Annotated in this window: 106 protein-coding genes, 4 pseudogenes and 1 riboswitch (1 of these 111 running past the window's edge); of the genes and pseudogenes, 71 read left to right on the forward strand and 39 right to left on the reverse strand. The window is 61.9% G+C overall.

All coding sequences use genetic code 11. The features are described 5' to 3' along the window. The 13 genes and pseudogenes from EGJ09_RS13140 to EGJ09_RS13200 all read left to right on the forward strand — a co-directional run. On the forward strand, positions 1-295 hold a 295-nt coding region (locus tag EGJ09_RS13140), incomplete at its 5' end, for an ABC transporter permease (protein ID WP_125924087.1). A 266-nt stretch (positions 296-561) separates the two neighbouring features. Next, positions 562-1,653, forward strand: coding sequence for an iron-containing alcohol dehydrogenase PsrA (gene psrA / locus EGJ09_RS13145; RefSeq protein WP_115274721.1), 1,092 nt, complete (start codon positions 562-564; stop codon positions 1,651-1,653). 113 nt (positions 1,654-1,766) lie between these two features. Beyond that, positions 1,767-3,062, forward strand: coding sequence for an MFS transporter (locus EGJ09_RS13150; RefSeq protein ID WP_125924088.1), 1,296 nt, complete (start codon positions 1,767-1,769; stop codon positions 3,060-3,062). A gap of 43 nt (positions 3,063-3,105) precedes the next feature. Then, positions 3,106-3,626 (forward strand): annotated as a pseudogene (locus EGJ09_RS13155) (LysR family transcriptional regulator). Positions 3,627-3,653: 27 nt separating this feature from the next. After that, positions 3,654-4,481 (forward strand): phosphonoacetaldehyde hydrolase, encoded by an 828-nt coding sequence (phnX, locus tag EGJ09_RS13160; RefSeq protein WP_125924089.1) that lies wholly within the window; start codon positions 3,654-3,656, stop codon positions 4,479-4,481. A 77-nt stretch (positions 4,482-4,558) separates the two neighbouring features. After that, positions 4,559-5,113 (forward strand): alkaline phosphatase family protein, encoded by a 555-nt coding sequence (locus tag EGJ09_RS13165; protein WP_125924090.1) that lies wholly within the window; start codon positions 4,559-4,561, stop codon positions 5,111-5,113. 308 nt (positions 5,114-5,421) lie between these two features. After that, positions 5,422-6,705 carry an OprD family porin gene (locus EGJ09_RS13170; RefSeq protein WP_125924201.1) on the forward strand — a complete coding sequence of 428 codons (1,284 nt, stop codon included), beginning with the start codon at positions 5,422-5,424 and terminating at the stop codon, positions 6,703-6,705. Between the two features lie 242 nt (positions 6,706-6,947). Further along, positions 6,948-7,823: a LysR substrate-binding domain-containing protein gene (locus EGJ09_RS13175; RefSeq protein WP_125924091.1), complete on the forward strand. Its 876-nt coding sequence runs from the start codon at positions 6,948-6,950 to the stop codon at positions 7,821-7,823. Positions 7,824-8,021: 198 nt separating this feature from the next. Beyond that, positions 8,022-9,542, forward strand: coding sequence for an aldehyde dehydrogenase family protein (locus EGJ09_RS13180; protein WP_125924092.1), 1,521 nt, complete (start codon positions 8,022-8,024; stop codon positions 9,540-9,542). An 84-nt stretch (positions 9,543-9,626) separates the two neighbouring features. Further along, positions 9,627-11,498, forward strand: coding sequence for a methyl-accepting chemotaxis protein (locus EGJ09_RS13185; protein WP_125924093.1), 1,872 nt, complete (start codon positions 9,627-9,629; stop codon positions 11,496-11,498). A 71-nt stretch (positions 11,499-11,569) separates the two neighbouring features. Beyond that, positions 11,570-13,525 carry an acetate--CoA ligase gene (gene acs / locus EGJ09_RS13190; RefSeq protein ID WP_125924094.1) on the forward strand — a complete coding sequence of 652 codons (1,956 nt, stop codon included), beginning with the start codon at positions 11,570-11,572 and terminating at the stop codon, positions 13,523-13,525. A gap of 185 nt (positions 13,526-13,710) precedes the next feature. Next, positions 13,711-14,334: pseudogene (locus tag EGJ09_RS13195) on the forward strand (hypothetical protein); the annotation flags it as partial. Next, a pseudogene (locus EGJ09_RS13200) lies at positions 14,331-14,599 on the forward strand (PAAR domain-containing protein). The pseudogenes EGJ09_RS13195 and EGJ09_RS13200, both read left to right, overlap by 4 nt. 36 nt (positions 14,600-14,635) lie before the next feature. Here EGJ09_RS13200 and EGJ09_RS13205 read toward each other — a convergent pair. After that, a complete protein-coding gene (locus EGJ09_RS13205) occupies positions 14,636-15,547 on the reverse strand; it encodes a LysR family transcriptional regulator (RefSeq protein ID WP_115274730.1) in 912 nt (303 codons plus the stop codon). Between the two features lie 184 nt (positions 15,548-15,731). Here EGJ09_RS13205 and EGJ09_RS13210 point away from each other — a divergent pair, with 184 nt between their 5' ends. From EGJ09_RS13210 to EGJ09_RS13250, 8 genes are all read left to right on the forward strand, one after another. Further along, entirely contained in the window at positions 15,732-16,787 is a 1,056-nt protein-coding gene (locus tag EGJ09_RS13210) for a tartrate dehydrogenase (protein WP_125924095.1), read from the forward strand. Positions 16,788-16,885: 98 nt separating this feature from the next. Next, positions 16,886-18,232 carry a dicarboxylate/amino acid:cation symporter gene (locus EGJ09_RS13215; protein WP_125924096.1) on the forward strand — a complete coding sequence of 449 codons (1,347 nt, stop codon included), beginning with the start codon at positions 16,886-16,888 and terminating at the stop codon, positions 18,230-18,232. 26 nt (positions 18,233-18,258) lie between these two features. Beyond that, positions 18,259-19,158, forward strand: a complete 900-nt coding sequence (ttdA, locus tag EGJ09_RS13220) for a L(+)-tartrate dehydratase subunit alpha (protein WP_115274733.1) — start codon at positions 18,259-18,261, stop codon at positions 19,156-19,158. Then, positions 19,155-19,763, forward strand: coding sequence for a L(+)-tartrate dehydratase subunit beta (gene ttdB, locus EGJ09_RS13225; protein WP_115274734.1), 609 nt, complete (start codon positions 19,155-19,157; stop codon positions 19,761-19,763). The genes ttdA and ttdB overlap by 4 nt, the downstream gene beginning before the upstream one ends. A gap of 262 nt (positions 19,764-20,025) precedes the next feature. Next, complete coding sequence (locus tag EGJ09_RS26760) at positions 20,026-20,328, forward strand: hypothetical protein (protein WP_046786133.1); 303 nt, start codon at positions 20,026-20,028, stop codon at positions 20,326-20,328. A 499-nt stretch (positions 20,329-20,827) separates the two neighbouring features. After that, positions 20,828-21,124 carry a hypothetical protein gene (locus EGJ09_RS13240; RefSeq protein ID WP_115274735.1) on the forward strand — a complete coding sequence of 99 codons (297 nt, stop codon included), beginning with the start codon at positions 20,828-20,830 and terminating at the stop codon, positions 21,122-21,124. A 237-nt stretch (positions 21,125-21,361) separates the two neighbouring features. Continuing rightward, entirely contained in the window at positions 21,362-21,694 is a 333-nt protein-coding gene (locus tag EGJ09_RS13245) for a hypothetical protein (protein ID WP_080952109.1), read from the forward strand. 108 nt (positions 21,695-21,802) lie between these two features. Then, on the forward strand, positions 21,803-22,132 hold the full coding sequence (locus EGJ09_RS13250) for a hypothetical protein (RefSeq protein WP_371316878.1): 330 nt from the start codon (positions 21,803-21,805) through the stop codon (positions 22,130-22,132). 33 nt (positions 22,133-22,165) lie between these two features. On the opposite strand, the gene EGJ09_RS13255 is transcribed toward EGJ09_RS13250, so the two are convergent. After that, positions 22,166-22,363, reverse strand: a complete 198-nt coding sequence (locus tag EGJ09_RS13255) for a hypothetical protein (RefSeq protein ID WP_046786136.1) — start codon at positions 22,361-22,363, stop codon at positions 22,166-22,168. A gap of 198 nt (positions 22,364-22,561) precedes the next feature. On the opposite strand from EGJ09_RS13255, the gene EGJ09_RS13260 reads away from it, so the two are divergent. Together EGJ09_RS13260 and EGJ09_RS13265 are read left to right on the forward strand one after the other, a co-directional pair. Further along, positions 22,562-23,350, forward strand: a complete 789-nt coding sequence (locus tag EGJ09_RS13260; protein WP_125924097.1) for a lipopolysaccharide biosynthesis protein — start codon at positions 22,562-22,564, stop codon at positions 23,348-23,350. A gap of 85 nt (positions 23,351-23,435) precedes the next feature. Then, positions 23,436-23,936, forward strand: a complete 501-nt coding sequence (locus tag EGJ09_RS13265) for a methylated-DNA--[protein]-cysteine S-methyltransferase (RefSeq protein WP_046786138.1) — start codon at positions 23,436-23,438, stop codon at positions 23,934-23,936. 41 nt (positions 23,937-23,977) lie between these two features. Here the strand turns inward: EGJ09_RS13265 and EGJ09_RS13270 are convergent, their stop codons facing one another. Together EGJ09_RS13270 and EGJ09_RS13275 are read right to left on the reverse strand one after the other, a co-directional pair. After that, positions 23,978-24,220, reverse strand: a complete 243-nt coding sequence (locus EGJ09_RS13270; protein WP_125924098.1) for a hypothetical protein — start codon at positions 24,218-24,220, stop codon at positions 23,978-23,980. After that, positions 24,217-24,960, reverse strand: a complete 744-nt coding sequence (locus EGJ09_RS13275) for a carbon-nitrogen hydrolase family protein (protein WP_125924099.1) — start codon at positions 24,958-24,960, stop codon at positions 24,217-24,219. The genes EGJ09_RS13270 and EGJ09_RS13275 overlap by 4 nt, the downstream gene beginning before the upstream one ends. Positions 24,961-25,201: 241 nt before the next feature. On the opposite strand from EGJ09_RS13275, the gene EGJ09_RS13280 reads away from it, so the two are divergent. Further along, positions 25,202-25,894, forward strand: coding sequence for a metallophosphoesterase (locus EGJ09_RS13280; RefSeq protein WP_125924100.1), 693 nt, complete (start codon positions 25,202-25,204; stop codon positions 25,892-25,894). Here the strand turns inward: EGJ09_RS13280 and EGJ09_RS13285 are convergent. Both EGJ09_RS13285 and EGJ09_RS13290 read right to left on the reverse strand, forming a co-directional pair. Further along, positions 25,875-26,489 (reverse strand): LysE family translocator, encoded by a 615-nt coding sequence (locus EGJ09_RS13285; protein ID WP_125924101.1) that lies wholly within the window; start codon positions 26,487-26,489, stop codon positions 25,875-25,877. The two genes, EGJ09_RS13280 and EGJ09_RS13285, sit on opposite strands and share 20 nt — an antisense overlap. 78 nt (positions 26,490-26,567) lie before the next feature. Continuing rightward, positions 26,568-27,398, reverse strand: a complete 831-nt coding sequence (locus tag EGJ09_RS13290) for an AraC family transcriptional regulator (protein ID WP_125924102.1) — start codon at positions 27,396-27,398, stop codon at positions 26,568-26,570. Between the two features lie 130 nt (positions 27,399-27,528). Here EGJ09_RS13290 and EGJ09_RS13295 point away from each other — a divergent pair, with 130 nt between their 5' ends. Then, positions 27,529-28,152 carry a LysE family translocator gene (locus EGJ09_RS13295; RefSeq protein ID WP_046786144.1) on the forward strand — a complete coding sequence of 208 codons (624 nt, stop codon included), beginning with the start codon at positions 27,529-27,531 and terminating at the stop codon, positions 28,150-28,152. A gap of 9 nt (positions 28,153-28,161) precedes the next feature. On the opposite strand, the gene EGJ09_RS13300 is transcribed toward EGJ09_RS13295, so the two are convergent. The 11 genes from EGJ09_RS13300 to EGJ09_RS13350 form a co-directional block, all read right to left on the reverse strand. After that, positions 28,162-28,437 (reverse strand): peptidylprolyl isomerase, encoded by a 276-nt coding sequence (locus EGJ09_RS13300; RefSeq protein WP_046786145.1) that lies wholly within the window; start codon positions 28,435-28,437, stop codon positions 28,162-28,164. A 36-nt stretch (positions 28,438-28,473) separates the two neighbouring features. After that, entirely contained in the window at positions 28,474-30,435 is a 1,962-nt protein-coding gene (locus EGJ09_RS13305) for an acetoacetate--CoA ligase (RefSeq protein WP_125924103.1), read from the reverse strand. Positions 30,436-30,506: 71 nt separating this feature from the next. Further along, positions 30,507-30,986 (reverse strand): serine protease inhibitor ecotin, encoded by a 480-nt coding sequence (eco, locus tag EGJ09_RS13310; protein ID WP_115274741.1) that lies wholly within the window; start codon positions 30,984-30,986, stop codon positions 30,507-30,509. A 55-nt stretch (positions 30,987-31,041) separates the two neighbouring features. Next, positions 31,042-31,812: a 3-hydroxybutyrate dehydrogenase gene (hbdH, locus tag EGJ09_RS13315; RefSeq protein ID WP_115274742.1), complete on the reverse strand. Its 771-nt coding sequence runs from the start codon at positions 31,810-31,812 to the stop codon at positions 31,042-31,044. An 11-nt stretch (positions 31,813-31,823) separates the two neighbouring features. Next, positions 31,824-33,215 carry a GntP family permease gene (locus EGJ09_RS13320; protein ID WP_125924104.1) on the reverse strand — a complete coding sequence of 464 codons (1,392 nt, stop codon included), beginning with the start codon at positions 33,213-33,215 and terminating at the stop codon, positions 31,824-31,826. A 222-nt stretch (positions 33,216-33,437) separates the two neighbouring features. After that, entirely contained in the window at positions 33,438-34,820 is a 1,383-nt protein-coding gene (locus EGJ09_RS13325) for a sigma-54-dependent Fis family transcriptional regulator (RefSeq protein WP_125924105.1), read from the reverse strand. Between the two features lie 35 nt (positions 34,821-34,855). Continuing rightward, positions 34,856-35,872 carry an ABC transporter permease gene (locus tag EGJ09_RS13330; protein WP_046786151.1) on the reverse strand — a complete coding sequence of 339 codons (1,017 nt, stop codon included), beginning with the start codon at positions 35,870-35,872 and terminating at the stop codon, positions 34,856-34,858. Further along, entirely contained in the window at positions 35,872-36,930 is a 1,059-nt protein-coding gene (locus tag EGJ09_RS13335) for a microcin C ABC transporter permease YejB (RefSeq protein ID WP_039602125.1), read from the reverse strand. The genes EGJ09_RS13330 and EGJ09_RS13335 overlap by 1 nt, the downstream gene beginning before the upstream one ends. After that, entirely contained in the window at positions 36,927-38,852 is a 1,926-nt protein-coding gene (locus EGJ09_RS13340; protein ID WP_080952110.1) for an extracellular solute-binding protein, read from the reverse strand. Before EGJ09_RS13340 ends, EGJ09_RS13335 begins: the two co-directional genes overlap by 4 nt. Positions 38,853-38,865: 13 nt before the next feature. Next, the gene (locus EGJ09_RS13345) at positions 38,866-39,147 is read right to left on the reverse strand and encodes a peptidylprolyl isomerase (protein WP_039602126.1); all 282 of its coding nucleotides are present in this window, start codon (positions 39,145-39,147) and stop codon (positions 38,866-38,868) included. Between the two features lie 79 nt (positions 39,148-39,226). Beyond that, entirely contained in the window at positions 39,227-40,288 is a 1,062-nt protein-coding gene (locus tag EGJ09_RS13350) for a 3-deoxy-7-phosphoheptulonate synthase (protein WP_046786152.1), read from the reverse strand. 651 nt (positions 40,289-40,939) lie between these two features. Between EGJ09_RS13350 and benA the strand changes: the two genes are divergently transcribed. The 13 genes from benA to EGJ09_RS13415 all read left to right on the forward strand — a co-directional run bounded on the left by benA (position 40,940) and on the right by EGJ09_RS13415 (position 54,081). Next, the gene (benA, locus tag EGJ09_RS13355) at positions 40,940-42,298 is read left to right on the forward strand and encodes a benzoate 1,2-dioxygenase large subunit (RefSeq protein WP_046786153.1); all 1,359 of its coding nucleotides are present in this window, start codon (positions 40,940-40,942) and stop codon (positions 42,296-42,298) included. Further along, positions 42,295-42,780, forward strand: a complete 486-nt coding sequence (gene benB, locus EGJ09_RS13360; RefSeq protein WP_125924106.1) for a benzoate 1,2-dioxygenase small subunit — start codon at positions 42,295-42,297, stop codon at positions 42,778-42,780. The genes benA and benB overlap by 4 nt, the downstream gene beginning before the upstream one ends. Positions 42,781-42,850: 70 nt before the next feature. Continuing rightward, positions 42,851-43,864, forward strand: a complete 1,014-nt coding sequence (benC, locus tag EGJ09_RS13365) for a benzoate 1,2-dioxygenase electron transfer component BenC (protein ID WP_046786154.1) — start codon at positions 42,851-42,853, stop codon at positions 43,862-43,864. 168 nt (positions 43,865-44,032) lie between these two features. Beyond that, entirely contained in the window at positions 44,033-44,794 is a 762-nt protein-coding gene (locus EGJ09_RS13370; RefSeq protein ID WP_125924107.1) for a 1,6-dihydroxycyclohexa-2,4-diene-1-carboxylate dehydrogenase, read from the forward strand. Positions 44,795-44,848: 54 nt separating this feature from the next. Then, entirely contained in the window at positions 44,849-46,171 is a 1,323-nt protein-coding gene (locus EGJ09_RS13375) for an aromatic acid/H+ symport family MFS transporter (RefSeq protein WP_115274749.1), read from the forward strand. Positions 46,172-46,200: 29 nt separating this feature from the next. Continuing rightward, positions 46,201-47,322: a muconate cycloisomerase family protein gene (locus tag EGJ09_RS13380; protein WP_046786157.1), complete on the forward strand. Its 1,122-nt coding sequence runs from the start codon at positions 46,201-46,203 to the stop codon at positions 47,320-47,322. 18 nt (positions 47,323-47,340) lie between these two features. Continuing rightward, on the forward strand, positions 47,341-47,631 hold the full coding sequence (gene catC, locus EGJ09_RS13385; protein WP_046786158.1) for a muconolactone Delta-isomerase: 291 nt from the start codon (positions 47,341-47,343) through the stop codon (positions 47,629-47,631). 39 nt (positions 47,632-47,670) lie between these two features. Beyond that, positions 47,671-48,585, forward strand: coding sequence for a catechol 1,2-dioxygenase (catA, locus tag EGJ09_RS13390; RefSeq protein WP_046786159.1), 915 nt, complete (start codon positions 47,671-47,673; stop codon positions 48,583-48,585). A 127-nt stretch (positions 48,586-48,712) separates the two neighbouring features. Further along, on the forward strand, positions 48,713-49,912 hold the full coding sequence (locus tag EGJ09_RS13395; RefSeq protein WP_046786160.1) for a benzoate/H(+) symporter BenE family transporter: 1,200 nt from the start codon (positions 48,713-48,715) through the stop codon (positions 49,910-49,912). A gap of 53 nt (positions 49,913-49,965) precedes the next feature. After that, positions 49,966-51,216, forward strand: coding sequence for an OprD family porin (locus tag EGJ09_RS13400; RefSeq protein ID WP_125924108.1), 1,251 nt, complete (start codon positions 49,966-49,968; stop codon positions 51,214-51,216). 95 nt (positions 51,217-51,311) lie between these two features. Then, positions 51,312-52,397, forward strand: coding sequence for a metal-dependent hydrolase (locus EGJ09_RS13405; protein ID WP_125924109.1), 1,086 nt, complete (start codon positions 51,312-51,314; stop codon positions 52,395-52,397). 3 nt (positions 52,398-52,400) lie between these two features. Further along, a complete protein-coding gene (locus tag EGJ09_RS13410) occupies positions 52,401-53,102 on the forward strand; it encodes a TraX family protein (protein WP_125924110.1) in 702 nt (233 codons plus the stop codon). Between the two features lie 67 nt (positions 53,103-53,169). After that, a complete protein-coding gene (locus EGJ09_RS13415; protein WP_125924111.1) occupies positions 53,170-54,081 on the forward strand; it encodes a LysR family transcriptional regulator in 912 nt (303 codons plus the stop codon). Between the two features lie 84 nt (positions 54,082-54,165). On the opposite strand, the gene EGJ09_RS13420 is transcribed toward EGJ09_RS13415, so the two are convergent. Then, a complete protein-coding gene (locus EGJ09_RS13420; RefSeq protein WP_125924112.1) occupies positions 54,166-55,263 on the reverse strand; it encodes an alkene reductase in 1,098 nt (365 codons plus the stop codon). Positions 55,264-55,600: 337 nt separating this feature from the next. On the opposite strand from EGJ09_RS13420, the gene EGJ09_RS13425 reads away from it, so the two are divergent. Then, positions 55,601-57,781, forward strand: a complete 2,181-nt coding sequence (locus EGJ09_RS13425; protein ID WP_125924113.1) for a PQQ-dependent dehydrogenase, methanol/ethanol family — start codon at positions 55,601-55,603, stop codon at positions 57,779-57,781. Between the two features lie 7 nt (positions 57,782-57,788). Beyond that, positions 57,789-59,222: an aldehyde dehydrogenase gene (gene aldA, locus EGJ09_RS13430; protein ID WP_125924114.1), complete on the forward strand. Its 1,434-nt coding sequence runs from the start codon at positions 57,789-57,791 to the stop codon at positions 59,220-59,222. Positions 59,223-59,308: 86 nt separating this feature from the next. On the opposite strand, the gene EGJ09_RS13435 is transcribed toward aldA, so the two are convergent. Next, positions 59,309-61,222: a sigma-54-dependent Fis family transcriptional regulator gene (locus EGJ09_RS13435; RefSeq protein WP_125924115.1), complete on the reverse strand. Its 1,914-nt coding sequence runs from the start codon at positions 61,220-61,222 to the stop codon at positions 59,309-59,311. 93 nt (positions 61,223-61,315) lie between these two features. After that, complete coding sequence (locus tag EGJ09_RS13440) at positions 61,316-62,836, reverse strand: apoptosis inducing factor family protein (RefSeq protein WP_125924116.1); 1,521 nt, start codon at positions 62,834-62,836, stop codon at positions 61,316-61,318. Positions 62,837-63,051: 215 nt separating this feature from the next. On the opposite strand from EGJ09_RS13440, the gene EGJ09_RS13445 reads away from it, so the two are divergent. From EGJ09_RS13445 to asnB, 9 genes are all read left to right on the forward strand, one after another. Further along, positions 63,052-64,149, forward strand: a complete 1,098-nt coding sequence (locus tag EGJ09_RS13445; protein ID WP_115274760.1) for a sugar diacid recognition domain-containing protein — start codon at positions 63,052-63,054, stop codon at positions 64,147-64,149. Positions 64,150-64,261: 112 nt separating this feature from the next. Further along, entirely contained in the window at positions 64,262-65,401 is a 1,140-nt protein-coding gene (locus EGJ09_RS13450) for a glycerate kinase (RefSeq protein WP_125924117.1), read from the forward strand. A gap of 297 nt (positions 65,402-65,698) precedes the next feature. After that, positions 65,699-67,015 (forward strand): phenylacetate--CoA ligase family protein, encoded by a 1,317-nt coding sequence (locus EGJ09_RS13455; RefSeq protein ID WP_125924118.1) that lies wholly within the window; start codon positions 65,699-65,701, stop codon positions 67,013-67,015. Beyond that, the gene (locus EGJ09_RS13460; protein WP_125924119.1) at positions 67,012-68,727 is read left to right on the forward strand and encodes a prenyltransferase/squalene oxidase repeat-containing protein; all 1,716 of its coding nucleotides are present in this window, start codon (positions 67,012-67,014) and stop codon (positions 68,725-68,727) included. The genes EGJ09_RS13455 and EGJ09_RS13460 overlap by 4 nt, the downstream gene beginning before the upstream one ends. 9 nt (positions 68,728-68,736) lie before the next feature. Continuing rightward, a complete protein-coding gene (locus EGJ09_RS13465; RefSeq protein WP_125924120.1) occupies positions 68,737-69,144 on the forward strand; it encodes a hypothetical protein in 408 nt (135 codons plus the stop codon). Beyond that, the gene (locus tag EGJ09_RS13470) at positions 69,141-69,425 is read left to right on the forward strand and encodes an acyl carrier protein (protein ID WP_125924121.1); all 285 of its coding nucleotides are present in this window, start codon (positions 69,141-69,143) and stop codon (positions 69,423-69,425) included. Before EGJ09_RS13465 ends, EGJ09_RS13470 begins: the two co-directional genes overlap by 4 nt. After that, positions 69,422-70,417 (forward strand): AMP-binding protein, encoded by a 996-nt coding sequence (locus EGJ09_RS13475; RefSeq protein WP_125924122.1) that lies wholly within the window; start codon positions 69,422-69,424, stop codon positions 70,415-70,417. The genes EGJ09_RS13470 and EGJ09_RS13475 overlap by 4 nt, the downstream gene beginning before the upstream one ends. Next, positions 70,404-71,789, forward strand: a complete 1,386-nt coding sequence (locus tag EGJ09_RS13480; RefSeq protein WP_125924123.1) for an amidase — start codon at positions 70,404-70,406, stop codon at positions 71,787-71,789. Before EGJ09_RS13475 ends, EGJ09_RS13480 begins: the two co-directional genes overlap by 14 nt. A 10-nt stretch (positions 71,790-71,799) precedes the next feature. Beyond that, on the forward strand, positions 71,800-73,635 hold the full coding sequence (asnB, locus tag EGJ09_RS13485; protein ID WP_125924124.1) for an asparagine synthase (glutamine-hydrolyzing): 1,836 nt from the start codon (positions 71,800-71,802) through the stop codon (positions 73,633-73,635). Here the strand turns inward: asnB and EGJ09_RS13490 are convergent. Then, entirely contained in the window at positions 73,624-74,595 is a 972-nt protein-coding gene (locus EGJ09_RS13490) for a LysR family transcriptional regulator (protein WP_046786177.1), read from the reverse strand. The two genes, asnB and EGJ09_RS13490, sit on opposite strands and share 12 nt — an antisense overlap. Before the next feature lie 269 nt (positions 74,596-74,864). Between EGJ09_RS13490 and EGJ09_RS26765 the strand changes: the two are divergent. Together EGJ09_RS26765 and EGJ09_RS26770 are read left to right on the forward strand one after the other, a co-directional pair. Continuing rightward, positions 74,865-75,485 (forward strand): annotated as a pseudogene (locus tag EGJ09_RS26765) (SDR family NAD(P)-dependent oxidoreductase); the annotation flags it as partial. Then, positions 75,480-76,589: an SMP-30/gluconolactonase/LRE family protein gene (locus tag EGJ09_RS26770; RefSeq protein WP_371316877.1), complete on the forward strand. Its 1,110-nt coding sequence runs from the start codon at positions 75,480-75,482 to the stop codon at positions 76,587-76,589. The pseudogene EGJ09_RS26765 and the gene EGJ09_RS26770, both read left to right, overlap by 6 nt. Here EGJ09_RS26770 and EGJ09_RS13500 read toward each other — a convergent pair. From EGJ09_RS13500 to EGJ09_RS13510, 3 genes are all read right to left on the reverse strand, one after another. Next, positions 76,579-77,529: a site-specific integrase gene (locus EGJ09_RS13500; RefSeq protein ID WP_125924126.1), complete on the reverse strand. Its 951-nt coding sequence runs from the start codon at positions 77,527-77,529 to the stop codon at positions 76,579-76,581. The two genes, EGJ09_RS26770 and EGJ09_RS13500, sit on opposite strands and share 11 nt — an antisense overlap. A gap of 63 nt (positions 77,530-77,592) precedes the next feature. Next, positions 77,593-78,465 carry a phosphate/phosphite/phosphonate ABC transporter substrate-binding protein gene (locus EGJ09_RS13505; RefSeq protein ID WP_046786179.1) on the reverse strand — a complete coding sequence of 291 codons (873 nt, stop codon included), beginning with the start codon at positions 78,463-78,465 and terminating at the stop codon, positions 77,593-77,595. Continuing rightward, positions 78,453-80,780, reverse strand: coding sequence for an EAL domain-containing protein (locus EGJ09_RS13510; protein WP_119687042.1), 2,328 nt, complete (start codon positions 80,778-80,780; stop codon positions 78,453-78,455). Before EGJ09_RS13510 ends, EGJ09_RS13505 begins: the two co-directional genes overlap by 13 nt. 205 nt (positions 80,781-80,985) lie before the next feature. After that, a riboswitch (TPP riboswitch) is annotated at positions 80,986-81,099 on the forward strand. A gap of 78 nt (positions 81,100-81,177) precedes the next feature. On the opposite strand from EGJ09_RS13510, the gene EGJ09_RS13515 reads away from it, so the two are divergent. The 3 genes from EGJ09_RS13515 (at position 81,178) to EGJ09_RS13525 (ending at position 84,451) form a co-directional block, all read left to right on the forward strand. Further along, positions 81,178-81,825, forward strand: coding sequence for a TenA family protein (locus EGJ09_RS13515; RefSeq protein ID WP_125924127.1), 648 nt, complete (start codon positions 81,178-81,180; stop codon positions 81,823-81,825). A 2-nt stretch (positions 81,826-81,827) separates the two neighbouring features. Continuing rightward, entirely contained in the window at positions 81,828-82,487 is a 660-nt protein-coding gene (tenA, locus tag EGJ09_RS13520; RefSeq protein ID WP_046786182.1) for a thiaminase II, read from the forward strand. 215 nt (positions 82,488-82,702) lie between these two features. Further along, positions 82,703-84,451: a BCCT family transporter gene (locus tag EGJ09_RS13525; protein WP_125924128.1), complete on the forward strand. Its 1,749-nt coding sequence runs from the start codon at positions 82,703-82,705 to the stop codon at positions 84,449-84,451. Positions 84,452-84,474: 23 nt separating this feature from the next. On the opposite strand, the gene EGJ09_RS13530 is transcribed toward EGJ09_RS13525, so the two are convergent. From EGJ09_RS13530 to EGJ09_RS13540, 3 genes are all read right to left on the reverse strand, one after another. Next, a complete protein-coding gene (locus EGJ09_RS13530; RefSeq protein ID WP_125924129.1) occupies positions 84,475-85,425 on the reverse strand; it encodes an ornithine cyclodeaminase family protein in 951 nt (316 codons plus the stop codon). Further along, positions 85,422-86,399, reverse strand: a complete 978-nt coding sequence (locus EGJ09_RS13535; protein WP_119689046.1) for a threonine/serine dehydratase — start codon at positions 86,397-86,399, stop codon at positions 85,422-85,424. The genes EGJ09_RS13530 and EGJ09_RS13535 overlap by 4 nt, the downstream gene beginning before the upstream one ends. Positions 86,400-86,475: 76 nt before the next feature. Then, positions 86,476-87,090, reverse strand: a complete 615-nt coding sequence (locus EGJ09_RS13540) for a transcriptional regulator (RefSeq protein ID WP_125924130.1) — start codon at positions 87,088-87,090, stop codon at positions 86,476-86,478. A 279-nt stretch (positions 87,091-87,369) separates the two neighbouring features. Between EGJ09_RS13540 and EGJ09_RS13545 the strand changes: the two genes are divergently transcribed. Continuing rightward, complete coding sequence (locus EGJ09_RS13545; protein ID WP_115274775.1) at positions 87,370-88,350, forward strand: DNA-binding protein; 981 nt, start codon at positions 87,370-87,372, stop codon at positions 88,348-88,350. 78 nt (positions 88,351-88,428) lie between these two features. Here EGJ09_RS13545 and EGJ09_RS13550 read toward each other — a convergent pair whose 3' ends face one another. Both EGJ09_RS13550 and EGJ09_RS13555 read right to left on the reverse strand, forming a co-directional pair. Continuing rightward, positions 88,429-88,680: a hypothetical protein gene (locus EGJ09_RS13550; protein ID WP_046786187.1), complete on the reverse strand. Its 252-nt coding sequence runs from the start codon at positions 88,678-88,680 to the stop codon at positions 88,429-88,431. Positions 88,681-88,693: 13 nt separating this feature from the next. Further along, the gene (locus EGJ09_RS13555; RefSeq protein ID WP_115274776.1) at positions 88,694-89,194 is read right to left on the reverse strand and encodes a DUF4142 domain-containing protein; all 501 of its coding nucleotides are present in this window, start codon (positions 89,192-89,194) and stop codon (positions 88,694-88,696) included. 183 nt (positions 89,195-89,377) lie between these two features. Here EGJ09_RS13555 and EGJ09_RS13560 point away from each other — a divergent pair, with 183 nt between their 5' ends. From EGJ09_RS13560 to EGJ09_RS13570, 3 genes are read left to right on the forward strand one after another with little or no spacing between them, the layout of a single operon-like run. Further along, the gene (locus EGJ09_RS13560; protein ID WP_115274777.1) at positions 89,378-89,620 is read left to right on the forward strand and encodes a hypothetical protein; all 243 of its coding nucleotides are present in this window, start codon (positions 89,378-89,380) and stop codon (positions 89,618-89,620) included. Next, entirely contained in the window at positions 89,617-90,405 is a 789-nt protein-coding gene (gene xth / locus EGJ09_RS13565; RefSeq protein WP_125924131.1) for an exodeoxyribonuclease III, read from the forward strand. The genes EGJ09_RS13560 and xth overlap by 4 nt, the downstream gene beginning before the upstream one ends. A 48-nt stretch (positions 90,406-90,453) precedes the next feature. After that, on the forward strand, positions 90,454-92,022 hold the full coding sequence (locus EGJ09_RS13570) for a sensor domain-containing diguanylate cyclase (protein WP_125924132.1): 1,569 nt from the start codon (positions 90,454-90,456) through the stop codon (positions 92,020-92,022). Positions 92,023-92,034: 12 nt separating this feature from the next. Here EGJ09_RS13570 and EGJ09_RS13575 read toward each other — a convergent pair whose 3' ends face one another. Then, positions 92,035-92,748: an MgtC/SapB family protein gene (locus tag EGJ09_RS13575; RefSeq protein WP_119687037.1), complete on the reverse strand. Its 714-nt coding sequence runs from the start codon at positions 92,746-92,748 to the stop codon at positions 92,035-92,037. A 407-nt stretch (positions 92,749-93,155) separates the two neighbouring features. Between EGJ09_RS13575 and EGJ09_RS13580 the strand changes: the two genes are divergently transcribed. Continuing rightward, on the forward strand, positions 93,156-93,623 hold the full coding sequence (locus tag EGJ09_RS13580; protein WP_125924133.1) for a sterol desaturase family protein: 468 nt from the start codon (positions 93,156-93,158) through the stop codon (positions 93,621-93,623). A 5-nt stretch (positions 93,624-93,628) separates the two neighbouring features. Here EGJ09_RS13580 and EGJ09_RS13585 read toward each other — a convergent pair whose 3' ends face one another. Then, a complete protein-coding gene (locus EGJ09_RS13585; RefSeq protein ID WP_119687035.1) occupies positions 93,629-94,516 on the reverse strand; it encodes a bile acid:sodium symporter family protein in 888 nt (295 codons plus the stop codon). A 192-nt stretch (positions 94,517-94,708) separates the two neighbouring features. Here EGJ09_RS13585 and EGJ09_RS13590 point away from each other — a divergent pair, with 192 nt between their 5' ends. From EGJ09_RS13590 to EGJ09_RS13630, 10 genes are all read left to right on the forward strand, one after another. Then, complete coding sequence (locus EGJ09_RS13590; protein ID WP_115274781.1) at positions 94,709-95,590, forward strand: Dyp-type peroxidase; 882 nt, start codon at positions 94,709-94,711, stop codon at positions 95,588-95,590. A gap of 89 nt (positions 95,591-95,679) precedes the next feature. Next, complete coding sequence (locus EGJ09_RS13595; protein WP_125924134.1) at positions 95,680-96,588, forward strand: aldo/keto reductase; 909 nt, start codon at positions 95,680-95,682, stop codon at positions 96,586-96,588. Between the two features lie 4 nt (positions 96,589-96,592). Beyond that, positions 96,593-97,912: an NTP/NDP exchange transporter gene (locus EGJ09_RS13600; RefSeq protein ID WP_125924135.1), complete on the forward strand. Its 1,320-nt coding sequence runs from the start codon at positions 96,593-96,595 to the stop codon at positions 97,910-97,912. A 110-nt stretch (positions 97,913-98,022) separates the two neighbouring features. Beyond that, positions 98,023-98,241, forward strand: a complete 219-nt coding sequence (locus EGJ09_RS13605) for a general stress protein (protein ID WP_012314511.1) — start codon at positions 98,023-98,025, stop codon at positions 98,239-98,241. 65 nt (positions 98,242-98,306) lie between these two features. Next, positions 98,307-98,504 carry a hypothetical protein gene (locus EGJ09_RS13610; RefSeq protein WP_046786198.1) on the forward strand — a complete coding sequence of 66 codons (198 nt, stop codon included), beginning with the start codon at positions 98,307-98,309 and terminating at the stop codon, positions 98,502-98,504. Between the two features lie 18 nt (positions 98,505-98,522). After that, positions 98,523-99,857, forward strand: a complete 1,335-nt coding sequence (locus EGJ09_RS13615) for an iron-containing redox enzyme family protein (RefSeq protein WP_371928082.1) — start codon at positions 98,523-98,525, stop codon at positions 99,855-99,857. Beyond that, positions 99,857-100,810: a class I SAM-dependent methyltransferase gene (locus tag EGJ09_RS13620; RefSeq protein WP_125924136.1), complete on the forward strand. Its 954-nt coding sequence runs from the start codon at positions 99,857-99,859 to the stop codon at positions 100,808-100,810. Before EGJ09_RS13615 ends, EGJ09_RS13620 begins: the two co-directional genes overlap by 1 nt. Before the next feature lie 99 nt (positions 100,811-100,909). After that, complete coding sequence (locus EGJ09_RS13625; RefSeq protein WP_125924137.1) at positions 100,910-101,500, forward strand: nucleosidase; 591 nt, start codon at positions 100,910-100,912, stop codon at positions 101,498-101,500. Between the two features lie 122 nt (positions 101,501-101,622). Continuing rightward, on the forward strand, positions 101,623-101,760 hold the full coding sequence (locus tag EGJ09_RS26565) for a PSPA7_2676 family Cys-rich small protein (protein WP_168216574.1): 138 nt from the start codon (positions 101,623-101,625) through the stop codon (positions 101,758-101,760). Between the two features lie 10 nt (positions 101,761-101,770). After that, positions 101,771-102,619 carry a Ku protein gene (locus EGJ09_RS13630; RefSeq protein WP_125924138.1) on the forward strand — a complete coding sequence of 283 codons (849 nt, stop codon included), beginning with the start codon at positions 101,771-101,773 and terminating at the stop codon, positions 102,617-102,619. A gap of 100 nt (positions 102,620-102,719) precedes the next feature. On the opposite strand, the gene EGJ09_RS13635 is transcribed toward EGJ09_RS13630, so the two are convergent. The 5 genes from EGJ09_RS13635 to ligD are packed head-to-tail and all read right to left on the reverse strand — an operon-like array spanning position 102,720 to position 108,282. Then, entirely contained in the window at positions 102,720-103,385 is a 666-nt protein-coding gene (locus EGJ09_RS13635; protein WP_125924139.1) for a glycosyltransferase family 2 protein, read from the reverse strand. Continuing rightward, positions 103,382-103,981: a bifunctional 2-polyprenyl-6-hydroxyphenol methylase/3-demethylubiquinol 3-O-methyltransferase UbiG gene (locus EGJ09_RS13640; protein ID WP_125924140.1), complete on the reverse strand. Its 600-nt coding sequence runs from the start codon at positions 103,979-103,981 to the stop codon at positions 103,382-103,384. Before EGJ09_RS13640 ends, EGJ09_RS13635 begins: the two co-directional genes overlap by 4 nt. Before the next feature lie 10 nt (positions 103,982-103,991). Continuing rightward, the gene (locus EGJ09_RS13645; protein ID WP_125924141.1) at positions 103,992-104,747 is read right to left on the reverse strand and encodes a PIG-L deacetylase family protein; all 756 of its coding nucleotides are present in this window, start codon (positions 104,745-104,747) and stop codon (positions 103,992-103,994) included. Beyond that, entirely contained in the window at positions 104,744-105,787 is a 1,044-nt protein-coding gene (locus EGJ09_RS13650; RefSeq protein WP_125924142.1) for an acyl-CoA dehydrogenase family protein, read from the reverse strand. Before EGJ09_RS13650 ends, EGJ09_RS13645 begins: the two co-directional genes overlap by 4 nt. Then, a complete protein-coding gene (gene ligD, locus EGJ09_RS13655) occupies positions 105,784-108,282 on the reverse strand; it encodes a DNA ligase D (protein ID WP_125924143.1) in 2,499 nt (832 codons plus the stop codon). The genes EGJ09_RS13650 and ligD overlap by 4 nt, the downstream gene beginning before the upstream one ends. Before the next feature lie 151 nt (positions 108,283-108,433). On the opposite strand from ligD, the gene EGJ09_RS13660 reads away from it, so the two are divergent. Beyond that, positions 108,434-108,886, forward strand: a complete 453-nt coding sequence (locus tag EGJ09_RS13660; protein WP_115274791.1) for a phosphotransferase system, HPr-related protein — start codon at positions 108,434-108,436, stop codon at positions 108,884-108,886. Between the two features lie 2 nt (positions 108,887-108,888). Beyond that, complete coding sequence (locus EGJ09_RS13665) at positions 108,889-109,119, forward strand: metallothionein (RefSeq protein WP_046786207.1); 231 nt, start codon at positions 108,889-108,891, stop codon at positions 109,117-109,119. Between the two features lie 83 nt (positions 109,120-109,202). Here the strand turns inward: EGJ09_RS13665 and EGJ09_RS13670 are convergent, their stop codons facing one another. The 3 genes in view from EGJ09_RS13670 to clsB are tightly spaced (at most 29 nt apart) and all read right to left on the reverse strand, a layout consistent with a single transcriptional unit that may run on beyond the window. Next, positions 109,203-109,631 carry a hypothetical protein gene (locus EGJ09_RS13670; RefSeq protein WP_046786208.1) on the reverse strand — a complete coding sequence of 143 codons (429 nt, stop codon included), beginning with the start codon at positions 109,629-109,631 and terminating at the stop codon, positions 109,203-109,205. A 29-nt stretch (positions 109,632-109,660) separates the two neighbouring features. Beyond that, positions 109,661-110,620, reverse strand: a complete 960-nt coding sequence (locus EGJ09_RS13675) for a lysylphosphatidylglycerol synthase domain-containing protein (protein ID WP_046786209.1) — start codon at positions 110,618-110,620, stop codon at positions 109,661-109,663. Beyond that, positions 110,620-111,569, reverse strand: partial view of a cardiolipin synthase ClsB gene (gene clsB, locus EGJ09_RS13680; protein ID WP_115274793.1) — the 3' portion only. 253 nt of this gene lie beyond the right edge of the window; 950 of the gene's 1,203 nt are visible here — the last part of the coding sequence; its start codon lies off the right edge, out of view; its stop codon occupies positions 110,620-110,622. Before clsB ends, EGJ09_RS13675 begins: the two co-directional genes overlap by 1 nt.

Below are 111,569 nucleotides of genomic sequence, written 5' to 3' on the forward strand. Positions count from 1 at the left end.
ATTGCAGGCAACGGGCGCTCGACCGCTGCAGGTGATTGTCTTCGGCGTATTACCGCAAGTGATTACAGCCTGGATTGCGGTGGTGCTGTACCGCTTCGAGGTCAACCTACGCTCGGCGACGGTGCTGGGCATGGTCGGCGCGGGTGGCGTCGGCTTTGAGCTGGTAAGCAGCCTGAAGCTGTTCAAGTACCAGGAAACCGCCACCTGTATTCTGCTGATTACCTTGATGGTGGTGCTCGCCGACCTGCTTTCCAGCCGCCTGCGCCAAGCCATCCAGGGCTCGGCTCGTCACTGATTTTTCCTCTCTCCACCAACAACAAGGAACTGCCTATGCGTGCCGGTTTCCACAATCCTGTCTCGACCGTATTCGGCGCTGGCACGCATCGCCGAGCTGTGCCCAAGCAAAGTCGCTTTAGTAACGTTTCCGGAAGCCGCGCAGCTAGGGCTGCACCATGTAATCGGTTGAGCCGATAGTGACCTTCAAACAATCGATTTGAGCTATATAACCGTGGCGCTGAATATGACCACACCTTCCAACAACAATAAAACCAAGGAGTCGTCATGACTGCTCGTTTCCACAACCCGGTCGATACGCGCTACGGCTATGGCAGCCTGAAGGAACTGGTTTCCCTCACAGACCATCAAAAAGTCGCGCTGGTCATTTTTCCGGAAGCTCGTAGCCTGGGTCTCTTGGAACGTATTCAGGGTCTGCTGGGCGATCGCTTGGTATACCTCATCGAAGATGTGCAGCCTAACCCAGATGTGGCTCAGTTGCGCGGCACTTATGAGCGCTTCTGGCGCGAGGCTGCAGACTGTGAAACCGTAATCGCCGTTGGTGGGGGTAGCGCCATTGACACTGCGAAAGCGTTGATCGTAGGCACCGAAAGCGGCACCTTTGATGAGTTGCTGCGATTGCTGGCAACAGGTAAGCCTTTCGTGCCTGCTTGGACTAAGGCACTTATCGCAGTACCTACTACCGCGGGAACTGGCAGTGAAGTAACCCCGTGGGCGACGATCTGGGATAACGCGAGCCAGAAGAAGTACTCGCTACACCTGGACTGCACCTGGCCCAAGGTTGCTATCGTTGACCCAGAATTGATGTTGACCGTGCCGGCTGGCGTTACTGTCTCAACCGGCTTAGACGCGTTGTCTCATGCGCTGGAATCGATTTGGAATGTCAATGCCAATCCAGTCTCGGATAACTTCGCCATTTCCGCCATCCACGACATCCTTGAGTGCTTGCCGCAGCTCTATCGCGATCTCTCCAATAAGGAGTTGCGTTCGCGCATGGCGCTGGCTGCGCTTAAGGCTGGTATGGCTTTCTCTAATACCAAAACGGCACTTGCCCACTCCATTTCTTACGAAATGACCCTGCGTTATGGGCTACCTCATGGCATCGCCTGTTCCTTCACACTGCCGCTGGTCCTGGGCTTGGCCTGGGGCCGGGATGAAGCGCGCGACCGTACCCTGCAACAAGTATTTGGCAGCGACCTCAGTACCGCGCAGTCGCAACTGCGTGCGTTCCTTCACGCTTTGCAGGTAAAGACCGAGTTTACCGACTATGGCGTGTCGGCCAAGGAGGCGGAAGAAATTATCGCGTTTGCCATGCAAGGCGCGCGAGGCAAGAACTTCATCGGCGCTCAAGCCGCCTAGGGACGAATTTCCATTAGCTGCGGCGTTTGTTGCAGCGGTTTCCTGATGCACCAAAAAAGAGTGCCACCCCCGCCTGTTAACGGCTGGTGGGAACGAACAAAAAGGAAAACATCATGAATCGTGCCGACACCCTGTCCGCTCTTGCAGTGCCGACGTCATCCTTCCGCGTGGCTCAATGGCGCATGCTATTGGCTGCTATGTTGTGCTACCTATTCTTCTATACCGGGCGACAAACCTTCGGTTTTGCCATCCCCGGCATTCAGGCTGAGTTTGGTTTTACCAAAGAAACCCTGGGCTGGGCATCGGCCGTCATGCTGTGGGCGTATGCCATCGGTCAGGCCATTAATGGCAATCTCGCCGATAAGTTCGGCGGCCGGCGCATCATGAGTCTGGGCGCGGTACTGTCCTGTGGCGCCAACTGGGTAACCAGTTTCGCCGGCGGCCTCGCCAGCCTGATCCTGCCATGGGGTATCAACGGTTACTTCCAAGCTTTGGGCTGGGCGCCGGGTAGCCGCTTGCTGTCGAACTGGTGGAGCGCCGGCGAACGCGGCAAGGTCTATGGCTTCTATGTATTCGCCGCCGGCTGTGCATCGGTACTGTCGTACATCACCTCGATCGTTGTCCTGGAGGTCTTCCAGCTCGAGTGGCGGTGGATCTTCCGGCTGCCAGTATTGTTGATGCTGGCAGGTGGCATCCTGTTCTACCTGGTCGCTCGTGAACGTCCGCAGGACCTCGGCTTTGAACCACTTGCCGACACCGGTGTGGCCAATGCTGGCGATAAGGACCACGAAGTTGCCGACGGTGAAGTGGAAACTTCGGCGCAGCGTTACAAAGCTGTGCTGAAAAACTTCCGTCTGATTATTGCGGCTGTATCCCTTGGCTTCCAGAACGCCGCCCGCTATGGCTTGATCGTCTGGGTGCCGGTGCACTTCATGGGCGCTGACTGGAAACATGGTGACGGCTTCATCGACCCTAAATGGATCACCGTTGCATTGCCGGTAGGCATGGCAGTCGGTGCACTGAGCAATGGTTGGGTATCCGACAAGCTGTTTGGCTCCAAGCGTTATCTGGCGATCATGCTCTACATGTTCCTCGGCGCTGCAACCAGCCTGTGGATGTGGAGTCTGCCTGCCCACAGCGGTATTGGTCTGGTAGCCCTGTTCCTTTGCGGCTTCTTCGTCTACGGCCCTGCTTCCAGCTTCTGGGCACTGTGCCCTGATCTAGTCGGTGCCAAACGTGCTGGCACAGCCACCGGGATCATGAACTTTTCTTCCTACCTGTTCGCAGGCTTGGCAGAGCCGCTAATTGGTTCAATGCTCGACAGCACCGGTAACACTTCGCTGATCTTTATCGTAGTGACTGCGGCCTGTCTTTCCAGCGCAACCGTAGCCCTGTTCATCCGGCGCTGAAGCTTGCAACTTGTACGCTGACTCGCTTATCTAGGCGCCTCATATGTATCAACACAATGAGTGGTTCCGCTCCTTCCATACCGTGGCAAGTACGGGCAGTTTCGCCCTCGCCGCTGAGTACCTCAGCGTCGGTCGGCCGACTGTAAGCGAACAAGTCGGTGCTCTTGAGGAGAAATTCGCGGTGGAGCTTTTCCACCGCGACGGGCGCTGGTGTTGCGCGTATCACAATCGCGGACCCGGCAGCGGCTCGAAGACTATTGCCAGCAGCACGGTGTAACACTCAACTGCGTGATGCAATTGAACAGTCGTGAGGCGATAACTCACGCGATCATGCAAAACATTGGTATCGGTTTCGTCTCTGTTGTGGAATATATCGCGTTACCCGGAGCATGTCCGGTGAGCTTTATCGATGAGCCGCTACATATTGAGTACTACTTATGCTGTCTGCGCATTTGTCGTCAACGATCACTGATTGAAAACTTTTCAGTGATGCGAGTGCTGAACAGCTATTGCGTTAAAACCTGTATACAGCCCTGTAACATGGCTAATGATCTTCGGGGTTGATCATTAAAAACTAAGTGGAGTATCAATATGAACTACGAACAACCGAATCAACTTAAAGCTGTCGTTCTGGACTGGGCTGGCACTGTTGTAGATTTCGGCTCTTTCGCGCCGACTCAGATTTTTGTCGAAGCCTTTGGCGAGTTCGGTGTTGCAGTTACTCTTGAAGAAGCCCGTGGCCCAATGGGCATGGGCAAATGGGATCATATCCGTACTCTTTGCGATGTGCCGGAAATTGCCGAACGTTATCGCGCGGCCTTCGGACGTACTCCGACTGACGACGACGTGACCGCCATCTATGAGCGCTTCATGCCGCTGCAGATCGAAAAGATTGCGGTGCACTCGGCATTGATTCCAGGCGCTCTGGATGCCATCGCCACGCTGCGTAGCAAAGGTCTGAAAATCGGTTCGTGCTCCGGTTATCCCGCGGTGGTCATGCAGAAGGTCGTCGATCTGGCCCGTGAGAACGGCTATGTCACTGACCATGTGGTAGCTACCGACGAAGTGCCGAACGGTCGTCCTTATCCCGCACAAGCGCTGGCTAACGTGATCGCCTTAGGTATCGACGACGTCGCGGCCTGCGTGAAGGTTGACGACACCTGGCCAGGTATCCTCGAAGGTCGCAGCGCAGGCATGTGGACGGTGGCGCTGACCTGTTCGGGTAACGCTCTCGGCTTGACCTATGACCAATACAAATCCTTGTCTTTGGAGGTCCTGGCAGAAGAGCGCGCGCGTATTGTCAAGATGTTCGAAGGCTCGCGTCCGCACTACCTGATCGACACCATCGCCGACCTGCCGGCAGTGATCGAAGACATCAACAAGCGTCTGGAACGCGGTGAAATGCCACAATCGAGCTAAGTGTGAATTAGTTCGCAGGGCGCTGCCTGCTTCTGCTCCTGGCAGCAGCAGGCAGCATTTTACAGAAGGACATTCACATGACCAATGCTGTAAGTGTCAATGGAACCAAATATAGCTGGCCAAAGCGACCGATTGTCGTTATTTGCATCGATGGCAGCGATCAGAGTTACTTACAGCGTTGTCTCGGACAGGCCTCGATACCCGGCATTCAAAACTTTATCAAACAAGGCTTTTCCAGTGCGGTTAATGGTTTGATATCTTTATTCACCTGCACAAGCAACATGTCTATCATCACGGGGAGACCTCCGCCCAAACACGGCATTTCCGGTAACTACTATCTGGATATCGAGACGTGGCGACCTGTGGTGAAGGCCGGCCCGGAATTGCTGCGTTGCGACACCGTTCTTGCCGGCTTTGCTCACGCCGGCGCCACTGTGGTGTCCGTCAACGCCGAAGAAAAATGGCGTCGACAGCTGGGCAAAGGCCTAACTGCCGGCCCTGGCCAAATCAGTTTTTCCGCAGAAGCCGCACGCCCCTGCACCTTGCATGAAAAACCGAGTGCCGTGGCAACGCCAGTCCAGAAGCCATCATGGCAAGGATCGGCGCCATCGACGGGGTTGAACCAATCTTGAACAAATCTGGAGGGTTTGCATGGCACCGGTAATGTGCCCAGGGTGGATTGTCCGAAGCCACTTTCCCTGTGATTATCAATCGCCCGCTGAACAATAAAATACCGCATGCGTGCTGCGGCGCGTGTTCTAAATTATTATCACGTGTTTGACCTGGCTGTAGATGTAATGCAGCAACTAACATGCTTGTGAACGCCGAAAATCTTTATTTGCCTTACTCAACCGTTTGTTCGCCGAAACCTGATTGTATGGGCTGCCACCAGCGCACCCGTGTGCTTGGGTGTATTACTCAACGTAGAGATCAAACAATAATGAAAACAAGACCTCATCACTACCTGAAAACCGCAGCGTGCATAACCCTGGTGCCATGTGCATCTAGCGCCTTCGCGGACTTTATCGGTGACAGTAAAGGTTCACTGGAGCTGCGAAATTTTTATTACAGCCGCGACTTTCGCGATGGTGCCCCGAGTCAATCAAAGCGCGAGGAGTGGGCTCAAGGTTTTATCCTGAACCTACAGTCGGGTTTTACCGATGGTACGGTTGGTTTTGGTGTCGACGCGATCGGGATGCTCGGGTTGAAACTTGATTCCAGCCCAGCCCGCACCGGCACAGGTTTGCTGCCGCGTGGGTCCGAGAAACGCGCTGAAGATGATTATTCAAAGCTGGCAGTAACCGCCAAGGCACGCTTTGCGCAATCAGAGTTGCGTATTGGTGGGTTGAATCCGGTACTGCCACTGTTGTCGTCGAACAATAGCCGCTTGTTGCCCCAGGTATTTAATGGTGCCCATCTTGTCTCTAAGGACATTACCGGCCTGAACGTTACGGCGGGACAGGTCGACTCAGTTAAGCAGCGAGATTCATCCAGTTCCGATGATCTCACATTGACCTCCCAGTTTGGAGGTTACGCTGCAGTAACTGGTGACCACTATTCCTATGGTGGCCTGGACTATCAGGTGCTCCCCAACCTGACACTTTCTTATCATCTGAGTGAGCTTGATGATATTGTTCGCCGGGACTATCTGGGGATAAAGTTCCACACGCCGCTAGGCGCAGGTAAAGCCTTTGTCGAAGCCCGCTACTTTGACGCTCGTGAAACCGGACGCAAGCTTGTCGGCGAGGTGGAGAACCGCACATTCAGTAGCAACATGGGCTACACCATTGTTGGGCACACCCTGAGCGGTGGTTATCAAAAGAGCTCTGGCGATACTGCGTTTCCCTATATTTCCGGTACCGATACCTACCTGTTTGCCGAAATGCTAGTGAGCACCTTCTCGTTGGCCAATGAACAGGCTATCTACGCGGGGTACGGGTACGACTTCGCTGCACTGGGTATCCCTGGCCTGACGTTCAACTTGCGTTATGTCAAGGGTGACGACGTTGACCCGACCAACATCAAGACATCCAAGTCTGCCGCGTTGCGAGCCCTGGATGAAGAGGGGCATGAGTGGGAGCGCAGCACCGATATCATCTATGTTGTTCAATCCGGTCCACTGAAGAATTTTTCGCTTCGGTGGCGAAACGCGACCAATCGTTCAAACTATGCGGACAGTGGCGATGAAAACCGGGTGATCGCCAGTTATGTGATAAATTTCTAAATTATGGGCTGTCGATTCTGCTTTGCATGCATTGGCCGCGTGCTGTTGTAAAACAAACGTTTCCCTCTAGGTCGTCGACCCTTTGCGTGCCAATCCCCCCTCGTAGAAAATACGTGGATGGTCGGCGACCTCTTTTTAATCAGAAAAACGGTCTATGCTATAGGCAAGGACCCTATCATCTGGCCCTTGCGGGTATATGCCTTTTGGATTGACGATCAGATGCTCTAACAAAGAGATTAAACATGTATCAGTATCATAAATGGCTACGTTCGTTTCATGCTGTCGCACGTACAGGAAGTTTTACCCTGGCGTCGGAATACTTGAGCGTGGGCCAATCTACCATCAGTGAGCAAGTCAGCGCACTGGAGAAAAAATTTTCCGTAGAGCTGTTTCACCGGCGCGGCCGATATATCGAGCTAAGTGCTTCCGGACATATGCTATACGATATAACGCAGGGCTTGTTTGGGCAGGAAGATGAAGCGATCCAGTTGTTGCAGAGTTTTCGTCAGCGCAAGCACGGGATGTTGCGGATTGGTGCCGTTTCACCGCCGATTGCCATGAGCCTCACCTATTCGCTGATGCAGAAGCATCCAGACGTAGAATTGGAAACTTCGTTCACAACGGAAACGGGAACGCTTGACCGGCTGTATAACTTTGATATTGATATTGCCATATTGGCGTTGTCCGAGTTTGACCCTCGCCTTAGTACCCAGTTGTATCGGACCTGTCCGATTCTGGCGGTAGTGCGAGATGACCACCCGTGGGCAAGCCAGGACGTAGTAAGTGTAAAAGATATTGTTGGCCAACCTGTAGTACTACGGGAGGAGGGTTCGCGCACAAGGCAATTAGTGGAGGAGGGCTGCGCGGCTCATGACGTAAAACTTAACTGCACGATGCAGCTAAACAGTCGAGAAGCCATTGTTCATGCGGTCGTTCATGGCATCGGGGTGGGATTCGTATCATCAGTGGAGTATGCAGATCGGCCCGGGACCAAGGCGATCGCCTTTGTCGAACAACCTTTTACCATCAGCTATTACCTCTGCTGCCTGCAAACCCGTCGCAACCGGCCGATGATTTCCGAACTGTTTGAGGAGAGCGCCCAGCCACCGGTCCAGTAGCTCGCACCCTTCTGCCGTCGTATCGCTCCAGCCGTTCAAGCCCTTCGAATAATCGATTTGAGCTTGAGCCAACACCTGATAACTCTATAGCGGCACCAACGCGATGGCGGTGGGCCACCCGCTAATCCAGGCGGAAGTTTTACCTGACACGCCCCGTCCCAGGCTCCTCCAGCTAAATACAATAACTAGGAAACAATAATGCGCTACGCACATCCCGGTACTGAAGGTTCCAAGGTTTCCTTCAAGCTTCGCTACGGCAACTTTATCAACGGCGAGTTCGTCGGTCCGATCAACGCTGAATATTTCACTACCACGTCTCCGGTCAATGGCCGGCCGATTGCCGAGTTTCCGCGCTCTGGCGCTGACGATGTCGAAAGCGCTCTGGATGCGGCGCATGCCGCTGCAGATGCTTGGGGGCGTGCGTCGGTTTTGACACGCTCGACCATACTGTTAAAAATTGCCGATCGCATCGAACAGAATCTTGAGCTGCTGGCCATTACTGAAACCTGGGACAATGGCAAGCCGATCCGCGAAACGCTCAACGCCGATATTCCGTTGGCCGCCGACCACTTCCGATACTTCGCCGGTTGCCTACGCGCCCAAGAGGGCAGTGCTGCTGAGATCGACAGTAACACCGTGGCTTACCACATTCACGAGCCGCTCGGAGTAGTCGGACAGATCATCCCGTGGAACTTCCCCATCCTGATGGCTGCCTGGAAACTGGCACCCGCCCTGGCTGCGGGTAACTGCATCGTGCTCAAGCCGGCGGAGCAAACGCCGCTGGGCATCACTGTCCTGCTAGAAGTGATTGGCGACCTACTGCCGCCTGGCGTGCTCAATATCGTGCATGGTTTCGGCCGTGAAGCCGGTGAGGCACTGGCCACCAGCAAGCGCATTGCCAAGATCGCTTTCACCGGTTCTACCCCAGTGGGCTCGCACATCATGAAATGTGCTGCCGAGAACATCATTCCTTCTACGGTAGAGCTGGGCGGCAAGTCGCCGAATATCTTCTTTGAAGACATCATGCAGGCTGAGCCGAGTTTTATTGAAAAAGCCGCCGAAGGCCTGGTGCTGGCATTCTTCAACCAGGGCGAGGTGTGCACCTGCCCATCGCGAGCTTTGGTTCAAGAGTCGATCTACCCGGCGTTCATGGCTGAAGTGTTGAAGAAGATCAACCAGATCAAGCGCGGCGATCCGCTGGACACCGACACCATGGTCGGCGCCCAAGCGTCCGAGCAGCAGTTCGACAAGATCCTTTCCTATTTGGAAATCGCCGAACAGGAAGGCGCTGAACTGCTTGCTGGCGGCACGGTGGAGAAGCTCGAGGGCAGCTTGTCGGCGGGTTATTACATCCAGCCGACCCTGCTCAAGGGCCACAACAAAATGCGTGTGTTCCAAGAGGAGATCTTTGGCCCGGTCGTCGGCGTCACTACCTTTAAGGACGAAGCGGAAGCCCTGGCGATTGCCAACGACACCGAGTTTGGCCTTGGTGCAGGCCTGTGGACCCGCGACATCAACCGCGCCTACCGCATGGGCCGGGGCATCAAAGCGGGCCGCGTATGGACCAACTGCTACCACCTGTACCCGGCTCACGCCGCGTTCGGTGGCTACAAAAAGTCTGGCGTCGGTCGCGAAACCCACAAAATGATGCTCGATCATTATCAGCAAACCAAGAACCTGCTGGTCAGCTACGACATCAATCCGCTCGGCTTCTTCTAATCCCTTGGTAAGCGCTCTCGGCAGCCATTCGCACGCGCTGCCGGGCGCGGGCAATGCGATCAGCCCGCCTCGTTGGAGTTCTTGATGAAGATCCGTTACAAGGTAAGTCTTGTGGCCGCCTGTGTGCTGTTCGTCACCACTGGCCTGTTGTCGCTGCTGCAGATTACTCAAGTGCGCGAACTGTTGCGCGAGCAGGTAGAGGCGAACATCGCGGAAACCAGCAATACCATGGCCAGGCAGATTGAGAACTGGCTCAATGGCAAATTGCTGTTGATTGATCTGGCTGGCCAGGCCATCAATAGCCAGTACAGTCCCGAGGCCACTCAACGCGTTCTCGATTCGCCGGTGCTCAACACAGAATTCAAAATTGTCTTCGGCGCCTACGATTCCACCGGAAAGCCGCTGATTACCAGCGCTTCCTGGAACCCCCAGGCTGATTATGATGGGCGTACGCGGCCATGGTATGGGGTGGGTAAAGCTGCCAATCATGCCGTGTTTACTGAGCCCTACCCCGATTCCACCACCGGCGAGATTCTGATATCTGCGGTGAGCAAGGTCAGTGATGTTGGCCAGACTATCGGCGTGTTCGGCGGGCAGATTCATTTGAAGGCGGTAGCAGACGCTATAAACACCCTAGACTTCGGTGGTGCCGGCTATGCCTTTCTGCTAAGCAAGGACGGCAACATTATTTCGCACCCGCAAACCAAACTGAATGGCAAGTCCTACGGTGAGGTTTTTGCCGGTGATCTTCCGCCTCTTGAGAGCAAGCTGCGCGAGATCAACCACGACGGCAAGACCCTTCTCGTCGCTTTCATTCCCCTTAGCCAACTCAAGGGCATGGACTGGTACATTGGCATCGTTCTGGATGAAGGGGTGGTGATGGCCGCTGCCCGTGTGCTGGGCTGGCGCGCGGTTGTCGACACCGGCCTTGGCGTGTTGATCAGCCTATTGCTCCTCGGGGTCTGGGTGAAAATGTTGCTGCGTCCACTGGACCGCCTGAAAGACTCGTTGATAGACATCAATGACGGGCAAGGCGACCTAACCCGTGAGCTGCCCGTTACCGGCAACGATGAAATATCGCTGGTTTCGGCACAGTTCAACCGGTTTTTGCAAAATCTCCGGACGCTCATTGGCGATGTGGTGAGCAGTGCCCAGCACGTGCGTGAAAGCACGACGGTGGCCTCGGTGGAGGCCAGCCAGACGGCCGACCGCGTGCAGACGCAACTGCAGGAACTGGAGCAATTGGCCACGGTCATGCAGGAGATGGCTTCCACCGCGGAAGAGGTCGCCGGCAATGCGCAGGCGGCGGTGACCGCTGATGAGCAGACTGTCAACGGCGTTGCCCTTGTTTCGCGCTCGACCAACGCAATTCTGCGTCTGGCAGAGGAAATGGACGCTACCGGCTGTGCCATCAATGAGTTGTCCCTGCTCAGCCAGAACATTGAGTCGATTCTCTCGGTGATTACCAGCATCGCCGATCAAACCAATCTGCTCGCGCTCAACGCCGCCATCGAAGCGGCATGCGCGGGCGAATCCGGGCGCGGCTTTGCCGTGGTTGCCGATGAGGTGTGGTCGCTTGCGTCGAGAACCCAGCACTCCACTCAGGAGATACGCCAGATGATCGACCAGTTGCAGTCGGGCGTTAAACAAGCGCAATCACGTATGCAATTCAGCCGGGACACAGCCAGCAAAACGGCGCAAGACGCGATCGCTGCTAACGGGATGCTTGAACGCATACGGGAAGCGATCAACCGGATAAACGACATGAACCTGCAGATCGCTGCGGCGGCTGAACAGCAGAGTGCTACGACCGAGGAAATAAACCGGAATACCACAACGATCCGCGATATCAGCGTTGAAGTTTCCGGTAGCGCGGAACAGCAGGCCAACCAGTGCTCGGCCATGGTCGAGCATGTCGGGGAGCAAGATAGGCTGCTGGGGCGATTCAGTATTTGATCGCTTTGCGTGAGCTCGTGTGCAGCTTCAGCTGATCCAACAAAAACAATTTTGACACCGAGGTAACACAGATGAGTGCGGCTCCACTGTATCCCGTTCGTCCCGAGGTTGCGGCCACCACCCTGACCGACGAGGCCACCTACAAGGCCATGTACCAGCAGTCGGTGATCAACCCGGACGGCTTCTGGCGTGAGCAGGCCCAGCGCATCCGCTGGATCAAGCCGTTCACCAAGGTCAAGCAGACCTCCTTCGACGACCATCACGTCGATATCAAATGGTTCGCCGACGGCACTCTGAACGTTTCCTCCAACTGCCTGGACCGCCACCTCGAAGAGCGCGGCGACCAGTTGGCCATCATCTGGGAAGGCGACGACCCTTCCGAGCACCGCAACATCACCTACCGCGAACTGCACGAGCAAGTCTGCAAGTTCGCCAACGCCCTGCGTGGCCAGGATGTGCACCGCGGTGACGTGGTCACCATCTATATGCCGATGATCCCCGAGGCCGTGGTCGCCATGCTCGCCTGTGCCCGTATCGGTGCGATCCAGTCGGTAGTGTTCGGCGGTTTTTCACCCGAGGCGCTGGCCGGCCGTATCATCGACTGCAAGTCCAAGATCGTGATCACCGCCGACGAAGGCGTGCGCGGTGGCCGGCGTACCCCGCTCAAGGCCAACGTCGACCTGGCGCTGACCAACCCGGAAACCAGCAGCGTGCAGAAGATCATCGTGTGCAAGCGCACTGGTGGCGACATTGCCTGGCACCAGCACCGCGACATCTGGTACGAAGACCTGATGAAAGTGGCCTCCAGCCACTGTGCGCCGAAGGAAATGGGCGCCGAAGAGCCACTGTTCATCCTCTACACCTCCGGCTCCACCGGCAAGCCCAAGGGTGTGCTGCACACCACCGGCGGCTACCTGGTGTATGCCGCGCTGACCCATGAGCGGGTGTTCGACTACCGCCCGGGCGAAACCTACTGGTGCACCGCCGACGTCGGCTGGGTCACCGGCCACAGCTACATCGTCTACGGCCCGCTGGCCAACGGTGCGACCACCTTACTGTTCGAAGGCGTGCCGAACTACCCGGATATCACCCGGGTGTCGAAGATCGTCGACAAGCACAAGGTCAACATCCTCTACACCGCGCCGACCGCGATCCGCGCCATGATGGCCGAGGGCCAGGCCGCCGTGGCCGGTGCCGACGGTTCGAGCCTGCGCCTGCTGGGCTCGGTGGGCGAGCCGATCAACCCCGAGGCCTGGAACTGGTACTACCAGACTGTCGGCAAGCAGCGTTGCCCGATCGTCGACACCTGGTGGCAGACCGAGACCGGTGGTGTCCTGATCAGCCCGCTGCCCGGCGCCACGGCGCTCAAGCCGGGCTCGGCGACCCGTCCGTTCTTCGGTGTGGTGCCGGCACTGGTGGATAACCTGGGTAACCTGATCGAAGGTGCCGCCGAGGGCAACCTGGTAATCCTCGACTCGTGGCCGGGCCAGTCGCGTTCGCTGTATGGCGACCACGACCGTTTCGTCGACACCTACTTCAAGACCTTCCGTGGCATGTATTTCACCGGTGACGGTGCTCGCCGCGACGAGGACGGTTACTACTGGATCACCGGCCGGGTGGACGACGTGCTCAACGTTTCCGGCCACCGCATGGGTACCGCCGAGATCGAGAGTGCCATGGTCGCGCACCCGAAAGTCGCCGAGGCGGCGGTAGTGGGCGTGCCGCACGACATCAAGGGGCAGGGCATCTACGTGTATGTCACCCTCAACGTTGGCGAGGTGCCGGACGAGGCGCTGCGCCTGGAGCTGAAGAACTGGGTGCGCAAGGAGATCGGCCCGATTGCCTCGCCGGACGTGATCCAGTGGGCGCCAGGGCTGCCCAAGACCCGCTCGGGAAAGATCATGCGGCGAATCCTGCGCAAGATCGCGGCTGCGGAGTATGAGGGGTTAGGAGACATCTCGACGCTTGCCGATCCAGGGGTTGTACTTCGTCTGATTGAAACACACCGAAGTATGGCCACTGCATGAGATAGTTATGCCCGCCCTCGCACCTGCCAGGACACGTTGGAGGCAATATTAATCTGACAAGCGGACGATGAAACCACCTTATCAATAGTCCAATGTGCCAGCAATACACCGAGGTGCTGGCCCAAAACTCCTGGTTAACTTTGTTTTTCGAGCGGTTCGCTGCACCGGGTTGTCTCAGATGATCATCGCAACTACCCACCTTGTGGAAAACCCTCAATAACCGCGGCCCAGGCCATTTCGAACCGTCGCCCTGGCTGCCCGTGCGCTGGACCGAACACCAGTTGAAGGAGTTCGACGCAGCGCCAGTGCTGGGCTACCTGCACCGTCCGATCAAGGTTTCCATGCAGGACGAGCACGGCAAGCGCCTCAAACCCGCGTTGCAGGCCAAGGCCTTGCAGGCAGGTTGGCTCAGGGCCCTCGACACGCTGCCTGATGGGCAAAAACCGGTGCGCGTGTTCTATGACACCACTAACAACGCTGAAGCAGAAATCGCCCTGACCAACGCCTTGCACAGCCTCAATAGCGATGGCCAAGGCCTGAATGTGGGCAATGTCGACGAGGGCTATGACATCGGTCGACGCCTGGGCAATACCGGCGTCAGCAGCGCGCTGGTGGAAATCAACCTGGCCACCATCGCCAGCTACCACGACGGCGGTGCCAGTGCCGTGGTGTACGCCGGCAGCGACGGCAGCCTCACCGTGCAGATGATCAGCCCGCCAGATGAGGCACGCAAAGTGAAGAACCGGCGCAACCGTGGTGCTGACCCCTTCAAGTATGGCCTCCCAAGTGTCGGGCGACCCAAGGCATGAACCGTCCCATCTGCCTGGGCGACCCAACCAGCAGCGGGGGCAGCGTGCTGTCATGCCAACTGGCTGGCACGCACGCCGTCAACGGTAAAACGCCAGCGGTGCTGGCGACAAGGCCAGTTGCCCGCTTCACAAAGTGGTTTTTGCGTTTATCGAGGGGCATCCAAGCCGACGCATGAACGGTAAGCCGGTGGTGCTGCAGGGCCATCGGCTGGCATGCGGGTGTCACGGCGTGGTCAGCCATGCGCTGACTGTGAGCGTCGAGTAGTCACGGGTTTCAGACCGCCCAACCTCAAACTGCCATTCACTCGGCATCTTCCACATGATCAATATGAGCGAAGCGCTCCACGAGAAAGTCGATAAGGCTGCGCAACCTCGCTGACAGGTGTAGCTGCTGAGGATAAACCGCATAGACATCCGCCCGGGTTGGTGTTTCGTCTTCCAGCACCAGGCGCAGCCGGCCGCTGCGTACATAGCGGGCTATATCCCATTCGGCGCGCATCAGTATCCCGTAACCTTCCAACGCCCAGTTCAGGGCCACCTCCCCGTCATTGCAGCCCAGGGCACCGCGGACCTTGATGTTCTGCGTACGGCTGCCAGTGGTGAAACTCCATACGCCATAAGGCGTTTCGTTCTGCCGGATGAAGATGCAGTTGTGCTGTTGCAAATCAGACAGGCGCATCGGCGTGCCGTGCTTTTCCAGATAAAGCGGCGAGGCGCACACCAGTCGGCGATTGGAGGCGATCTTGCGGGCGTGGAATGCGGCATCCGGCAGTGTACCGAAGCGGATCCCGAGGTCAAAACCGTGGGTTGCCAGATCCAAGGGATGGTCGGTGATTTCCAGCTGAATTTCCACCTCTGGATAACGGCTGAAGAACGCTGCCAAGGCCGGCCCGATATGCCGTCGACCAAAGCCGAGGGAGGCGTTCACGCGGATAAGGCCTTTGGGCGTCGCGCGGCTACTGACGACCATCTGCTCTACCTCATTGATTTGCGTGAGGATGCGCGCAGCGTGAGAAAAGTAAAGCTCGCCCTCCGAGGTCAGGCTCATCGAGCGGGTGGTGCGGTTGACCAGGCGAACACCAAACCGTGCCTCCAGCGCTGCCAAGCGTTTGCTCACTGCCGGGGGGGTTACGCCGAGTTCGCGTGCCGTGGCCGCGAGGCTGCCCTGGGTGGCGAGCAGGTGGAAAAACGAAAGGTCAAATGTCTGATTCATGGCTGGCTCGAAGCGACGATGGGCTCGTACAGAATGTGCCCCATGATTGATAACCTCAAGTAACTTTTGAAGTTATTTTGAGTAGCTTATTTCCTTGGGATTTCTGCTTACACTCTGCTCACATCCTGTCGCCTTGGTGTGATCGGCAGGGAAAACAAGAATATCCAAATGAAGGTGTCTACTCATGCATGCGTACAACATTGCAGCTGTCCCAGGCGATGGAATTGGTATTGAGGTTATTGCCGCAGGCGTTGAAGTACTGAAAGCGCTGTCAAGAAAATGTGGGTTCGAAATCTCCTTCAAAGACTTTGATTGGAGCTCGGAGAGCTACCTGAAGAATGGCCATTACATCCCTGAGGGTGGGCTGGAGGAGTTGAAAAGCTTCGACGCTATTTTCTTCGGTGCCGTGGGTGCCCTGAATGTACCGGACCATATTTCCCTATGGGGCCTGCGTCTGCCGATTTGCCAGGGTTTCGACCAGTTCGCCAACGTGCGTCCGGCTCGTGTACTGCCGGGCGTGAAAAGCCCGTTGCATAACGGCGACCAGATCGACTGGGTCGTCGTGCGTGAGAACTCAGAGGGTGAGTACTCCGGTAATGGTGGCCGCGTGCACCGCGGCCTGCCAGAAGAAGTGGCTACCGAGGTATCGGTATTTACCCGTGCCGGTGTCGAGCGCATTCACCGTTTTGCTTTCCAGCTGGCACAGAGTCGCCCACGCAAGCAACTGACCATGGTGACCAAGTCCAACGCTCAGCGTCATGGCATGGTGCTGTGGGACGAGATCTTCTACGAAGTCGCCAAGGACTTCCCGGATGTGAAGATCGACAAGGAACTGGTTGACGCAGTGACCACGCGCATGGTCCTAAAACCGTCCACACTGGACGTGATTGTCGCCACCAACCTGCACGCCGACATATTGTCCGACCTGGCCGCCGCGTTGTCTGGCAGCTTGGGCATCGCACCGACCGCCAACCTCAACCCGTCGCGTCAATTCCCTTCGATGTTCGAACCTATCCATGGTTCTGCCTTCGACATCACCGGCAAAGGCGTAGCCAACCCGATTGCGACCTTCTGGACTGCGGCATTGATGCTCGAGCACCTGGGTGAGGCGGCTGCCGCCAGGCAGTTGATGTCGGCCATCGAAGCAGTCACCGAAAGTGGCCTGCAAACCCCCGATCTGGGCGGCACAGCGACTACTCGCCAGATCACCGATGCGGTCATCGCGCTGATTGATCGCTGATTGAACAGAACCGTAATTTAGACAATGCGCCGAGAGACGGGTCGTTGATCTGTCTTCTCGGTATTACCTGACAAGAATAAAAATTCAGGGGTCCTGTCATGAAAAGCATTCTGGGTAAGTTATATGTCCAAGTACTGATCGGGGTGGCCGCCGGTGTACTGCTAGGTGTTTTTTGGCCGGATATCGGCACTGACCTGAAACCGCTTGGCGATGCGTTCATCAAGCTGATCAAGATGGTATTCGCACCCATTATTTTCGCCACGGTGGTGTTGGGCATCGCCAAGATGGAGAACATGAAGGAGCTCGGCCGTGTGGGCGCTCGAGCGCTCATCTACTTTGAAGTGCTTTCTACATTCGCCCTGGTCCTGGGCCTGCTGGTTGTCAACTTCGTCAAGCCAGGCGCCGGAATGAACATTGATGCGACGCACCTCGACGCCTCTAGCATCGCTACTTACACCTCGGCTGCGCAGGGTGGCGACGGTATCACTGAGTTCTTGATGAAAATCATCCCGGCCAGTATCACCGATGCGTTTGCGCAGAACCAGATTTTACCGATTCTGCTGTTCTCTACCTTGTTCGGTATCGCGTTGGCGCATCTGGGGCCGCGTGGCAAACCCATGGTCGATGTGCTGGAGTCCTTCTCCCACGGCATGTTCTATATTGTCGGCATGATCATGCGACTTGCACCGCTGGCGGCGTTTGGCGCCATGGCTTTCACCATTGGCAAGTACGGTCTGGGTTCGATCGTATCGCTTGGCAAGTTGGTGGCGACTATGTACGTCACCTGTTTCCTGTTTGTCGTGGTCGTGCTCGGTTTCATCGCTCGCTTGTCCGGCTTCAGCCTGTGGAAGTTTCTCAAGTACCTAAAGGAAGAACTGTTCACTGTCCTGGGTACCAGTTCTTCAGAGTCGGTCGTGCCGCAACTGATGAACAAACTTGAAAAGGCAGGGGTGTCCAAGCCGGTAGTCGGCCTGGTGATTCCGTCCGGGCTGACGTTCAACCCCGATGGTCAGTGCATCTACTACACCATGGCAGCCATCTTCATCGCCCAAGCTACCAACACGCCTCTGACCCTAATGGACCAGTTGATCGTGCTGGGCGTGTTGTTGCTGACTTCCAAGGGTTCTGCGGGTGTCACCGGGTCCGGTTTCATCACACTGGCAGCCACCCTGGCGACGATGGACAAGATTCCGGTAGCCGGCATGGTGCTGCTGCTCGGGGTGGATCGTTTCATGTCCGAAGCCCGCGCTATCACCAATACGATCGGAAATGCAGTTGGCACCATGGCGATCGCCAAATGGGTCGGAGCACTCGATAAAAAGCAAATGGACCTGGCCCTGAATACTCAGCCAGCCGCGGCGCCAGACTCGACTGAGCAACAATCAGGTGCATCGAATCGAGCAGTGCAAACACCAATAGCTGGCCTTTTGAGCCCGCACGAATAGCCCAGTGATGCTGTGAGGAGAAAATGATGGATAAAGAGTCAGCTGTACTATCGCTTACCGAGACGATGGCGAAGTTTACCGCCTATATCGGCAAACGCCTGCCAACCGACGTGAAGAAAAAAACCGCGCAATTGCGGGCCGCGGAAACTAACCCGCTCGCCATTGCTGTCTATGACTCAATGGCTGAGAACCAGGACTACGCCGACAAACTCGACCGCCCGAGCTGCCAGGACACCGGCGTGATCCAGTACTTCATCTCGGCAGGCGCGAGCTTCCCCTTGCTCAGCGAGCTTGAGGGCATCCTCGAGAACGCCACCAAGGAAGCCACTATCAAGGGCCCGCTGCGTCACAACGCGGTAGAGACCTTTATCGAAAAGAATACGGGTACCAATACCGGTTCGAAAATTCCATGGCTGGATTGGGAGATCATCCCCAACGCCGATTATGCAATCGTGGACGTGTACATGGCCGGTGGCGGTTGCACGCTGCCTGGTTCGGCCAAAGTGTTGATGCCGGGTCAAGGATATGAAGGCGTCACCGAATTTGTCTTTGATGTGATCACCTCGCGGGGCATCAACGCGTGCCCGCCGTTGCTGGTTGGCGTCGGCGTGTCAACATCAGTGGAAACCGCTGCGCGTCTGTCCAAGCGGGCAATCCTGCGCCCGGTGGACTCCAGCCACCCCAATGAAAGTGCGGCTTTGATGGAGCAGTTGCTTGAAGAGGGCCTCAACGAGATTGGTATCGGTCCGCAAGGGTTGACCGGCAATAGCAGCGTCATGGGCGTGAACATCGAGTCGTCCGCTCGCCACCCATCAACCATTGGCGTGGCCGTGTCCACTGGTTGCTGGGCACACCGGCGCGGCAAGATCCGTATCAACGCCGACCTGTCTTACGACATTCTGTCCCACGAAGGAGTTGTTCTGTGAAAAAGATCCTCAGCACCCCGATCAAGGACGAAGATCTCGCAGACCTTAACGTTGGTGATGTGATTTACCTGACAGGGCAGTTGGTCACCTGTCGCGACGTGGCACACCGTCGCCTGATCGAGCTCAAGCGTGAACTGCCGGTCGACTTGCGCGGTGGGGCCATATTTCATGCTGGCCCGATCGTGCGCGAGAAAGACGATGGCACCTTCGAGATGGTTTCCATCGGCCCGACCACCAGCATGCGGATGGAAAAGTTCGAGAAGGAATTCATTGAGCAGACTGGCGTAAAGCTGATCGTCGGCAAGGGCGGCATGGGCCCCGAAACCACCACTGGGTGCCTGGAAAACAAGGCTGTGCATGCGGTGTTCCCCGGCGGTTGTGCAGTACTCGCCGCAACCCAGGTGGAAGAGATCGAGCGGGCTGAGTGGCAAGATTTGGGAATGCCCGAAACGCTTTGGGTCAATCGCGTGCGGGAGTTTGGCCCGTTGATCATCTCCATCGATACCAAGGGTAATAACCTGTTCGAGCAAAACAAGCTGCGCTTCAACGAGCGCAAAGGCTCGGTGATCGAAAAAATCAACTCACAGGTTCGCTTTATCAAATGATGGAGAAGGTTGGCCACGGCGCTTAGCTGTGGTCGTTCCTGTCCGTCGCAGCGAACCACCAGAATTTTTCCCTGCAAAGCCCTCGGCGATCATCAAGCTGCCGCGCCCAGCCTGAAGTTGTACAAATCCTTGATTTTGTAACGGTTATTTAACCGGTGGTCCGATTCAGCCCACAGTTCCGCTTGTACCGGTTGTGCGGTCGCACCGCTTCGCTATGGTGGTATTTGGCCATTCCAAATAGACATCAGTCGGAGGAGGCGGCATGCGAATTCGCGGAGAAACTTATTGGCTGTGGGCGGACCCGACCCTGCATCACCGGGAGCACGATGAGGCTCTTTATAACGGCACGGTTATCGATGTTCAGGTGAGGCTGTCGCGCACAGGCGCTACGCAGATGTTCATCGGCGTCTATGCGGCCGCTGGTACCGCGCTTCACGAGGAGGCGTTCGACTCGAGGCCCGGCGAGTCGATGACCAGAGCGCTGGCGTGGGGCGTGGGGCGTGCACGCCGAATTGCCACCGAGGGTCTGGTTGCTATGGGTAGGCCCGCAACCTGCTTGAAATAGTAAGGATTGCGCAGGAGTACAGATGTACTCTGACGTGCTGGTCCGGCTTCACCGGGGCAGGTAACTTGACGAGGACAACGGAACGCACGCGTGAACGCACCAGTCGTATTTGCAGCAAAGGTGCAATCAGGGCGCCCCGTTGGAGAATCAGATGAACCTTCAGTCCACCAGTCATGATCTTTATGTGCATTCGTACCTTGGTTACCAGGCATCCATTTACGTTCTGTGGGAGTCGTGCACTGACTCACCGACCGGAATGCTGGTGGAGGTCGGCCGGCCCGGCAGCGTCTCGAGAACGCTGCGAGTGAGTCGGGCATTTTCGTCCTCGACGGAGGCCATACTCGAAGGCAAAGTGATGGCTGAGCAGTATGTGCAGAGCCAGGCGGGCAGAGCATGATGCTCACCGCTCGATGCGAAAGCATTTATGGCCGGCAATGGTCCGGTTCCAGGGCCTTCGTCTATCACTGTATATAAGGGTTAACCGGATCAGGAGGTTTGAATGAAGCGGCGAGTGCTGGGCGTTGTTCTGATTTCTGTTGCAGGGATGGCCAACGCAGGCATCCCATTGGTGAATGCCACATGCCCGGGCGGAATCGAAGTGCACGCGGATGAAGGCGGCCCTGTCTACATAAATGCCAAGGAGGCAAAACTGAAGAAATTCAGTGACGCGTACTACGAAGCCAAGGGCGATGGGGTTACCGTCTCTATCATGGTCAACCCGGATGAGTCTGTGGGGGTCTCGTACACCGGCAAGGGGCGTGCAAATGGCGTTTGTGAGGTGGCCGAGCAAGATTGAGCGGTGCTAATGGCAAAGCGGCATGGCGTGTTCCCGTCAGCTTGCAAATAGGGTAGGGCGCTGCCACATCCCCTATAGCGAAGAAGAATATTGCTCGGTTATCACTGAGGGTTAATATGGGATTGGCCAAAAAAACGAAAAAGGGCGTTGCTCGTTAGCTATTTTCAAAGGGTTGTTGAAGGGGGCGCCGGAGTGTGTCGCGTGAAGAACTCTAGATCGCTCGCAAGCGCAATACTGATGTCAGCGTTGGCTGCAACTTTTATGACGGGGTGTGCACAGAACCCCGATGTTCGGGATGGGCATGATCACACCTCCGGTATCACCGAGAAGAGCCCGCCGGATTATCTGGGGTGCGTCAAGGAAGAGATGCATGGGAGTGCAACCACCTATGAGGTGGGTAGTGGTGATTCGGTGCGTCTGTTCGTCGACAGTACTGACCCCAACACAGCCAATGGCCTTGTAGAGTTGCGCAGCTACGGCACGCGTCAGCAGTTCATGGCCTATCAGCGCGATGCCTGGTATGACCACGGGCGGCTGCTCGATGCAGCCCTCATGTGTTCGAAGGCCTAGCCAGCCCGCCGCAAACCTGAGAACAAAAGCCCGCGCCCCAGATGCGCGGGCTTTTTGTCATGCAAAACCATGGTTAAAATGCATCCTGTCCACTTGAGTCAAATGCAAATGCCTAACTTTCGCATCTCTTTTTGCTACGCACTGGTCGTCACCCTGGCCGGTTGTGCAAACCCAGGAAAGCCAACAGCCAGCAAGCTGACCCGCAAATCGCCAGAAGTCTATGCCGCCTGTGTATTGCCCAAGTGGCAAGCGTTGGCGCCACTCACGACGCAAAAATCCATTTCCCATGGCTACCGCCTGACCGCACCCAGCGCAGTGACTTCCGATGAAGTCCTGGAAGTGTTGGAGTCCGGTGAGGGCAGCCGGGCGACTTTCTACAAAGGCAGTTTCCTCTCGGGCAACAAGTTGCGGCTGGCGGCCCGGGAATGCCTGGATTGAGGTGATGCCTGCCCCCTGGCAGTCCCATGGCTTCTAGGCTTTCAGATTCATCTGACGGCATTGCACCTGCGCATCTTCTTTGCAGGAGTAACTGGGCTTGAGACGCTCCTTTGCTTGATTGTCGTAGATGTCGTAGCCGCCGCAGACGGTAGCTGCGTAATAGCGACCAGCGACGCGGAAGGATTCCCTTTCGATAGGCACTGCGGGAACGATAACGAATCTTGGTTGCATTGTTCGTGCCTCCCCAGGCAGAGAGTTAAGTATTAGTACCGCCAGGGGTAACCGGCAAGGCGACTCATGCATAAAAGAGAGTCGTCGCGTGAAACGAACGGCAAGACGTTGGCCAGATTGTGTAAGGGCTTTGTAAAAGGGATCGTTCGGTGTCCGAGGGGTATTGTGTTTTAGGTACTCCAAACCGATGATGGCGCGATGAATATATCTCCGTCACAGCTCGATGCCGAGCGCGGCGCGTTCTCAGGTTTCGAGGCGTGCCGAAACACCCAGAAAGGGCCGGTGGTGATTCTTGCGTCGGGCGCTTCTGCCAAACAGTTCCCCCTGCTTGAATTTTCACACCTCCCTGTGATTGCCATGAATGGTTCGGTTTCCCTCACCGCTGCGTGTGCCGTGAAGCCGTTCTTTTACATCTGCACCGACAAAAGCTTTCGCACACAGCAGCCAGAGCTGTTTGCCTTGGCGTTGCGCGATAGCCGGCGCTTGGCACTGTGGCCAGAGCAGTTCGTCGGCGCTGACATCCCGCCCGACACCGAGTGTTATCCGCTGCATAAAGCCGACAACCCCGGCATGCTCGACGGGTTGCGGGGGCACGGCGCAACCCATGTCTGCAGCAGGGCGTTGTGGAGCAAGCGGGCGCGGTCGATCGCCTTCAGCAAAGACCTCTCAAGCGGCTACTTCGATGCCCGGACAGTGGTTTATGTCGCCCTGCAACTGGCGTATCACCTGGGGTTCGAGCAGGTGTTGCTGGTGGGTGTTGACCTCGACCAGTCATTAGGGCGCTTTTACGAGAACGGTGAGGGGCAGCATTCCCCCTGTGGGCTCGACCAGCACTGGGAGAGCCGCATACTGCCGTCGCTGACGCTGATGGCCGAGCAGGTTGTCAGCGAGCGATTCCGGGTTTACAACCTGTCCGAGGTTTCTCGCATACCTGCGGCGTTGATCCCCAAAATCGACCTGGCCCAAGCCCGCCGCATCGCGAGCTGAGTGATTGCCTGAGCAAGAAAGCGGATGCGCGAGGTGTGGGCCGGCGCTAAAGTGCCCGGACCTAGCCCTGCAGTGAGAAACAAGCATGTCCAGCGCCTTCACCCTGATGCAGTCCCCGGTCGGCACCTTGACCCTGGTGGCCCGCGGCGAGCGCCTGGCCGCCGTGCTGTGGGAAGAGGAGCGGGAAAACCGCGTTCGCCTGGGTGAGGTGCATCGGGATGATGAGCAGCCAATACTGCGCGAAGCCGCTCGCCAGTTGGAAGAGTACTTTGCCGGCAAGCGCCAACGGTTCGAGTTGGCACTGGATTTTGCCGGCACCGCCTTTCAGCGCCAGGTGTGGGCGGCGTTGCTCACCATTCCGTTCGGCCAGACCCGAAGCTACAGCGATATCGCCCGGCAGATCGGTAACCCGAGCGCCGTGCGCGCGGTCGGTGCGGCCAACGGCCGTAATCCGATCTCGATCATTGCCCCGTGCCACCGCGTGATTGGCGCATCCGGGAGCCTGACCGGCTTTGCCGGGGGGATGCCGGCCAAGCAGTACCTCTTGGCGCTTGAGGGGCAACAAAGCCTGACTTTGGACCTTTAGCCAGGCTTTGTCCGCGAAAGGTCGCGACTGAACCTGAAAACTCAACTGACCCAATACACGGCCAGGCACACCACCAATGCCAGCGTCGAGCCCGCCATCAGCGTGTACTGCTGATGCGCTCGGCGGGCCTGTGGCCTTACTTCGCGCAGGTACTGCCCGGGCGGTGGCGCATCCGGGCGATGGCGCAACCCCTCGGCCAGCTCATTCAGCTGGCTGTTGATCAATAGCCCCACCAGATGATAGGTGCTGGCAAAGCTGGCCACTATCAAAAGCAGATACTTCATGCAGGAGGCATGCTCAGCGGTACGCCGATGGCGCTGGAGTTCGCGGTATCCAGCAAGATGATGCCTTCCTGGCGGCCGTCCAGCGCCGCCAGCAGGTTGCCCTGGCTGTCCCAGGCCGCCGAGCCGCCGGCACCCACGAAGTTGTCGGCCGGGCCCACACAGTTGGCCATCAATACCGGGATACCCAAAGTGCGAGCGACTTGCGGGTAGTGCTCATTGCCTTCACGGATGCCCTTCGCCGTCTTCGCCACGCTCACCAGGTACAGCTCTGCGCCCCTGTCGCGGGCTTGTGCTGCATGCGCGATGAACATCGACTCGTAACAGATGGCGGGTGCTATCTGCAGTTGCCCTGCGGCGAAAACCAAGGGCTGGTCACCGGCCGAGAAAAACGCCAGTTCGTCCTCGTGCAGCCGTTGTTTGGCGTAGGCCAGCCGCGGCTGGCCGGGGCGCAGGATCGGCATTGCGATCTGAATGCCATCTGCGGTGGGCAGTGGCAGGCCCACGGCTACGCAGATTGCCAGGCGGTCGCAGATTCGCTGCAGCGGATCGAGCCGGGCAGAGGTGAGCGGCAAGGCCACCTGCCTTGCCAGGGTAGGCTCGTAACCGGTCAGCGACAGCTCGGGGAACACCACCAGTTCGGCGCCCAGGTCTGCGGCCTGCTCTATGCAGTGCAGGTGGCGGTCGAGATTGACTTGTAGTTCGCCTTTGACTGATGCCAGCTGTACGGCACAGAGTTTCATGGGTAATTCCCTTCCCTGGTACAGATCGAAAGGCCGAGCATACTATCGGCAGGATCACCTGTTCCAGTGAAGGGTATTTCAGGAGGCCGCGGGCGTGGCGAAACATTGGCGAAACCAGTTCGAACTGCGCAGGTGCTGTGCCTTGTGCCATGCTGTTGGTTGATAGGGCCATGAGCACGTCATGCACGAGAGCGGTACCCATCATCCGCTCCCCAACGTGCGGCAACAGAGGAACAATGCAATGAGCCGGTTTCGGCGGGTAGCCGCCAACAGCCACGGGCGTGACCTGGCTGTTGGCGATATTCACGGGCATTTTCGGCGCCTGGAGCAGTGCCTGGAGGCGGTAGGGTTCGACCCTGCGGTGGATCGGCTATTCAGTGTTGGTGATCTGGTCGACCGCGGGCCGCACAGTATCGAGGCCCTGACGTGGCTGACCAAGCCTTGGTTCCATGCCGTGCAGGGCAACCATGAGTCGCTGGCCATCACCTGCCTGTACGGTGGGCGGCTGGATCTGGACATGTATCGGGCAGCGGGCGGCGGCTGGTTTCTCGATCTGCCAAAGGATGAGCAGGCGGTTTTCGTCGAACACTTCCTGCAGCTGCCGATAGCCATGGAAGTACAGACAGAGGCCGGGTTGATTGGCGTGCTGCATGCCGACACCCCGTTTGCAGACTGGGCCGAGCTGCGCGCCAGTCTGCTGGAGGATGATGACCCGGGGGTGCGTGAAGTCTGCCAATGGTCGCGCCGGCGGCTCAAAGAAGGGGATACCGGCGCCGTCGAAGGCGTGCGTGCCCTGCTGGTGGGCCATACGCCGGTGCTCCAGGCCAAACGGTTGGGTAACGTCTGGCACCTGGACACCGGTGGTTGGGCAAGTGGCCATTTCAGCCTGATGGACTTGGCCAGCCTGGTGCTGCTCAACCCTGCACCAGGCTGAAAAGCAATGCACCTGCCAGTGCAATCAGCATCATCCCCGAGGCCCGCTCCAGCCAGGGCAGGGCATGAGAAAAGCGCCGTAGCAGGCGCTTGTTGCCGATGGCCGCTGCCACCAGCAAATCCCACAGCAGAACGATGGTGAACATCCAGGCGCCATAGGCCCACTTCCAGGCAGCACCGCTGTTGGCGACCATGCTGGCGAGGCTGGCGTAGAACAGTGCGTTCTTGGGGTTGAGACCGCCTGATACCAGGCCCATGCCCAGCCCTCGCCACCAGCCGCTCACTGCCCCTAGGGTATCCACCGCAGCCAGGCCGGACTGCCCGGCATGGCGCAGGAACAGCGCGCCTATACAAAGCAGGTAAACCGCGCCGGCCAACTGCAAGGCGATGAACACCGGGCTGCCTTCTTGCAGTACCGCCAGGCCCGCGAAGGCCAGGCTGATGAACAGGCCATTGGCCAGAGCGATGCCCAGGCAGGTGCCACTGGCGACGCGCCAACCGGCGCTGATCGAGGTACGAGCGACCAGAAAGAAGTCCGGGCCTGGGGAAAGCAGGGCCAGGAAGTGGGCGAGGGCGACGATCAGAAACTGCTCCATGGTGCGGGCTATCTCGAGTGATAAAGCCGCAGTGTGGAGGCGGGGCAGGACCAGGTATTGAAGATTATTGCGGGTTGCTTAGGGCCTCTGATCCAGACGCAGCCGATATTGCCCCGGCGTCACGCCCACATGCGCCTTGAATACCCGCTGAAAATGGCTCTGATCGGCAAACCCCAGTCGATAGGCCACCTCGGCCAGCGCCAGCCCGTCGCGCAGCAGCCGCCGGCCCCGGTTGATGCGGGCATTGATCAGGTAGGCATGCGGCGTCAGCCCGGTGGCCGCGCGGAACGCACGGATCAACTGATAACGGCCAAGCCCTGCTTGCCGGGCAAGCACTTCAAGACTCAAGCGGGCCGGGTCTTGAGCTTCGATGCACTCGATCAGGCCACGCAGGGCCGGCATGCCCAATGCTGGCGCTGGCGCAGCCGCCAGGTGAGGATGCTGGGCAAAATCATGATCACCCATGAAGGCGATCAGTGCGGCTTCCTTTTCGCCGCTGCTCGCACCCGAGAACAGCAATTCATTCAACCCGCAGAACGCGCGGTACAACGCAGGCAGCCGGCTGATACGCGCCGGCGCCCCCGGCCCGGCCGCGTCGAGCCCCGACTCCAGGCGCAGCTGCGCAAGCCACTGGGCCTCGACATGCAGCATCTGGTAGCTCCATGCCTGGCCGGGCTCGGGGTTGCAGGCATGCACCCGCTGCGCCGGCACCAACACCAGCGTGCCTGGGGTCAGCCGCTGCTGCCCATCACCTGCGCCAGTGAAGACGCTGCACCCCGCATCCACCGCGCCGATGGAGAATGTCGGGTGGCTATGAGCCTTGTAACAGGCGCGGCTGTGGCAGGCCCGGCGGCTTTCCACCCAGGGCAGGGCCGGATCGCGCCAGAGTGAGGAGCGGGTAGGGTACATGCTGGAGCCCTCGTTGAGGCTGGCAGCTTAACAGCGCCGAACGCGCTGCCGTACAGTTTTTCCCTGTGGCTGTACCTTGACCGGTACCGCTCAAGCATCGACATTGGCGGCAGATTTCAAGGAGAACGAAATGGACCTGTCGAGCCTGCTGTTATTCATCCCCGCCTGCTTCGCCCTGAACATGGCACCGGGGCCGAACAACCTGTTGTCGTTGCACAATGCCAGCCGCTATGGCCTGCGTACCGCATGCGTGGCAGGTGGCGGGCGCATTCTCGCCTTCAGCGGCATGATTGCCCTGGCGGCGATGGGCCTGGCGGTGGTGCTGCACACCAGTGAGTACCTGTTCCTGGTGATCAAGGTGGTGGGTGCGGCCTACCTGTTCTACATCGCCTGGCAGCTGTGGCGCGCTCCGGTGGGCGAGGCGCTGGTGGCGAGCGAGCAACCGCGTGGCGTTTGGCGCCTGGCGCGGCAGGAGTTCTGGGTGGCCGCAGGCAACCCGAAAGCAATCCTGATTTTTACCGCCTTCCTACCGCAGTTCGTCTCGGTGGGCAGCCCCACCCCGGTCAGTGAGCAGTTCCTCTGGCTGGGGGTACTGTTCCTGCTCCTGGAGTGGGCGGCGATTGCCATCTATGCCGGCCTTGGCGCCTACCTGCAGCGCTGGTTCAGCCAGCCGGGGCCGCGCCGGCTGTTCAACCGGGTCAGCGCCTGCCTGCTCGGTTGCGCTGGCCTCGGTTTGCTGGCAGCACGCCGTTAACGGCGCCGTTCAGTCGCGGTAGAAGGTCTGCACCAGGTGATAGCCGAACTTGCTCTTGATCGGCCCGTGCACCACACGCAGGGGTTTCTTGAAAATTACCTGGTCGATCGCCCCCACCAGCTGCCCCGGGCGCACTTCGCCCAGGTCGCCGCCGCGCTTGCCTGAAGGGCAGGTGGAAAACTTCTTGGCCAGCACGTCGAAGGCCTCGCCATTGGCGATGCGCTGTTTGAGCTTTTCGGCCTCCTCAGCGGTCTTGACCAGGATGTGGCGGGCTTGAGCTTTCATGGGACACCTGTGCTTCTGGGTGAAAAAAGGGCGCCATTATGCCTGAACGTGCAGCTCCGTGCGGTCACGAAAAAACTCAAGTGCTTCCGGGTTGGCCAGCGCGTCGGTATTTTTCACGGGTAACCCGTGCACCACATTACGCACCGCCAACTCCACCAGCTTGCCGCTGATGGTACGTGGAATATCGCTGACCTGCAGGATCACCGCCGGTACATGGCGCGGCGTGGTGTACTGGCGGATCACCTGGCGAATGCGCTGTTGCAACGGCTCATCGAGCGCCAGGCCATCACGCAGACGCACGAACAGCACGACGCGCACATCGCCTTTCCATTGCTGGCCGATGGCGACACTTTCCAGCACCTGCTCGACCTTTTCTACCTGCCGATAGATTTCCGCCGTGCCGATACGCACACCACCGGGGTTGAGCACGGCATCGGAACGCCCATGGATCACCATGCCGCCTGTGGTGAGCTGCTCGGCGTAGTCGCCCTGCGCCCAGACACCGGGAAACTGGCTGAAGTAGGCCTCGCGGTAGCGGCTGCCATCGTTGTCGTTCCAAAACCCCCGGGGCATCGACGGGAAGTGGCGGGCGCACACCAGCTCGCCTTTTTCACCGGTCACCGGCTGGCCGTGCTCATTCCACACTTCTACCGCCATGCCCAGGCCCTTGCAGGCAATTTCGCCACGGCGTACCGGCAGCGTCGGGTTGCCCAGCACGAAGCAGGACACGATATCGGTACCACCGGACATGGACGCCAGGCACAGGTCGGCCTTTATCTTGCGGTAAACGTAGTCGTAACTGTGCGGCGACAGCGGTGAGCCGGTGGAGAGGATCAGGCGCAGGCTGGCCAGTCGATGACTGCGTGCCGGCTCCAGGCCTTCCTGTTCAAGTGCGGCCAGGTACTTGGCGCTGGTACCGAAGGCCTGGATGCCTTCGGCGTCGATCAGGTCGAGCAGGCGCTCAGGCCCCGGGTGGAAGGGGGAGCCGTCATACAGCACCAGAGTGGCCCCGACTGCCAGGCCACTGGCCAGCCAGTTCCACATCATCCAGCCGCAGGTGGTGTAGTAGAACAGCACGTCATCGGCCTTGAGGTCATTGTGCAGGCCGTGTTCCTTGAGGTGTTGCAGCAGGACACCGCCGGCGCTGTGGACGATGCACTTGGGCACGCCCGTGGTGCCGCTGGAATAGAGGATGTACAGCGGGTGATCGAACGGTAAGGGGGTGAAGCCTGGCTCACCTCCTGCCTGGTAGAAGTCGCCCCACAGGCTGACCTTGGCAGGGGTACTGAATTCGTCGGCCTGGGTGTCCGGCCGCGTGTAGGGCACCACGATCAGTTGCTGCAGCCCGGGCAACTGCGCGCAGACCTGGTTGATCTTGTCGACCTGGTCGATCTGCTTGCCGGCGTACTGGTAACCGGCACAGACGATCAGCAGCTTGGGCTCGATCTGGCCGAAACGGTCGATGATGCCGTGCAGGCCAAACTCCGGCGATGACGTCGACCAGACGGCGCCTAGGCTGGTGCAGGCGAGCATGGCCACGAGGGTTTCCCAGGTGTTGGGCATCACTGCGCCAATGCGGTCACCTGGCTCGATACCGGCATTTTTGAAGGCCTTCTGCAGCCCGGCTACCTCAGCGGCCAGTTGCGCGTGGCTCAGTGAGCGGCGCTCGCCGTCTTCGCGCACGGCCGTCACCGCAGTGTGATCGTCACGCCGGCGTAGCAGGTGTTCGGCGAAGTTGAGGGTGGCCTTGGCGAACCACCGAGCATCGGGCATCTGTGCACCTTCGCTCAGTACCTGGCTGGGTGGGCTATGCCACAACACCTGGAAATAGTCGGCAATGGATTCCCAAAAAGCGGCGCGCTGCTCGATGCTCCAGTTGTGCAGTGCTGCGTAATCATTGAGCTGCAGGTTGTAGCGCAGGTTGATCCAGCGGCGAAAGGCATCCATTCGGCTGGCCTCGATTTGCGCCGCAGCAGGACACCAAAGCACATCATTCATGCCATACCTCCCATTGCCAAGACGCGCTTGATCGCCAGCTTGCCGTCGATCAAGCAGCGCTACGCTTCAATTTACTCCACCTTGGCCTGTTGCACGTCCTGCGATGCCGACCACACGCGGTAACGCACTTGCACGCCATCAGGCACATACACCACGACAGGCAACTTGCTGTTGTAGCGCAGCAGGAAGCCTTCACCGACCACCGGCACGAACGCCTCGGTCTTTTTGCCATCCGGGCAGGCCATCAGGGTACTGGCCGGCCCGCCGACCTTGTCTAGGCGGTAATAGCTGTAACCCCAGCCTTGGAGGGTGTGTTCCTCCAGGCTGCCGGCCAGGCGCTGGCGGTTACAGTCCACCTGCAGCGTTTTGCCAGCCAGAATTTCCAGCTTGTAGGCTTGCTCGTCGGGTTGTGCGGGCAGGTGGATGACCTGCCGGGTAAAGCCTTTTTCAGCCTCGGGGTAAGGCGCGATGTCCTTCAGGCTGGCGGCCATCGCTGGGGCAGTGGCCGCCAGGGTCAGGGCCAGGATCGCGGACAGGGGGGTTGGGCGCATAGGGCCTCCTTGCAGTTGAACGATGGCAAGACCCGCACCAGGCCCAGGCCGCCCATCACTGGGCCAGCCAGCCACCATCGACATTCCAGGCGGCGCCGCGGACCTGGCTTGCGGCCTCGCTGCACAGGAATAGTACCAGCTCGCCCAGGTGTTCAGGAGTGACGAAGGCCAATGAAGGTTGCTTCTCGGCCAGCAAGTCCGCTTGCGCCTGCTGCGGGTCGACACCCTTGGCGGCGCGTTCGTCGATCTGCTTTTGCACCAGCGGGGTCAGCACCCAGCCCGGGCAGATGGCGTTGCAGGTGACATTGCCGGTAGCGGTTTCCAGCCCCACCACCTTGGTCAGGCCGACCACGCCGTGCTTGGCCGCCACATAGGCGGCTTTGCCGATGGAGCCGACCAACCCGTGCACCGAGGCGATATTGACGATTCGCCCCCAGTTACGCTCACGCATGCCCGGCAGCGCCAGTCGCGTGCCATGGAACACCGCCGACAGGTTCAGGGCGATGATCTTGTCCCAGCTTTCCAGCGGAAACTGCTCGACCGGCGCCACATGCTGGATGCCCGCATTATTGACCAGGATGTCGACGCCGCCGAAGGTCTGCTCGGCAAACGCGAACAATGCTTCTATCTGGGCCACCTCGCCAAGGTCGGCCGGATGGTGCGCAGCCTTCACCCCATGCTGCGCAACCTCGGCCAGAGCCGGTGCCGGGTCGCCGAAACCGTTGAGCAGGATGTTGGCGCCAGCGCGGGCCAGCACCTGGGCGATGCCCAGGCCGATGCCGCTGGTGGAACCGGTGACGAGTGCAGTCTTGCCTTTGAGGGTCATGCAAAAGCTCCTTAGACGATGCCGGTGGCGTAGAACGTGGCGATGACCACGAAGACCGCCAGGGTCTTGATCAGGGTAATACCGAAAATGTCCTTGTAGGCCTCGCGGTGGGTCAAGCCGGTGACAGCCAGCAAGGTGATCACCGCACCGTTGTGCGGCAGGGTGTCCATGCCGCCACTGGCCATCGCGGCCACCCGGTGCAGCACCTCGAGCGGGATGTTGGCGGCGTTTGCCGCAGCGATGAAGCTGTCGCCCATGGCCGCCAGGGCAATGCTCATGCCGCCAGAGGCGGAGCCGGTGATGCCGGCCAGCAAGGTCACGGTGATCGCTTCATTGACCAGCGGGTTGGGGATGCCGCGCAGGGCATCGGCCAGTACCAGAAAGCCTGGCAGCGAAGCGATCACAGCACCAAAACCGTACTCGGAGGCCGTGTTCATGGCGGCCAGCAAGGCACCACCGACGGCACTTTTGGTGCCTTCGGCCAGGCGCTCACGGATGGCGCCGAAGGCGCACACCAGCACCATCAGGATGCCCACCAGCAGCGCGGCCTGCACTGCCCAGATCGCCGTGAGCTTGGCCACGTCGCTGTTCACCGGCGCACTCATGCCCGGCAGTTGCAGGCTATGGCTGGCCCCATACCACTGCGGGATCCAGTGGGTGAACAGCAGGTTCATCACACCTACCAGTACCAGCGGCGAAAGCGCCAGCCATGGGTTGGGCAAGGTCAGATCGGCGGCGGTTTCCGGTTCGTTGCGCAGGTTGCTGCCATAGCCCTCGCCGGCGCGCTGGGCCTTGTTACGCTGGCGTTGCAGGTAAAGCATGCCGCTGCAGAACACGAACACCGTGCCAATCAGCCCCAACCAGGGCGCGGCCCAGGCGGTGGTGTTGAAGAAGGTGCTGGGGATGATGTTCTGGATCTGCGGGGTGCCGGGCAGGGCGTCCATGGTGAACGAGAAGGCGCCCAAGGCGATGGTTGCCGGGATCAGGCGCTTGGGAATATCACTTTGGCGGAACATTTCGGCGGCGAACGGGTACACCGCGAACACCACCACAAACAGCGATACCCCACCATAAGTGAGCAAAGCGCAAACGAGCACGATCACCAGCATGGCCTGGCGGGTGCCGAGCAGGCGGATGGCTGCGGCGACGATCGAGCGCGAGAAACCGGACAGTTCGATGAGCTTGCCGAACACCGCGCCAAGCAGGAACACCGGGAAGTACAGCTTGATGAAGCCGACCATCTTTTCCATGAACACCCCGGTAAAGGCGGGCGCCACGGCGGCGGGGTCGGTCAGCAGCACCGCGCCGAGAGCGGCGATGGGAGCGAAGAGGATCACGCTGTAACCGCGGTAGGCGGCCAGCATCAGCAGGGCCAAAGCGGCGAGGGCGATGAGCACGGTCATCGGGTAGATCTCCTGGGTAGGTCTTTTTGTTATCGGTGACCGGGAGATAGCGGGAATCGTGCCAATAGTTAACTTATTGATTATTAACGTATTTTCTTGGGTTGGAGATTACTGTGTCTCTTATTTGAGATTGGCTGCGGCAGCTACGCCCCAGCAACCGCCATGCAAGGCAGAGCACCCGCAGTAGTCTCTATTGTGAAACGCCAGTCTCCAATAAGAGACTCATACCCCCAATGCCACTTTCTTCTTGTAGAACGTCGAGCGGCCCAAACCCAATGCTTTGGCTGCTTCAACCACATTGCCGGCGTGTGCGGCCAACGTGTCGGCAATGAGCTTGCGCTCGAATTGCGCACAGGCATCGCGGTAGCTTTGCCTAACGGTAGTCGTGGCAAGCGGCGCCACCGGCCCTAGTGCCTCGCGCAAGTCCAAGGCGGTAAGGCGCGGCTGGTCTGCCAGGAGGGTTGCCCGTTCCAGCACGTTGCGCAGCTCACGGATGTTCCCTGGCCAGGCATGGCGTGCCAGCAATTGCAGCGCATCGGGCTCCAGCTCGAACTGGCTGCCCAGTTCGGCCAGGATCGCCTCGCATAACGCGGGCAGGTCTTCGAGGCGCTCGCGCAGCGGCGGTGCCTGGATTGGCAGTACATTCAGGCGGTAATACAGATCGGCGCGAAACGCCCCGCGGGCCATGGCCGCCTGCAAATCGATTGACGTGGCAGCGATGATGCGCACGTCGCTGTGCAGCATCTGGTTCGAGCCCACCGGTTCGTATTCCTTCTCCTGCAGTACGCGCAGCAGTTTGCTTTGCAGGGCCAGGGGCATGTCGCCGATTTCGTCGAGGAACAAGGTGCCACCCTCGGCCAACTGCAACTTGCCGCTGCGCCCCTTACGGTCAGCGCCGGTAAAGGCGCCCGGGGCCGTGCCAAAGAACTCGGCTTCCAGCAGCGCCTCGGGGATCGCTGCACTGTTGATGCTGACAAAGGCTTTGTGCGCACGTGCCGAGGCTGCGTGAATGGCATGGGCCAGCAGCTCCTTGCCGGTACCGGTTTCGCCGAGCAACAACACCGGCGATTCGCTGGCCGCGCCACGCCTGGCACGGCGCTTGGCCTCAAGGCTCGCCGCGCTGCTGCCGACGAACTGGGCAAAACTGTATTTGGCTTGGCGCGCGCGCAGTTGCGAGCGTGTCGTGGCCAGTTCCTGCTGCATGCTCGAATAGCGCTTGAGCAGTGGCGACAGGCTGCGCAATTCGTCGAACAGGGCAAAGCCGATGGCACCGATCAGCGCCCCCTGGGCATCGTGGATCGGCAGGCGCATGACCACCAGTGGCTCCTTGGCGGTGTCGAGCATGTCCAGCAGGATCGGCCGGCCGTTACTCACCACCTCGCGCATCAGGCTGCCTGGGATCACCGTTTCGCATGGCTGGCCGATGGCACTGGCGGCATCGGCCAGGCCAAAACGGCGGGCATAGCGTTCGTTCATCCACACGATTCGCGCCTCGCGGTCGACGATCACCGTGCCCTCGCTGGACTGCTCGATGATTTCGAACAGCGAGCGGATCGCCAGTTGCCGTACCTGAGGATAGTCCTTGAGGGTATTGCTTTCTTGCATGGCAGTTCCCTGAAACCTGTGATGGCAGTACCAGCCTAAACTCTCGGGTCGAAGGCCTCGCGCAAGGCATCCCCGATAAACACCAGCAATGACAGCACCACCGCCAGCGCAAAGAACGCTGTGAAGCCCAGCCAAGGGGCCTCCAGGTGCTGCTTGCCCTGGGTGACCAGCTCACCCAGCGAAGCACTCCCGGCCGGCATGCCAAAGCCCAGAAAGTCCAGCGCGGTCAGTGTAGTGATGGCCCCGGTGAGCATGAACGGCACGTAGGTCAACGTGGCGTTCATCGCATTGGGCAGGATGTGCCGCAGCATCACCTGGCTGTCAGGCAGGCCCAGCGCGCGGGCGGCCTTCACGTACTCCAGGTTGCGCCCACGCAGGAACTCGGCCCGCACCACATCCACCAGGGTCAACCACGAGAACAGCGCCATGATCCCCAGCAGCCACCAGAAGTCCGGCTCGACGAAACCGCTGAGGATGATCAGCAGGTACAGCACCGGCAACCCCGACCACACCTCCAGCACGCGTTGCCCGAGCAGGTCCACCCAACCACCGTGGTAGCCCTGCAAGGCCCCGGCGATCACGCCGATCAGCACGCTGACCACCGTCAGGGCAAAGGCGAACAGCAGCGATACCCGGGTGCCGTACAACACCCGCGCGAGCACGTCGCGGCCCTGGTCGTCGGTACCCAGCCAGTTGCTGCTGCTCGGTGGGCTTGGGGTGGGTACTTGCAGGTCGTAGTTGGGTGTGTCGGCACTGAACGGAATCGGTGCGAACAGCATCCAGCCGCCCTGGCCCTCGATCAGCTGGCGGACATACGCGCTACGGTAGTCCGGCTGGAACGGCAGTTGGCCACCGAACTGCTGCTCGCTGTAGCGTTTGAGCGCAGGCATGTACAGCTCGCCCTTGTAGCCAAGCAGCAAGGGTTTGTCGTTGGCGACGAGCTCTGCACCAAGGCTGAGCAGCAGCAGGCCTGCGAACAGCCACAACGACACCCAGCCACGGCGGTTGCGGCGAAAGCGTTGCAGGCGGCGACGCGAAACCGGCGAGAGCATCAGTGCGCCCTCGCGTCAAAGTCGATGCGCGGATCGAGCAAGGTATACGACAAGTCGCCGATCAGGCGTATCAGCAGGCCGGCCAGGGTGAAGATGAACAGCGTGCCAAACACTACCGGGTAGTCACGCGACACCGCTGCCTCGTAGCTCATGCGCCCGAGGCCATCGAGTGAAAAAATCACCTCGATCAGCAGGGATCCTGCGAAGAACACCGTGATCAGCGCCTGCGGCAAGCCGGCCAGCACCACCAGCATGGCATTGCGCAGCACGTGGCCATACAGGACGCGACGCTCGCTCAGGCCCTTGGCGCGGGCCGTGACCACGTACTGACGGGAAATTTCATCGAGGAAGGCGTTCTTGGTCAGCAATGTCAGCGTGGCGAAGCCGCCGACCACCAGTGCCCCCACCGGCAGCACCAGGTGCCAGAAGTAGTCGGCGACCTTGCCCAGCAGGCTGAGCTGGTCGAAGTTCTCCGAGACCAGGCCGCGTACCGGGAACCAGTTCAGCGAGGTGCCACCGGCGAACAGCACGATCAGCAGCAAGGCGAACAGGAAGGAGGGCAGGGCGTAACCGATCACGATCAGCGCACTGCTCCAGGCATCGAAACGGCTGCCGTGGCGCACCGCCTTGCGGATGCCCAGCGGGATCGACACCAGGTAGGTGATCAACGTGGCCCAGAACCCCAATGAAAGGGTCACCGGCAGCTTGTCCAGAATCAGGTCGGTGACCTTGGCGCCGCGGAAGAAGCTCTGGCCGAAATCCAGCCGTGCATACTGGCCGAGCATCAGCCACAGGCGCTCAGGGGCCGACTTGTCGAAGCCGTACTGGCGCTTGATCTCCTCGATCAGTTTCGGGTCCAGGCCCCGGGTGGCGCGGGATTCGCCATGAACCACGTCGGCCCGGGCGCCCGGTGCCCCGCCGCCGATGCCCTGCAGCCTGGCCACCGCCTGCTCCACCGGGCCACCGGGGGCCGCCTGGACGATGGCGAAGTTGACCAGCAGGATCGCCAGCAGCGTGGGGATGATCAGCAGCAGGCGGCGCAGGATATAGGACGTCATGGCGCAGCCTTCTGGCGCTCGGCCATCTGCGCGCTGGTCAGGGCGTTCGGGCTGATTTCCCACCAGCTGTCCAGCCCTTCGTCATAAGCAGGCTGGACCTTGGGCAGGCCGAAGCGGTTCCACCACACGGTCGAACTGCCTGGCGGGTAGTAGTTGGGGATCCAGTAGTAGTTCCACTGCAGCACACGGTCCAGCGCATGGGCGTGGCGCAGCATGTCAGCCTGGGTGTCGGCGCGCACCAGCCCGTCGATCAGGCTGTCCACCGCAGGGTCCTTGAGCACCATCAGGTTGTTCGAGCCTGGGTCGTTGGCTGCTGCAGACCCGAAGTAATTGTAGAGTTCGGCACCCGGTGAGAGGGTGGCCGGGTAGCCGGTGACGAGCATGTCGTAGTCGCGGGCCATCAGACGATTGACGTACTGGGCCGAGTCGACATTGCGGATGTTCAGGGTAACGCCGATCTGTGCCAGGTTACGTTTCCACGGCAGCAGCAAACGCTCAAGGCCGGCCTGGCCGTTGAGGAAGGTAAATGTCAGCGGCTGGCCCTCGGCGTTGACCAGGTGATCACCCTTAGGGTGCCAACCCGCCTGCTGCAGCAGGGCCAGGGCCTGCAGTTGCTGCGTGCGGATAATCCCCGAACCGTCGGTTGTGGGGGCTGTGAACACCTGGCTGAAGACTTCGCCCGGTACCTTGCCGCGCAGCGGCTCAAGCAGTTTCAGTTCATCGGCATCCGGCAATTCGCGCGCCGCCAGCGGGGTGTTGGAAAAAATACTCTGCTGGCGGATGTACAGGTTGCGCATCATCTGGCGGTTGCTCCACTCGAAGTCCCATAGCATGGCCAGCGCCTGGCGCACGCGGCGGTCCTTGAACTGCGGCCGGTCGAGGTTGAACACGAACCCCTGGGCGGTCTGTGGCTTGGCCGGGCCCAGGTGGGCGCGTTGCAGGCGGCCGTCATCCAGTTGTGCACCGTTGTAACCGAGGGTGAAGGCTGTGGCCGAGAACTCACGGTTGTAGTCGTAGCCACCGCCCTTGAGTACCTGGCGCGCCACCTCGGTATCACCAAAGTACTCGACGCGAATGCGCTCGAAGTTGAAACGGCCGCGGCTGACGGGCAAGTCCTTGGCCCACCAGTGCCGGTCACGCTCGAAGGTGACGCTGCGGCCATTGTCGATCCGCCCGATGCGGTAGGGGCCGCTGCCGACCGGTGTGTCGAAGCCGGCGCCGTTGGCGAAGTCGCGGCTGTTCCAGTCGTGTTCGGGCAGGACCGGCAAACTGGCAAGGTCCAGGGGCAGGGTGCGGCCGTGGGGTTGCTTGAAATCGAAACGCACGCGGTGCGGGCCTTCGACCGTGACACCCGCCACATCGGCGAACTGGGTCCGGTATTTGAGGCTGCCCTCGCTCATCAGCTTGTCGTAACTGAAGCGCACATCCTCGGCACGCACGGGTTTGCCATCGGCAAAGGTGGCCCTGGGGTCGATGTAAAAACGTAGCCAGGCGTCTTGCGGGCCGCGTTCCATGCGCCGGGCGATCAGGCCATAGACGGTGTAGGGCTCATCGAATGAACGCACGGCCAGAGGGGCGTACAGCCAGCCATCGACCTGGCTGACGCCGATACCTTTGTCGATGTACGGCAGGATGTGGTCGAACTGACCGATTTCGGTGGCCGAGCGGCGCAGGATACCGCCCTTGGGGGCATCGGGGTTGACGTAGTCGAAGTGGCGGAACGTTTGGGCGTAGCGCGGGGCTTCACCGTAAACGGTGAGGGCGTGGGTCGGTTCGGCGAGGGCGGTAAAACCCATGCAGGCCAGCACGATCCCCAGAAACATCTGTGGGAGCGGGCTTGCCCGCGAAGAGGCCCGGCCAGGCAACGGCGTTGCCTGCACGGGCGCATTCGCGGGCAAAGCCGCTCCCACAGAGGTGGTCATGGTCAGCGTGGACTTAGTCCTGGCGGCTGGTCACTTCCAGCAGGTGGTAGCCGAACTGGGTCTTGACCGGGCCCTGCACGGTGTTGATCGGGGCGCTGAACACAACGGTATCGAATTCCTTGACCATCTGGCCTGGGCCGAACGAGCCCAGGTCACCGCCCTGGCGGCTGGACGGGCAGGTGGAGTTGGCTTTGGCGATTTCAGCGAAGTCGGCACCGGCTTCGATCTGGGCTTTGAGTTCGTTGCACTTGTCTTCGCTGCTGACGAGGATGTGGCGGGCAGTGGCGCGTGCCATGGGTACTACTCCTTGGGTGAAAAGGGCAAGCCTAGCGCACTTGCTTGGGAAATGTCTCGCAAGGCTTGCTGTACGCTTCCTACATACGCGCTGCGGCCTCACGCAGCAGGGTTTGTGTCGCTTCCCAGCCCAGGCAGCCATCGGTGATCGACACGCCGTACTTCAGCGGGCCCTTGCCCAAGGCCTGGCAACCGTCGAACAGGTGGCCTTCAAGCATCACCCCGACAATCGATGTGTCGCCGGCCAGGCGCTGAGCCAGCACGTCCTCGAACACTGCGGGCTGCCGTGCCGGGTCCTTGCCGCTGTTGGCATGGCTGCAATCGACCATGATCCGCGCCTGCAGGCCCGCCTTGGCCAGCCCTTGGCGGGCTTGGGCAATGCTGGTGCTGTCGTGGTTCGGGCCCTTGTGGCCGCCGCGCAGCACCAGGTGGGTATCCGGGTTGCCCAAGGTCTCGATGATCGCCGGGTAGCCTTGCGCATCCATACCGAAATGGCGGTGCGCGGCGGCGGCGCTGCGCATCGCGTCGCACGCGATGGCGACACCGCCATCGGTACCGTTCTTGAACCCGACCGGTAACTCCAGGCCGCTGACCATCTCACGGTGAACCTGCGATTCGGTGGTACGCGCGCCAATCGCCGCCCAGCCCAGCAGGTCATCGAAGTAACCGGCGACCATCGGCTGCAGCAGCTCTGTGGCGATCGGCAGGCCGCGTTCGATCATGTTCAGCATCAAGCCACGGGACAGGGCGATGCCGCCATGCATGTCGTCGCTGCCATCGAGGTGCGGATCGTATGCCAGGCCTTTCCAGCCCACCGTGGTGCGCGGTTTCTCCACGTAGGCGCGCATCACCAACAGCAACTTGTCGTCGACTTCGCGGCTCAGGGCCGCCAGGCGGTCGGCATATTCAAGGGCCGAGCGTGGGTCGTGGATCGAGCAGGGGCCGACGACCACCAGCAGGCGCGGATCGCGGCCTTCGAGGATGGCGCGAATGGCCTGGCGCTGGGCCTGGACTTGCTGGGCGTGTTCGATTGAAAGCGGCATCTGCTGCTTGAGCAGGTGCGGGCTGGGCAGGCGACGGCTGACAGTGGTGTTGGCAGCGTTTGGCTGGGTCAGGGGCAGAGCGAGGTTCGAGGCTTGCATGGCGTAGGTTCCCTGGGCGGACGGCGGGTTCTGACCCGCGCAGTCGGCCCCTATCGAGGTGTTCGACTGATCGTTGAATTCAGATTGGCTGCAGCATTGCCACCGTGGACGGACCGGTCGGAGGCGGCAGGCTGGCCCGAGCGGGATTGGCTAAATCGCCAGGCGTAGGTGCTTGCGTAGTAATAGGTGGCGTAGTTCATGAAAGTGTCCTCAGTGTGAATCGGGAATGTTCAAAGGCCTGAAAAGCAAAACCCCCGGTCGGGGAGCCGACCGGGGGTTTGAGTATTCTCATGTTCGGCGGCCCCTCGAAGGTGGGCGCCGTGTAGGTATCAGCGGCGCCTAGTGGCTAAACCAATACCCAAAATAAAAGCAGGCAGCAGCCTTGCAGCCGGCAACGGCCAGCACAGGGCGCAGGTTGCGACCGGTGTGGTTGGCGTGGTTGCGGGTGTGTTTCGGCATGTTGCTCTCCAGTTGATGAGCCCGAGCTTACTTCAGGTGGCAGGCACCGTTCAATGGATAATTTGCCATGCACCTGATCAATTTCTTTTGCCTTGCAGAAAACGGATAGCGCTTTGCACCCAGCGGATATTGCCGCCCGCCGGCACGCCCTAACCTGAGCCGGTCTGAACAATAACAATGGAGACCCTGGCCATGTCCCTGGGATTCGACTACCTCAATGCCATGCTCGAGGACGACCGTGAAAAGGGCATCTACCGCTGCAAGCGCGAGATGTTCACCGACCCACGCCTGTTCGACCTGGAGATGAAACACATCTTCGAGGGCAACTGGATCTACCTGGCCCACGAAAGCCAGATCCCCGAGAAAAACGACTTCCTCACCCTGACCATGGGGCGCCAGCCGATCTTCATCGCGCGCAACAAGGACGGTGAGCTCAATGCCTTCCTCAATGCCTGCAGCCACCGCGGCGCCATGCTCTGCCGGCACAAGCGCGGAAACCGCGCGAGCTATACCTGCCCGTTCCATGGCTGGACCTTCAACAACAGCGGCAAGCTGCTCAAGGTCAAAGATCCGGGCAACGCCGGCTACCCCGACAGTTTCAACTGCGACGGCTCCCATGACCTGACCAAGGTTGCCCGGTTCGAATCCTACCGCGGCTTCCTGTTCGGCAGCCTCAACGCCGATGTCAAGCCGCTGGCCGAACACCTGGGCGAATCGGCCAAGATCATCGACATGATCGTTGACCAGTCCCCCGAGGGCCTGGAGGTACTGCGCGGGGCCAGTTCGTACATCTACGAAGGCAACTGGAAGCTGACCGCCGAGAACGGCGCCGACGGCTACCATGTCAGCTCCGTGCACTGGAACTACGCCGCCACCCAGAACCAGCGCAAGCAGCGCGAGGCGGGTGAAGAGATCAAGACCATGAGCGCTGGTGCATGGGCCAAGCAGGGGGGTGGGTTCTACTCCTTCGACCACGGCCACCTGCTGCTCTGGACCCGCTGGGCCAACCCCGAAGACCGCCCGGCCTTCGAACGCCGCGAACAACTCGCCGCAGACTTCGGCCAGGCTCGTGCCGACTGGATGATCGAGAACTCGCGCAACCTGTGCCTGTACCCCAACGTCTACCTGATGGACCAGTTCAGCTCGCAGATCCGCATCGCTCGGCCGATATCGGTGAACAAGACCGAGATCACCATCTACTGCATCGCGCCCAAGGGCGAGAGCGCCGAGGCCCGTGCCAGGCGCATTCGTCAGTACGAAGACTTCTTCAACGTCAGTGGCATGGCCACCCCCGACGATCTCGAGGAGTTTCGCTCCTGCCAGACCGGTTACGGCGGTGGTACCGGCTGGAACGACATGTCACGCGGCGCGGCGCACTGGGTCGAGGGGGCCGACGAAGCCGCTCGCGAAATCGAGCTCAGCCCGCTGCTGTCTGGCGTGCGCACTGAGGACGAGGGCCTGTTCGTGCTGCAGCACAAGTACTGGCAGGACACCATGCTCAAGGCTCTGGAAGACGAGCAGCAACTGATCCCCGTGGAGGCCGTGCAATGAGCCTTCATGAGACCGTGCGCGACTTCCTGTACCGCGAAGCGCGCTACCTGGACGATGCACAGTGGGACCAGTGGCTGGAAATGTATGCCAGCGATGCAAGCTTCTGGATGCCCGCGTGGGATGACGACGACTGCCTCACCACCGACCCGCAAAGCGAGATCTCGTTGATCTGGTACGGCAACCGTGGCGGCCTCGAGGACCGGGTGTTCCGCATAAAGACCGAGCGTTCCAGTGCGACCGTGCCCGACACCCGCACCTCGCACAACATCAGCAACATCGAGATCGTCGAGCAGGGCGAAGGCTACTGCCAGGTGCGCTTCAACTGGCACACGCTGAGTTTTCGCTACAAGACCACCGACAGCTACTTCGGTACGAGCTTCTACACCCTGGACCTGCGCGGCGAACAGCCGCTTATCAAGGCCAAGAAGGTGGTGCTGAAGAACGACTACGTGCGCCAGGTCATCGACGTCTACCACATCTGAACCGAGGTTACGCGAACGGCCCGGTGTGCCCCATGGCGCGCCGTGGCCAGGTTCGCCCGCGAGGTGCAACATGAGCTTCCAGATCGCGCTTAATTTCGAAGACGGGGTAACCCGCTTCATCGAGGCCAGCGGCCATGAAACCGTCGCCGACGCCGCCTACCGCCAGGGCATCAATATCCCGCTGGACTGCCGCGATGGCGCCTGCGGTACCTGCAAGTGCAAGGCCGAATCCGGCCGTTATGACCTGGGCGACAACTTCATCGAAGACGCCCTCAGTGCAGACGAAATCGCCGAAGGCTATGTACTGACCTGCCAGATGCGCGCCGAAAGCGACTGCGTGGTACGCATCCCGGCGTCTTCGCAACTGTGCAAGACCGAACAGGCCAGCTTCCAGGCCGCCATCAGTGACGTGCGCCAGTTGTCGGCCAGTACCATCGCCCTGTCGATCAAGGGTGAATCGCTGAACAGGCTGGCTTTCCTGCCGGGGCAGTACGTCAACCTCACGGTGCCCGGCAGCGACCAGAGCCGCGCCTACTCCTTCAGTTCGTTGCAGAAGGACGGAGAAGTCAGCTTCCTGATTCGCAACGTGCCGGGCGGGCTGATGAGCAGCTTCCTCACCAGCCTGGCCAAGGCCGGCGACAACATGAGCCTGGCCGGGCCCTTGGGCAGCTTCTACCTGCGCCCGATCCAGCGCCCTTTGCTGCTGCTGGCTGGTGGCACGGGCCTGGCCCCGTTCACAGCGATGCTGGAGAAGGTCGCCGAACAGGGTAGCGAGCACCCCCTGCACCTGATCTATGGGGTGACCAACGACTTCGACCTGGTCGAGCTGGACCGTTTGCACGCCCTGGCTGCGCGCATCCCCAACTTCACCTTCAGCGCCTGTGTGGCCAACCCCGAAAGCCATTACCCGCAAAAGGGTTACGTCACCCAGCACATCGAGCCGCGCCACCTCAATGATGGCGATGTCGACGTGTACCTGTGCGGCCCGCCACCGATGGTCGAGGCGGTCAGCCAGTACATCCGCGAGCAGGGCATCACCCCGGCCAACTTCTACTACGAGAAGTTCGCGGCAGCGGCGGCCTGAGTTTCCTTGGGGCCGCCCCATCGTGCGGGTGAAGGTGGCCTCCTTTTCTTCCAAAGCCGGCAGTTGGGCCTGAGAGCACCGCTGTACCTGTGGAAGCCGGCTTGCCGGCGATGGGTCCAGTGCAGGCCAGGCAAGGTTGTGCCTGATAACAGGATAAGGAAGTAGCAGATGAACAACCGATTCCATAACAAAGTAGCCCTGGTCACCGGCGCCGCTCAAGGCATCGGCCGTGGTGTGTGCTGGCGGCTCAAGGCCGAAGGCGCGCAGGTGGTGGCCGTGGACCGCTCCGAACTGGTCCACGAACTGGCCGGGGAGGGCGTGCTGACGCTGATCGCCGACCTTGAGCAATACACCGACTGTGCCCGCGTCATGGCCTCGGCGGTAGAAACGTTCGGTCGCATCGACATTCTGGTCAACAACGTTGGCGGCACCATCTGGGCCAAGCCGTTCGAACACTATGAAGTGGCGCAGATCGAGGCCGAAGTTCGCCGCTCGCTGTTTCCCACCCTGTGGTGCTGCCACGCGGCGCTCCCGTACATGCTCGAACGCGGCACCGGCGCCATCGTCAACGTCTCCTCGATTGCCACCCGCGGCGTCAACCGCGTGCCCTACGGCGCGGCCAAAGGCGGGGTCAATGCACTGACCGCGTGCCTTGCCTTCGAAACCGCCGGCCGCGGCATCCGGGTCAACGCTACCGCGCCCGGCGGCACCGAGGCACCACCCCGGCGGGTGCCACGCAATGAGGCCGAGCAGAGCGAACAAGACAAGCGCTGGTATCAGCAGATCGTCGACCAGACCTTGGACAGCAGCCTGATGCACCGCTACGGCAGCATTGACGAACAGGTTGGCGCGATCCTTTTCCTGGCCAGCGACGAGGCGTCCTACATCACCGGCGTGACCCTGCCGGTGGGGGGCGGCGACCTCGGCTGAGCAGCACCCCAAAGGCAGTTTTACTCCACAAAAAAAACAACAGAGACAGATGCCATGCGAACCCTTGACGTTCACCCGATCATCGACAACGCCCGTTTCACCGCCTTCCACTGGATGGTCATGGCCTGGTGCGGCCTGCTGCTGGTCTTTGACGGCTACGACCTGTTCATCTACGGCGTGGTACTGCCGGTGATCATGAAAGAATGGGGCCTGACCCCTTTGCAGGCCGGTGCCCTGGGCAGCTATGCGCTGTTCGGCATGATGTTCGGTGCCCTGGCTTTCGGCAGCCTGGCCGACCGGATCGGGCGCAAGAAAGGGATTGCCATCTGTTTCGCCCTGTTCTCGGGGGCGACCATCCTCAACGGCTTTGCCAGCAGCCCCAGCGAGTTCGGCATCTATCGCTTCATCGCCGGCCTTGGCTGCGGCGGTTTGATGCCCAATGCCGTGGCGCTGATGAACGAATACGCGCCCAAGCGCCTGCGCAGCACGCTGGTGGCAATCATGTTCAGCGGTTATTCGCTGGGCGGCATGCTTTCGGCGGGCGTGGGTATCTTCATGCTGCCACGCTTCGGTTGGGAGTCGATGTTCTTCGCCGCCGCAGTGCCGCTGCTGCTGTTGCCGGTGATCCTGTATTACCTGCCCGAGTCGATCGGCTTTCTGGTGCGCAAGGGCCGCACCGAGGAGGCGCGCACGTTGCTCAAGCGCCTGGACCCGCACTGCGATGTGCAGGCTGACGACCAATTGCAGGCGACTGACCGCAAAGGTAACGGCGGTTCAGTGCTGGACCTGTTCCGCAATGGCCTGGCCACCCGCACCCTGGCCCTGTGGCTGGCGTTCTTCTGCTGCCTGTTGATGGTCTACGCGCTCAGCTCGTGGCTGCCGAAACTGATGGCCAACGCCGGCTACAGCCTGGGCTCGAGCCTGTCCTTCCTGCTGGCACTGAACTTCGGCGGCATGGCCGGGGCAATTCTGGGTGGCTGGCTGGGCGACCGCTACAACCTGGTGAAAGTGAAAGTCGCGTTCTTCCTGGCAGCTGCCGTGTCGATCAGCCTGCTCGGGGTCAACAGCCCGATGCCGGTGCTGTACCTGCTGATCTTCATCGCCGGCGCCACCACCATCGGCACGCAGATCCTGCTGTACGCCGGTGCTGCGCAGCTTTACGGCCTTGCGGTGCGCTCCACCGGCCTGGGCTGGGCCTCGGGCATCGGCCGCAATGGCGCCATCGTCGGGCCGCTGCTCGGCGGTGCGCTGATGGGGATCAACCTGCCGCTGCAACTCAATTTCATCGCCTTCGCCATTCCCGGTGCAATCGCCGCGCTGGCCATGGCCGTGCACCTGGCCAGCAGCCGGCGTCACGCCCTGGCCGCGACGGCCTGACCTTACTACTGACTGAACGGGAGCTTTTCATGACAAGCCCAACCATTGAACGGCTGGAGGCGATCATCGTCGACCTGCCCACCATCCGCCCGCACAAGCTGGCCATGCACACCATGCAGCAGCAAACCCTGGTAGTCCTGCGCCTGCGTTGCAGCGACGGTGTGGAAGGTATCGGCGAGGCCACCACCATCGGCGGCCTGGCTTACGGCTACGAAAGCCCCGAGGGCATCAAGGCCAATATCGACGCGCATCTGGCGCCGGCGCTGGTGGGCATGGCTGCCGACAACATCAATGCCGCCATGCTCAAGCTCGACAAGTTGGCCAAGGGCAACACCTTCGCCAAATCCGGTATCGAGAGCGCCTTGCTCGATGCCCAGGGCAAACGCCTGGGGCTGCCTGTCAGTGAGCTGCTGGGCGGGCGCGTGCGCGACAGCCTTGAGGTGGCCTGGACCCTGGCCAGCGGTGACACGGCATGTGACATCGCCGAGGCCGAGCACATGCTGGAGGTTCGCCGCCACCGGGTGTTCAAGCTGAAGATCGGCGCCAACCCCCTGGCACAGGACCTGAAACATGTGGTGGCGATCAAGCGTGAGCTGGGCGAGCGCGCCAGTGTGCGGGTCGACGTCAATCAGTACTGGGACGAATCCCAGGCCATTCGCGCCTGCCAGGTGCTGGGTGACAACGGTATCGACCTCATCGAACAGCCGATCTCACGCATCAACCGCAGCGGCCAGGTGCGCCTGAACCAGCGCAGCCCTGCGCCGATCATGGCCGACGAGTCCATCGAAAGCGTGGAGGACGCGTTCAGCCTGGCTGCGGACGGTGCCGCCAGCATCTTCGCCCTGAAAATCGCCAAGAACGGCGGCCCGCGTGCCGTGCTGCGCACCGCACAGATTGCCGAAGCGGCCGGCATCGCCCTGTACGGCGGCACCATGCTCGAAGGCTCTATCGGCACCCTGGCTTCGGCACACGCCTTCCTCACGGTACGCCAGTTGACCTGGGGTACCGAGCTGTTCGGGCCGCTGCTGCTGACCGAAGAGATCGTCAACGAGCCGCCGCAGTACCACGACTTCCAGCTGCACGTGCCACGTACCCCAGGCCTGGGCCTGACCCTCGACGAACACCGCCTGGCGCGCTTCGCCCGCCGCTGACATCAAAGGAGAACCCCCATGCTGTTCCACGTGAAGATGACCGTGAAGCTGCCGGTCGACATGGACCCGGCCAAGGCCAGGCAACTGAAGGCCGACGAGAAGGAACTTGCCCAGCGCCTGCAGCGCGAGGGCACCTGGCGTCACCTGTGGCGCATCGCCGGGCACTACGCCAACTACAGCGTGTTCGACGTGCCCAGCGTCGAGGCGCTGCACGACACGCTGATGTTGCTGCCGCTGTTTCCGTACATGGATATCGAGGTCGACGGCCTGTGCCGTCACCCGTCATCGATCCACGCCGACGACCGCTGAAACACGCCTTTCGCACAAGAACAAGACGAGATAACCATCATGACCGTGAAAATTTCCCACACTGCCGACGCCCAGAAGTTTTTCGAAGAAGCAGCAGGCTTTGGTAACGACAACGGCAGCCCACGCCTTAAACGCATCGTTCAGCGTGTGCTGCAGGACACCGCCCGCCTCATCGAAGACCTGGAAATCAGCGAAGACGAGTTCTGGCTGGCTGTGGACTACCTCAACCGCCTCGGCGGCCGTGGCGAGGCCGGGCTGCTGGTAGCGGGGCTGGGGATCGAGCACTTCCTCGACCTGCTGCAGGATGCCAAGGATGCCGAGGCAGGCCTGAGCGGTGGCACCCCGCGCACCATCGAAGGCCCGCTGTACGTTGCCGGCGCGCCCATCGCCCAAGGCGAGGTGCGTATGGATGACGGCAGCGAGGAGGGCGTGGCCACGGTCATGTTCCTCGAAGGCCAGGTGCTCGACCCCCACGGCCAGCCGCTGGCCGGTGCCACCGTTGACCTGTGGCATGCCAACACCCGTGGTACGTACTCGTTCTTCGACTCGAGCCAGTCCGAGTACAACCTGCGCCGACGCATCGTCACCGACGCCGAAGGCCGCTACCGCGCGCGCTCCATCGTGCCCTCGGGCTATGGCTGCGACCCGCAGGGGCCGACCCAGGAATGCCTGGACCTGCTGGGCCGCCATGGCCAGCGCCCGGCGCATGTGCACTTCTTCATCTCGGCGCCGGGGCACCGGCACCTGACCACACAGATCAACCTGTCTGGCGACAAGTACCTGTGGGATGACTTTGCCTATGCCACGCGCGATGGGCTGGTCGGTGAGGTGGTGTTCCGTGAGGGGGCCGACGGGCGCTATGCCGAACTCAAGTTCGACTTCCAGTTGCAGAAGGCGCTGCAAGGCGCGGATGAGCAGCGCAGCGGGCGGCCTCGGGCCTTGCAGGAAGGCTAAGTCTGGATCGCGGGCACGCCGGCGCCTGCAGGAACAGCGCAGGTACTGAACTCAGCGGTGTCTGGGGAGCGGCTTGCCGGCGATCAAGCGCAAAGCCCTTGCAACCCACTACTGCAGCGAGAGGCCCATGAAAAACCTGATCAAGGACTGCTCCCTTTCCGCCATCGTCGCAGGGTGCCTTGCGACGATGATTTCCTACGCCGGCCCGCTGGTGATCATCTTTCACGCCGCCGAAGCCGCCGGCTTGGCCCCGGGCCTGCTGTCTTCCTGGGTTTGGTCCATCTCCATGGGCAGCGCTGTACTCGGCGGTTTGTTGAGCCTGTACTACCGGGTACCCATAGTGATCGCCTGGTCCATCCCGGGCTCGGCACTGTTGGTCACGGCCTTACCCCAACTGGGACTGGAGCAGGCAGTAGGGGCATATCTGGTGGCCAACCTGGTCCTGCTGCTGATCGGCATCAGCGGGGCCTTCGACCGCATCATCGCGCGCCTGCCGGGCTCGATCGCCGCCGGCATGCAGGCCGGCATTCTGTTCAGCTTCGGCACCGAGGTGTTCCGGGCATTGCCGGTGCAGCCGGGGCTGGTGCTGGCGATGTTCGTTGCCTATGTGCTGATGCGCAGGCTGCAACCGCGCTACGCCGTGGCCGCGGTGTTGTGTGTGGGTGCCGTTGTCACCTTTGCCAGTGGCGCACTGCGCAGCGAGGCACTGGTGCTGGAACTGGCCTCGGCGCAGTGGATCACCCCGCAGTTCAGCCTTGCGGCGCTGTTCAGCCTGGCACTGCCGATGGTGCTGGTGGCGCTGACCGGGCAATTCATGCCGGGCATGGCGGTGCTGCGCAACGCAGGCTATGCAACGCCCGCCAGCCCGTTGATCAGCGCCAGTGCCATCGGCGGAGCCTTGTTGGCGCCGTTCGGTTGCCATGGCCTGAACCTCGCTGCCGTCACCGCCAGCCTGTGCACGGGCCACGAGGCCCATGACAACCCGCGCCGACGCTATGTCGCGGCAGTCGCCGGCAGTGCGCTGTACCTGTTGCTGGGCATCGCCGGGGCGACACTGATGTCGCTGTTCGCCGCCTTTCCTGCTGCTTTGATAGCCGCGCTGGCCGGGCTTGCGCTGTATGGCGCGATCAGCGACGCCTTGGCCCGCAGCCTGGCTGAGCCGCAAGAGCGCGACGCCGGCTTGTTCACCTTCCTGGTCACCGCTTCGGGGGTGTCTTTCCTTGGCCTTTCGGCAGCGTTCTGGGGGCTGCTGTTCGGCCTGCTGGCACACGCGCTGCTCAGGCTGCGTCGCCCGCATGCCCAGGAGGCCCTGCGCCGTTCACCTTGAAACTCGTATTACCAACGCTTTACCCATAACAACAAGATCAAGAGAGCTTCGGAATGAACCAAACCCTTTGCGTCGCCATCGGGCTGACCCTGCTCAGCCAACCGTTATCTGCCGCCGAAGGCGGTTTCTTCGAGGATGCCAAAGCCAGCCTCAGCGCCCGCAACTACTACTTCAGCCGTGACTTTTCCGACATCGTCGGCGCCAATCAGCAGTCCAAGGCCCAGGAGTGGGCGCAGGGCTTCATCCTTGACTTCAAGTCCGGCTACACACCAGGCACCGTAGGCGTTGGGGTCGACGCGCTGGGCGTGCTGGGCATCAAGCTCGACAGCAGCCCTGACCGGGCCAATACAGGGCTGCTGCCAGTGCACGGTGATGGCAGGGCTGCCGACGAATACAGCCGCCTGGCACCTACATTCAAGGCACGGGTATCCAAAACCGAATTGCGCGTCGGTGAACTGCAGCCCAACCTGCCGGTGCTGACCTTTAGCGATATCCGGCTGTTGCCGCCCACTTACCAGGGCGTCAGCCTCAGCACGTCCGAACTGGACGGCCTGACGGTGCAGGCCGGGCACCTCACCGGCTCGCACCTGCGTAACGAAGGCGGCGACGGCAAGATGAACGCCATGCTCGGCCATGTGCCCCAGCGCCAGGTCGAGAGCGACGCATTCAACTATGTCGGGGGCGACTACGCGTTCAACGGCAACCAGAGCAGCGCCAGCCTCTGGTACGGGCAACTGGAAGACGTCTATGCCCAGGGCTTTGTCGGGTTCAAGCACAGCAAGCCGCTAGGGGACTGGGTGCTCAGTGCCAACCTGGGCTATTTCACCGCCCGTGAGCAAGGTGATGCGTTGCTGGGCACCATCGACAACCAGGCATTCTTTTCGCTGCTCACTGCTAGGCGAGGGGGGCACAGCTTCCACGCGGGGTACCAGGCGATGTACGGCGACAGTCCGTTCCCTCGGGTGTTCGCCAACATTTCGCCGCTGGGCAATGAGGTGCCGACGTATGAGTTTGCCTACACCGATGAGCGCTCCTATCAGCTGCGCTATGACTACAACTTCGCAGCCATGGGCATCCCGGGGCTGACGGCGACGGTGCGCTACCTCACCGGTAACAACGTCGATACCGGCCAAGGGTACGAGGGCAAGGATCGCGAACGTGATATCGATCTGGGTTATGCGGTGCAGAGCGGTGTATTCAAAGGGCTGGGGATTAGGGTGAGGAATGCCATGGCGCGGTCCAATTACCGTAGCGATATCGATGAAAACCGGTTGATCCTGGTGTACACCTGGCAGCTGTTCTAAGCCCGTACCGGCCACGCGTTGTCACACAGCAGCAATTGCATCACCGGGGTTCGCAGGGTTAGGTTTCCTGTATTGCCCACTCAGGAAACCTTCCCTTGGACTCCATTACCCAAGCCGTACTCGGCGCCGCGCTGCAAGGCACAGTGCTTGGCCGTATCCAGGGCCGCCGCTCGTTGATCTACGGCGCCGCACTGGGCACCGTGCCGGACCTGGACGTGGTCATCCGCTACGCCGACCCGGTGTCGCAAATGACCTACCACCGCGGCTTCTCCCACTCGATCTTCGTGCTGACCGGCCTGGCCCTGTTGCTCGCCTGGCTGGTCAACCGGCTGGGCCGCACGCGCTGGCCTGACAAAGGCTACACCTTGCCCAGGCTGCTCCTGGCGTTCTGGCTGGTACTGGTGACCCACCCGATCCTCGATTCATTCACGGTATACGGCACGCAGCTGTTCTGGCCGTTGCAGTTCACCCCGCAAAGCTGGGCCAGCGTGTTCATCATTGACCCGGTGTACACCGTGCCGCTGCTGGCGGCCGTGCTCTACGCCGCTATCAGGGGCGTGAGCGGCAAGGCGTTGCGCCTGATGAGCCTGGCCCTGGTGTTCAGCACGGCTTACCTGGGGTTCGGCCTGGCCGGCCGCATGGCCGCCGAGCAGCGTTTCCAGGCTGCCCTCGAGCAGCAGGGGATTGTCGCAAACGAGGTGCGCGCGGTACCGATCGCGTTCAACAGCCTGGTCTGGCGCGTGCTGGCCAAGACCCCGGATGGCGATTATTACGAAGGCGTCAGTAGTGTTTTCGACCGTGCGCCACCGGAAATGCAGCGACTGCCGCGTAACCTGCAGCTTGCCACCGCATTGGTCGATGCCCCCCTGCTGCAGCGCCTGCGCTGGTTTACCGATGACTGGTTACGCTATGACGAGGTGGACGGCGCGCTTGTCGTGACCGACCTGCGCATGGGTATCCCCGGCAACTACACCTTCCGCTTCAACATGGCCCATCGCGATGGGCAGGGTCACTGGATTGCCCACACGCCAAGCGTGTGGCGGGGCAGCGGGGTCGGTGGGATGTTCAACCGCCACGATCTGACGCTGATCTGGCGCCGCATCCTCGACCAGCAACCACCGTTGCCATTGGCCGCCTGGACCACCCAATACCTGCATCAGGCCGACGGCCCCGGGCGCTGAGGCGTGCGCTCAGCGGGGTTGGACCTGGTCAAGTGGACGGCCATCGTAACCATGGTTGCCGACCACGTACGTTTCCTCTGGCCGGCTGCCGAGGGGCTGTTCATTGTCGGTCGCCTGGCCTTCCCATTGTTCTGCCTGGCGATCGCAGTGAATGTCGGGCGCAGCACACCGGGCCGGCTGTTTACCCGTGCCAACCTGCGCTACCTGGGCTGGATGCTGGCTTTCATGGTGCTGTCTGAAGGGCCCTATCGTTGGCTGGACCCTGCTACCCAGACCTTCAGCGTGATCCCCACTCTGACCTTGGGGCTGCTGGTGGCCTGGGCTGTGCACCACCCCCCGGCGTCAGCGCGGCTAATCGGCCTTGGCGCCGTACTGATTGCAACCGGGTGCAGCGCGCAACTGATGTACGGGTTGCCCGGCGTACTGCTGCCTGCGGCCTGGCTGATGGCTCGCAGCCGAGGGGGAGTGGCCTGGCTGCTGCCGTGCCTGTTGGCTGTGGCGGGCAACCTGACCAACGGCTGGTTGTTCGAGCACCTGCTGGCACCGGTTACCTTGCTGACCATGGCCGCTGCAGCCCTGGCCATACCTGTCGGGTGCATGCTGCTGCGCCACGACCACTGGCCTGTGCCTGCGGTGGGGCGCTGGGGGTATCTGTTCTACCCGTTGCACTTGCTGGTCATCAAGGCACTGCAGTGGATGCTGTAACGAGGCCCTTGCAATACTGCAATACGCACCCATTTAAGCGGGTCTTCAGTATCCGCAGGAACCTGACATGGAACCCAACCGCTTCGGCGACATCACCGCTTTCGTCAGTGCGGCGAAGGCGGGCAGTTTTACCGCTGCAGCGGCGAGCCTGGGGCTGACCCGTTCAGCCGTGGGCAAGAGCATCGCGCGCCTGGAGGCGCGTATGGCGGTACGCCTGCTCAACCGTACCACGCGCAAATTGAGCCTGACCGATGAGGGTTTGGTGGCGTATGAGCGCTGGCGGCAGATTCTCGATGACCTGGACGAGGTGGAAAGCACCATGGCCCAGCGGCGTGGCAAGCCCACCGGCACGCTGCGCCTGACCGGCCCGCTGTCGTTGGGCCAGCGGCATGTGCTGCCGGTCCTCGATGCTTACCTCAAGCAATGGCCGGAACTGCGCGCCGACATTCGTTTTACCGACCGTTTCGTCGATCTGGTCGAGGAGGGCGTGGACGTAGCCGTACGGATCGGCGCACCCAAGGAAGACTCACAGTTGCTCACTCGCACTGTGGCCTGGCAGCAGTTCGTTACCTGCGCTTCGCCGGAATATTTGCGCCAGCACGGGGTGCCGCAGGTGCCTGCAGACCTGTACGGGCATGACAAGATTGCCTTCCTGACAGGGGAAAAATCCATGCCCTGGCGCTTTCACACGCCAGAGGGCCTGCACCTGTGCGAGGAGCCCGGGCGGCTCAATATCGACAGCTCCGAAGCCATGCTCGATGGCGCACGGGCAGGGTTCGGGCTGATTCACCTGCCCACCTACATCACCGGGGAGGACCTGCGCGCGGGCACGCTGGTGGAGGTGTTGCACGCCTACAGGCCACCGGCCGACCCTATTCGCGTGGTGTACCCGAGCAAACGCCACCTGTCTCCGCGAGTACGGGGGTTCATCGACCTGCTGGTGGCGAGTTGGGAGCAGGGAGTGCCTTGGGAGCAGTGATCGCGAATGTCAGGCCCCTGAAGCCGGGTTCATTCCCGGCACACCTACAGCGTCTGGTCCGCCGGCGCGGGGCCCGTCATGCCATCAAGCCTGTTTCAGGAACGGATAATCCGTATACCCCTCAGGCCCGTTTGCATAGTCGAACTGCGCCCGATGCTCATTCAGTGGCGCCTGAACCCGCAGGCGTTCCACCAGGTCCGGGTTGGCGATGAAGCTGCGCCCGAACGCCACGGCATCGATCAACCCACGCCCGATCAGGTCTTCGCCTTTCTCTGCGGTATAGGCACCTGCGGCAATGATTACCCCTGGGTAAGCCGCCCGAATAGCCTCACGGAACGTATCGCGCAGCGGCTTGCCACCAGCCCAGTCCGGCTCGGACAGGTGCAGGTAGGCCAGGTTGCGCTTGGCCAGTTCCTTGATCAGGTACAGCCCTGCTGCCTCTTGATCTTCGCCATTGTCCACGCCATTGAAACCGCCCAACGGGAAAATGCGGATACCCACGCGCTCGGCGCTCCAACCGGCAATGGCGGCATCCACCGCTTCGAGCACAATACGGGCGCGGTTCTCGACACTGCCGCCATAACGGTCCTCGCGCTGGTTGGCGCTGGGGGTGAGGAACTGGTGCAACAGATAGCCGTGAGCGGCATGCAATTCGATGAAGTCGAAGTCGGCCTCGCGAGCATTGACCGCTGCCTGGCCGAAATCGGCGACGATGCCGGCGATCTCTTCCTCGCTCAGGGCACGCGGTACGGAGGTCTCAGTGCGCAGCAGGTTGCCTTGCTCGTCACGCAACGTGGTACGGGCATTGGCAGGTAGGGCGCAGGGCGCCACTGGCGCCTGGCCACCAGGCTGCAAGGTCGTGTGCGAAACACGGCCGGTGTGCCAGACCTGCACGGCGCTGTGGCCGCCTGCAGCATGAATGCCTTCGTTTACCAGGCGCCACGCGGCAATCTGCTCGGCGGTATGAATGCCTGGTGAACCCGAGTAGCCCTTGGCCTGGAAGGAGATTTGCGTAGCCTCGGTAATGATCAGGCCTGCACTGGCACGCTGGGCGTAGTACTCGGCCATCATCGGGGTGGGTACATCCCCGGGCTCCAGGCTGCGCAGGCGGGTGAGGGGCGCCATGAACACGCGGTTGGGCAACGTCAGTGGGCCGATCTGCAAGGGTTGGAAGAGTTTCATTGCCGCTCCGAAGGTGAAAGAACCAATGGCGCGCACGATACCGGGATGATTGGGGAATGGGGGGACCGGCACCCCGGCGGCAGGCTCCCCAATGGCTTTGATCACGCAGGTCAACACACTTTTCTGGGCCGAGGGAGCGGCTGGCACACCTGTGTCATGTCTGCAGCAGCTGTTTCATCGTTGCGCCAGTCCGTGCTGCCTGGCGATTGCCGGCAGTGCAGCGTCGAACCGCTCTGGCATGGCGGTTTGGCAAGCTCATTGTGCCAATGGCACAGCCGTTGCTCTGTGTGTTACCGACGCCTGATGCGGTGTCCATAACAAGAACGGAGAACCGAGCATGAATCGAACAGGCCCGCACCGTCGGCCTCTGCCGCACTTGCTGAACTGCCTGGCCTTGAGCCTGGCGTGCAGCGCACCTGCCTTCGCCGCCGAAGTCGACGGCCAGCGCATCATCGACGCCGACAAGGAACCCGGCAACTGGATGAGCCACGGCCGTACCTATGACGAGCAGCGCTACAGCCCGCTCAAGGCGATCAACCAGGGCAACGTCAACCAGCTCGGCCTTGCCTGGAGCTACAAGCTCGACCTTGACCGTGGCGTGGAGGCTACACCGATCGTGGTTGACGGGGTGATGTACACCACCGGGCCGTTTTCGGTGGTGTACGCCCTGGACGCGCGCAATGGCACGCTGCTGTGGAAGTACGACCCGCAGTCTGACCGCCACCGCGCCGGTGAGGCCTGTTGTGACGCGGTCAACCGAGGGGTGGCGGTGTGGCAGGGCAAGGTCTACGTGGGTGTGCTCGATGGCCGCCTGGAGGCGATCGATGCCAAGACCGGCAAGCGCGTGTGGTCGGTGGACACCCGCGATGACGACAAACGCAGCTATACCATCACCGGGGCGCCGCGGGTGGTCAACGGCAAGGTGATCATCGGCAATGGCGGTGCCGAATTCGGTGTGCGCGGCTACGTGACCGCATATGACGCCGAAACCGGCAAACAGGCCTGGCGCTTCTTCACCGTGCCGGGCGACCCCAAGCTGCCGCCCGAGAACAAAGCCATGGAGATCGCCAGCAAGACCTGGCACGGCGACGCGTATGTCGAGTGGGGTGGCGGCGGTACGGCCTGGGATTCGTTCGCCTACGACCCGGAACTCAACCTGTTGTATATCGGCGTGGGCAATGGCTCGATGTGGGACCCGAAATGGCGCAGCCAGGCCAAGGGCGACAACCTGTTCCTTTCCTCGATCGTCGCGGTCAATGCCGACACCGGCGAATACGCCTGGCACTACCAGACCACGCCAGGCGATGCCTGGGACTTCACCGCCACCCAGCACATGATCCTGGCCGAGCTGCCCATTGACGGCAAACCGCGCAAAGTGCTGATGCAGGCGCCGAAAAACGGCTTCTTCTATGTGCTGGACCGTGCCACCGGTGAGCTGCTGTCGGCGAAGAACATCGTGCCGGTCAACTGGGCCAAAGGCATCGACATGAAGACCGGGCGGCCGATCATCGACGATGAGGCGGCGGCCTACTGGAAGGACGGCAAGCGCAAGCTGGTGACCCCGGCTTTCTGGGGCGCCCATGATTGGCACCCAATGTCCTACAACCCCGACACGGGCCTGGTGTACATCCCGGCGCATATCATGTCGGCCTACTACGAGCACATCCCCGAGGCGCCCAAGCGCAACCCGTTCAAGAGCGTTTACCAGTTGGGGCTGCGCACCGGCATGATGCCTGAAGGCGCCGAAGGCCTGCTGGACATGGCCAAGAGCTGGTCGGGCAAGCTGATCGCCTGGGACCCGGTCAAGCAGGCGCCGGCGTGGGAGGTGCCGTACATCACCATCTTCAACGGCGGCACCCTGAGCACTGGCGGCAACCTGGTGTTCGAAGGCAGCGCCGATGGCCGGGTGATCGCCTATGCCGCCGATTCGGGCAAAAAGCTCTGGGAGTCGCCCGCCGCCAGCGGCGTGATGGCTGCCCCGATCACCTATTCGGTGGACGGCGAGCAGTATGTGACGTTCATGGCCGGCTGGGGCGGGGCGTTTTCCACCTTCGCCGGCGCGTTGTCGCTGCGCGCCGGGGTGCAGCCGTTCGCCCAGGTGCTGACCTACAAGATCGGCGGTACCGCCAAGTTGCGTGAGCCGGCGCCACCGGCCGACGCACCGGAGCCGCCCGCGTTGACCGCCGATGCGCAAACGGTCGCTGCCGGGGCCGCCCTGTATGACGGCAACTGCTCGCAATGCCACGGTATCCACGCCGTCAGTGGTGGTGTGCTGCCCGACCTGCGCAAGCTCACTGCCGAAAAGCACCAGATGTTCCTCGGCATCCTCTATGGCGGCAGGGTACCCGATGGCATGCCTTCGTTCGCCGACAACCTCAAACCCGAGCAGGTCGAGCAGGTGCACCAGTACCTGATCAAGCGCGCCCATGACTTGAAGGCCGAAGGCGATGCGTGGCAGCGGTTCAGCGCCAAGCCCGTCGCCCAACCGCCCCTGGCCGACAACACACCACAGGAGTGACACGAGCATGACAGACACGACCTACCAGAACTTCATCGACAACGCGTTTGTACCCAGCGAGGCACTGATCGAGGTCTACAACCCGGCCAACGCCCAGTTGCTGGGGCGGGTGCCAGAAACACCGGCCGAACAGGTGGAGCGCGCCATCGCAGCAGCACGCAAGGCGCAAAAGGGCTGGGCGGCGAAGACAGCCATTGAACGGGCAGGCTACTTGCGCCAGATCGCCGCCAAGGTGCGGGCCAATGCCGACCGCCTGGCGCGGATCATTACCCAGGAGGGCGGCAAGGTGCCGGCGCTGGCCCAGGTCGAGGTCAACTTTACCGCTGACTACCTTGACTATATGGCCGAATGGGCGCGCCGCCTGGAGGGCGAGGTACTCAGCAGCGACCGCGCCCACGAACACATCTTCCTGATGCGCAAGCCACTGGGCGTGGTGGCGGGGATTCTGCCGTGGAACTTCCCGTTCTTCCTCATCGCACGCAAGATGGCGCCGGCGCTGCTCACCGGCAATACCATCGTGATCAAGCCCAGTGAGGAAACCCCCATCAATTGCTACGCGTTCGCCCAGTTGGTGGCCGAGACAGACTTGCCCGCAGGCGTGTTCAACGTGGTGGGCGGCAAAGGGGCGAGCGTCGGTCACGGGCTGTCGAGCCATGCTGGTGTCGACCTGGTGAGCTTCACCGGCAGCGTGGCTACCGGCGCGCGGATCATGGCCGCGGCCGCACCGAACATTACCAAGCTCAACCTCGAACTGGGCGGCAAGGCCCCGGCGATCGTGCTGGCTGACGCCGACCTGGACCTTGCGGTGAAAGCCATCGTCGCCTCGCGTGTGATCAACACCGGCCAGGTCTGCAACTGTGCCGAACGGGTGTATGTGGAGCGCAAGGTGGCCGACGCCTTCGTCGACAAGGTGGCCCAGGCCATGGCGGCCACCCGCTATGGCGACCCTTCGCGCCAGGCCGATCTGGACATGGGGCCGCTGATCAACCAGGCCGGCCTCGACAAGGTGGCGCAGATGGTGCGCACGGCCGTAGGGCAGGGCGCCCAGTTGGTGACCGGGGGGCAGGTCGCCGACCTCGGCGCCGGGTTCCATTATCAGCCGACTGTGCTCGCCGGCTGTGCTGCGGACATGGAGATCATGCGCAAGGAGATCTTCGGACCGGTATTGCCGATCCAGGTGGTCGACGATCTGGACGAAGCGATTGCCTTGGCCAATGACAGTGAGTATGGGCTGACCTCATCGCTCTATACCCGTGACCTGAATGCAGCGCTGAAGGCTTGCCGCGAGATCGACTTTGGCGAGACCTACATCAACCGCGAGAACTTCGAAGCCATGCAGGGCTTCCACGCCGGTGCGCGCAAGTCCGGCATCGGCGGGGCGGATGGCAAGCACGGGCTGTATGAGTACACGCGCACCCAGGTGGTGTACATCCAGGGGTAAGTCTTCACCCCAGCGTCCCTGTCTTGCCGGCGATGCAGACGCTGGGGTGCATGGCACCGGCTTCGCCGGTGATAGGGGCGCACCGGTCACCCCAACAGGTTTGGCTGCACGATCGCGTATCGCTTCATCTTGCGGTACAGCGTCGAGCGCGAAATGCCCAACTCCTGCGCCGCTGCGCTCATGTTCCAGTGCTCACGCTTCAAGATCTTCAGCAAATGCCGCGCCTGAAGGTCTTCCACCTGTTGCTCGAGCGCTGCAGGCTGGGCAGGCGCTGCACCGTCCAGCAACTCCTGGGGCAAGTCGGCCAGTTCGATCACACCGCCCTCGGCCAGCGCTACCGCCTGGCGCAGGGCGTTGAGCAGTTGGCGCACATTCCCCGGCCACGCATGGCCCAGCAGGCAACGATGCGCCTCGGCGCTCAAACGCAACCCCGACCCGGCCGACAAGCCAGAGAGCAGCGCATCGATCAGCTCGCGGCGGTCGCTGCGCTCACGCAGGGCCGGTAACCTCATGCGCATCCCGCACAGGCGATAGTAAAGGTCTTCGCGAAAACGCTTTTCGCCAATCATGGCCTGCAGGTCCTGGTGCGTCGCCGATATCACCTGGATATCAAGCGCCACTGGCGTTTCTGCACCCAGTGGTACCAGTTCACGTTCGGCCAGCACCCGTAGCAGGCGCGTTTGCAGGTGTGCAGGCATATCACCGATTTCATCGAGAAACAGCGTGCCGCCATTGGCGTGCTCCAGCTTGCCCTTCATGCCTTTGCGGCTGGCACCCGTGAAACTGCCGGCGCGGTAGCCGAACAGTTCGCTTTCGATCAATGACTCGGGTATCGCTGCGCAATTGAGCGCCACGAACGGCTTGGCATGGCGCTGGCTGGCCTGGTGCAGGGCGCGGGCGAAAGCTTCCTTGCCGGTACCGGTTTCGCCGTCGAGGAGGATGGCGATGTCCTTGTCCAGCACCTTGCGCAGCCGACGCACGCTTTGTTGCAGTTGCGCGTCCTGGCCTGCCAATTGTTCGAGGCCGGGGTGGCGAGCCCGTGCGGGCATCGGCGGTACAGCCGGCAGCGGGCGATAGCCGGCGGGGGCGCGCAGGCCGACGTCCAGCAAAAGCGCTTGAGCATGGGCGCGCAACTGGGTACCGCGGGCGCCGCCACGGGTGAGGTCGAGCAGTTGGTCGATATCGGCGTGCAGCAGTTGCTCGACAGGCGCCCCCAGCAACTTGCCGCTGTGCGCAAGGAAGGCCGCCCGATTGGCACCGATCACCCGGCCACCTTCATCCAGCGCAAGCAACTGCTCGGCCGCCAGGTCCGAGAACTCGTCACGCGGTTTCAGCGCCAGGGTCAGGCGGTCGCGAAAGCGCTCGCGGAAATGGCTGTTCTCGATCAGCCGTGCGTACAGGGTCACCAACTGCAAGGTCAGGTGCTGTGCTTGCTTGGGACCGTCGCTGTACAGGCAGGTGGCATTCAGGCAACCGAGCAGTTGATTGTGGGCATCGAAGATCGGCGACACCGAGCAGCTCAGGCGGGCGTTGGCTGCCAGGAAGTGCTCCTGACGGTGGATGGTCAGGGCCTGCCGGCTAGCCAGAGCGGTGCCGATGCCGTTGGTGCCGGCCACCGACTCGTCCCAGCGCGCGCCAACGATCAGCCCGGAACGGGTATAGCGTTGCGGGTCGGCCGGCAAGCGGGAATCGAGGGTAATACCCTCGGCGTCACTGAGCAGCACGGCGAAGCCTGCATCCACAACGCGCCGCGCCAGGCCGCTGACACCCTGGCTGGCGATGGCCAGGTAGGCCTCATGCTGGGCCTGGTGCTGGCGGATTTCGGCGGCGCTGAGGATATTGTCGACGTGGCGCAGTTCAGGGTCCAGGTGATGCTGGTTGATGCTGCGGTACCAGGATTCGGCGATCACAGGCTCGGGCATCAGGCCACGTTCGGCGAAATGGCAATCGACGAATGCGGCCAGCTCACTGGCATGGGGTGAGGCGGTGTGCGCGGCCATGGGCGCTCCACGAAATTCTTGTTATTTGAGGTGGGGAAAACCATAGCTGATTTTTGCATGATCGGCAGCCGGCCTGGTGCGGGGCGAATGCGTTCAGCCGATCAACTCAAGCGCCTGAGCCAGGCTCAGTGACCGCTTCATACGCTGCGACAACTGCGCCATGGCATCCGAATAGCCTTTGGCGATCACAGCCTCCACCCGCTCACCTGCACATTGCAAGGCAATGAAATCGCCTTGCTCCGGCGCCCCGACAAACTCGATGCGGTCCCAGTCGCGCGCATGCCCCAGTACTTCATAGGTACGCCCATGCTGATAAGTCCAGAAGAACGGCACGTCTTCATACCGGCGTTGCTCGCCCAGCATGTTGGCGGCAGCTATGACACCGTGTTGCTGGGCCAGGCGCCAGTGCTCGATGCGCACCGGGCGGCCGGTGAGGGGGAAGGTCGCGATATCACCGGCCGCCCACAGCCGGTCGGCGGCCTGCAGCTCGGCGTCGACCGCTATGGAGTGGTCCTCGGCCAATTGCACGCCCTGCACGAAGGCAGTGGCCGGCGTGACGCCGGTGCCGAGCAAGACCAGTGATGTTTCGATCTTATCGCCATTGTTCAGCAGCACGGCTTCGACGTGTTGCGCACCGATGAACCGCTCGACGTCGGTCGGGCCATGGAACATCACGCCCTCGCGCTCATGCAGCGCACGAATCGAGCGGCCAATGCGTTCACCCAACTGCATGCGTAACGGAACCTCGTGGCGGGTCACCACGTGGACCTGTGCGCCGTACGTGTGCAATGCCGATGCGGCCTCCAGGCCGATGAACCCGTCACCGACGATCACCACGGGCTGGCCGGGTTCGGCGGCATCGAGCAGGCGCGCCGCATCTTCGCGCGAGCGCAGCGTCACGATGCCTGCCAGGCTTGCACCGGGCAGGTCAGGGCGTTGCGGCTTGCCGCCAGTGGCCAATAAGGCTGCGTCATAATCGATACGCTGGCCGTCGGCGAGGGTGATCTGGCGCTTTTTGGCATCCAGCAGGCGCACCTTGCCCGAGCGCCGTTCCAGTTGGCCTGTGCGCAACTGGTCAGCGTCAAGCAGCGCTGGCACTTCGTCAGGCGGCATTTCGCCGGCAATCACGAATTTGCTCAGCGCAGTACGGTCATACGCCGGTTGCCGCTCCTGGTCGAGCCACACCAGGCGACCGCCGAACCCATGGGCCAGCAGCGTGGCAACCGCCGCCGAGCCTGCGGCACCGGCGCCGATGACGACGAAGCAGCGCGCATCGCTGTGACGCGGTGGCTCGGGGTGCGGCAGAGGCTGGTCATCGACCCAGATTTCGCCATCCTTGACCCATGCGCGGTAACGGCGCAGGTCTGCCAGGGCCGGCGGCTCGCAGACCACGCCTTCGTCAACGGCGAAAGCGGCCTTGTGCCAGGGGCAGACCAGCAGGCCGTTGCATACCACGCCCTCTTCCAGCGGCGCTCCGGCGTGCGGGCAATTGGCCTGATAGGCGCGTACCTGCCCGGCGCTGCGAATCAGGATCACTTCTTCGCTGCCGGCTTGTACGCGAAGGGGGCGCTTGGGGTCGAGTTGCTCGAGGCGAGCCACGGCGTGCTGAGTCATGAATATTCTCCAAAGGGGGCCTTGGAACCATTTGACGCCTGGGATGAGAGGGTGATGCAGTGATCTGACGGCCGGAAGGAGCGCCATGCTTCATGAGGGGCGTGTTCGGCGTTGGTCAGCGATAGAGCCGTGTGCCATGATCGGGCTTCTTGCGCCAAGGTCGCCTGTGCCGCGCCTGCTCGCGACCAAAACCCAATACCCTCAAGGACCACCGAATGTTCGAACTGGACCATGACTTGGCGCAGGATATTGTCGATCGGGCAATGGCCATTCTGCCGTGCAATGTCAATGTCATGGACAGCCAGGGGCTGATCCTGGGCAGTGGTGAGCCAGGGCGCATCAACACCCGCCACGAAGGTGCGCAGCTGGTATTGGCCAATGGCCGGATCGTCGAGCTGGATGCAGACGCCGCCAAGTGCCTCAAAGGCGTGCAGCCGGGGGTCAACCTGCCGCTGATGCTCGATGGGCGGCTGATCGGCGTGCTGGGGCTGACGGGTGACCCACAGCAACTGCGCACCTACGGCGAACTGGTGCGCATGACCGCTGAAATGCTGCTGGCCCAGCGCCATTTGCAGGTTGAACAGCAATGGCGGCGCCAGCGTTGTGATGACCTGCTGGCGTTGCTGCTCGGTGGTACGGGCGACTCGCCGCGGCTGCTGGACGAAGCGCAGCAACTGGGCCTGAAGCCGCAGTTGCCACGGGTGCCGTGTTTGTTCGAACTGCGTGCCGGCCCGGCGGCCGAGGCCTTGGCTGCCTGGTTGATGAGCCGTTACCCGGACAGTTGGTGCGTGAGCCCGGCACGCGATTCCTTGCTGTGGTGCCGCCCGGCCGGGGTGGCGCTGGATGAGGTGCGCCTGCTCGAGCGCGTGCAGCGCAGCGGCTGGCAGATCCAGCGCATGGCGCTGGGTAGCCCGGCGCAGAGCCTTGAGCAGTTGCGCCGCGGTTACCGGCGGGTTCGTGACCTGCTCGCCTATGGCCGCGAAGTGTTGCCAGGCGAGCAGCTGTTGAGCCTTGCGCGTTACCGTCTGCCGGCGTTGTTGTGGCGCCACCGCAATGAAGATGCGCTGGATGAGCTGCTTGAGCCGCTGCACCGCGTGCGTGCCAAGGATGCCAGCGGGCAGTTGCTCGCCACCCTGCGTGCCTGGTGCGCGCATGATGGCCAGAGCCAGGCCTGCGCCGATGCCCTGGGGATTCACCGCAACAGCCTGCGCTACCGCCTGGAGCGCATTGCCGAGCTGGGCGAGGTCGACCCGTTGCGCCTGGAGGGCATGTTGAGCCTGTATCTGGGGTTGCAGCTGTTACCAGCGGATTGACCTGGGCAAAAAGGCATTTGCCCAAACAACCTGTCGGCCGGTTTGTGCATCCGACCGAGGCCCCGACGCCGGCCAACTGTCAGCATGCGGCCATCTGGACAGGAGAATCCCCATGAAAATCGTCATTGCCCCCGATTCGTTCAAGGACAGCCTTGATGCTGCCGGTGTCGCCCGTGCCATCGCCGCCGGCCTGGCAGAGGCGCTGCCGACCGCTGAGCTGCTCGAGTGCCCCATGGCCGATGGTGGCGAAGGCACCATGCAGGCGATTGTCGCTGCCAGCCACGGCGAACTGCGCCGGCAGACCGTTCGCGGGCCGCTAGGCCAGCGGGTGCAGGCCGGTTGGGGCTGGCTGGCCGACAGCCGCACAGCGATCATCGAGATGGCCCAGGCCAGTGGTATCCAACTGGTGCCAAGTGCGCAGCGTGATGCCTGCCGCAGCAGCACCTGGGGCACCGGCGAACTGATCGACGCCGCGCTCAGCGCAGGGGCACAGCGCATCGTTCTGGCAATCGGCGGCAGTGCTACCAACGATGGCGGCAGCGGCATGCTGCGTGCCCTTGGGCTGCGTTTGCTGGACACCGATGGCCAGCCACTGGAAGAGGGCGGCCTGGCCCTGGCCGGGCTGGCACGTATCGATGCCAGCGGCCTTGACCCGCGCCTGGCGCAGGTTCAGGTCGAAGTGGCGGCCGACGTCGACAATCCCCTGTGTGGGCCCAATGGTGCTTCGGCGATCTTCGGGCCACAAAAGGGTGCCAGCCCCGAGCAGGTCCAGGCCCTGGACAAAGCGCTGGGCCACTTTGCCGACCATTGTGCGCAGGTGCTGGGCCAAGATGTTCGGGAACAGCCAGGGTGTGGTGCGGCCGGCGGCATGGGGTTCGCGGCCAAAGCCTTCATGGGGGCGCAGTTCCGCCCGGGCGTGGAAGTGGTGGCGGAGTTGGCCGGCCTCGATGCGTTGGTGAAAGGTGCCGACCTTGTGATTACCGGTGAGGGCCGCTTCGATGCCCAGACCCTGCGGGGCAAGACGCCGATGGGGGTGGCGCGTGTCGCCAAGCGCCATGGGGTGCCGGTGGTGGTGCTGGCGGGCACCTTGGGTGAAGGCTATCAGCAGCTGTATGCGCACGGTATCGATGCGGCATTCGCCCTGGCCAGCGGGCCGATGACCCTGGAGCAGGCCTGCGCCGATGCCGCGCACTTGTTGCGGGCCCGGGCCAGTGATATTGCGCGGGTATGGCGTTGCGCCAACGGGCGCTGAAGCGTCTGCGGCAAACCCATGGCGATGCGCCGCGTGTGCGGCGCTCGGTCTCAAGGTTGCTGAAAAAAGCCCGTGGCATGCCCCGGAAATACCCAAAACATCTTTGTCTGATATCCCACCGGATCCACGGCGCGAGGAATGAATAGCGCTCGGAAAAATCGCACTTACAGATCAGGTTTTACCCGCTGAAGTTGCAGAATAATACCTCGTGACTATCACCGGCGGTTTCAAATAAGTATTTTACTTGAGCCGGACGCTCGCCAATTCTCTGCGCTGTTTATTCGAGAGGGCGAGTCGATGTTAGTTCACAGCGACCAGGATTACGGCGTGCTGAAGGCCGCGGAACGCGAGCTTCAGCTGCAGGCGGGGCATGTCCCCGACGCCGCATTTTATGAACGCAAGTTGCAAGCAATTTGGACGCGAGCACAACACAGTGCCCATTACGCAAACATAGGTCCTTACAGTTTCACGGCCTTCCAGCAGTTGCCTGTAACCGCCAAGGCATTGCTCAAAGGCCAGCCACTCGAGTTCTGCACGGTGGAACTGGGCGAGGCGGCCAAGTATTACGCCACCACCGGCACGACTGGCGAGCCGACCCCGACCCCGCGTTTGAAAGAAGACATCATCTGGAATGCTGTCAGTGTCGCCAGCCATTGGCGGGCAGTGCTGCGCCCGGGTTCGCGGGTGGCCAACCTGATGCCATCGGACATCGTGCCGGTAGGTGACCTGATCGCCAACGTCTGCGAGTACCTGGACGTTTCCCACGTGCGCCTCTATCCCTTCACCACCGGTATTACCGACTGGGAGCGGGTGTGCAACACCTTCGACACGTATCGGCCTACGGTCCTGTTCATTGCCCCGGGTGTGCTGGTGCAACTGACCCGCTACCTGAAACAGCGCGGATTGCTGCACAGCTTCGCCGAGTCGGTGCGCTCGATCATGCTGCTTGGCGAGGTCAACACCCAGCCGTTGCGCGAACGCCTGGCGCGCTGGTGGCAATGCGATGTTTTCGATGCCAGCTACGGCAGTACCGAAACCGGCACGTTGGCCGCAGTGGGCCAGGACCTGCAGATGCGCCTGGCCACTGCCACCAACTATTTCGAACTGCTGTTGCCCGACGGCAAGCTGGTCACCCCGGCCGAGGGGCTCACGGGCCGCCTCGTCGTTACGCCGCTCAACCTGTATGCACGCCCGCTGTTGCGTCTGGACACCGGTGACAGCGTGACCATCACCTCGCCTTGGCAGCCAGGCCAGGTCAGCCCGGCCTTGCTGATCAACGGGCGTGACAGCGATAGCGTCCGCGTGGCTGGCGTAGGCCTTGAGATCCGCGCGGTCGAGGAGGTGGTGTACGGCAGTTGCGATGCCACAGGTTATGTCATCGAAGTGGACCGCCAGGCTGACAGCGCCGCGCTTATCCTCGAGCGTGACGTCGTCTGGGACAGCAGCCAGGAAGCGCGCCTGCAAGCGCATTTGCTGGAGCGCTGCGAGCAGCACATGGGGCTGCGCTGGAGCCGCGTACTGTTCGTCAACAACCTGTCGGCGCTGAACAAGAGTGGCGGGTCGCAAAAGAGCTGGAAGAAGACCAACCTGCGCTTTGTCGGTGGCCAGCAATGACGCCGCCACGATTCCTTCTGGGGCAGGGCCTGGGCAACGGCCAACCGGACTTGTGGTGCACCTATGCGGCCATACGCAGCCTGGCCTGGGTTGGGCGCCTTGAGCAGGTTGATGTACCGGTATTACAGGCCTACATCCTGTCTCGGCGCAACCGCGATGGCGGCTTTGCCTGGAGCAAGGGGATGCCCTCCGATGCCTGGGCCACATTTTATTGCACCGAAACCCTGCACGACCTGGGCGTTGGCGTTGAACGGTGCGACGAAACAGCGGCCTGGATCGCTACGCTGTTCGATGGCGACGCCTATGCCATGTGCCCGGGCCAGACGGCGGACGTGTGGGCCAGCCACTATGCGCTGCGCACCTTGATCGAAGTCTGCCATGGCCAGGTGCGGGACACCGAGCCCCTGTATGCCTGGCTCGAGGGGTTGCAGTGTGCCAATGGTGGCCTGAGCTGGTCGGCGGATTTCGCCCGACGCAACCTGGCCGACACCCGTGCCTGCTTCTACGGCGTGATGGCTGCGCGAGCGCTGGCTCGCCAGGGCTTGCCGGCGCCGCAATGGAACCTGCCACGCCTGATCGGCTGGCTGCAGGCACAGCAGATGGATTGCGGTGGCTTCCGCTTCAGCGAAGCGGCGGCTGTGCCGTGCCTGTGGGCGACCTATCGCGCCACCGCAAGCCTTGCGGCATTGCAGGCGCAACCGCTGGACCGTAAGCGCTGCGCTGAATGGATCGATGCCTTGCGCGGCCCGACCGGTGCCTTCGTGCGCTGGGCGGGTTATGACGGTGAGGATGTCTGGGCGGCGTTCTGCGCACTGGGTTCGCTAAAAGCACTGGGAGAGCCGGTGGCGCACCTGGCCGATGGCGTGGCAGCGTTCATCGCCACGTTGTCGATGCCCCAGGGCGGCTATTCGTATCGCCGGGCCGATACCGCCGCCGACGTGCTGACCACTGCGGCCGCGGTGCTGGGCGGTAGCCTGGGGCCGCAGCAGCGCGATGCGGCCCTGCGCTGGATCGAAGGCTGCCAGATGCCCAACGAGCCTGGGATCATGTACATGCCAGGCCGTGGTGCCGAGGTGCGTTGCACCAATTGGGGCCTTGCAGCAGGTGCCTTCGCTGGCCAGCCAGGGCCCCGCCAGGCGATCGGCCGCTGGCTGGCCTCGCTGCAGAACCCTGACGGCGGCTTCGGTTTCTGGGAGGGGCGCGGCTCGGACATGGTGTCCACCGCATCGGCCGTGTCGATCTTGCGGCAATTGGGCGATGACAGCGGTGTAGACCTCGCGGCCATCGAACGCTACGTCGTCAGCTGCCGGCAGGCCCATGGCTACGCATCGTTCCCCCGTGGCGAAGTGTCACTGCGCGCCGGTTTGCAGGCGCTGGCCTGCCTGGCCCATATCGGTAACGACGTCACTGAGGCTGCCGTCCGGTTACTGGCTGCGCACAAAGTGCGCCAGGGCGGCTTCGCCAACCAGGGGCAGCGCATTCCCGACCTGCTCAGCACCTACCAGGCCGTGGCACTGGCTGCCGACCTGGGCCTGCCGGTGGACCTTGCCCACCTGCGCTTTTTCCTCGACAAGGTGCGCGGCGCTGCCGGCCATGCCTGGTCGCCTTTGTTCCTGCAAGGGGTCGATGCGCTGTCCACCTGCCTGGGCCGCCTGCTCGACGCCTTTGCCCAAGGCCAGCGCCAGCAACTGCCCAGCTTGCAGCTGTCGTAAGGAGCCGCCATGCCCACCCTCACTGTTTGCTGTGCACCGCTGCAAGCGCTGGAGCGCAAGCGCCTGGCGCTGGCCTTTACCCGCCAGCTCAAGCAACTGGGCGCCGACACCGCCCATTGCATGGTGTTCTTCAACCCGTTACCTGAGGCCAGTGTGTTCAGCGCCGGCATGCCGATGCCCGTTGCCGACCGCGACGGTGCACCGGCGCAGTTCCATGTGCGCATCACCCTGTCACAGGCCCGCGACCGGCAGGCTCACCAGGCGCTGGCTGAAGGCCTGCACGGCTGCCTGCGCACGCATTACCCCAAAGCCTTCATCTACCTGCACTTCGACCCGATCCTGCCCGAGCACGTGTTCTTCAGTGCCGGAGCGGAATTGACCAACGCTGCCCATCAACAAGGAAAGACCGGCTCGTGAACGACCTCAGCATTGAACAGCGTATCCGCGACACCCTCGGCCAGCTGCTTGGCGAGCACGTCGACGCCATCGATAAACGCGACAGTTTTCGTGACTTTCTCGGCGAACGCTTCGACAGCCTCATGGCTGTGGAAGTGATCACCGCCATCGAAGGCTGCTTCGCCATCGAAGTGGACTACCTCAGCGATGATGTGCGCTTCTGGTTCGAAACCCTGGAAAAGATGGAGCAATTCGTCCGGCAAAAACTGGAAGACCAACTGACCCTGCAGGCCGCCGAGTGAGCGCCGAACATCTGTTTACCACCTCCGGCTCAACCGGTACGCCCCGGCAATGGCTGCGCAGCCAGGCGCAGATGGAGCGCGAGGCAACGCTGATTCTCGGCCGTTGGGCGCCCGATGCACGGGAGATATTCTCGTTTGCGCCAGTCAGCCATAGCTACGGCATGATCCTTGGCCAGGTCGGTGCGCGGGTTTTGAACGCGCAGTTGCACCCTTGTTCGCTGGAGCAGCAGCGCCTGCCAGCGCTCGATGGCGACGGGCCGTGCGTGATTCTCGCCATTGCCAGTACCTGGCGCGTGCTGCCGGCGCTGCTGGCCCGGCTGAGCGCCCGGCGTGCGGTACTGGTGGTGCACAGCGCCTCGTTGCTGCCGCCGGGTGCTCTGGCCACGGTGCAGCGCCATGCCGGGCCACAGGTGCGTTTCGTCGAACTGCTCGGTTCCACCGAAACCGGCGCCATGGCTTACCGCGCGCTGGATGCGCACAGTAATGCAGAGCAGCCCTGGACGCTGCTGAGCGATGTGACACTGCTCAGCCCCCCGGGCCAGCCCTGTGCGCTGAACGTGGCCAGCCCGCGCATCGCCCGCCAGCCGTGCCAGGCACACGCCGCAACCACGCATTGCTGCGATGACCAGGTACTGGCGCTGGACGCACGGCGCTTCCAGTGGCTGGGCAGGGCCAGCAGCCTGATCAAGGTCAATGGGCTGCGCGTCGACCTGGCCCGTCTGGCCAGTGACCTTGCTCAGCGCCTGGATTGCCCGGCGCTGGCCTGCGTTGCTGTGGCCGATGCGCTGCGCGGCGAAGCGTTCGAGGTGTTGTACAGCTGCGACACCCTCACCGAACACGCGGTGCTGGAGGCATTGCGCCAACTATCGCCGGGCCATCCATGGCCGGTTGCGGTACGCCGTGTCACCGAGCTGCCTTTGTCCGCCACCGGCAAGCCTCTGCCGTGGGCGGCTTCCACTTCTGTCAAGGAATACACCCATGAACCACGTTGACACTCAAGATGCCATCGCCCACTACCTCAGCAACTGCGGCGCCAACGCCACCCACGGCCGCGAGCAGCCCGAATACCTCGGCCTGAGCCTGCGCAAGCGCCATGAACTGCTGCAGCGCAGCCCCGCCCTGGCAGCGGACTGGGCAGCGCAGTATGCACAATGGTCCGTGCAAGCCGACAGCCACTACCGTTGCCTGACCAGCACCCGCGAGGTCGAGGCACCGTGGTACCGCCTGGGCGTGAAGGACACTGTCGAGGTGCAAGGTTTGCCGACCCGCCTGGGCCTGCACAGCTACCGCCACTACCCGCAGCGCAGCGCCGAGGCGCTGGCCTTCCTTGACCCGCGCATCGCGCTGACCTGCAAGGTCGCCACTACCGAGCTGAACATTGCCTTTGGCGCCGGCTGTCGTAACCCACATTTCCCGACCATCGATCCGTCTGGCTCCAGCACAGGTTCGGCGGTGTCGGTGGCAGCGGGGCTGTGCGATATCTCGTTGGGCACCGATGTGCTCGGCTCGGTGCGCTGGCCTGCCTCGCACTGCGGCATGGTCGGCCTGCGCATGACCCAGAAGGCCGAGAGCCTGGCCGGGGTGTTTCCGTTATCACCGCGCATGGACGCACTGGGCTGGGTCGCCCGCAGCGCCGATGACCTCGACCTACTGTTCCCGTTGCTGGGCCTGGAGCCACTGCTCGGCCAGCAACAGCCACTCAAAGAGCACTATCGGGTCGCCATGCTGGAGCACGCGCTGGACCCGGCGCTGACCAGTGCGGCCATGCTCGACATGCTGGGCCAGGCACGCAGCGCACTGGCAGACCTGGGCATGGCGCCCGCTGAGGTTGCCATGCCGGACCTGTGGGCCTGCCGTGGCGACGCCTGGCAGCTGTGCGCACGGGATGCGTGGCTGGCCTCGGCTGCCTGGGCCCGGCGCTTCGACTGCGAGCTGCATTGGTCGACACTCAGCGCCCTGAAAGTGGGTGAGGGCGTCAGCGACGCTGACTACCGGCGCATCCACCAGCGCATGGACAACATCCGTTCCGGTATCGAGGCCTGGTTCGACAACGCCCAAGTGGATTTCGTGGTATTCCCCATGGACCCTAACCGGCCATTCGACCGGCGCAACCCGCAGCCAGGGGACTCGACCATCCCTTCGCCCGCAGACGAAGGTTATGAGCAGAAGATCAGCTTCACTCCGCTGGCCAGTTTCAGCGGCCTGCCGGCCATTACCGTGCCGATTTGCCTGAGTGCCGACGGCAAGGCGCCGCTGGCCGTGCAGATCATGGGCCGGCGTGACAGCGAGCGGCAGTTGCTGGATATCGCCAAGCGCCTGCAGGCCCTGACCGGCCTGCTTCCAACCCGTCGTCTTCAGGTGTAAGGAGTACAGCATGTGCGCAATCACAGGCTGGGTGGACTACACCCGCAACCTGACCCAAGCTGGCGAGGTTATCGGCGCCATGACCGATACGCTGGCACTGCGCGGGCCGGATGCCAGTGGCAGCTGGCAGCATCGTAATGCCCTGCTGGGCCACCGGCGGCTGGCGATCATCGACCTCAGCGGTGGCGTACAGCCGATGACCTACCGCTGCGCCAGTGGCGAGGAAGTCGCGCTGATCTACACCGGCGAGGTCTACAACCACGACGCTCTACGTGAGCGCCTGCGCAAGGCGGGCCACCAGTTCCATACCCGCAGCGACACCGAGGTGGTGCTGCACGCTTACCTGGAATGGGGTGAACAATGCTGTGAGCACCTCAGCGGTATGTTCGCCTTCGCTGTGTTCGACGGACGCGACGGCCACTTCCTGCTGGTGCGTGACCGGCTGGGGGTCAAGCCGCTGTACTACGCCCACCACCAGCATGGGCTGCTGTTTGGTTCGGAAATCAAGGCAATCCTGGCGCACCCGGAGTTCGCCAGTGCGCTGGATGTGGTCGGGCTGGTGGATGCGCTGAGCCTGTCGCGCGGTACGGCGCGCACGGCCTTGCGTGGGATCAGCGAACTGCCGCCGGGGTATCGCTTGTCCTGGCGCCCAAACGGGCGCCCCAAACTCAGCCGCTACTGGCAGTTGCAGCGGCGCGAGCACCAGGATGACCTGCCCGACACCGTGGCGCGCACCCGAGCGCTACTCGGCAAAGCGCTGGGCGAGCAGTTGCATGCCGATGTGCCGGTCTGTTCGCTGCTCTCCGGCGGGCTGGACTCGACCATCCTCACGGCCATGGCGCAACAGCGCCTGACGGCGGAGCAGGGGGGCAGGGTCAATTCGTTCTCGGTGGATTTCGTCGGCCAGGCCGAGCAGTTCCAGAGCGACACCTTCCGCCCGGAACGCGATCAGCCCTACGCGCTGGCAGCTGCCGAACACATTGGCAGCCACCACCAGACCATCCTCATCGACAACGGCGAACTGGTGGCCGACCCTGCGCGCAGCGCGGTGTACCGGGCCAACGATTCGGCGGCCACCTTCGGCGATGTGGACACCTCGTTGTACTTGCTGTTCAAGGCCATCGGCCGCCATTCAACAGTGGCCATTTCCGGCGAGGCAGCCGATGAAGTGTTTGGCGGCTACGCCTGGTTCCGCGACCCGCAGGCGCTGGCGGCGCAGCGTTTCCCGTGGCTTTCGCGCATGCAGTTGCTGCAGCCCGAGCTGATCAACCCGGACTTTAACAGGCTGTGCGACTTTGCCAGCTACCAAGACGGTTGCTATCACCAGGCGCTGGACAGCGTCGAGCACTTGCCGGGCGACAGCCCGCAAGAGCGGCGCATGCGTGAAATCTGCCACATGCACCTGCAGCGCTGGCTGCCGATTCTGCTCGACCGCAAGGACCGCCTGAGCATGGCCGCCAGCCTGGAAGTGCGCGTGCCGTTCACCGACCATGAGCTGGTCGAGTACGTGTACAACGTGCCGTGGTCGATCAAGGGCAAGGATGGTGTGGAGAAGTGGCTGCTCAAGCAGGCCTGCGCCGATATCCTGCCAGCGGCCGTACTGCAGCGACGCAAGAGCCCTTATCCGACTTCGGCGAACCTTGCCTATGAACGGTTCCTGCGTGAGCGGGCCCGGCACCTGCTGGCGCAGGCGGGCAGCCCGGTGTTCCAGGTGATCGACCGTGTGCGGCTGGGCGCTGAGCTGCGCCAGCCCGAGGGGTATTTCAATTCACAGTTGCGCCGTAACAACCTGGAGACCGCTCTGGCACTGGATGCCTGGCTGCGCGAATACCGCCTAGCGGTGTAGTTCGTGCTTGTCGCTGCCATCCAGAATCAACGGTTGCTGGATGGTATCGACAAACCGCCGTGGCGCCCCCAGGTCGAGCATGGATATGAAACTGCCCAGGGCTGGGGAGGCGTTCTGTATGTTCCAGTTCATGTACAGCCCCATGGTCGGCGTGGGCTGGTCCTTGATAGGCCGCAGAGGGCGAAACTGCACGCGCTCGCGCAGCGTCGAGTAGGCAATCGATTCAGGCACCAGGGCAACGCCGAAACCGCAGGCCACCAGCCCGATCAGGGTATGGATCTGCGCCGCTTCCTGCACCACCTTGGGGTAGAAGCCGGCCGATTCGCACAGCGCAATCAACTGGCTGTGGTAACCGCTGCCAAGCGCTTGCGGGGTGAAGACGAAGTCCTCTTCGGCAAAATCCCGCAGGTCGACCACAGGTTGATGCACCTTTGCGTGGCTGGCGGGCAGCGCCATGACGATCTGCTCGTTGAGCAGCAATCTCGATTCGATGGTGTCTGGGGGCATCGGCAGCTTGCGCATGAAACCGATGTCCGCTTCACCGGCCATCAATGCCTTGGCCTGGGAGGCCGAAGGCATTTCGCGGATGGTCAGCCGCACGTTCGGGTAGATTTCGCGGAATTTCTTCAGGGTATTGAGCAGCGACTCGTAGTAAGCGATGGAAATGGCGGTGATGGTCAGCTTGCCGCAGATGCCCTCGGACACATTGCGGGCGTATTCGATGCCTTGTTCCAGCTCCTTGAGGGTACGGTAGGCGGTTTCCAGGAAGGCCATGCCTGCGGCAGTGAGCTTGACCCCGCGCTTGTTGCGCAGGAACAGGCTGAAGCCCAGCTTCTCTTCGAGTCGGTTGATCGCCTGGCTCAGGGGCGGCTGTGCCATGTGCAGGCGGATGGCTGCCTTGTGAAAGTGCAGCTCCTCGGCCACGGCAATGAACTGCCTGAGCAAACGTGTCTCGATCATTCTACGTTCCTTCATCGAGTCGAACGGGGGCCGGGAAAGCGTTCTCCGGCGGCCGACCCTGCAAGGCGGCCATGATAGTGCGTGGCATCGCGGCGACAAAGCCTCTGCTGTAAACGGCTCATCCGGGCTTGACATTGCCGGTCGGGGTGCATCGGAAGGTGGCGGGTCTCAGGTGATATCCAGCAGATATCAAAGTTGCATGCTTTTAATATTAAGTCATTGATTTTTTTATTGTTATCGTAAAAAAGGAGAATCGGAAGGGCTCTACAATGCCAAGCACAGACCCATTCAAAGATAAAGTCGCCATCGTCACCGGTGCCGCCCAGGGCCTGGGCCTGGATTACGCCATGGCGCTGGCCGCGCGGGGAGCGCGGGTAGTCATCAGCGACCTGGGCACTGACCGCTCGGGCGAAGGTCAGAACCCGGCGGCGGTCAGCGTCGCACTCGAAACCCTGCGGGGCCAGGGTTTCGATGTGGTCGCTCATGTCGGCCACCTGGAAAACGAAGAAGAATGCCGCGAACTGGTGGAGCTGGCCATCGCGCATTTCGGCGCGCTGGATATTCTCATCCACAACGCCGGTTGGGTCGATTACCAAGGCATCGAGACACAGGAACAGGCGTTTCTCGATCGCGCACTGGGCATCAGCGTGCACGCCCCGGTGTGGCTCGCCAAGCATGCCTGGAAGCACCTCAAGCAAGCCGAGGCACCACGCATAGTCCTCACCACCTCGGACCGCGCCATGTATCAACGCTATGCCCAGCCAGGCCTGGTCGCCTACTCGGCGGGCAAGATGGCCCAGGTGGGCATCATGAACGCCTTGAGCATGGAAGGGCTGGAACACGGCATCCTGGTCAATGCGGTCTCGCCGGTGGCCAAAACCCGGATGTGGGGCGTGACCCAGCCGCCGGAAGAGCTCAAGCCGCAATGGGTGACACCAGGTGTTCTGTACCTGGCCAGCCCGCTTTGCCGGGATACCGGGTACATCCTGCGTGCCAGCAATGGCCAGTTCACCGCCACGCGTTTCAGCGAGAACAGCGGGGTGAGCTACCCACGTGACCTGGCGCGGGTAGAGGCTTCCAGCCTGGGCGAAGTGGCCGAACGCTGGAGCCTCATCAAGGAATGTCACTACGTGCCGACCAAGGTCGCCAACACCCGTGCCGACCTGGGTGAAAGCCCTGTGTGGGATGCGCGCACGGGCGCGTTGTATTTCGTCGATATCACCGGCGGGCGGATTCACCGGCTGCTACCGGATGGCGAGGTCGAGAACCTCTATGAATCCGCTGCACGTATCGGTGCCTTGGCACTGACCGACCAGGGCAACCTGATCTTCACCGAAGATGCCAGCGTTGCCATTCTGGATATGTCGTCTTGCAAGGTGCGCCAGTACTCGGCGCCGGTGCATCACCGCCCGAGTTACCGCTTCAACGACGGTACCTGCGACCCGCAGGGGCGCTTCGTCACCGGGCTGATGGATGAGGGGCCAAGTGGCAAGACCGGTGCGCTGCTGCGTTTCGACGGCGAACTGCACGATGTGGTGATCCATGACGGCATGGCGCTGCCCAATGGCATTGCTTGGTCGGCCGATGGCCAGACCGTGTTCTTCGTCGACTCCGCTGCACGCTCGATCTACCGCGCCGAGTATCTGCCCGAAGGGCGCCTGGAGCAAGTCAGCCTGTTCGCCGAGACGCCTGCCGAACTGGGGCGCCCTGACGGTATCGCGCTGGATCGTGAAGGCGGGTTATGGGTGTGTCAGTTCAATGGCAGCTGCCTGCTGCGCTATGACCGCGACGGCCATTTGACCGAACAGGTGGTGATGCCGGTGCCGCGCCCGACCAGTTGCTGTTTCGGTGGCGATGGCATGAGCACGCTGTACATCACCACGGCACGGGTCGGCATGTCGCCGACTGAACTGCGCCACTACCCGGACGCTGGCGACCTGTATGCGATTCGCCCGGAAGTGGGCGGCATTCCCCGCTATGCGTTCAAGGAATGAGCACTTGCCCCTGGCTGGCCGGTAATACGGCCAGTTCGCCAAAACGCTGAGCCGAGTCGATATAGCGCAACGCCGATTTGGCATCCTTCCAGCCCACGTAACTCATCAGCGACTTCAACTCCCAGCCGTTGGCCGTGGCCCAGGTGGCAAAACCGCGGCGCAGGGAGTGGCCGGTGTACAGCGCCGACGGCACGCCGGCCCGTTCGAGCATGCGCCGCAACAGGCCGACCAGGCTGTTGCTGTTGAGCGCTGTGTCGCTCAGGTTGCCCCAGCGGTCGAGCTTGCGAAACACCGGGCCGTGGGCAATGCCCGCCACTTCGAGCCACTGCAGGTAGGCTGCGACCGGGCACAGCGCCTTGAGTGCAGGGGTACGGTGCTGTACGCCGAGCGCTTCACGGTCACCTTTGCTGCGCGGCAGGAACAGGCTGATACCCACGCCGGCTTCGGCCTGGATGTGCTCCACGCGCAGGCGCGCCAGTTCGTCACCGCGAAACCCACGCCAGAAGCCCAGCAGCAACAGTGCAGTGTCACGCCGGGCGCGGCGCAGTGCTGGCAAGTCATGCTGCTCGCGGGCCAGCCTGGCCTCTTCTTCAAAATGCTCGACAGCCGTTTGCAGGTGTTGTAACAGCAACGGTGCGGCCTGTTTCGGCGGCGTCGGGTGCAAGGTGCGGATGCCGCGCAGTACCTGGCGTACCAGCGGTGCCTTGGTCGGGTCGGGAAAGCCTTGGCTGATGTGCCATTGGCTGAGGGCCGCAAGGCGTTGGCGCAGGGTGCTGACCGCATGCTGCCCGGCGTGATCGGCCAGGTAGCGGGCAATGCTGTCGGCAGTGGCGGGGAGAAAACCGCCCCAGTGGGCTTCGAAATGCTCGATGGCAGCCTGGTAACTGCGCCGGGTGTTGTCACGGGTGGCGGCGCGGACGTAGCGCTCGATGTCGGTCATGTGAGGGGGTGTCAGCGTGTGTTGCCGACACAATAAACCCTAATGACTGATCTGTCCTCTGACTCAGCGCGGTATCGCGGCATCCATCATCTGGCGCAGCGGCGCGTACTGGGCCTGGCTCACCGGCACCAGCCCACTGGCACCCTGGGCGGTAACGAAGGCCGCCAGGGCTTCGGGGTCATCCAGCATCGCCTTGCGGATTCGGCTTTTCAGGGCCGGGCACAGGCGGGCCCTGAACACGTATGGGTCGTAGTAGATCGGCTGCGACCGCCACTGCACCGTGAGCCTGTCTGGTGCCAACCCATGCCGGGCCAGGTAGGCATCGGCCCGCTCGCTTGCAACGAACGCGGCATCGACACGGCCCTGCAGCAACGCGTCCAGCGCTTTGTCATGAGTACCGGCATACACCAGCGAGCCAAAGAACTGTTGCAATGGCGCCCCCACCTGGCCTGCAAATTCGACGCTTGGCACCAGGCTGCCTGAGGTGCTGGCCGGGTCGCTGAGGGCCACACGCTTGCCACGCAAAGGCTCGACCCCCTCAAGGCTGCCGGCCCGGGTCAGCAGCAGTGCCTGGTAATGGCTGCCTGCAGCGGTATAAGGCCCGCCACTCAAGGTGAAGGTGGCAAAAGGTTCTATACGTGGGTCGCGGCGTTGGGCAAGCAAATAGGACGCAGGGCCGAGGCGGGCGATGTCGGCACCGCCGGAAACGATGGCATCGACCACGCTTTCGTAGGACGCGGCGATCACCAGTTCCACCGGCACCCCCGCTGCGTGGCTCAGTCGTTGCAGCAACACTTGATGCTCGCGCATCATGTCTTCGCTGCTTTTGATCGGAATGACGGCCAGGCGCAAGCTGTGGGGCGTACAGTCGGCCAGCACGCTGGTTGCCAGCAACTGGGCAAACAACAGGCCGGCGAGGGCCGTCAGAGCACGCATGGCTTTTCCTCCCTGTTGTTGAAGGGTGGGTAGTCGCGCAGTTGGGCCGGCGACAACGGTCGGCTGAAGTGGTAGCCCTGGGCGATATCGCAGCCGGCGAGTTTCAGGCACACCACCTGTTCGCGGGTTTCTACGCCTTCTGCGACAACCTCCAGGCCCAAGCGCTTGGCCAGAATGATGGTTGATGAGACGAACGGGCTGTCGTCGTAGCTGTTGGACAACGGTGCGATCAGCGAGCGGTCTATCTTGAGCTTGCTCAGTGGCAGTGATTGCAGGTGAGCGAAGCCGGCGTAGCCGCGGCCAAAATCGTCAAGGCTGATGCCCAGACCTGCTGCGCGCAAACGGTGCAGGTGACCGACAGCCGTTCCTTCAGGGTCGAGAATGGTGGTCTCGGTTATCTCCAGCTCCAATTGTTGCGGGGCGATGCCGTAGAGCTGCAGCTTGGCCAGCAGGCGGGTACTGAAATCGGCTTGGCGCAGCTGCAATGCCGACACATTCACCGCAAGGCGGTTATCGCGACCGTGAGCATCCCAGCGCGCCAGTTCTTCGCAGGCCAGGCGCAATACTTCCCAGCCCAGTTCGATGATGAAGCCACTGCGCTCGGCCAGGTCTATGAAACGGTCCGGGTAGAGCAGGCCGAATTCCGGGTGCTCCCAGCGTACCAAGGCTTCGTACCCCAGCACGCGCTGGGTATCCAGGCGAATCTGCGGCTGGTAGTGCAGCACGAACTGGCGCTCGGTCAAGGCGCAGCCAAAAGCCTGTTCCAGGGCAAAGGCCTGGATGTCGGAGAGGTTCAACGATGGGTCGAAGAAGCGGTACTGGGCGCGCCCGGCCTGCTTGGCCGAATACATGGCCGCATCGGCACAGCGGATCAGGCTGTCGATGTCCTGACCGTCGCGCGGGCAGATGCTGACGCCCACGCTGGGGCTGGTATTGACTTCCTGGCCATCGAGGGCGTAGGTAGCCGACAGTTTCAGCACCAGTTCGCGTACCCAAACATTGATCTGCTCCTCGCTGCGCTCACCGGCCAGCAGCACCACGAATTCGTCTCCCCCGAAGCGCGAGGCCTCATCACCAGGCTCAAGCAGGCGCTGGATGCGCCCGGCCACGGCCTGCAGCAGCAAGTCGCCGATCTTGTGGCCGAGCGAATCGTTGATCGACTTGAAACGGTCCATGTCGATGAACAGGATCGCCATCAGCCGGCGCTTGCCACGTTGGTGGGTCAGTGCAAGGCCTGCTATTTCGACGAACTGGCGGCGGTTATGCAACCCGCTGAGATGGTCGGTGGCGGCTGCATGGCTGCTACGCCGGTGTTCGTCTTCCAGGCGCCCGATCAGTTGCTGGTTGACCTGTTGTGCGTGCTCAAGGGCACTGAAGGCTTCCTGGCGCTTGCGCAGCAGGCGCAAGGTCCAGGCCAGGCTGGCAAGGATCATCAGGGTCATGCTCAGGTTCAGCCAGAACTGGCGCGAATACGCCAGGGCAGAGGCCGCGAGGATTTCGTCGATGCGCTGGCTGACGATGATGCTGAAACCGCGCTCGTCGATACGGCGGTAAAGGCTCTGAAACGAGTGGCCTGCGGCAAATTGCACCAGCCGGCCCGTCTCGCTGCCCGGTGCTGGCAGGCCGGGTTCGAAATCGTCGCCGGCCACGACCACACCGCTGGTATCGATACGCAAGCGTTCCTGGCCATCGTCCTGCTGCAGGCGCATCAGCCCGGTATCGCCCAGGTCGATGTGCTGGAACAGCACGGCGAGATAGCCAATGTCGAGCTGCACTACCAGAATGTTGTCGATTTCTCGGCCCGGTACATTGGGCAGCGGCAAGAGGAAGGGCAGGCGCCAGCTCGGCATGGCGGGCGGGGTGAAGCCCGGTTCGACGCGTGGCAGGAAGGGTTTGAAGCCGTAATGCGCGACGTGCAGCTTCAGCTGCTGCAACCACTCTTCCGGCAGGTGGGGAGCTTCATCGGTATGGCTCGCCGACAACAATTGACCGTGCCTGTCATACAGGCTCATCCGTTTGAATACCGGGTCTTCGGCCAGCACCCGGGCCAGGCTCAGGCTGCCTTGGCGCATCATTTTCATGTCGTCCTGGGTGACACGGCCTACGGCCTGGGCACGATCGACCAGTTGGCGCAGGCTTTCAGCGACAATGTTGGCGAGGTTCTGGTGCTCGGCTGCCTTGGCCGTCAGCGCATCCTGGCGTGCGGCGGTCTTCTGGCTGAAGTGCAACCCCCAGAGAAAGGTCAGGGTGGCTGCGCAGAGCATCAGGATCAAAAGGCGCAGAAGGCCTGCTGACGAGAGAAAACGGCGTATCACGACTGGTATTCCCGACCCTGGGTGAAGCCCGAAAATACGACAGTAAAATGACAGGCTAATGACTGGTGGCTATTGGCCTCTATGATTTTCCCTGTTGCGCGTTGGCGTTTGCAGCCAAGCCATTCGGGCTGACTGTGCGAGCCAGAATGGCTCCAGCCCAGGCGTTTTGCCTCGTGACAATGCCCTTGAAGGTGCGGTATACCTGCTCACCACCAAGGGGAGCCCGGCAACGGGCTGAGAAACCGCTGGCATTGCAGCGCGGTGACCCTTAGAACCTGATCCGGATCATGCCGGCGAAGGGATGGGACTGCCGACCTGCCTTTTTGCCGGCCTCACTGCGAGGCCGCTCCATGCCCCACCGTAACGGCCTCGCTGTCACCCTATGGAGGGCAGCATCATGACTGAACGTTTTTCCCAAACCTTGCGCCGCCAGAACGAGGCGACCTGGTCGGCTGCAGTCGGCCACCGCTTCGTCACTGAACTGTGCAACGGCAGTGTGGCGGACCCGGTCATGGTCCGCTACCTGGTACAGGACCACCGTTTTCTCGACAGCTTCCTGACCTTGCTCGGCGCCGCCATCGCCACTGCCGATACCTTCGAGGCACGCCTGCGTTTCGGCCGTTTTGCCGGGATGATCAGTAGCGATGAAAACACCTATTTCCTGCGTGCCTTCCAGGCGCTGGATGTAAGCCCGCAGCAGCGCGCCGAACCCAAGGACACCGTGCCGACCGCAGGCTTCAAGGCCATCCTGTGCGAAGCCGCAGCGACCCGTTCCTATGCGGCGGCGCTGGCAGTGCTCAACGTTGCCGAAGGCCTGTATCTGGATTGGGCGCTGAAGGCACCAAAACCAATGCCGGACAACTTCGTCCACGCCGAGTGGATCACCCTGCATGACAACGCGGCATTCCAGGACTTCGTCGCCTTCCTCCAGGCCGAACTGGACCGCGTAGGCCCGCAGGAGCCGGCACTGGCCAGTGACTTCTACCAGCGCACCGTGGCGCTTGAGCTGGCCTTCTTCGACGCCATCTACGATCAAAAGGCCTGAGCATGGATATCTTCGAGCGCCTGAAGGCCGCCACTGCGCCCCAGTGGTCGAGCTATGTAGACCACGCCTTCGTTCGGCAGATGGGTGAGGGCACTTTGAGCGAAGACGCGTTCCGGACTTACCTGGTGCAGGACTACCTGTTCCTCATCCAGTTCGCCCGTGCCTGGGCGCTTGCCGCTTATAAAAGCAGGCTGCCGGCCGACATCCGCGCGGCTCAGGCTGGCCTGGCTGCCATCCTCGACGAAACCGAACTGCACCTGCGCCTGTGCGCCCGCTGGGGGTTGTCGCAGGCCGATATCGAGGCCGCGCCGGAGCACCAGGCCACGGTCGCCTACACCCGTTACGTGCTTGATTGCGGCGCCGCCGGTGACCTGCTCGAACTGCATGTGGCGTTGGCGCCCTGCGTGATCGGCTACGCCGAAATCGGCCGCACGCTGGCTGCGCACATCGGTGACCTGAGTGATCACCCTTACCGTGAGTGGATTGGCGAATACGCCGGCGAGGGTTACCAGAGCGTGGCATCCGCAGCACGCAAGCACCTTGATGAACTGGCAGCGCGCAGCATGACCGAGCAACGGTTCGTGGAACTGGCGGCAATTTTTGGCCAGGCTTCGCGGCTGGAGGCCGACTTCTGGCAGATGGGGCTGGATGGGGCTGCCTGAGCCAGTTCAGGTTTTGTGCCGGTTCGATAGGTGCCGGCACAATGTGACCGGCAGGTCGTTCAGAGGATGTGCCAGGACGGTCCTGGAATAGGGGCTACTGTTTCGGTCACAGGATAATCACGGGGCCTTCAGCGCGGCCGCCCCGGTTATTGCGCAGGCATCGCTAGCAATTACAACAACAAAAGCCTGCAGCAAAAACTGAAAAGGGCCCATCGATGGCAACGCAAGAGAACGTTGAAACACCGCCGCTCGGCGTCACCGACCCGTCCAAGACTGCTGAGGCCAGGCAGGACCGCCACCTTGAAGGCAAGCTCGACTGGGCGGTGTTCGGCGTCACCAGCCTGCTGGCGATCGCCTTCATCACCTGGGGTGTTGTCAACCAAGCCAGCCTCGCCGCGAGCGCTACCTCTGCGCAATCCTGGGTCATCGTCAACTTCGGCTGGTTTTTCGTCCTGACCTCTACCGTGTTCGTCATCTTCGTGCTGTGGCTGGCTGCCAGCCGCTACGGCAGAATCCCGCTGGGGCGCGACGGCGAAGCACCGGAATTTCGCACGGTCTCCTGGGTTGCCATGATGTTCAGCGCGGGCATGGGCATCGGCCTGATGTTCTTCGGCGTCGCCGAACCGCTGTCGCACTACGTTTCACCACCGCCCGGCACTGCCGCTGGCCAATCTGACGAGGCACTGCAGGTGGCGATGGCGACCACGCTGTTCCACTGGTCGCTGCACCCTTGGGCGATGTACGCCATCGTCGGCCTGGCAATCGCTTATGGCACGTTCCGCCGTGGCCGCTCGCAGTTGATTTCCACCGCGTTCCGGCCCTTGATCGGCAAGCATGCCAACGGCCCTGTCGGGCGGGTGATCGACATGATGGCCATCTTCGCCACCCTGTTCGGTTCAGCGGCTTCGCTGGGGCTCGGCGCCCTGCAGATTGCGGGTGGGCTGGAATACAACGGCTGGATCGATCACCCGGGCAAGCTGTTCTACATCGCCATCATCACCTTGCTGACCATTGCCTTCGTCGCTTCGGCCGTGTCCGGCATCGGCAAAGGTATTCAGTGGCTGTCCAATACCAACATGGTACTGGCGTTGGCACTGGCGCTGTTCGTCTTCCTGGTGGGGCCGACACTGTTGATGCTCAACCTGTTGCCAACATCGATCGGGGTCTACATCAAGTTACTGCCCGAGATGATGGCGCGTACCAGCGCCAGTGGCGGTGATGCGATGGACAGCTGGCTGGCAGGCTGGACCGTGTTCTACTGGGCCTGGTGGATTTCCTGGACGCCCTTTGTCGGCATGTTCATCGCTCGCATCAGCCGCGGGCGCAGCATCCGCCAGTTCGTCAGCGGCGTGTTGCTGGTACCAGGCCTGGTCAGCCTGGTGTGGTTCAGCGTTTTCGGCGGCGCCGGCATCGATGCACTGCGCGAAGGCAGCTTCGCTCTCATCGACGGTGCAGTGAACAGCAACCATGCCCTGTATCAGTTACTCGACAGCTACCCCTGGGCTTGGGCCACTTCGGTGCTGGTCATGATCCTGGTGGCAATTTTCTTCGTCTCTGGGGCCGATGCAGCATCGCTGGTGATGGGTACCTTGTCCGAGCACGGCACCACGCAACCGTCCCGTGCGACAGTGATTTTCTGGGGGGCACTGACCGGCACCGTCGCGGCCATCATGCTCGCGCTGGGTGACCCCGGTAACCCCGGGGAAGCGCTTACAGGCCTGCAGAACCTGACCATCGTCGTGGCCTTGCCGTTTGTGGTGATCATGGTGCTGCTGTGCCTGGCGCTGTACCGTGACCTGCGCAAGGACCCGATGATGCTACGCCACCTGCGCGGCAGCGAGCTGATCGAAAAGGCGGTGCTGTATGGCGCCGTCAAGCACGGCGAGGAGTTCTACATCGTGGTGCAAGAGAACAAATCCTCGCTCAAGCCGGCCCCCAGGAAGGCCCAGGTGACGGAGCCATGATTGACCGGGCTCTGCTACGTACGTCAACCTGCGGTGAGGGACGCCAACACGCAGCTTGAGATCTGCGCGTCCTGCACAGCGACCCCGGTCAGGTCGGCCAGCGTGATCTGTTCGTCATGCTCACGGCCGGTGGCGCGGCCCTCAAGCAGGGCACCAAGCTCGGCCAGTTGCTGCGCCTTGATCAGGCCGGCCTTCAGCGCATGGGAGACTTCGCCGTACTGGCTGCACTGGTAGAGGGAGTCGACGATGATGCGGTCGGCCCGTGCAACCAGCGCAGGGTCGAGCTCCTGCTTGCCTGGCGCATCGGCGCCAACGGCGGTGATATGGGTGCCAGGTTGCAGCCATTCACGCTGCAACAGCGGCTCACGTGAAGGTGTTGCGCAGACGATCAGGTTGGCGGCGCGTGCAACCTCTTCGGCGTTACGCGTTACCCGCACCTCATAACCCAGGCCGTTGGCGAAGGCTTTGTAGGCAGCCAGTTCAGCATCACCGCGCCCCCACACCACCACGCTGCGGCAGGGGGTGACTGCACCCAGTTGCTCCAGCTGCATGCGCGCCTGGGTGCCGGTGCCCAGAATACCAATCGCTTTCACGGTTGCAGGGGCCAGCAGGCGGGCGGCGATGCGCCCGGCCAGCGCGGTGCGGATGCAGGTCAGCCAGCCCTCATCCTGCAACAAGGCAAGGGGTTGCCCGGTACTGGCCGAGGCCACCAGCATCAAGCCATCGTTGCTTGGCAGCCCCTTTGAAGGATTGTCGTAAAAGCCGGTCGACAGCTTCACCGTGAACGTGTCGCTACCCTCGACATGCGCTGACTTGATACAGCAGTCACCGTTGGCCTGGGGGAAGGCGAATGCCTGTACCGGTGGCACCTGGACCTTGCCTTGGGAGAACGCGATGAAACCTTGCTCCAGGCATTGCACCGCCAGCTCCATATCGAGCCGGGCGGTGATCTCTTGCTTGCTGAACACTTTCATTGAACAGCCTCGAGGAATTTATCGAGCACGATGTTGCGACCGCAAATGACGACCGCGACGCGCTTGCCGCGGTATGCCTTGGCCATCTTCTGCATGCCGGCCACCGCCACACCGGCAGCACCCTCGATGATCCAGCGCTCATGGTTGGCGACATCGCGCATCGCCGCCTTTATCTCTTCTTCGCTGACCAGCACGGTACGCGACAGCAGCGTCTGGCAGAGGGGGAAGGTGATGCAGCCTGGCTCGACCCCACCGGCTGTGCCGTCGGAGATCGTGTCCTGCTCTTGCATGTCGATGATTTCCCCGGCTTCGAGCGAGCGCTGCAGGGTAGGGGCATTCGCCGGCCAGCAGCCAATGATCTCGATGCCCGGGTTGAGAGCCCGCAGTGCCGCGCCGATACCCGAAATCATGCCGCCGCCGCCGACCGCCACGAACACTGCGTCCAGGTCCGGTGCCTGTTCAAAGAGCTCCATCCCGATGGTGCCTTGGCCGGCGATTACTTCAAGGTCGTTGTAAGGCGATACAAAAGGCTTGCCTTGGAGGGCAGCCTGGCGCGCCGCTTCCAGTTCCACACCCAAAGGGTCCAGGTCGAGGCTTACCACTTCGGCGCCGAGCGCGCGAATTGCACCCAGCTTGTAGGCAGACGCCGAAGTGGTGGTGTAAACGGTGACTGGCACTCCCATCACCTTGCCAGCAAGCGCAAGCGCTTGCCCATGGTTGCCGGAGGAGGCCGTGATGACGCCCAGTTTGCGCTGCTCGGCTGGCAGCAGGCGAAGCTTGTTACTGGCACCGCGGAATTTGAACGAACCTGTGTGTTGCAGGTGCTCGCATTTCAGATACACGCTGCATTCGGTCATTGCCGAAAGCCCGACGCTGAAATTGAGCGGGGTGACATTCACCTCAGGGCGCAGTGCCTGGTGTGCATCAGCGATCGCTTGGTAGAGGGAAGACAGGTTCGTGGCATCGGCAGGCATTGTGGCAGTGTCCGTTTGTGGATTTGCGTTCCACAATAGACTCAATATCCATAAACAACAAGCGCTGACCATTCATTCAGGTGGGGTGGTCCCTCAGTTCCTTGAGGTACTTGTAAACAGTCGCTCGGCCCATGCTCAGCACATTGGCGACATAGTCCGCCCCGCTGCGCCCCTCGAATGCCCCTTCGGTATGCAGCGCCTCCACCAACGCGCGCTTTTCTTTCATCTTCAGCGTTCGCAGCGACAAATTGCGCTCCTTGAGCCAGGCGTGCAGGAAGGTATTGATGCGTTCCTGCCAGTCATCCTTGAACAGCGCATCGGGCTGCGGCACCAGGCGGCTTATCTGGAAAAACGCATCCAGCGCCTCGCGTGCCTGTTCCAGTACCGAGAAATTCAAGTTGATGCAAAGTAGGTGTTCGGCTTCACCGTTCTGGTTGTAAAGCACCGTGGTAATGGAGCGGATCTTTTGGCCGTTCCAGTTGAGCTTTTCGTAAGGGCCGAGCTTGGCGGCGTTGCGAAAATCGCCCAGCTCCAGGTCCAGTGCCGAGTCATCGCCAATCTTGCGTTTGGAAAAATTATTGGCGATGTGCACGACCGTCTGACTTTGTACCTCGTGGACGATCACTTCGGCGTGGGGGAAGAGCAGCAGCGCGATGCTGTCGGCGATTGCCTTGTAGTTTTCGATGTTCATCTTGAGCCGGGCGTGGGTACTTGATTTGGCAGATAGCCGTTTTGTCCATGGTGGACTCAAGCGCTATCCAACTTCAAGGCACCTTCAGGAATCACTTTTCAGCACCTTTCGTACTGCCAGTTCAGCGCCAGCCCACTTAAAACCCGCTTCGCACGCCCTCTCATGCGATAAGCCGTGATTATTACGCCTTAGAAATACCTTGAGTCAGCGTCTAAAAAAAGACAAAATTAATACGTAAATACATGGTACGTACCATGATACGAAATAGTAGGAGCAATCATGGCCCGGGGCGGCATAAACAAGGCGGTAGTGCAGCAGGCAAGGCAAGTGTTGATAGCCCGGGGCGAGTACCCCAGCATCGATGCTGTACGTATCGAACTAGGCAATACGGGCTCCAAAACCACCATTCATCGTTACCTGAAAGAGCTAGAAGGCCAAAAGCCTGCGGCGCTTCAAGGCGCGCCGGCACTGAGCGATACACTGGCCAAGCTGGTCGCGCAGCTGGCAGAGCAGCTTCAGGAAGAGGCCGATGCGCGTATCGAACAAATTGAAGCGACCTTCAAAGAGCAACAGGAGCAGCTCCAGAGCCAGCTGCAACTGGCTCAGCAGGCGTTGGCCGCAGCGCATCAGCAACAACAGATCCAGGCCGCAGCGCTGGCCGCCGAGTCGGAGCGGCTCAGTGCCACCCAGAGCACGCTGCAAGCCGAGCAATTGCGTGGCGCCAGCCTGAACCAGTCGCTGGGTGAACTGCAGCTGCGTTTGGCCGACAAGGACGAACAGGTGCGCTCGCTGGAAGAAAAACATCAGCATGCAAGGGATGCTCTGGAGCATTACCGAAGTGCCAGCCGCGAGCAGCGCGACCAGGACCTGCGTCGCCATGAGGCACAGGTGCAACAGTTGCAGCTCGAACTGCGCCAGCTTCAACAAGGCATGATCGTCAAGCAGGATGAACTGACGCGCCTGCATCGGGACAACGAACGATTGCTTGGCGAGCACCGCCAGGCCAGCAGCGAGCGCAAGGCGCTGGACGAATTGCTGGAGCAGCGTGATACGCAGATCCAGGGCTTGCGCACGATCCTGGCGCAAGCGCAGGGGGCCAGTGACGAAATGCGCAGGCAATTGCAGGCGCAGGGCCAAAGCCTGGAAGACAAACGTGCGCTTTGTGCAGAGCAGGGCAGGCAATTGCAGTTTCTGGAAGAGGAACTGCTTAGGCGCGATGAAGCGCTGAAGGTGCTTCGGGAGGGTCAAACCACACGCTAAAAGAAGCGTTGCGGGTTTCGGCAAGCCGGCTCCCGCAACGCACGCTCAAAGGATCGAAAGATGGGGCGCTGGAGTTGGTTAGCCTTCCACCCGCTTGGCAGCCTCGACACCCGCAGCAGAAAGCTTGATCGGATAGCTGACGCTGAACTGCTGGTTACTGTCGACCGTGACGCTGCCATCGTGGATCAGGCCATGTTCCTGCAGCGTCTTGAGTGCATCGGCAACGGCATTTTCACCGCGGTAATTGTCCAGCACTTCCTTGCCCAAGCCCTGTGGGTGGGCGTGCAGCAGACGCGTCAGTATTTCGCTACGCAAAGTATCGTTAGTCATGTGTGTCCTCCGATCACTTGCCATGCTTGGCCTGGAGCGCTTTGGCCTGTTCCAGGTGCTTCTCGAGCGTTGGCAGGGTTTCACTGGCGAAAGCCTTCAGTTCCGGCTTGTCAGACGATGCGGCTTCCTTCTTGAACAGCTCCACGGTTTTTTCGTGGGCATCGACCTGGTTGTTGACATAGGACTTGTCGAACGACTCCTCGCGCCATTCGAGGATCATCTTCTTGACCTTGTCGGTCAGCGCCGCTTCATCGGGCACGCTGATGTCCAGCTTGCGGGCGATGTCGCCGAGTTGCTGGTTGGCTTTGGTGTGATCGGTGACCATATGCTGGGCGAAGGTCTTGATGTCGGCGTTCTGGCTCTTTTCCAGGGCCAGATTGCCGGTGACCACCTCGGCGATACCAGCCTCTGTGGCTGCATCGACGAAGTCATCGGAGGAAGCCGCCAGTGCCTGCAGCGATGCCATGCCCAGCACCAGCGACAGACCTGCGCGTTTTATGAACAGATTGCTCATGTTTCACTCCTTGCTATCGGTGGCGCGACCTCAGTGTCGCGTACGGTTGAGCCTGGGACGTGGGTATAGGTTTAATTTTTTTCAGGCCTTTTTGTCAGGCAAGGTGGCCACCGCGACCCCAAGGTTGAACGATGCGCAGCAGTTGCGCTCACACATTCAAAGGTTGCCGCGAAGGAGCAGGGCATGAGCATCGAACGCAGCATTCCCGAACTTGAGGCCTGGTACGCGCAATATGACGATGGCAGCTACCGCCGCGAGTCCCCGGATGCCTATCATCACGAACTGCTGCGCACCGCCCAAGCGCTGCGCGATGACGGGGCCATCGACTGGGATGACTGGCTGGCCCTCAAGGCTCTGGCAGACGAGGCCCATGTGGGGGCGCTGCAGGAGGCGGTACAAAGCCATGTGGATGACCCTGGCACATGAAGCCATTGCGCATCGCCACGTTCAACATCAACGGCATCGGCAGCCGGCTGCCGGCGCTGCTCGCCTGGCTGGAGCGGGAAAAGCCCGATGTCGCCTGCCTTCAGGAGCTCAAGGCAGCCGACACGAAGTTTCCCCGTGAGGCCATCGAAGCGGCAGGCTATGGCTGCCTGTACATGGGGCAGCCCTCGTGGAACGGGGTGGCCATCCTGGCGCGCGGCTGCCAGCCGCTGGAAGTCCGGCGCGGCCTGCCAGGCATGGAAGGTGACAGCCAGAGCCGCTATCTGGAAGCCGCGGTACAAGGCGTGCTGGTAGGTTGCCTGTACCTGCCTAATGGCAACCCGCAACCGGGGCCGAAATTCGAGTACAAACTGCGCTGGTTCGAATGCCTGGTAGCGCATGCGCGCGACGTGCTGGGCCGTGGCCATCCTACTGTGCTGGCCGGTGATTTCAATGTCGTGCCGACTGACTTCGACATCTACAACCCCAAATCCTGGCTCAAGGATGCTTTGCTTCAACCCGAGTCCCGCAACTGCTACCAGGCCTTGCTTGAGCAGGGCTGGACCGATGCCATTCGCCAGCTGTATCCCGATGAGCGCATCTACACCTTCTGGGACTACTTCCGTAATCACTGGGCACGCAATGCCGGATTGCGTATCGACCACCTGTTGCTCAGCCCGGACATCGCTTCGCACCTCAAGGCCGGCGGCGTAGACGCTTGGGTGCGCAACGAGCCCAAGCCCAGCGACCATGCACCGGCATGGATCGAACTGGGTACGCGAAAGTAGCAGTGATCTATAGTGACAGGCGGCAAACGCTTGAGGGCAAGGAATTCCATGGGGGCTGCCGGTAAGCACGACGAAGACGGGCTATTCACCGTAACCGGTGAGGGGCGCGCCGTGGCGCTGTTTCGCCTGGTGCTGTCGTTCATGGCGGTTGTGCTGCTGACTTTCGTGTCTATCGAAGGGTGGCGGATCTGGCGCGACTACAGGCAAGCTTTCACCAATGCCGAAAACATGGTCAGCAACCTGGCCAGGGCTACGGCGCAGCACGCCGAAGATGCCATTCGCCAAGTGGACGCGATTACCGCTGTGCTGGCGGAGCGTCTTGAAGGCGATGGTTTCGATCATCTCGATCGCACACGCTTGCACACCCTGTTGGCACAACAGAAAACGATCATGCCGCAACTGCACGGTTTGTTCGTGTACGGGCCCGATGGCAGCTGGATCGTCACCGACCAGGCTTCCATCCCGGCAAAGGCCAACAATGCCGACCGTGACTACTTCGCTTACCACCAGGCCCACACTGACCGTGAGGTGCGTATCGGTTCGGTGGTACGCAGCCGCTCCACCGGTGACCTGATCATTCCAATCTCGCGCAGGCTGGAGAGTCGCGATGGCAGCTTTGCCGGGGTGTTGCTTGGCACCATCAAGGTGGACTGGTTCGTGCGCTATTACGGTGATTTCAAGATCGACGAGCGAGGCGCCCTGGTGCTGGCCAAGCAAGACGGCACCATCCTGGTACGCCGGCCGTTCGTGGAACACGTAGTCGGCCACAGCCTGGCAAACAGCGAAGTCTTCCGACATCACCTGCCTCATGCGAGCGAAGGGCTGGTTGAAGCGGTGGCGGTCGTTGATGGTACGCCCCGCCTGTACGCCTATCGCGCCCTGGCGCGATATCCATTGGTGGTAGAGGCGGGCTTGTCGCGTGAGTCGATCATTGCGCCCTGGCGGCACGATGTCATCAAGTCAGCCGCGATCCTGCTGCTTTTGCTGGTTGGATTGAGTGGCTTCGGCTGGGTGGTATTGCGCCAGTTGCGTGAGCGGATCGCTATCGAAAGGGCGCTGCACCAGGCCCACCAGACCCTCAGGTCGCTGGCCCTGACCGACAGCCTGACCGGGCTGGGCAACCGCCGCAGGCTGGATGCGGTGCTGGATGCGGAAATCCGCCGGGCTCGGCGGCTGGGGCATGCGGTGGCGCTGGTGATGGTCGATCTTGATTTCTTCAAGCTGTACAACGACCGCTATGGCCACCCTGCGGGGGATCAATGCTTGCGCCGCTTTGCCGAATTGCTGCAGCAGGTGTTGAAGCGCCCGGCGGATCTGGCGGTGCGGTACGGTGGCGAGGAGTTCACGGTTTTACTTCCTGACACTGACGTACAGGGCGCCGAACAGGTGGTCGCAGAAATTCTGCAACTGTTGCGCCGCCTGATGATCGAGCATGCCGGCAGCCCGCTAGGCCGTGTATCTGCCAGTGCCGGGATTGCTGTGGGGCATCCGGCAGTGGACGCAAGCAGCCCCGAAAGCCTGATGTCTGCGGCTGACGGGGCGTTGTACCAGGCCAAGCGCCAAGGGCGCGATGGCTATGCCGTTGCCGGTGGCATGGCGATGAGTGCCGGTAACTAAGCCAGGACGCGCTCAATCGGTGGCCATGACTTGTGCCTGTAGCTGCCAGCGTACCGAACTGACGCCTTTTTCCAGGCTTACCCGGCTGACCAGGCGCTCCAGTTGTGCCGGTGCCTGTGGGTTACCGAGCAACTCTGCACGTACTTCCAGGCGCGCGGGGTTGGGCAAGTCTTCGCTGTGCAGCGACTGCAGGCGCAGTTCCGGGTCGCCCAGGCTGTGCAGCATCAGGCTGCGTACCTGAATTTCATCTTCGGCACGGCAAACCACGCGCACCTCGAAGCGTTGTTCGGCCTCGCTGGCCGGCACCACACCCTGGCGGTCCAGGCGTTGGGCGATATCGCGCAGCAGTATGTTGGCACACAGCACCACCAGGCTACCCAGCGTGGCCTCCAGCAGCAGGCCAAGGCTGCACAGCACACCAACAGCCGCCGTGCACCACAGTGTGGCTGCAGTGTTCAGGCCGCGCACCGTGAAACCGTCGCGCATGATCACACCGCCCCCCAGAAAGCCGATCCCCGATACCACATAGGCGGCAACCCTTGAGGCATCGGTGGGGGCCATACCCGGTACTGCCTGGGTCATCAGCACGAACAGGCAGGCGCCAGTGCTGACCAGCGCATTGGTGCGCAGCCCGGTCATGCGTTGGCGCAGCTGGCGCTCGGCACCGATCAGGGCGCCGAGCAGCAGGGCGATGCTGACACGCAGCAGAAATACTTTCCAATCCATAGCGAACCTCTTGCGCGGGCACATGCCCGCTCTGACGCCAACGAAAAATGGCGCGGCTTAAAAACCAGAAATGCGCAGGACCACAAGAGGAGGAACGAGGAGGGCTCAAGCCGCAGGGGCTGAGAAATCCACCGTCTGGCCAATAGCGAGACAGTGGCAGGAAGCTGCCGGACTAGCTCGCCGTGTGGGCCTGTCGCAAGCGACTGGGGCTACTGTCCAATGCAGGACTCCTGTTCAGGGATGCGAAATTGCGGGTGGACCATACGCCGCAGCTTGTACAGGGTCAAGGGCGAAAACATGACAATGGCTTCATAAGGAAATGCCCTACAGCAAGTCACGGCCGCATGGAAAAAAACACCGGTACTCGTTACCCTTGCGCCACTTTTAATCATCCCCCGGACCGTTACATGCTGCTCAATTTTGTTGTGCTGATCGGCACTCTGGTGGCCATGGAAGGTGTCGGCACGCTGGCACACAAGTACATCATGCATGGCTGGGGCTGGTGGCTGCACCGTTCGCACCATGAGCCCCAGCTGGGCATGCTGGAAACCAACGACCTCTATCTGCTGGCCCTGGGTATCATCGCTGCGGTATTGGTGGCCCTGGGCAAGGCCGGGCACGCACCGTTGCAGTGGGTGGGCGGCGGTGTGGCGAGTTACGGAATATTGTACGTGCTGGCCCACGACGGGTTCTTCCATCGGCATTGGCCGCGCAAGCCGCGGCCGATCAACCGCTACCTCAAGCGCCTGCATCGTGCCCATCGCCTGCACCATGCGGTCAAGGGGCGCACGGGCAGCGTGTCGTTCGGCTTTTTCTACGCACCTCCCCTCAAGGTGCTCAAACGCCAGTTACAGGCTCGGCGCAATCGCCGCTGAAGGCGTCAATTCACAGTTTCGCCCTGCACTGCGCCATGCCCACGGCTGACCCACCAGCCAAACCCCGCCGCCGTGAAAAACATGATCAGACTATAGAGCGCCGCTGGCACCGCCATGGTGGCGTTGTTCAGCAGCGATGGGCTCAAGGCGACGGCGATCGCCAGTGTGCCATTGTGGATACCGATCTCCATGCCGATGGCAATGGCCTGGCGCTTGGGAATGCTCAACAGGCGCGGCACCCAGTAGCCGACGGCCAGGCTGATCACGTTGAACAGCAATGCAGCCAGGCCAACCACCGGGGCGTACGCAACCACGGTCTGCCAATCCTTGGCCAGGGCCAGCACAATGGTGAATGCCAGAAACAGTGCTGCCACCAGTTTCATGGGCTTTTCCATGCGTGAGGCAAAGCCTGGCGCCCAGCGGCGGATCATCATGCCCAGGGCAACCGGCAGCAGGACGATGGCGAACACCTGCATGACCTTGGCAAATTGCAGCGGGATGGCCTGGTCTGACGCCATGAACCACATCAGCGACAGGTTGACCAGCAACGGCATGGTCAGGATGGCGATCAGGGAGTTGACCGCGGTGAGGGTAATATTCAAGGCCACGTCACCATGGGCCAGGTGGCTGAACAGGTTGGCGGTGGTGCCGCCCGGGGACGCGGCCAGCAGCATCAGGCCGACCGCCAGGGCCGCTTCCAGCCCAAGACCGTTGGCGATCAGGAAACACACCAGCGGCAGTAGAAGAATCTGGCAGGCCAGGCCGATGACCACCGGCTTTGGGTACTTCACCACGCGAGCGAAGTCGGCCAATGTGAGCGACAAACCCAGGCCAAGCATGATGATGCCCAGGGCCAAAGGCAGGAAGGCGGTAAGCAAGGGCGAGGCGGTCATGGCGGCTACTCGGGCAAGGGATCCAGCCAGTCTAGGCTCGGCCTGAACGATCGCTAATTGCAATGAGCCACCACTTGGTAACCTTTTGTTACGGCAGCGCCACGATGCCAGCTGGCAAAGTGACTGCATCGCGCGTTGCGACGGGCCGCTGCGCGCAGTAGCATTCGCGCTTTTACCGAGGATTCGCCTGTCATGCCGTTCCAGCAAGGTCTGCTTGCCACCCCGGTGCCGGCCCAAGCCCGCCACCTGTTCTTCACGCTACAATCGCCCGAGGCACTGCCAGCAGCCCTGGATGCGCTGCTGCCCCATGTGGATGGCCAGCGCCTGATCGTGGGGGTAGGCGCGCCTCTGGCAAAGGCCTTGGGCCGTGAAGTGCCTGGCCTGCGCGCATTCCCTCAGTTGGATGCAGCGGTGGAAAACCCGAGCACCCAGCATGCCTTGTGGCTGTGGCTGCGTGGCAACGAGCGTGGTGACCTGCTGCTGCAGGCCCAGGCGTTGGAGCAGGCCTTGGCACCGGCACTGCGCCTGACCGACAGCATCGACGGCTTCCTGCACCGTGGCGGCCATGACCTGACTGGTTACGAGGACGGTACTGAAAACCCGGTTGATCAGGATGCCGTCGACGCGGCGATTGTCGCGGGCGAGCAGCCGGGCCTGGCGGGCTCCAGTTTTGCCGCTTTCCAGTTGTGGAAGCATGACCTGGGGTACTTCAAGTCGCTGCCCCAGGCAGACCAGGACAACATCATGGGCCGTCGCCTGAGCGATAACGAAGAGCTCGACGATGCGCCAGCCTCAGCCCACGTCAAGCGCACTGCCCAGGAAAGCTTCGCACCTGAGGCATTCATGGTGCGTCGCTCCGTGTCCTGGGCCGACCACCGTGGCGCAGGCCTGGCGTTTGTCGCTTTGGGCCGAAGCTTCGATGCCTTCGAAGTGCAACTGCGGCGTATGAGCGGGCTGGAAGACGGCATTATCGATGGCCTGTACCGCTTCAGCCGGCCGCTGACGGGTGGTTACTACTGGTGCCCACCGATGACCGACGTCGGCCTGGACCTGAGCCTTCTGCTGAAGGCCTGAACACTAAACATCCAGAAACAGAATCACCTGCAATCGGGGGGTAGGGCGACTAGCCTTGAAAGTTTCCGACTTATGACGGGAGCTTTGCCATGTATGCACGTCGCGATGTCCTACGCGCCAGCGCGGCTTTGGGGCTGTTGGCCTGCAGCCCTTGGTTGCGGGCTGCGCCCAGCACTGGCTTGCTGACCCGCAAGGTGCCGTCCACAGGCGAGGCCTTGCCGGTCATTGGCGCAGGTACCTCCGGCAGTTTCGAAGTCGAGGCCGGCTCGGCCGATTACCAGCAGCTGAAGGCCGTACTGAAGGCGTTTTTCGAGGGCGGCGGCAAAGTCATCGACACCTCGCCCAACTATGGCGGGGCAGACCGTATTCTTGGCCAGTTGCTGGAGGAGGGGGGCTGGCACCAGCAGTGCTTCATCGCCACCAAAATCGCGGCCGACAGCCGGGCCGACGCCGAGGCACAATGGGCGGGTACCCTGAAAAGCCTGCGCACTGACAAGGTCGACCTGCTGCAGATCCACAACCTGCGAGACTGGAAGACACAGTTGCCCTATGCCCGCGAACTCAAGCAGCAGGGCAAGACCCGCTACATAGGCATTACCCATTACCTGAACAGCGGCCATGACGAAGTCGCCCGCCTGGTGCGCAGCGAACCGCTGGACTTCATCCAGATCAACTATTCGGTCAACGCGCCGCAAGCGGCAAGTGAGTTGTTGCCGTTGTGCCAGGACAAGGGCGTGGCGGTGCTGATCAACCGCGCATTCGATGACGGCCGTCTGTTCGCCAAGGTCAAGGACCAGCCACTGCCTGCCTGGGCCGCAGAAGCGGGAGTCAGCAGTTGGGCCCAGGTGTTCCTCAAGTTCGCCTTTAGCCATCTGGCTGTTACAACGGTCATCCCGGCAACCGGCCGTCCTGACCGCCAACTCGATCAGCTTAAGGCCGGCCACGAGCCTTTGTTCACCCAGGCGCAGCAGAAAGCGCTGATCGAGCAGTTCGCCTGACACCATGGCCAACTGGCGCAAGGGGCTGGACCAAGGGTTGAACATCCAGCCCGGCGAGGGGCCGGCTGTGGCCGGCGGTCTGGCGTTGTTCTACCTGCTGTTCACCGGTTACTTCATGCTGCGCCCGGTGCGCGAGACCATGGGCGTGGCAGGGGGCGTGGACAACCTGCAATGGCTGTTCACCGGCACCTTCATCGCTACGCTGAGCTGCCTGCCGCTGTTCGGCTGGCTGGCCTCCAAGGTGCGCCGGCGGCATATCCTGCCTTGGACCTATGGTTTTTTTGCCAGCAACCTGCTGCTGTTTGCACTGCTGTTTGCCAGCAAACCAGACGACTTGTGGAATGCGCGGGCGTTTTACATCTGGTTGTCGGTGTTCAACCTGCTGACCATCTCACTGGCCTGGAGCGTCCTGACCGACCTGTTCTCAACCGAGCAAGGCAAGCGCCTGTTCGGGCTGCTGGCAGCCGGGGCCAGCCTGGGCGGCTTGAGCGGGCCGTTACTGGGTACGCTGTTGGTCGCCCCGCTGGGGCACGCCGGGCTGGTTTCGCTGGCCGCCATGTTTTTACTGGGCAGCATTGCCGCTGCCGCGTACCTGCAGCGCTGGCGTGATTGCCACCCAATGCCTGCGCTGAGCGAGCAGCCAGCGTCGCGGTCACTGGGGGGTAACCCGTTCGCGGGCGCAACCGCTGTAATGCGTTCGCCGTACCTTTTGGGTATTGCCCTGTTCGTGGTGCTGTTGGCCAGTGTCAGTACCTTTCTGTATTTCGAGCAGGCGCGCATCGTCAGCGAAACGTTCACCGACCGTACTCGTCAGACTCAGGTATTTGGCCTGATCGATACGGTCGTTCAGGCCCTGGCCATCCTCACCCAGGTGTTCATCACCGGTCGGCTGGCCAAACGCATGGGGGTAGGGGTGTTGCTGGTGGCAGTGCCGCTGGTGATGGCAGCAGGCTTCGTCTGGCTGGCCCTGGCCCCGGTATTTGCGGTGTTCGTGGTGGTGATGGTAGTGCGCCGCGCAGGCGAATATGCCTTGGTGCGGCCGGGGCGGGAAATGTTGTTCACCGTATTGCCCGCCGAAGACAAATACAAAGCCAAGAACTTCATCGATACCGTGGTTTACCGTGGCGGCGATGCCTTGAGCGGGTGGGTCAAAAGAGCCCTGGATGTGCTGGGTGACCATCCGCAACTGGCGATGTTGCTAGGGGCCGCGATCGCTCTGGGCTGGGCCCTGACGGGTGGTTGGCTGGGGCGGCGGCAGCGGCTGCTGGATAGCCGCGTCACGCAATCGGCTAGCGCACAAAATACATCGCCTCCGGTTATTTAACGCCGCCGGTCCGAACGCCTGGCGATAAAACGAATCCCTCGATATCACCGAACTCCGAACCTATGTACGGCGCTTGCCGTGCATCCAGCAGTCATATGAGGTTTCAGACCATGGCTAACAAAGATAACAGCCGCACCGGCAGCCAGGGCGGCCAGGGTGGCACCAAGAACCCCGGCAACTTCGCCAACGACCGGCAAAAAGCTTCCGAAGCTGGCCGCAAGGGCGGGCAGTCCTCTGGCGGCGGCATGGCTCAAGACCGTGAGTCGGGCCGCAAGGATGCCGATATGCACAAGGACCGCGAGTCGGGCCAAAAAGGCGGCCGCTCGTAAGTGACGAGAACGCGGTGCCGGGTCCTCCGGCACCGCGATTACTAAGCGGGTAAAGAGGACGTCCCATGCGCACTAAAGCCATCATCGTTCTGTTGAGCAGCCTGACGCTGCTCGGCGGTTGTTTCGATCGTGACGCCGAGCATCCGGCCAAGGATGCAGACCAGAGCAAACCTTCGCTGCAAATGCAGCAACCCGACGAAAAGCCTGCGCCACAGCCTGCACCTGACCCTGAGCCCATGCCACGGGAAGGCCAGAGCCAATAGTCAAGAGAGGAGCGAGGCATGACGGTTCTGATGCGCAACAACCCATCCAAGACGCCGGCGCCGACTGCGCATTGGCCATTGAGCAGCCGCTACCACGCGATGTTGTCCGGCGACTACACCACTGCGCGCCAGTGGCTCGCCGAGCAGTTCGCGAAGGCGAACGCCATGACCGATGACCTGCCGGACACGCCTGGTCAACTACAGGACTGGAGTGCACGACACGCCGCACAGGTTGCCGCCGAGCACGCCGCCTATCTGGCCCAGCGCCGTCAAGGCGCGCCTCGCCGTTATTTTGCCAACCGCGCCCACGCCTTGTGGTTCCTGCAACAGGTGGCGCCTACCAAGGTCGTTGATGGTGCCTGGCTTCACGGTGCCCTGCGCCGCTGGCAAGACCCTCGCTACCACGGCCTGATCCGGACCTACCTTGAGGAGCTGGGTGACGGCGATCCGCATTGCAACCACGTGCTTATCTACCAGAGGTTGCTGGGCAGGCTGGGTTGTTTGGATTGCATGCCTCTGGATGATGAGCGCTACCTGCAAGGGGCAGTACAGCTGGCGTTGGGCAGCTGCGCGGAGTGGTTTCTGCCTGAGGTCATTGGTTACAACCTGGGTTACGAGCAGCCACCGTTACACCTGCTGATCACCACCCACGAGCTGGCCGAGCTCGGCATCGACGGTCATTATTTCCAGCTTCACGTGACGATCGACAATGCTGCCAGCGGCCATGCCAGCAAGGCCATCCAGGCGGTGCAGCAACTGTGCCCGGCGCAGGACGCCGAGGTGTTCTACCGTCGGGTCAGGCATGGCTACCGCCTCAATGACCTTGGCATTGACACGCCCACGCTAATCGGCGGCTTCGACCTTGAGGCCCAATTGCTGGCTGCCTTGGAGCGCAAGCGCGTGTTCGGGCAGTTCATGCACGCTGACCGCTGCCGATTGCAGCAGCGCACGGTCAACCAATGGCTGTCCGAACCCGCTGCGCTACCGGCATTTTTGCAGGCGCTTGTGGCCCAGGGCTGGATCAAGCGCGGGCAGAATCCGGCCGACAGCCGCTGGTGGTCGCTGATCGATGGGCCTGGCGCCCCCATGTTCGGCGTCTTCAATGCCTACGAGAAGCAGCTGTGGCACGACTGGATCGCCGGCGACTGGCAGGGCGCAGTGCGTCGCGTGCCGCCAGGCAGCTGGGAAGCTGCCCTGCACCAGCAACCGCGTGTTGAAGAAAGCCATGAAAGCGTTGATATCGAAACGTTGATCGAGCGCATGGCGGGCAATCAGCACGCCTTGCCGCAGGGTTTGTCCGCCACTCGGGCGTATCTGCATGCCACAGGTCTTGGCGAGGAGGGGCCGCACTGATGATACTCAACCCGCAACGAACCCAGGCCGATGAAGCCTTGCTGCAACTTGGCCGGCGCCTGCGTGCTGACGGTTACCAGTTCACCTGCGTGACGCCCGCCACCCATGCATGCAACAACGCCCGCCAGGGTGCAGAGCGGGCCGGCAACCTGCGCGACGTATTCGGCTGGAGCCGCCCGTTCCCGGCGTCATTGATCAGCGCCGACGAACTGGACCAGCTCAGCACCGCGCAGGTGCTGTACGAGGACGGCGCACTGCTGCGCAGCCAGGTACGCTGGTCCAGCCTCGACGATTTGCTGCTGGTGCATTCCGCCTACCCGACCGAGGCTGCTGATGCGGTGTTCTTCGGCCCCGACAGCTATCGCTTCGCCCAGGTCATCCATGACCATCTACAACGCAGCCCGGTACGGGTCGAACACGCTGTGGACATTGGTTGCGGCAGCGGCGTCGGTGCCTTGCTGATCGCCCGCGCGGCGCAACATGCCCAGGTCAGCGCCGTGGACATTAATCCTCTGGCACTGCGCTATACCGCGATCAATGCTGCGCTGGCGGGGGTGAGCAATGTGTCCATTGCGCACAGTGACTTGCTTGCCGGGGTCAGTGGCAATTTCGACCTCATCGTGGCCAACCCACCCTACATGCTCGATCATGGCCAGCGCACGTATCGCCACGGTGGCGATACTCTGGGCGCCGATCTGTCGTTGCGCATCATCGAACAGGCGCGCGAGCGCCTGAGCCCTGGCGGGTCACTGCTGCTGTACACCGGCGTGGCGATTGTCGAAGGTCGTGATCCATTGCTCGAGGCCATTCGCCTGCGCCTGGCGGGGCCCGAATGGGCCTGGGTGTACCGCGAGGTCGACCCGGACGTATTCGGTGAACAATTGCTGCAGCCAGGTTATGAACAAGTCGAGCGTATTGCCGCAGTGGCGCTGACTGTCAACCGCAGTGCATGACGCGCTATTGCAACTTGCCACCACGGTGGGGCTTGCAATCAGTTAGCGTTCACCGACAATGGCAGCGCCCTTTGCAAGCCATTTGGAACGCCCTGCGCCATGATGCTGACCCAGCAATTCCCCGACATTACGTTGGCCGACACCCTGTTCGTATTCGCCCTGGAGGCGGAAGCCGGCACGGTATTCGCCGACGTCAATACCGTTTTCACCGGCATCGGCAAGGTCAATGCTGCCATCGCCCTGACCAAGGCGGTTGAGCGGCAGCGGCCCAAACTGATCGTCAACCTCGGCTCGGCGGGCAGCCAGCGATACGGCAAGGGTGAGGTGGTGTGCTGTACGCGCTTCGTGCAACGCGACATGGATGTCACTGCGCTGGGCTTCGCCCGCTATGAGACGCCGCTGTCGGATATTCCGGTGCTGCTTGAGCATGGCCAGCCAATAGAAGGGTTGCCGCTGGGCATCTGCGGCAGCGGCGACAGCTTTGAGGTCAGCCACGGCGATGCTCCATACGACATCGTCGACATGGAAGCGTACGTTCTGGCGCTGATCGCCCGTAATGAAGGCATTCCGTTCGTTTGCCTGAAATACATTTCCGATGATGCCGGCAGCGATGCGGCCCAGGACTGGTCTGTGCAGGTACATCTGGCCGCCGAGGCGTTCAAGCGCGTGCTTTTCGCCATCGAACCCTGATCAGCCATGACGATCAAGCCACTGTAGTTTCGACAGCCGTAGGGCATTTGGGCTAAACCTTCAGCGCGCCGTGCAGTCATTTCAGGTAAGCGCCCGATATTTCCGGGCCAAGGAGGTGGCTGATGACCTTTGTCTGTCTGCTGCGTGGCTGCCACTGGCGCGCCATGACCCAAACCGAAGTGCCCGGGCTGCAATGCCAGCTTTGCGAACGCTGTGGCGCCTTGCGCTACTGCCAGCCGGGCCATTCCCTGCAACCATAGGAGGCACGCCATGGCCAGGGCAATCTGGAAAGGCGCGATCAGTTTCGGCCTGGTGCATATCCCGGTCTCGCTCAACACGGCAGTGCGCACCGAGCGTGTGGATTTCGACTGGCTGGACAAACGCAGCATGGAGCCGGTGGGTTATAAACGGATCAACAAGGTGACCGGCAAGGAAATCGACAAGGACAACATCGTCAAAGGTGTGGAGCATGAGAAAGGTCGTTATGTGGTGATCAGCGAGGAAGAGATCCGCAAGGCCCGGCCCGAAGCGACCCAGACCATCGATATCTTCTCGTTCGTCGCTGCCAGCGAGATCCCCTTGCAGCACTTGGATACACCGTATTATCTAAGCCCTGATCGTCGCGGCGGCAAAGTTTATGCGTTGCTGCGTGAAACACTGGAGAGCACTGGCAAGGTGGCGTTGGCCACGGTGGTGCTGCATACACGCCAGCACCTGGCATTGTTGCGGCCGCTGGACGACGCGTTGGTGATGATCACCTTGCGCTGGCCGGAAGAGGTGCGCGGGCTGGAGACGCTTGAGCTGGACAAAAGCGTGACCGACACCAAGCTCGACAAGCGCGAACTGGACATGGCCAAGCGGCTGGTCGAGGACATGAGCGGCTCGTGGGCTCCGGATGAGTACCATGATGCGTTCCGCCAGACCATCATGGACCTGGTGGAAGAAAAGGCCAGCAAAGGCAAGATCAGCGTGGTGGACAAGGGCGAAGGGGGCGAAGCCGAGAAAAGCGCCGATATCATCGACCTCACCGAACTGCTCAAGCGCAGCCTGGGCGGCAAGGCTGCGAAGAAAGCGCCTGCCGAGAAGAAGCCTGGCAAGCGTACGCGTAAGGCTTCATGACTGTATGGGGCGGGGCGCTTGCGTAGAATATTGTGGCGTCGTTGAGATCGAGCGCCGCCGGCGCGGTGCTCGATCTCGATAACACTGATACACCATGCCATCACCCGTCCAGACGAACCTGCAGACCCGCCAGAAAATCCCCAAACCCTTCCCGAGCCCGGCTGTCGCGTCGACTGCTGGTTGCCACACTGTGCTTGGCTGTCCATACGATCTGTGCGCCGCTAGCCTCCAGGTCGCGTACCAGCTGCACGTCCTCATGCGCCGGCAGCGGTTGAAAGCCCCCCACACGCTCATAAGCGCGGGCACAGACACCCAGGTTGGCACCATGAATATGCCGATGGCCTTCGCATGCCTGGTATCCGCTGCGGTACAGCTTGCGCATCGCCGCGCGTTGCCAAGGCTGCCAGTGCTCGATATGCACCGTGCCACAGACCACCTCTGCACTGCAGGCCAGTTGCCAGAGCAGCCAGTGCGAGGGCACCTGGCTATCGGCATCGGTACAGGCCAGCCAGCGGGCGCCACGGTCCAGCATCAGCGCCGCGCCTAGGCGGCGGGCCATGCCGACACTGCCAGCCTCCACTGCCAGCGTGCGCACACCGAAACGCTTGGCCACAGCGGCACTGGCATCACGACAACGGTCCAGCACCACCAGTACCTCGACCTGATGGCCTGCCTGCCTGGCCAAGGCCACCGCCGCTGCCATGGCCTTGAGGCAGCGGCCCAGGCGACGCGCTTCGTTATGGGCGGGAATGACGACAGCAATCATGGGCATGTCTCGTCCAGGTCGACCACGCTGGGCTGGCATGACCAGTATTCCAACAGGAAATCCGCCTCTTCATGGCGAAACACCGGGTATAACGGCACGTGCTTGGCCAACAACTGATGCACTTCACGTCCATCCTGTGGGCACCCAGCAATCGGATGGCGCCAGTGGCAGGCCAACAGCCCGCCGTCATAGGTCAGGCTCGCTACCGACTGCTCGATCACCTGCAACCAGTCGGTAGCGTTCAGGTAGTAACCCACTTCACTGAGCACGATCAGGTCGAAGCTGCCACCAGGCCAGTCCGCCGGCAAGCGCCCAGCGACGACGGTAGCATTGGGCAACCCCGCCAGGCGCTGGCGAGCCAGTGCCACTGCCTTAGGGTCAAGGTCATGGCACAGCAACTCGGCACAGCGCTCCGCCAACGCGGCGCTCAGCTCGCCATTGGCGCAGGCGGGCTCGAACACCCGCTGGTAGCACTGGCGTGGCAGGCTGGCCATCAGCAGGTCGCGCTTGCGGCGCTCGTACCAACGGGTGCGAAACGCCCAGGGGTCGTCATTGTTGGCATACAGGTCGGCGAAGTATTGCGCATCGGGGCTCATGACAACTCCTTTACAGGAACACCAGTTCGAAGGGTTGCAGCAGGCAATCGAGCAGGTGGGCGGGCAGTACCGGCGCACGCCCCTGGTCGGGCTCCAGCTGGCTGTGATACGCCGCCAAGGCCTGACGCTTGCGCGCAACCCGTGCTTCATCCAGCGCAATGCGATGCGCCCGCGACCAAGGCAGGCGCGGGTCGTCAGGCTGAGCCCAATGCCAGGCCCACACGGGCACTTCCACCAATTGCACCTGGCGCGCCAGGGCGGCTTGCGCTGCCGCCCGGCCAAGCGCTTCGTGGTCGCAGTGGCCGTCGCCGCGCCAGGTCGTCATCAGCACGTCATCCGGCTCGAGCAGTTGGTTAAGGTGATTGACCAGAAACGCTTCGTCTCGTGGAAGCGCACCGTCTTTGAGGTGCAGGCGCCGCCAGTCCAGCCGGTTGAGGTCCAGGTCCAGCTGTTGCAGGGCGTGCCGGCTTTCAAGTGGCCGTTGGCGGCGCAGGCGGTGTTCGGTCCAGGTCGCGGAATCAGGGTGGCTCCCTTCACCGTCGGTGGCGGAGATCAGCAGCACGTCCTGCTCGCGGCCGTGCAGCCCTGCCAACAGTCCACCGGCCATGAGAATCTCGTCATCGGGGTGCGGCGCCAGCAGTACCAGGCGTCGACCTGCGGGTAGCAATTGGTCCGGGGTGATCCAGGTCGCCCGCGCCAAGTGTGCGGACTGCTGCCACGCGGCCCATGGCCTGCCTTCACTGGCCTCGATCAGGTTCTCGCTCATAATTGCCAGGCTCCTGCCGGCACCTGGGCCAGCTGTTGGCCGAGTGCGGCCAGGTCGCGTTCGGCATGGCTCTGGCGCAGAAAGACCGGGAGGTCGGCGCTTAGCCGTGCAAAATGGCTGCTGCGGCAGAACGGCGTTGCACCCAACGCACGCCCCACATGGTGGATCACCTGCTCTACAGCGTGCTCTACCTGGGCACGCACGCGGCGTACCTCGAAGCTGGCGTCGGCGCTGGGCTGGCGATCTATCCACGCAGCACATTCACGCAGTGCTGCACGGGCACCGTACAACGCCGCATCCACTGCCCCCAGGTGCGCCTGGGCGTGCGGATCGGGGCGTGGTTTACGGCAACGTTCACGCAAATAATCGGCCAGCGCCTCTGCGGCGCCGTACCAGCAGGCAGCGATCCCCGCACCGCCGTGCCAGAAACCGGGGCGTGAAAGGTACTGCCCTGGCTGGCCTACGGCGATCCCAGGCGAACCCTCAAAGGTGATTTCAATGCTGGCGGTCGTGGCCATACCCACTGCTTGCCAGTGATCGACCTGCAACCCCTGGGTGGGGTGGGCCAGTTCGATCGCCACCAGTTGCGGCTGGTCATCTTCAGCCCAGGCGGTGATCAGCGCACGGTCGATCTGCAAGGCACCTGAGCACCAGGCCTTGCTACCGGCAAGGTGCACCTGGTCGCCGTCACGGGCAATGATCCGCGCCCGCGCTTCAGGGGGCTCTGCGGCCCACACGCCCCATACAGCATCCCCCACCAGGTGAGCAGCGCCGCATTCAGCCAGAATCGCCAGCGCGTCGGTATGGCCTTCGTACACCTTGGCCAGTGCCAGGTCGCAGCCGGCAATGCGCGCCAAGGTCTGCCAACGCTGCAAGGTATGCCCTTGGCCCGGCAGCGGGAGCAGGTCGAGATGGTCCGCCAACAGCGCCTGCATCAGTTGCGAAAGCTTGGTGTCCAAGCTCAAAGGCTGCGCGCGCTCGCTGAACGTACGCAGCAGGCTGTCGAGGGTGTTCAGGTCAAAATCCTGAATGATGCTCATGTCATCCCCATCTGTTTGCGCATGCGCGCTGTGATCGATTGTCGGGTTTTGCCCATGTCTGCCCATGGGTCATCGACCTCCGCCAGGCGTTCGTGCAGGTTGCCGATGTGCCACTGGTTGGCGCCCTTGAGCTGGCCGAGTTCTTCGCGCCAGACCGGCACCGACACCGGCAGGCCTTCCCGGGCACGCAGGGAGTAAGCGCAGGCAGTGGTCGCACCTTTACCGTTGCGCAGGTAATCGATGAAGATCCGCCCAACCCGGTTCTTTGGCCCGGACACCGCGCTGAGCCGGTCGGGGAACAGCTTGGCCAGGTAATTGACTACGGCATGGCTGAAGTCTTTCACCTCGTCCCAGCCCGCACGGCGGGTCAATGGCACGACCAGGTGCATGCCTTTGCCGCCGCTGGTTTTGAGGAACACTTTGAGGCCCAGTTCGTCGAGCAGCGTGAGGGCGAGCTGAGTGGCTTCGAGCATGGCCTTCCAGGGCAGTGCCGGGTCCGGGTCAAGGTCGAGCACAAAACGGTCGGGCTTGTCGAAGTCCTTGTCGGTGGCATTCCAGGTGTGCAGCTCGAGCATGTTCATCTGCACGGCACCGAGCAACGTATCAGGGCGATTGATGACCATCGCCGCCTGGCCGGCTTCGGCCTTGTCGTAACTGAGCACATTGGCGATATGCAACTGGCCGGCGTTCTTCTGGAAGAACAGCTCGCCATCGAGGCCCTCCGGCGCCCGTACCAGCGCCACCGGGCGGTCCTTGAGTTGCGGCAGGATCCACTGACTGACGCCTGCGTAGTATTCGGCAATCTGGCGCTTGGTGGCGCCAATGCTGGCGTCGATGATGCGCTCCGGATGCGTCAGGCGCAGGTCGCCCAGGCCTTCTGTCGCTTTGGCACGCTTGGCTTTGGGCACGGTCTTGGCAGGCATGGCACGCTCCAGGTCGATGGCGCTGGCAGGTTTATCGTCGCGCAGCCCATGGAAGACCGAATGGCGAACCACGCCGTCCCGAGTCATTTGCGCATACGCAACTTCTGCCATCAGTTTCGGCTTGAGCCAATGAACTCCTCGGGCTTCAGCCCCGGTGGGTGGCCGGGGCAGGGCGGGTTTGCCGATTTCCAGGGGTTTGAGGCGTGCATGGATACTGTCGAGTGTGGTGGCGCTGAAGCCGGTCCCGACCTTGCCGGCATAACGGAGCTCACCGCTGTCCGGGTCATGCAGGGCGAGCAACAGGGCACCGAAGCCGCTGCGGCTCCCCTTGGGGTCGGTGAACCCGACAATGACGAACTCCTGGCGCTGTTTGCACTTGAGCTTGATCCAGTCCGCGCTGCGCCGGCCCGTATAGGGACTACCGGCGCGTTTGCCGATCAACCCTTCAAGCTGCAGGCGGCAGGCGCTGTCGAGCAGCGACTCCACCGGTTGCTCGAAGTCGGCAGAAAACTCCAGAACCTCGGACTGGTCATGCTCAAGCAGTTCACCCAATGCTTTGCGCCGGTCTTCCAGGGGCCGCTCGCGCAGGTCCTGGCCACCCAGGAAAAGAAGGTCAAACAGGTAATAGACGATCCGCTCGTCGTGGGCGGTGTCGAAGGCATTCTGTAACGCCTGGAAGTCGGCCACCCCGTTCTCGCCGTTGACGACCATCTCGCCATCAAGCCAGGCGCTGTCCAGGCCTAAAGCGCGAAGCGCAGCCACTTGCCTTGGCATTTTGTGGCTCCAGTCATGGCCGTTGCGGGTGAACAGCCGCACGTCGTCTCCTTCAATACGAGCGAGCACGCGATAACCGTCGAACTTGACTTCATAGCGCCAGTCGCCAGCGGGGGGTGAATCGACCAGGGTCGCAAGCTGCGGTTGCAGTTGCCCGGGCAAGGTCGCTTTCTTGCCCGCGCCGGCCCGCTTGCGCTTGGGCGGTTGCACAGGTTTGGCGCTGGCACTGCTTCGCGGCACCAGCGTGCGATCGCTGATCACGCTGTCAGGCTGCGCTTCAACGATGCTGTAGTCGGCCTCGCTGCGTGCCTGAGCATCGTGGGACTTGACCAGCATCCACTGCTCTTTCTTGCCTGCCAGGCGGGTGCGGAACAGGTTCCACACGCCGCTCAGCTTCTCCCCTTGCAAGCGAAAGCGCAGCTTGCCCTTGGCATAGGCCTGGTTTGCGTCACCCTCTGGCTCCCAGATGCCACGGTCCCAGACGATCACATCGCCGGCGCCATAGTGACCCTGCGGGATATTGCCTTCGAAATCGGCGTAGTCGAGCGGGTGATCCTCTACGTGCACCGCCAGGCGTCGCACCTTGGGGTCCAGGGAGGGCCCTTTGGGGATGGCCCAGCTTTTCAGCGTACCGTTCAGTTCCAGACGGAAGTCGTAATGCAGGTGGCTGGCGTCGTGCTTCTGAATGCAGAACTGCAGGGCATGGCTACGTTTGGCACGGCCGCGCTTGCCACTGGGCTCGGGTGTGGCATTGAAGTCGCGCTTGCGCTCATATTCCTGCAGGGGCTTGGCCGTCATCTAAGGCTCCCAGGGGTCGCGGTCTCTCATTTGGGAGGCAGCGGGCCGGGCGGTAGTTCAAAAAATCGATTGCACGCTGGCGGGCGAAAAAACTCTGAATTTTCCAGGGCCACTCACAGTCGACCGGACACACCCCTGATGGAGAGCCCAAATGAGCCGACCCGATGATCGCCAGCCCTATACCCCCAGCGAAATCGATGACACCGAGGACCGCATGGGCAGCGTGCACGAGCTGGACTTCAACGACCGCCCCGAGGGGCGCATAGGGGATGAACGCCCGGCGGCTGAAGTAGCGAAGGAGTTCCCTGCGCGGCGCGTCGCAGAAGGCGGCATGACCGGCGGTGAGACACTGACGGACAGCGTGCAGGAAGACAACGTCACCGACGATGACCTGAGCCCCGGCACCCTGCTGGATGAAACTGGCGCGCGCGACCCTTACGAACCGGGCGATGACGACGGCCCAGCGGACGAGAGCCTGCGTGAGGTCGATGAGCAGGAGATCGGTGGTGGCATTGGCCTGGACGAAGCTGAGCTGGCACGGTCCGCTCCGCTGGACGGTGAACCCTGGACTGATGAAGTGGTTGATAACGAGCCGAGGAAATGACCATGAATGAGCGACGATGTGCGTGTGCGAACTGTTCTTGCACGGTGGACGAGAATGCCCGCATGCAGAATGACAAAGCCTATTGCTGTGAGGCTTGTGCATCAGGGCACCGCAATGGTGAGCCGTGCCGCATGACTGATTGCAAGTGCGGTGAAGCGGCTCAGCCCGATGAAAACAAGGTCGACAATGCCCTGGATGAAACCTTTCCGGCCAGCGACCCGATTTCCCCCTGACCCTTTGAACAGCTTGATATCTGCTGCAGCACGCGCCCCGGGAGCTGGCAATGCCGGCTCCCGGGGCGCGGCAGGCCTGGGCCTCAATGCGTCTGCCAGATCCCGTTATTGCGCTCGCAGTCGGTACGGGCCTGGCCGAGGCTGGGGGTGTCGTAGTAATACGTGATTACCTGAGCGTCCTTGGGCAGCGTCGGGCGCGTGGAGGGCTCGTCGCGCCCTGCCGATTTCGGGTTGGCAAGGGTCTCCTGGGTCAACGGCGCGATGCAGCTGCCCACACTGCCATCGGCGCAGCGCGGGACCTTGTGCTTCTCGGTGCTGAGCATCTCCTTGCTCTCATTGCTGCATGACCAATTGATCGCTTCAGCCGGCATGTTGCTGTAGCTGTAGCAGGTCCGTCCTTCAACTGGCTTGACCGCTTCACTGGCGGAGCGGGTCATCACCTCGCACGCGTCGGCCAGTACCTGCGTGCTGGCCAGGCTGCCCAGCACCACCATCAGCAGAGATAAACGCATGTGCCACCTCCCGGGCCTTGGGCCCGTGTTCAGGTCTTGCGTAATGTCGCTTCACCGCGTTGGCGCATAGCGCGGGCGCGTTTTTCCAGTATCAGGTAGGTAATCACCGCCAGCAGCAGCGGGATCAGGTAGTAAAGGGTGCGGTAGCCCAGCAGCGCCGCCACCAGGCTGCCCTGGCCCAGTTGGCCGTGCAGCAGCGCAAGAAACACGGCTTCGAGCACACCCAGCCCGGCGGGAATGTGGGCGACGACTCCAGCCACGCAACTGATCAGCAAGATGCCGAGAATAGAGGGGTAGAACAGGTCTCCGGGCAGCAGCCAGTAAATCAGTGCTGCCATCAATGCCCAGTTGCTGGCCCCCAGCGCCACCTGGCACAGCGCCAGGCGCAGCGAGGGCAGGGTGATTTCATGCTCGCGCACCCGCCATGTACGACGCTTGGCAAAACCGCAGGCCAGCAGATAGGCCAGTGCCACACCCAGCAGCAGAAAACCGATCATCTGCAGCCCGGTTACGCCCACTGCCCAGTTTTCCGGCAACTTGACCAGGCGCAGGGCGAACACCGTACCGGCAAGCAGCATGTAGCCCATCCAGTTGGTCAGCAGCCCCAGGGTCAGGATCTTGGTGATGGTCCCCGTGTCCAGGCCCAGCCGTCCGTATAACCGGTAACGCAAGGCAACGCCGCCGACCCAGGTGGTGAAATTCAGGTTGAAGGCATAGCAGACGAAGGCCACCGGCAGCACTTGCCGCGCTGGCAGGTGGTGGCCGGTATAGGCGCGGGCCAGCAGGTCGTAGCCGGCGAATGTCAGGTAGCTGCACAGCGCCAGGCCCAAGCCGATGATCAGGGTGCTTGGCTTGTAGGCGACCAGTGACTGGCGTACCTCATTCCAGTCAAGGTTGCGCGCCAGCATGTACAGCAGCGCCGGTATCAGCACGATGAACAGCAGGGTCAGCAGGCGCTTGCCCCAGGTATGCCAGGCTTTGTGCTTCATCAGGTATTGCCCTCGTGAAGGTCGCCCTGGGCCTGCGCTTCAGGCTGGACAGATTTCAGGCGTTGGCGGTGCGCCGGGAACCAGCCGGCAATGCGCGGGAAGTAGCGGGTCAGGTGAAAGCCGATGAAAATCAGCGGCGCCCGCCACCAGTAACCGCGGATCATCCGCTCCAGCGTCACCGCCTTGCATTGGTCACTGGCGAGCGAGGCCAAGTGTTGGTACAGGTGTTGGTTGAACGCCCGATCACGGATGAGCAGGTTGGCCTCAAGGTTGAACGACAGGCTCAGCGGGTCGAGGTTGCTGGAGCCCACTGTCGACCATTCATCGTCCACCAACGCCACTTTGCCGTGCAGAGGGCGCTGGCAGTATTCGTGAATATGCACGCCGTCGCGCAACAGGTAGTTGTACAACAGTCTGGACAGCGCACGTACCCAGCGCATGTCCGGCTGGCCCTGCAGGATCAGGGTTACCTGCACACCACGGCGCGCTGCATTGCGCAACTCGCGCAACAGGCGGTAACCGGGGAAGAAATAAGCATTGGCAACTACGATGCGCTGACGGGCAGCACGCACGGCCTGCAGGTAACAGGCCTCGATATCGCTACGGTGGCGCGTGTTGTCCCGCTCGACCAGCACGGCGCTTACTTGGCCTGCGGGCTGGGTGAGCGGCTGTACCTGACTGGGCGGTTCGAGGACCGGGGCCATCAGCCGTCGGCTGGAAGCGTGCACCTGCGCGACCACCGGGCCACGAACCTCCACCGCGTAGTCCTGCTTGGCCATCGGGCCATAATCGCCCAGGTGATCGGCGCTGTAGTTGATCCCGCCAACGAATGCCCGTTCGCCATCCACCACCACGATCTTGCGGTGCAGGCGGCGGAACAGGTTGGTCCGCATGCCGGCTACCCGTGGTTGCGGGTCGAAGGCGTGAAACCGCACACCCGCTTCGGTCA

The sequence above is a fragment of the Pseudomonas sp. p106 genome, from assembly GCF_003936645.1.
Taxonomy (GTDB): Bacteria; Pseudomonadota; Gammaproteobacteria; order Pseudomonadales; family Pseudomonadaceae; genus Aquipseudomonas; species Aquipseudomonas putida_E.

What these genes read in the sequence shown, in the direction of transcription:
- psrA (WP_115274721.1), top strand. Translation starts at nt 562, where the DNA reads ATGACTGCTCGTTTCCACAACCCGGTCGATACGCGCTACGGCTATGGC.
- EGJ09_RS13150 (WP_125924088.1), top strand. Translation starts at nt 1,767, where the DNA reads ATGAATCGTGCCGACACCCTGTCCGCTCTTGCAGTGCCGACGTCATCC.
- phnX (WP_125924089.1), top strand. Translation starts at nt 3,654, where the DNA reads ATGAACTACGAACAACCGAATCAACTTAAAGCTGTCGTTCTGGACTGG.
- EGJ09_RS13165 (WP_125924090.1), top strand. Translation starts at nt 4,559, where the DNA reads ATGACCAATGCTGTAAGTGTCAATGGAACCAAATATAGCTGGCCAAAG.
- EGJ09_RS13170 (WP_125924201.1), top strand. Translation starts at nt 5,422, where the DNA reads ATGAAAACAAGACCTCATCACTACCTGAAAACCGCAGCGTGCATAACC.
- EGJ09_RS13175 (WP_125924091.1), top strand. Translation starts at nt 6,948, where the DNA reads ATGTATCAGTATCATAAATGGCTACGTTCGTTTCATGCTGTCGCACGT.
- EGJ09_RS13180 (WP_125924092.1), top strand. Translation starts at nt 8,022, where the DNA reads ATGCGCTACGCACATCCCGGTACTGAAGGTTCCAAGGTTTCCTTCAAG.
- EGJ09_RS13185 (WP_125924093.1), top strand. Translation starts at nt 9,627, where the DNA reads ATGAAGATCCGTTACAAGGTAAGTCTTGTGGCCGCCTGTGTGCTGTTC.
- acs (WP_125924094.1), top strand. Translation starts at nt 11,570, where the DNA reads ATGAGTGCGGCTCCACTGTATCCCGTTCGTCCCGAGGTTGCGGCCACC.
- EGJ09_RS13205 (WP_115274730.1), bottom strand. Translation starts at nt 15,547, where the DNA reads ATGAATCAGACATTTGACCTTTCGTTTTTCCACCTGCTCGCCACCCAG.
- EGJ09_RS13210 (WP_125924095.1), top strand. Translation starts at nt 15,732, where the DNA reads ATGCATGCGTACAACATTGCAGCTGTCCCAGGCGATGGAATTGGTATT.
- EGJ09_RS13215 (WP_125924096.1), top strand. Translation starts at nt 16,886, where the DNA reads ATGAAAAGCATTCTGGGTAAGTTATATGTCCAAGTACTGATCGGGGTG.
- ttdA (WP_115274733.1), top strand. Translation starts at nt 18,259, where the DNA reads ATGGATAAAGAGTCAGCTGTACTATCGCTTACCGAGACGATGGCGAAG.
- EGJ09_RS26760 (WP_046786133.1), top strand. Translation starts at nt 20,026, where the DNA reads ATGCGAATTCGCGGAGAAACTTATTGGCTGTGGGCGGACCCGACCCTG.
- EGJ09_RS13240 (WP_115274735.1), top strand. Translation starts at nt 20,828, where the DNA reads ATGAAGCGGCGAGTGCTGGGCGTTGTTCTGATTTCTGTTGCAGGGATG.
- EGJ09_RS13245 (WP_080952109.1), top strand. Translation starts at nt 21,362, where the DNA reads ATGTCAGCGTTGGCTGCAACTTTTATGACGGGGTGTGCACAGAACCCC.
- EGJ09_RS13250 (WP_371316878.1), top strand. Translation starts at nt 21,803, where the DNA reads ATGCCTAACTTTCGCATCTCTTTTTGCTACGCACTGGTCGTCACCCTG.
- EGJ09_RS13255 (WP_046786136.1), bottom strand. Translation starts at nt 22,363, where the DNA reads ATGCAACCAAGATTCGTTATCGTTCCCGCAGTGCCTATCGAAAGGGAA.
- EGJ09_RS13260 (WP_125924097.1), top strand. Translation starts at nt 22,562, where the DNA reads ATGAATATATCTCCGTCACAGCTCGATGCCGAGCGCGGCGCGTTCTCA.
- EGJ09_RS13265 (WP_046786138.1), top strand. Translation starts at nt 23,436, where the DNA reads ATGTCCAGCGCCTTCACCCTGATGCAGTCCCCGGTCGGCACCTTGACC.
- EGJ09_RS13270 (WP_125924098.1), bottom strand. Translation starts at nt 24,220, where the DNA reads ATGAAGTATCTGCTTTTGATAGTGGCCAGCTTTGCCAGCACCTATCAT.
- EGJ09_RS13275 (WP_125924099.1), bottom strand. Translation starts at nt 24,960, where the DNA reads ATGAAACTCTGTGCCGTACAGCTGGCATCAGTCAAAGGCGAACTACAA.
- EGJ09_RS13280 (WP_125924100.1), top strand. Translation starts at nt 25,202, where the DNA reads ATGAGCCGGTTTCGGCGGGTAGCCGCCAACAGCCACGGGCGTGACCTG.
- EGJ09_RS13285 (WP_125924101.1), bottom strand. Translation starts at nt 26,489, where the DNA reads ATGGAGCAGTTTCTGATCGTCGCCCTCGCCCACTTCCTGGCCCTGCTT.
- EGJ09_RS13290 (WP_125924102.1), bottom strand. Translation starts at nt 27,398, where the DNA reads ATGTACCCTACCCGCTCCTCACTCTGGCGCGATCCGGCCCTGCCCTGG.
- EGJ09_RS13295 (WP_046786144.1), top strand. Translation starts at nt 27,529, where the DNA reads ATGGACCTGTCGAGCCTGCTGTTATTCATCCCCGCCTGCTTCGCCCTG.
- EGJ09_RS13300 (WP_046786145.1), bottom strand. Translation starts at nt 28,437, where the DNA reads ATGAAAGCTCAAGCCCGCCACATCCTGGTCAAGACCGCTGAGGAGGCC.
- EGJ09_RS13305 (WP_125924103.1), bottom strand. Translation starts at nt 30,435, where the DNA reads ATGAATGATGTGCTTTGGTGTCCTGCTGCGGCGCAAATCGAGGCCAGC.
- eco (WP_115274741.1), bottom strand. Translation starts at nt 30,986, where the DNA reads ATGCGCCCAACCCCCCTGTCCGCGATCCTGGCCCTGACCCTGGCGGCC.
- hbdH (WP_115274742.1), bottom strand. Translation starts at nt 31,812, where the DNA reads ATGACCCTCAAAGGCAAGACTGCACTCGTCACCGGTTCCACCAGCGGC.
- EGJ09_RS13320 (WP_125924104.1), bottom strand. Translation starts at nt 33,215, where the DNA reads ATGACCGTGCTCATCGCCCTCGCCGCTTTGGCCCTGCTGATGCTGGCC.
- EGJ09_RS13325 (WP_125924105.1), bottom strand. Translation starts at nt 34,820, where the DNA reads ATGCAAGAAAGCAATACCCTCAAGGACTATCCTCAGGTACGGCAACTG.
- EGJ09_RS13330 (WP_046786151.1), bottom strand. Translation starts at nt 35,872, where the DNA reads ATGCTCTCGCCGGTTTCGCGTCGCCGCCTGCAACGCTTTCGCCGCAAC.
- EGJ09_RS13335 (WP_039602125.1), bottom strand. Translation starts at nt 36,930, where the DNA reads ATGACGTCCTATATCCTGCGCCGCCTGCTGCTGATCATCCCCACGCTG.
- EGJ09_RS13340 (WP_080952110.1), bottom strand. Translation starts at nt 38,852, where the DNA reads ATGACCACCTCTGTGGGAGCGGCTTTGCCCGCGAATGCGCCCGTGCAG.
- EGJ09_RS13345 (WP_039602126.1), bottom strand. Translation starts at nt 39,147, where the DNA reads ATGGCACGCGCCACTGCCCGCCACATCCTCGTCAGCAGCGAAGACAAG.
- EGJ09_RS13350 (WP_046786152.1), bottom strand. Translation starts at nt 40,288, where the DNA reads ATGCAAGCCTCGAACCTCGCTCTGCCCCTGACCCAGCCAAACGCTGCC.
- benA (WP_046786153.1), top strand. Translation starts at nt 40,940, where the DNA reads ATGTCCCTGGGATTCGACTACCTCAATGCCATGCTCGAGGACGACCGT.
- benB (WP_125924106.1), top strand. Translation starts at nt 42,295, where the DNA reads ATGAGCCTTCATGAGACCGTGCGCGACTTCCTGTACCGCGAAGCGCGC.
- benC (WP_046786154.1), top strand. Translation starts at nt 42,851, where the DNA reads ATGAGCTTCCAGATCGCGCTTAATTTCGAAGACGGGGTAACCCGCTTC.
- EGJ09_RS13370 (WP_125924107.1), top strand. Translation starts at nt 44,033, where the DNA reads ATGAACAACCGATTCCATAACAAAGTAGCCCTGGTCACCGGCGCCGCT.
- EGJ09_RS13375 (WP_115274749.1), top strand. Translation starts at nt 44,849, where the DNA reads ATGCGAACCCTTGACGTTCACCCGATCATCGACAACGCCCGTTTCACC.
- EGJ09_RS13380 (WP_046786157.1), top strand. Translation starts at nt 46,201, where the DNA reads ATGACAAGCCCAACCATTGAACGGCTGGAGGCGATCATCGTCGACCTG.
- catC (WP_046786158.1), top strand. Translation starts at nt 47,341, where the DNA reads ATGCTGTTCCACGTGAAGATGACCGTGAAGCTGCCGGTCGACATGGAC.
- catA (WP_046786159.1), top strand. Translation starts at nt 47,671, where the DNA reads ATGACCGTGAAAATTTCCCACACTGCCGACGCCCAGAAGTTTTTCGAA.
- EGJ09_RS13395 (WP_046786160.1), top strand. Translation starts at nt 48,713, where the DNA reads ATGAAAAACCTGATCAAGGACTGCTCCCTTTCCGCCATCGTCGCAGGG.
- EGJ09_RS13400 (WP_125924108.1), top strand. Translation starts at nt 49,966, where the DNA reads ATGAACCAAACCCTTTGCGTCGCCATCGGGCTGACCCTGCTCAGCCAA.
- EGJ09_RS13415 (WP_125924111.1), top strand. Translation starts at nt 53,170, where the DNA reads ATGGAACCCAACCGCTTCGGCGACATCACCGCTTTCGTCAGTGCGGCG.
- EGJ09_RS13420 (WP_125924112.1), bottom strand. Translation starts at nt 55,263, where the DNA reads ATGAAACTCTTCCAACCCTTGCAGATCGGCCCACTGACGTTGCCCAAC.
- EGJ09_RS13425 (WP_125924113.1), top strand. Translation starts at nt 55,601, where the DNA reads ATGAATCGAACAGGCCCGCACCGTCGGCCTCTGCCGCACTTGCTGAAC.
- aldA (WP_125924114.1), top strand. Translation starts at nt 57,789, where the DNA reads ATGACAGACACGACCTACCAGAACTTCATCGACAACGCGTTTGTACCC.
- EGJ09_RS13435 (WP_125924115.1), bottom strand. Translation starts at nt 61,222, where the DNA reads ATGGCCGCGCACACCGCCTCACCCCATGCCAGTGAGCTGGCCGCATTC.
- EGJ09_RS13440 (WP_125924116.1), bottom strand. Translation starts at nt 62,836, where the DNA reads ATGACTCAGCACGCCGTGGCTCGCCTCGAGCAACTCGACCCCAAGCGC.
- EGJ09_RS13445 (WP_115274760.1), top strand. Translation starts at nt 63,052, where the DNA reads ATGTTCGAACTGGACCATGACTTGGCGCAGGATATTGTCGATCGGGCA.
- EGJ09_RS13450 (WP_125924117.1), top strand. Translation starts at nt 64,262, where the DNA reads ATGAAAATCGTCATTGCCCCCGATTCGTTCAAGGACAGCCTTGATGCT.
- EGJ09_RS13455 (WP_125924118.1), top strand. Translation starts at nt 65,699, where the DNA reads ATGTTAGTTCACAGCGACCAGGATTACGGCGTGCTGAAGGCCGCGGAA.
- EGJ09_RS13460 (WP_125924119.1), top strand. Translation starts at nt 67,012, where the DNA reads ATGACGCCGCCACGATTCCTTCTGGGGCAGGGCCTGGGCAACGGCCAA.
- EGJ09_RS13465 (WP_125924120.1), top strand. Translation starts at nt 68,737, where the DNA reads ATGCCCACCCTCACTGTTTGCTGTGCACCGCTGCAAGCGCTGGAGCGC.
- EGJ09_RS13480 (WP_125924123.1), top strand. Translation starts at nt 70,404, where the DNA reads ATGAACCACGTTGACACTCAAGATGCCATCGCCCACTACCTCAGCAAC.
- asnB (WP_125924124.1), top strand. Translation starts at nt 71,800, where the DNA reads ATGTGCGCAATCACAGGCTGGGTGGACTACACCCGCAACCTGACCCAA.
- EGJ09_RS13490 (WP_046786177.1), bottom strand. Translation starts at nt 74,595, where the DNA reads ATGATCGAGACACGTTTGCTCAGGCAGTTCATTGCCGTGGCCGAGGAG.
- EGJ09_RS26770 (WP_371316877.1), top strand. Translation starts at nt 75,480, where the DNA reads ATGTGGGGCGTGACCCAGCCGCCGGAAGAGCTCAAGCCGCAATGGGTG.
- EGJ09_RS13500 (WP_125924126.1), bottom strand. Translation starts at nt 77,529, where the DNA reads ATGACCGACATCGAGCGCTACGTCCGCGCCGCCACCCGTGACAACACC.
- EGJ09_RS13505 (WP_046786179.1), bottom strand. Translation starts at nt 78,465, where the DNA reads ATGCGTGCTCTGACGGCCCTCGCCGGCCTGTTGTTTGCCCAGTTGCTG.
- EGJ09_RS13515 (WP_125924127.1), top strand. Translation starts at nt 81,178, where the DNA reads ATGACTGAACGTTTTTCCCAAACCTTGCGCCGCCAGAACGAGGCGACC.
- tenA (WP_046786182.1), top strand. Translation starts at nt 81,828, where the DNA reads ATGGATATCTTCGAGCGCCTGAAGGCCGCCACTGCGCCCCAGTGGTCG.
- EGJ09_RS13525 (WP_125924128.1), top strand. Translation starts at nt 82,703, where the DNA reads ATGGCAACGCAAGAGAACGTTGAAACACCGCCGCTCGGCGTCACCGAC.
- EGJ09_RS13530 (WP_125924129.1), bottom strand. Translation starts at nt 85,425, where the DNA reads ATGAAAGTGTTCAGCAAGCAAGAGATCACCGCCCGGCTCGATATGGAG.
- EGJ09_RS13535 (WP_119689046.1), bottom strand. Translation starts at nt 86,399, where the DNA reads ATGCCTGCCGATGCCACGAACCTGTCTTCCCTCTACCAAGCGATCGCT.
- EGJ09_RS13540 (WP_125924130.1), bottom strand. Translation starts at nt 87,090, where the DNA reads ATGAACATCGAAAACTACAAGGCAATCGCCGACAGCATCGCGCTGCTG.
- EGJ09_RS13545 (WP_115274775.1), top strand. Translation starts at nt 87,370, where the DNA reads ATGGCCCGGGGCGGCATAAACAAGGCGGTAGTGCAGCAGGCAAGGCAA.
- EGJ09_RS13550 (WP_046786187.1), bottom strand. Translation starts at nt 88,680, where the DNA reads ATGACTAACGATACTTTGCGTAGCGAAATACTGACGCGTCTGCTGCAC.
- EGJ09_RS13555 (WP_115274776.1), bottom strand. Translation starts at nt 89,194, where the DNA reads ATGAGCAATCTGTTCATAAAACGCGCAGGTCTGTCGCTGGTGCTGGGC.
- EGJ09_RS13560 (WP_115274777.1), top strand. Translation starts at nt 89,378, where the DNA reads ATGAGCATCGAACGCAGCATTCCCGAACTTGAGGCCTGGTACGCGCAA.
- xth (WP_125924131.1), top strand. Translation starts at nt 89,617, where the DNA reads ATGAAGCCATTGCGCATCGCCACGTTCAACATCAACGGCATCGGCAGC.
- EGJ09_RS13570 (WP_125924132.1), top strand. Translation starts at nt 90,454, where the DNA reads ATGGGGGCTGCCGGTAAGCACGACGAAGACGGGCTATTCACCGTAACC.
- EGJ09_RS13575 (WP_119687037.1), bottom strand. Translation starts at nt 92,748, where the DNA reads ATGGATTGGAAAGTATTTCTGCTGCGTGTCAGCATCGCCCTGCTGCTC.
- EGJ09_RS13580 (WP_125924133.1), top strand. Translation starts at nt 93,156, where the DNA reads ATGCTGCTCAATTTTGTTGTGCTGATCGGCACTCTGGTGGCCATGGAA.
- EGJ09_RS13585 (WP_119687035.1), bottom strand. Translation starts at nt 94,516, where the DNA reads ATGACCGCCTCGCCCTTGCTTACCGCCTTCCTGCCTTTGGCCCTGGGC.
- EGJ09_RS13590 (WP_115274781.1), top strand. Translation starts at nt 94,709, where the DNA reads ATGCCGTTCCAGCAAGGTCTGCTTGCCACCCCGGTGCCGGCCCAAGCC.
- EGJ09_RS13595 (WP_125924134.1), top strand. Translation starts at nt 95,680, where the DNA reads ATGTATGCACGTCGCGATGTCCTACGCGCCAGCGCGGCTTTGGGGCTG.
- EGJ09_RS13600 (WP_125924135.1), top strand. Translation starts at nt 96,593, where the DNA reads ATGGCCAACTGGCGCAAGGGGCTGGACCAAGGGTTGAACATCCAGCCC.
- EGJ09_RS13605 (WP_012314511.1), top strand. Translation starts at nt 98,023, where the DNA reads ATGGCTAACAAAGATAACAGCCGCACCGGCAGCCAGGGCGGCCAGGGT.
- EGJ09_RS13610 (WP_046786198.1), top strand. Translation starts at nt 98,307, where the DNA reads ATGCGCACTAAAGCCATCATCGTTCTGTTGAGCAGCCTGACGCTGCTC.
- EGJ09_RS13615 (WP_371928082.1), top strand. Translation starts at nt 98,523, where the DNA reads ATGACGGTTCTGATGCGCAACAACCCATCCAAGACGCCGGCGCCGACT.
- EGJ09_RS13620 (WP_125924136.1), top strand. Translation starts at nt 99,857, where the DNA reads ATGATACTCAACCCGCAACGAACCCAGGCCGATGAAGCCTTGCTGCAA.
- EGJ09_RS13625 (WP_125924137.1), top strand. Translation starts at nt 100,910, where the DNA reads ATGATGCTGACCCAGCAATTCCCCGACATTACGTTGGCCGACACCCTG.
- EGJ09_RS26565 (WP_168216574.1), top strand. Translation starts at nt 101,623, where the DNA reads ATGACCTTTGTCTGTCTGCTGCGTGGCTGCCACTGGCGCGCCATGACC.
- EGJ09_RS13630 (WP_125924138.1), top strand. Translation starts at nt 101,771, where the DNA reads ATGGCCAGGGCAATCTGGAAAGGCGCGATCAGTTTCGGCCTGGTGCAT.
- EGJ09_RS13635 (WP_125924139.1), bottom strand. Translation starts at nt 103,385, where the DNA reads ATGATTGCTGTCGTCATTCCCGCCCATAACGAAGCGCGTCGCCTGGGC.
- EGJ09_RS13640 (WP_125924140.1), bottom strand. Translation starts at nt 103,981, where the DNA reads ATGAGCCCCGATGCGCAATACTTCGCCGACCTGTATGCCAACAATGAC.
- EGJ09_RS13645 (WP_125924141.1), bottom strand. Translation starts at nt 104,747, where the DNA reads ATGAGCGAGAACCTGATCGAGGCCAGTGAAGGCAGGCCATGGGCCGCG.
- EGJ09_RS13650 (WP_125924142.1), bottom strand. Translation starts at nt 105,787, where the DNA reads ATGAGCATCATTCAGGATTTTGACCTGAACACCCTCGACAGCCTGCTG.
- ligD (WP_125924143.1), bottom strand. Translation starts at nt 108,282, where the DNA reads ATGACGGCCAAGCCCCTGCAGGAATATGAGCGCAAGCGCGACTTCAAT.
- EGJ09_RS13660 (WP_115274791.1), top strand. Translation starts at nt 108,434, where the DNA reads ATGAGCCGACCCGATGATCGCCAGCCCTATACCCCCAGCGAAATCGAT.
- EGJ09_RS13665 (WP_046786207.1), top strand. Translation starts at nt 108,889, where the DNA reads ATGAATGAGCGACGATGTGCGTGTGCGAACTGTTCTTGCACGGTGGAC.
- EGJ09_RS13670 (WP_046786208.1), bottom strand. Translation starts at nt 109,631, where the DNA reads ATGCGTTTATCTCTGCTGATGGTGGTGCTGGGCAGCCTGGCCAGCACG.
- EGJ09_RS13675 (WP_046786209.1), bottom strand. Translation starts at nt 110,620, where the DNA reads ATGAAGCACAAAGCCTGGCATACCTGGGGCAAGCGCCTGCTGACCCTG.